General features: G+C 64.9%; 111 protein-coding genes, 2 tRNA genes and 5 pseudogenes (2 of these 118 cut by a window edge). 46 read left to right on the top strand and 72 right to left on the bottom strand.

The window, feature by feature from the left end; all coding sequences use genetic code 11:
- The 11 genes and pseudogenes from DTPSY_RS06600 to DTPSY_RS06550 all read right to left on the bottom strand — a co-directional run.
- Window positions 1-234, bottom strand: partial view of a TrbC/VirB2 family type IV secretion system protein gene (locus DTPSY_RS06600; RefSeq protein ID WP_015912942.1) — the 5' portion only. Its footprint begins 153 nt before the window's first position; only the first 234 of its 387 coding nucleotides appear in the window; it begins with the start codon at window positions 232-234; its stop codon lies beyond the left edge, outside the window.
- Complete coding sequence (locus DTPSY_RS06595) at window positions 221-649, bottom strand: ATPase, T2SS/T4P/T4SS family (protein ID WP_491066607.1); 429 nt, start codon at window positions 647-649, stop codon at window positions 221-223. The genes DTPSY_RS06600 and DTPSY_RS06595 overlap by 14 nt, the downstream gene beginning before the upstream one ends.
- 61 nt (window positions 650-710) lie before the next feature.
- Window positions 711-2,243: pseudogene (locus DTPSY_RS18000) on the bottom strand (conjugal transfer protein TraG); the annotation flags it as partial.
- 244 nt (window positions 2,244-2,487) lie between these two features.
- The gene (locus tag DTPSY_RS06585; RefSeq protein WP_015912940.1) at window positions 2,488-2,715 is read right to left on the bottom strand and encodes an EexN family lipoprotein; all 228 of its coding nucleotides are present in this window, start codon (window positions 2,713-2,715) and stop codon (window positions 2,488-2,490) included.
- A 13-nt stretch (window positions 2,716-2,728) separates the two neighbouring features.
- Entirely contained in the window at window positions 2,729-3,655 is a 927-nt protein-coding gene (locus tag DTPSY_RS06580) for a LysR family transcriptional regulator (protein ID WP_015912939.1), read from the bottom strand.
- 191 nt (window positions 3,656-3,846) lie between these two features.
- On the bottom strand, window positions 3,847-5,865 hold the full coding sequence (locus DTPSY_RS06575) for an esterase/lipase family protein (protein WP_015912938.1): 2,019 nt from the start codon (window positions 5,863-5,865) through the stop codon (window positions 3,847-3,849).
- A gap of 94 nt (window positions 5,866-5,959) precedes the next feature.
- Window positions 5,960-6,913: a bifunctional enoyl-CoA hydratase/phosphate acetyltransferase gene (locus DTPSY_RS06570; RefSeq protein ID WP_015912937.1), complete on the bottom strand. Its 954-nt coding sequence runs from the start codon at window positions 6,911-6,913 to the stop codon at window positions 5,960-5,962.
- Window positions 6,906-7,469, bottom strand: coding sequence for a universal stress protein (locus DTPSY_RS06565; RefSeq protein WP_015912936.1), 564 nt, complete (start codon window positions 7,467-7,469; stop codon window positions 6,906-6,908). Before DTPSY_RS06565 ends, DTPSY_RS06570 begins: the two co-directional genes overlap by 8 nt.
- 68 nt (window positions 7,470-7,537) lie before the next feature.
- Window positions 7,538-8,284 carry an acetoacetyl-CoA reductase gene (gene phbB / locus DTPSY_RS06560; RefSeq protein ID WP_013519660.1) on the bottom strand — a complete coding sequence of 249 codons (747 nt, stop codon included), beginning with the start codon at window positions 8,282-8,284 and terminating at the stop codon, window positions 7,538-7,540.
- Window positions 8,285-8,294: 10 nt separating this feature from the next.
- Window positions 8,295-8,738 carry a hypothetical protein gene (locus DTPSY_RS06555; protein WP_013519661.1) on the bottom strand — a complete coding sequence of 148 codons (444 nt, stop codon included), beginning with the start codon at window positions 8,736-8,738 and terminating at the stop codon, window positions 8,295-8,297.
- A gap of 107 nt (window positions 8,739-8,845) precedes the next feature.
- Window positions 8,846-10,603: a PHA/PHB synthase family protein gene (locus DTPSY_RS06550; RefSeq protein ID WP_015912935.1), complete on the bottom strand. Its 1,758-nt coding sequence runs from the start codon at window positions 10,601-10,603 to the stop codon at window positions 8,846-8,848.
- 321 nt (window positions 10,604-10,924) lie between these two features.
- Between DTPSY_RS06550 and DTPSY_RS06545 the strand changes: the two genes are divergently transcribed.
- The 14 genes from DTPSY_RS06545 (at window position 10,925) to DTPSY_RS06480 (ending at window position 26,642) form a co-directional block, all read left to right on the top strand.
- Entirely contained in the window at window positions 10,925-11,533 is a 609-nt protein-coding gene (locus tag DTPSY_RS06545) for a TetR/AcrR family transcriptional regulator (protein ID WP_013519663.1), read from the top strand.
- Complete coding sequence (locus DTPSY_RS06540; RefSeq protein ID WP_434060548.1) at window positions 11,530-12,021, top strand: hypothetical protein; 492 nt, start codon at window positions 11,530-11,532, stop codon at window positions 12,019-12,021. The genes DTPSY_RS06545 and DTPSY_RS06540 overlap by 4 nt, the downstream gene beginning before the upstream one ends.
- Window positions 12,022-12,048: 27 nt before the next feature.
- Window positions 12,049-13,089, top strand: coding sequence for a secretion protein HlyD (gene hlyD, locus DTPSY_RS06535; protein WP_013519665.1), 1,041 nt, complete (start codon window positions 12,049-12,051; stop codon window positions 13,087-13,089).
- A 1-nt stretch (window position 13,090) separates the two neighbouring features.
- Window positions 13,091-14,863: an ATP-binding cassette domain-containing protein gene (locus tag DTPSY_RS06530; RefSeq protein WP_015912933.1), complete on the top strand. Its 1,773-nt coding sequence runs from the start codon at window positions 13,091-13,093 to the stop codon at window positions 14,861-14,863.
- Complete coding sequence (locus DTPSY_RS06525; protein ID WP_013519667.1) at window positions 14,860-16,029, top strand: ABC transporter permease; 1,170 nt, start codon at window positions 14,860-14,862, stop codon at window positions 16,027-16,029. The genes DTPSY_RS06530 and DTPSY_RS06525 overlap by 4 nt, the downstream gene beginning before the upstream one ends.
- A 4-nt stretch (window positions 16,030-16,033) precedes the next feature.
- The gene (locus tag DTPSY_RS06520) at window positions 16,034-17,152 is read left to right on the top strand and encodes an ABC transporter permease (RefSeq protein WP_015912932.1); all 1,119 of its coding nucleotides are present in this window, start codon (window positions 16,034-16,036) and stop codon (window positions 17,150-17,152) included.
- Window positions 17,149-18,693, top strand: coding sequence for an efflux transporter outer membrane subunit (locus DTPSY_RS06515; RefSeq protein WP_015912931.1), 1,545 nt, complete (start codon window positions 17,149-17,151; stop codon window positions 18,691-18,693). Before DTPSY_RS06520 ends, DTPSY_RS06515 begins: the two co-directional genes overlap by 4 nt.
- Window positions 18,694-18,713: 20 nt before the next feature.
- Window positions 18,714-18,914 (top strand): YgaP family membrane protein, encoded by a 201-nt coding sequence (locus DTPSY_RS06510; protein WP_015912930.1) that lies wholly within the window; start codon window positions 18,714-18,716, stop codon window positions 18,912-18,914.
- Between the two features lie 16 nt (window positions 18,915-18,930).
- A complete protein-coding gene (locus DTPSY_RS06505) occupies window positions 18,931-20,343 on the top strand; it encodes an MBL fold metallo-hydrolase RNA specificity domain-containing protein (protein WP_015912929.1) in 1,413 nt (470 codons plus the stop codon).
- The gene (locus tag DTPSY_RS06500) at window positions 20,340-21,206 is read left to right on the top strand and encodes an LOG family protein (protein WP_015912928.1); all 867 of its coding nucleotides are present in this window, start codon (window positions 20,340-20,342) and stop codon (window positions 21,204-21,206) included. Before DTPSY_RS06505 ends, DTPSY_RS06500 begins: the two co-directional genes overlap by 4 nt.
- Window positions 21,203-22,402 carry a lipid A deacylase LpxR family protein gene (locus DTPSY_RS06495; protein WP_015912927.1) on the top strand — a complete coding sequence of 400 codons (1,200 nt, stop codon included), beginning with the start codon at window positions 21,203-21,205 and terminating at the stop codon, window positions 22,400-22,402. The genes DTPSY_RS06500 and DTPSY_RS06495 overlap by 4 nt, the downstream gene beginning before the upstream one ends.
- A gap of 48 nt (window positions 22,403-22,450) precedes the next feature.
- A complete protein-coding gene (locus tag DTPSY_RS06490; RefSeq protein WP_041838813.1) occupies window positions 22,451-22,924 on the top strand; it encodes a cytochrome c in 474 nt (157 codons plus the stop codon).
- 54 nt (window positions 22,925-22,978) lie between these two features.
- Window positions 22,979-24,187 (top strand): acetate/propionate family kinase, encoded by a 1,209-nt coding sequence (locus tag DTPSY_RS06485; protein ID WP_015912925.1) that lies wholly within the window; start codon window positions 22,979-22,981, stop codon window positions 24,185-24,187.
- Window positions 24,188-24,269: 82 nt separating this feature from the next.
- The gene (locus tag DTPSY_RS06480; protein ID WP_015912924.1) at window positions 24,270-26,642 is read left to right on the top strand and encodes a phosphoketolase family protein; all 2,373 of its coding nucleotides are present in this window, start codon (window positions 24,270-24,272) and stop codon (window positions 26,640-26,642) included.
- A 102-nt stretch (window positions 26,643-26,744) separates the two neighbouring features.
- Here the strand turns inward: DTPSY_RS06480 and DTPSY_RS06475 are convergent, their stop codons facing one another.
- From DTPSY_RS06475 to DTPSY_RS06435, 9 genes are all read right to left on the bottom strand, one after another.
- Window positions 26,745-28,718, bottom strand: coding sequence for a relaxase/mobilization nuclease domain-containing protein (locus DTPSY_RS06475; RefSeq protein WP_015912923.1), 1,974 nt, complete (start codon window positions 28,716-28,718; stop codon window positions 26,745-26,747).
- 448 nt (window positions 28,719-29,166) lie between these two features.
- Complete coding sequence (locus DTPSY_RS06470) at window positions 29,167-29,766, bottom strand: S26 family signal peptidase (protein WP_015912922.1); 600 nt, start codon at window positions 29,764-29,766, stop codon at window positions 29,167-29,169.
- On the bottom strand, window positions 29,763-30,308 hold the full coding sequence (locus DTPSY_RS06465) for a DUF2840 domain-containing protein (protein WP_015912921.1): 546 nt from the start codon (window positions 30,306-30,308) through the stop codon (window positions 29,763-29,765). The genes DTPSY_RS06470 and DTPSY_RS06465 overlap by 4 nt, the downstream gene beginning before the upstream one ends.
- The gene (locus DTPSY_RS06460) at window positions 30,305-30,568 is read right to left on the bottom strand and encodes a hypothetical protein (RefSeq protein ID WP_015912920.1); all 264 of its coding nucleotides are present in this window, start codon (window positions 30,566-30,568) and stop codon (window positions 30,305-30,307) included. Before DTPSY_RS06460 ends, DTPSY_RS06465 begins: the two co-directional genes overlap by 4 nt.
- Window positions 30,565-31,203: a ParA family partition ATPase gene (gene parA, locus DTPSY_RS06455; protein WP_015912919.1), complete on the bottom strand. Its 639-nt coding sequence runs from the start codon at window positions 31,201-31,203 to the stop codon at window positions 30,565-30,567. Before parA ends, DTPSY_RS06460 begins: the two co-directional genes overlap by 4 nt.
- 253 nt (window positions 31,204-31,456) lie before the next feature.
- Window positions 31,457-32,314 carry a replication initiator protein A gene (locus DTPSY_RS06450; protein WP_015912918.1) on the bottom strand — a complete coding sequence of 286 codons (858 nt, stop codon included), beginning with the start codon at window positions 32,312-32,314 and terminating at the stop codon, window positions 31,457-31,459.
- Window positions 32,315-32,340: 26 nt separating this feature from the next.
- Complete coding sequence (locus tag DTPSY_RS06445; RefSeq protein ID WP_015912917.1) at window positions 32,341-32,622, bottom strand: helix-turn-helix transcriptional regulator; 282 nt, start codon at window positions 32,620-32,622, stop codon at window positions 32,341-32,343.
- An 83-nt stretch (window positions 32,623-32,705) separates the two neighbouring features.
- Window positions 32,706-33,467 carry a DUF2285 domain-containing protein gene (locus DTPSY_RS06440; RefSeq protein WP_015912916.1) on the bottom strand — a complete coding sequence of 254 codons (762 nt, stop codon included), beginning with the start codon at window positions 33,465-33,467 and terminating at the stop codon, window positions 32,706-32,708.
- Window positions 33,468-33,774: 307 nt separating this feature from the next.
- Complete coding sequence (locus tag DTPSY_RS06435; protein ID WP_015912915.1) at window positions 33,775-34,125, bottom strand: DUF2958 domain-containing protein; 351 nt, start codon at window positions 34,123-34,125, stop codon at window positions 33,775-33,777.
- A 242-nt stretch (window positions 34,126-34,367) separates the two neighbouring features.
- Here DTPSY_RS06435 and DTPSY_RS06430 point away from each other — a divergent pair, with 242 nt between their 5' ends.
- The 3 genes from DTPSY_RS06430 to DTPSY_RS06420 are packed head-to-tail and all read left to right on the top strand — an operon-like array spanning window position 34,368 to window position 36,100.
- Window positions 34,368-34,658, top strand: a complete 291-nt coding sequence (locus DTPSY_RS06430) for a helix-turn-helix domain-containing protein (RefSeq protein WP_015912914.1) — start codon at window positions 34,368-34,370, stop codon at window positions 34,656-34,658.
- A gap of 8 nt (window positions 34,659-34,666) precedes the next feature.
- Window positions 34,667-35,230 (top strand): TIR domain-containing protein, encoded by a 564-nt coding sequence (locus DTPSY_RS06425; protein WP_015912913.1) that lies wholly within the window; start codon window positions 34,667-34,669, stop codon window positions 35,228-35,230.
- A 33-nt stretch (window positions 35,231-35,263) separates the two neighbouring features.
- A complete protein-coding gene (locus DTPSY_RS06420) occupies window positions 35,264-36,100 on the top strand; it encodes a macro domain-containing protein (protein WP_238526576.1) in 837 nt (278 codons plus the stop codon).
- A gap of 105 nt (window positions 36,101-36,205) precedes the next feature.
- Here DTPSY_RS06420 and DTPSY_RS17985 read toward each other — a convergent pair.
- Window positions 36,206-36,436, bottom strand: a pseudogene (locus DTPSY_RS17985) (DUF736 domain-containing protein); the annotation flags it as partial.
- 48 nt (window positions 36,437-36,484) lie between these two features.
- Window positions 36,485-36,880, bottom strand: coding sequence for a VOC family protein (locus tag DTPSY_RS06410; RefSeq protein WP_015912911.1), 396 nt, complete (start codon window positions 36,878-36,880; stop codon window positions 36,485-36,487).
- Between the two features lie 102 nt (window positions 36,881-36,982).
- On the opposite strand from DTPSY_RS06410, the pseudogene DTPSY_RS06405 reads away from it, so the two are divergent.
- Window positions 36,983-37,642, top strand: a pseudogene (locus tag DTPSY_RS06405) (IS630 family transposase); the annotation flags it as partial.
- Here DTPSY_RS06405 and DTPSY_RS17980 read toward each other — a convergent pair.
- From DTPSY_RS17980 to DTPSY_RS06390, 4 genes and pseudogenes are all read right to left on the bottom strand, one after another.
- Window positions 37,637-37,726, bottom strand: a pseudogene (locus tag DTPSY_RS17980) (DUF736 family protein); the annotation flags it as partial. The pseudogenes DTPSY_RS06405 and DTPSY_RS17980 sit on opposite strands and share 6 nt — an antisense overlap.
- A gap of 988 nt (window positions 37,727-38,714) precedes the next feature.
- Complete coding sequence (locus tag DTPSY_RS06400; RefSeq protein ID WP_015912910.1) at window positions 38,715-38,924, bottom strand: hypothetical protein; 210 nt, start codon at window positions 38,922-38,924, stop codon at window positions 38,715-38,717.
- 62 nt (window positions 38,925-38,986) lie between these two features.
- On the bottom strand, window positions 38,987-41,056 hold the full coding sequence (locus DTPSY_RS06395) for a ParB/RepB/Spo0J family partition protein (protein WP_015912909.1): 2,070 nt from the start codon (window positions 41,054-41,056) through the stop codon (window positions 38,987-38,989).
- A gap of 80 nt (window positions 41,057-41,136) precedes the next feature.
- The gene (locus DTPSY_RS06390) at window positions 41,137-41,961 is read right to left on the bottom strand and encodes a DUF932 domain-containing protein (RefSeq protein ID WP_015912908.1); all 825 of its coding nucleotides are present in this window, start codon (window positions 41,959-41,961) and stop codon (window positions 41,137-41,139) included.
- Between the two features lie 523 nt (window positions 41,962-42,484).
- Here DTPSY_RS06390 and DTPSY_RS06385 point away from each other — a divergent pair.
- Window positions 42,485-43,150 carry a DUF6988 family protein gene (locus DTPSY_RS06385; protein WP_015912907.1) on the top strand — a complete coding sequence of 222 codons (666 nt, stop codon included), beginning with the start codon at window positions 42,485-42,487 and terminating at the stop codon, window positions 43,148-43,150.
- Between the two features lie 28 nt (window positions 43,151-43,178).
- Here the strand turns inward: DTPSY_RS06385 and DTPSY_RS06380 are convergent, their stop codons facing one another.
- Together DTPSY_RS06380 and radC are read right to left on the bottom strand one after the other, a co-directional pair.
- Window positions 43,179-43,529, bottom strand: coding sequence for a DUF2958 domain-containing protein (locus DTPSY_RS06380; RefSeq protein ID WP_015912906.1), 351 nt, complete (start codon window positions 43,527-43,529; stop codon window positions 43,179-43,181).
- Window positions 43,530-43,805: 276 nt separating this feature from the next.
- Entirely contained in the window at window positions 43,806-44,312 is a 507-nt protein-coding gene (radC, locus tag DTPSY_RS06375; protein WP_015912905.1) for a RadC family protein, read from the bottom strand.
- Window positions 44,313-44,700: 388 nt separating this feature from the next.
- Between radC and thcB4 the strand changes: the two genes are divergently transcribed.
- From thcB4 to DTPSY_RS17965, 3 genes are read left to right on the top strand one after another with little or no spacing between them, the layout of a single operon-like run.
- On the top strand, window positions 44,701-45,843 hold the full coding sequence (thcB4, locus tag DTPSY_RS17970) for a Thoeris type III anti-phage system protein ThcB4 (RefSeq protein ID WP_015912904.1): 1,143 nt from the start codon (window positions 44,701-44,703) through the stop codon (window positions 45,841-45,843).
- A gap of 2 nt (window positions 45,844-45,845) precedes the next feature.
- Entirely contained in the window at window positions 45,846-46,433 is a 588-nt protein-coding gene (thcA, locus tag DTPSY_RS06365; RefSeq protein ID WP_015912903.1) for a Thoeris type III anti-phage system protein ThcA, read from the top strand.
- Between the two features lie 46 nt (window positions 46,434-46,479).
- Window positions 46,480-46,965: a TIR domain-containing protein gene (locus DTPSY_RS17965; protein WP_015912902.1), complete on the top strand. Its 486-nt coding sequence runs from the start codon at window positions 46,480-46,482 to the stop codon at window positions 46,963-46,965.
- Window positions 46,966-46,981: 16 nt separating this feature from the next.
- Here the strand turns inward: DTPSY_RS17965 and DTPSY_RS17960 are convergent, their stop codons facing one another.
- From DTPSY_RS17960 to DTPSY_RS06350, 4 genes are read right to left on the bottom strand one after another with little or no spacing between them, the layout of a single operon-like run.
- Complete coding sequence (locus tag DTPSY_RS17960; RefSeq protein WP_015912901.1) at window positions 46,982-47,644, bottom strand: uracil-DNA glycosylase; 663 nt, start codon at window positions 47,642-47,644, stop codon at window positions 46,982-46,984.
- Window positions 47,641-48,777 carry a nucleoside triphosphate pyrophosphohydrolase family protein gene (locus DTPSY_RS06355; RefSeq protein WP_015912900.1) on the bottom strand — a complete coding sequence of 379 codons (1,137 nt, stop codon included), beginning with the start codon at window positions 48,775-48,777 and terminating at the stop codon, window positions 47,641-47,643. Before DTPSY_RS06355 ends, DTPSY_RS17960 begins: the two co-directional genes overlap by 4 nt.
- 3 nt (window positions 48,778-48,780) lie before the next feature.
- Window positions 48,781-49,407, bottom strand: a complete 627-nt coding sequence (locus DTPSY_RS17955) for an Nmad2 family putative nucleotide modification protein (RefSeq protein WP_015912899.1) — start codon at window positions 49,405-49,407, stop codon at window positions 48,781-48,783.
- Window positions 49,407-49,874, bottom strand: coding sequence for a TIR domain-containing protein (locus tag DTPSY_RS06350; protein ID WP_015912898.1), 468 nt, complete (start codon window positions 49,872-49,874; stop codon window positions 49,407-49,409). The genes DTPSY_RS17955 and DTPSY_RS06350 overlap by 1 nt, the downstream gene beginning before the upstream one ends.
- Before the next feature lie 268 nt (window positions 49,875-50,142).
- Between DTPSY_RS06350 and DTPSY_RS06345 the strand changes: the two genes are divergently transcribed.
- On the top strand, window positions 50,143-50,526 hold the full coding sequence (locus tag DTPSY_RS06345) for a helix-turn-helix transcriptional regulator (protein WP_015912897.1): 384 nt from the start codon (window positions 50,143-50,145) through the stop codon (window positions 50,524-50,526).
- Between the two features lie 14 nt (window positions 50,527-50,540).
- On the opposite strand, the gene DTPSY_RS06340 is transcribed toward DTPSY_RS06345, so the two are convergent.
- The 5 genes from DTPSY_RS06340 to guaB all read right to left on the bottom strand — a co-directional run bounded on the left by DTPSY_RS06340 (window position 50,541) and on the right by guaB (window position 56,133).
- Complete coding sequence (locus DTPSY_RS06340) at window positions 50,541-51,065, bottom strand: helix-turn-helix transcriptional regulator (RefSeq protein ID WP_015912896.1); 525 nt, start codon at window positions 51,063-51,065, stop codon at window positions 50,541-50,543.
- Window positions 51,066-51,069: 4 nt separating this feature from the next.
- Window positions 51,070-51,345: a hypothetical protein gene (locus DTPSY_RS17950; protein WP_015912895.1), complete on the bottom strand. Its 276-nt coding sequence runs from the start codon at window positions 51,343-51,345 to the stop codon at window positions 51,070-51,072.
- A gap of 60 nt (window positions 51,346-51,405) precedes the next feature.
- Window positions 51,406-52,662: a tyrosine-type recombinase/integrase gene (locus DTPSY_RS06335; RefSeq protein WP_015912894.1), complete on the bottom strand. Its 1,257-nt coding sequence runs from the start codon at window positions 52,660-52,662 to the stop codon at window positions 51,406-51,408.
- Window positions 52,663-52,963: 301 nt separating this feature from the next.
- On the bottom strand, window positions 52,964-54,580 hold the full coding sequence (gene guaA / locus DTPSY_RS06330) for a glutamine-hydrolyzing GMP synthase (RefSeq protein WP_015912893.1): 1,617 nt from the start codon (window positions 54,578-54,580) through the stop codon (window positions 52,964-52,966).
- A 77-nt stretch (window positions 54,581-54,657) separates the two neighbouring features.
- A complete protein-coding gene (gene guaB, locus DTPSY_RS06325) occupies window positions 54,658-56,133 on the bottom strand; it encodes an IMP dehydrogenase (RefSeq protein ID WP_011805743.1) in 1,476 nt (491 codons plus the stop codon).
- Window positions 56,134-56,238: 105 nt separating this feature from the next.
- Between guaB and DTPSY_RS06320 the strand changes: the two genes are divergently transcribed.
- A complete protein-coding gene (locus tag DTPSY_RS06320; RefSeq protein ID WP_015912892.1) occupies window positions 56,239-56,736 on the top strand; it encodes a DUF4124 domain-containing protein in 498 nt (165 codons plus the stop codon).
- Window positions 56,737-56,820: 84 nt separating this feature from the next.
- Here DTPSY_RS06320 and DTPSY_RS06315 read toward each other — a convergent pair whose 3' ends face one another.
- Together DTPSY_RS06315 and DTPSY_RS06310 are read right to left on the bottom strand one after the other, a co-directional pair.
- Entirely contained in the window at window positions 56,821-57,165 is a 345-nt protein-coding gene (locus tag DTPSY_RS06315; RefSeq protein WP_015912891.1) for an RnfH family protein, read from the bottom strand.
- The gene (locus DTPSY_RS06310) at window positions 57,158-57,598 is read right to left on the bottom strand and encodes a type II toxin-antitoxin system RatA family toxin (RefSeq protein ID WP_011805746.1); all 441 of its coding nucleotides are present in this window, start codon (window positions 57,596-57,598) and stop codon (window positions 57,158-57,160) included. Before DTPSY_RS06310 ends, DTPSY_RS06315 begins: the two co-directional genes overlap by 8 nt.
- A 114-nt stretch (window positions 57,599-57,712) precedes the next feature.
- Here DTPSY_RS06310 and smpB point away from each other — a divergent pair, with 114 nt between their 5' ends.
- The 4 genes from smpB to DTPSY_RS06290 all read left to right on the top strand — a co-directional run bounded on the left by smpB (window position 57,713) and on the right by DTPSY_RS06290 (window position 60,052).
- Entirely contained in the window at window positions 57,713-58,186 is a 474-nt protein-coding gene (gene smpB, locus DTPSY_RS06305; protein ID WP_011805747.1) for an SsrA-binding protein SmpB, read from the top strand.
- A gap of 98 nt (window positions 58,187-58,284) precedes the next feature.
- Complete coding sequence (locus DTPSY_RS06300) at window positions 58,285-58,650, top strand: COG4315 family predicted lipoprotein (protein ID WP_015912890.1); 366 nt, start codon at window positions 58,285-58,287, stop codon at window positions 58,648-58,650.
- 16 nt (window positions 58,651-58,666) lie between these two features.
- Complete coding sequence (locus DTPSY_RS06295) at window positions 58,667-59,182, top strand: RNA polymerase sigma factor (RefSeq protein WP_015912889.1); 516 nt, start codon at window positions 58,667-58,669, stop codon at window positions 59,180-59,182.
- A gap of 30 nt (window positions 59,183-59,212) precedes the next feature.
- Entirely contained in the window at window positions 59,213-60,052 is an 840-nt protein-coding gene (locus DTPSY_RS06290) for an anti-sigma factor family protein (RefSeq protein ID WP_015912888.1), read from the top strand.
- Here DTPSY_RS06290 and DTPSY_RS06285 read toward each other — a convergent pair.
- The 13 genes from DTPSY_RS06285 to rnr form a co-directional block, all read right to left on the bottom strand.
- Window positions 60,003-61,094 (bottom strand): enoyl-CoA hydratase/isomerase family protein, encoded by a 1,092-nt coding sequence (locus tag DTPSY_RS06285; RefSeq protein ID WP_015912887.1) that lies wholly within the window; start codon window positions 61,092-61,094, stop codon window positions 60,003-60,005. The genes DTPSY_RS06290 and DTPSY_RS06285 overlap by 50 nt on opposite strands.
- On the bottom strand, window positions 61,091-61,975 hold the full coding sequence (locus tag DTPSY_RS06280) for a DMT family transporter (protein ID WP_015912886.1): 885 nt from the start codon (window positions 61,973-61,975) through the stop codon (window positions 61,091-61,093). The genes DTPSY_RS06285 and DTPSY_RS06280 overlap by 4 nt, the downstream gene beginning before the upstream one ends.
- Before the next feature lie 208 nt (window positions 61,976-62,183).
- On the bottom strand, window positions 62,184-64,013 hold the full coding sequence (typA, locus tag DTPSY_RS06275; protein ID WP_015912885.1) for a translational GTPase TypA: 1,830 nt from the start codon (window positions 64,011-64,013) through the stop codon (window positions 62,184-62,186).
- Window positions 64,010-65,011 (bottom strand): tRNA pseudouridine(55) synthase TruB, encoded by a 1,002-nt coding sequence (gene truB, locus DTPSY_RS06270; RefSeq protein WP_015912884.1) that lies wholly within the window; start codon window positions 65,009-65,011, stop codon window positions 64,010-64,012. The genes typA and truB overlap by 4 nt, the downstream gene beginning before the upstream one ends.
- On the bottom strand, window positions 65,008-65,385 hold the full coding sequence (gene rbfA, locus DTPSY_RS06265; protein WP_015912883.1) for a 30S ribosome-binding factor RbfA: 378 nt from the start codon (window positions 65,383-65,385) through the stop codon (window positions 65,008-65,010). The genes truB and rbfA overlap by 4 nt, the downstream gene beginning before the upstream one ends.
- Before the next feature lie 12 nt (window positions 65,386-65,397).
- Complete coding sequence (gene infB / locus DTPSY_RS06260; RefSeq protein WP_015912882.1) at window positions 65,398-68,229, bottom strand: translation initiation factor IF-2; 2,832 nt, start codon at window positions 68,227-68,229, stop codon at window positions 65,398-65,400.
- A 24-nt stretch (window positions 68,230-68,253) separates the two neighbouring features.
- The gene (gene nusA, locus DTPSY_RS06255) at window positions 68,254-69,738 is read right to left on the bottom strand and encodes a transcription termination factor NusA (protein ID WP_015912881.1); all 1,485 of its coding nucleotides are present in this window, start codon (window positions 69,736-69,738) and stop codon (window positions 68,254-68,256) included.
- A 69-nt stretch (window positions 69,739-69,807) separates the two neighbouring features.
- Window positions 69,808-70,401: a ribosome maturation factor RimP gene (gene rimP / locus DTPSY_RS06250; protein ID WP_015912880.1), complete on the bottom strand. Its 594-nt coding sequence runs from the start codon at window positions 70,399-70,401 to the stop codon at window positions 69,808-69,810.
- A gap of 190 nt (window positions 70,402-70,591) precedes the next feature.
- Window positions 70,592-70,981: a thioredoxin domain-containing protein gene (locus DTPSY_RS06245; protein ID WP_015912879.1), complete on the bottom strand. Its 390-nt coding sequence runs from the start codon at window positions 70,979-70,981 to the stop codon at window positions 70,592-70,594.
- Between the two features lie 10 nt (window positions 70,982-70,991).
- A complete protein-coding gene (locus tag DTPSY_RS17945; protein WP_015912878.1) occupies window positions 70,992-72,266 on the bottom strand; it encodes a c-type cytochrome in 1,275 nt (424 codons plus the stop codon).
- Complete coding sequence (locus DTPSY_RS06235) at window positions 72,263-72,949, bottom strand: c-type cytochrome (RefSeq protein WP_187148601.1); 687 nt, start codon at window positions 72,947-72,949, stop codon at window positions 72,263-72,265. The genes DTPSY_RS17945 and DTPSY_RS06235 overlap by 4 nt, the downstream gene beginning before the upstream one ends.
- 43 nt (window positions 72,950-72,992) lie before the next feature.
- Entirely contained in the window at window positions 72,993-73,748 is a 756-nt protein-coding gene (locus DTPSY_RS06230; RefSeq protein ID WP_041838809.1) for an SDR family oxidoreductase, read from the bottom strand.
- Between the two features lie 41 nt (window positions 73,749-73,789).
- The gene (rnr, locus tag DTPSY_RS06225; protein ID WP_015912875.1) at window positions 73,790-76,084 is read right to left on the bottom strand and encodes a ribonuclease R; all 2,295 of its coding nucleotides are present in this window, start codon (window positions 76,082-76,084) and stop codon (window positions 73,790-73,792) included.
- A gap of 19 nt (window positions 76,085-76,103) precedes the next feature.
- Here rnr and DTPSY_RS06220 point away from each other — a divergent pair.
- From DTPSY_RS06220 to DTPSY_RS06210, 3 genes are all read left to right on the top strand, one after another.
- Window positions 76,104-76,188, top strand: a tRNA-Leu gene (locus tag DTPSY_RS06220).
- A 180-nt stretch (window positions 76,189-76,368) separates the two neighbouring features.
- A tRNA-Leu gene (locus tag DTPSY_RS06215) sits at window positions 76,369-76,453 on the top strand.
- Window positions 76,454-76,570: 117 nt separating this feature from the next.
- Window positions 76,571-76,945, top strand: coding sequence for a hypothetical protein (locus DTPSY_RS06210; RefSeq protein ID WP_015912874.1), 375 nt, complete (start codon window positions 76,571-76,573; stop codon window positions 76,943-76,945).
- A 57-nt stretch (window positions 76,946-77,002) separates the two neighbouring features.
- Here DTPSY_RS06210 and DTPSY_RS06205 read toward each other — a convergent pair whose 3' ends face one another.
- The 16 genes from DTPSY_RS06205 to rpsB form a co-directional block, all read right to left on the bottom strand.
- On the bottom strand, window positions 77,003-77,785 hold the full coding sequence (locus DTPSY_RS06205; RefSeq protein WP_015912873.1) for a TrmH family RNA methyltransferase: 783 nt from the start codon (window positions 77,783-77,785) through the stop codon (window positions 77,003-77,005).
- A 30-nt stretch (window positions 77,786-77,815) separates the two neighbouring features.
- Window positions 77,816-78,445, bottom strand: a complete 630-nt coding sequence (gene rnhB / locus DTPSY_RS06200; RefSeq protein WP_011805766.1) for a ribonuclease HII — start codon at window positions 78,443-78,445, stop codon at window positions 77,816-77,818.
- Window positions 78,420-79,577: a lipid-A-disaccharide synthase gene (gene lpxB / locus DTPSY_RS06195; protein ID WP_015912872.1), complete on the bottom strand. Its 1,158-nt coding sequence runs from the start codon at window positions 79,575-79,577 to the stop codon at window positions 78,420-78,422. The genes rnhB and lpxB overlap by 26 nt, the downstream gene beginning before the upstream one ends.
- Window positions 79,578-79,592: 15 nt before the next feature.
- Window positions 79,593-80,384, bottom strand: coding sequence for an acyl-ACP--UDP-N-acetylglucosamine O-acyltransferase (gene lpxA, locus DTPSY_RS06190; protein ID WP_015912871.1), 792 nt, complete (start codon window positions 80,382-80,384; stop codon window positions 79,593-79,595).
- 17 nt (window positions 80,385-80,401) lie between these two features.
- Complete coding sequence (fabZ, locus tag DTPSY_RS06185) at window positions 80,402-80,842, bottom strand: 3-hydroxyacyl-ACP dehydratase FabZ (protein WP_011805769.1); 441 nt, start codon at window positions 80,840-80,842, stop codon at window positions 80,402-80,404.
- A 15-nt stretch (window positions 80,843-80,857) separates the two neighbouring features.
- Window positions 80,858-81,838, bottom strand: coding sequence for a UDP-3-O-(3-hydroxymyristoyl)glucosamine N-acyltransferase (gene lpxD, locus DTPSY_RS06180; protein WP_011805770.1), 981 nt, complete (start codon window positions 81,836-81,838; stop codon window positions 80,858-80,860).
- Between the two features lie 24 nt (window positions 81,839-81,862).
- A complete protein-coding gene (locus tag DTPSY_RS06175) occupies window positions 81,863-82,384 on the bottom strand; it encodes an OmpH/Skp family outer membrane protein (RefSeq protein ID WP_015912870.1) in 522 nt (173 codons plus the stop codon).
- On the bottom strand, window positions 82,384-84,681 hold the full coding sequence (gene bamA, locus DTPSY_RS06170) for an outer membrane protein assembly factor BamA (RefSeq protein ID WP_015912869.1): 2,298 nt from the start codon (window positions 84,679-84,681) through the stop codon (window positions 82,384-82,386). Before bamA ends, DTPSY_RS06175 begins: the two co-directional genes overlap by 1 nt.
- A gap of 45 nt (window positions 84,682-84,726) precedes the next feature.
- On the bottom strand, window positions 84,727-86,091 hold the full coding sequence (rseP, locus tag DTPSY_RS06165; protein WP_015912868.1) for an RIP metalloprotease RseP: 1,365 nt from the start codon (window positions 86,089-86,091) through the stop codon (window positions 84,727-84,729).
- Between the two features lie 118 nt (window positions 86,092-86,209).
- Complete coding sequence (ispC, locus tag DTPSY_RS06160; protein ID WP_015912867.1) at window positions 86,210-87,382, bottom strand: 1-deoxy-D-xylulose-5-phosphate reductoisomerase; 1,173 nt, start codon at window positions 87,380-87,382, stop codon at window positions 86,210-86,212.
- A complete protein-coding gene (locus DTPSY_RS06155; RefSeq protein ID WP_015912866.1) occupies window positions 87,379-88,233 on the bottom strand; it encodes a phosphatidate cytidylyltransferase in 855 nt (284 codons plus the stop codon). Before DTPSY_RS06155 ends, ispC begins: the two co-directional genes overlap by 4 nt.
- A 33-nt stretch (window positions 88,234-88,266) precedes the next feature.
- The gene (uppS, locus tag DTPSY_RS06150) at window positions 88,267-89,001 is read right to left on the bottom strand and encodes a polyprenyl diphosphate synthase (RefSeq protein ID WP_015912865.1); all 735 of its coding nucleotides are present in this window, start codon (window positions 88,999-89,001) and stop codon (window positions 88,267-88,269) included.
- A 28-nt stretch (window positions 89,002-89,029) separates the two neighbouring features.
- Complete coding sequence (gene frr / locus DTPSY_RS06145; RefSeq protein WP_011805777.1) at window positions 89,030-89,590, bottom strand: ribosome recycling factor; 561 nt, start codon at window positions 89,588-89,590, stop codon at window positions 89,030-89,032.
- Window positions 89,591-89,638: 48 nt separating this feature from the next.
- Window positions 89,639-90,361 (bottom strand): UMP kinase, encoded by a 723-nt coding sequence (pyrH, locus tag DTPSY_RS06140; RefSeq protein ID WP_011805778.1) that lies wholly within the window; start codon window positions 90,359-90,361, stop codon window positions 89,639-89,641.
- Window positions 90,362-90,418: 57 nt separating this feature from the next.
- The gene (gene tsf / locus DTPSY_RS06135; RefSeq protein WP_011805779.1) at window positions 90,419-91,315 is read right to left on the bottom strand and encodes a translation elongation factor Ts; all 897 of its coding nucleotides are present in this window, start codon (window positions 91,313-91,315) and stop codon (window positions 90,419-90,421) included.
- A gap of 108 nt (window positions 91,316-91,423) precedes the next feature.
- Window positions 91,424-92,176, bottom strand: a complete 753-nt coding sequence (gene rpsB, locus DTPSY_RS06130; RefSeq protein ID WP_015912864.1) for a 30S ribosomal protein S2 — start codon at window positions 92,174-92,176, stop codon at window positions 91,424-91,426.
- Window positions 92,177-92,376: 200 nt separating this feature from the next.
- On the opposite strand from rpsB, the gene DTPSY_RS06125 reads away from it, so the two are divergent.
- The 4 genes from DTPSY_RS06125 to DTPSY_RS18530 all read left to right on the top strand — a co-directional run bounded on the left by DTPSY_RS06125 (window position 92,377) and on the right by DTPSY_RS18530 (window position 96,932).
- Entirely contained in the window at window positions 92,377-93,723 is a 1,347-nt protein-coding gene (locus DTPSY_RS06125) for an amidase (protein ID WP_015912863.1), read from the top strand.
- A gap of 51 nt (window positions 93,724-93,774) precedes the next feature.
- The gene (locus DTPSY_RS06120) at window positions 93,775-95,022 is read left to right on the top strand and encodes an FAD-dependent oxidoreductase (RefSeq protein ID WP_015912862.1); all 1,248 of its coding nucleotides are present in this window, start codon (window positions 93,775-93,777) and stop codon (window positions 95,020-95,022) included.
- Window positions 95,023-95,063: 41 nt separating this feature from the next.
- Entirely contained in the window at window positions 95,064-96,581 is a 1,518-nt protein-coding gene (locus DTPSY_RS06115; RefSeq protein WP_015912861.1) for an NAD(P)H-hydrate dehydratase, read from the top strand.
- Window positions 96,582-96,758: 177 nt separating this feature from the next.
- Complete coding sequence (locus DTPSY_RS18530) at window positions 96,759-96,932, top strand: hypothetical protein (protein WP_011805784.1); 174 nt, start codon at window positions 96,759-96,761, stop codon at window positions 96,930-96,932.
- A 67-nt stretch (window positions 96,933-96,999) separates the two neighbouring features.
- Here DTPSY_RS18530 and DTPSY_RS06110 read toward each other — a convergent pair whose 3' ends face one another.
- The 4 genes from DTPSY_RS06110 to DTPSY_RS06095 all read right to left on the bottom strand — a co-directional run bounded on the left by DTPSY_RS06110 (window position 97,000) and on the right by DTPSY_RS06095 (window position 100,080).
- On the bottom strand, window positions 97,000-97,680 hold the full coding sequence (locus DTPSY_RS06110) for a hypothetical protein (RefSeq protein ID WP_015912860.1): 681 nt from the start codon (window positions 97,678-97,680) through the stop codon (window positions 97,000-97,002).
- Complete coding sequence (locus DTPSY_RS06105) at window positions 97,677-98,687, bottom strand: MlaD family protein (RefSeq protein WP_015912859.1); 1,011 nt, start codon at window positions 98,685-98,687, stop codon at window positions 97,677-97,679. Before DTPSY_RS06105 ends, DTPSY_RS06110 begins: the two co-directional genes overlap by 4 nt.
- Window positions 98,688-98,702: 15 nt before the next feature.
- Window positions 98,703-99,512: an MlaE family ABC transporter permease gene (locus DTPSY_RS06100; protein ID WP_011805787.1), complete on the bottom strand. Its 810-nt coding sequence runs from the start codon at window positions 99,510-99,512 to the stop codon at window positions 98,703-98,705.
- A gap of 109 nt (window positions 99,513-99,621) precedes the next feature.
- Window positions 99,622-100,080 (bottom strand): MerR family transcriptional regulator, encoded by a 459-nt coding sequence (locus DTPSY_RS06095; RefSeq protein ID WP_015912858.1) that lies wholly within the window; start codon window positions 100,078-100,080, stop codon window positions 99,622-99,624.
- 40 nt (window positions 100,081-100,120) lie between these two features.
- Between DTPSY_RS06095 and DTPSY_RS06090 the strand changes: the two genes are divergently transcribed.
- The 11 genes and pseudogenes from DTPSY_RS06090 to DTPSY_RS06040 all read left to right on the top strand — a co-directional run.
- Window positions 100,121-102,142 (top strand): heavy metal translocating P-type ATPase, encoded by a 2,022-nt coding sequence (locus DTPSY_RS06090; RefSeq protein ID WP_015912857.1) that lies wholly within the window; start codon window positions 100,121-100,123, stop codon window positions 102,140-102,142.
- Entirely contained in the window at window positions 102,139-102,558 is a 420-nt protein-coding gene (locus DTPSY_RS06085) for a DUF3703 domain-containing protein (protein ID WP_015912856.1), read from the top strand. The genes DTPSY_RS06090 and DTPSY_RS06085 overlap by 4 nt, the downstream gene beginning before the upstream one ends.
- Before the next feature lie 147 nt (window positions 102,559-102,705).
- Entirely contained in the window at window positions 102,706-103,332 is a 627-nt protein-coding gene (locus DTPSY_RS06080) for a YitT family protein (protein WP_011805791.1), read from the top strand.
- 75 nt (window positions 103,333-103,407) lie between these two features.
- Window positions 103,408-103,809, top strand: coding sequence for a hypothetical protein (locus DTPSY_RS06075; protein ID WP_015912855.1), 402 nt, complete (start codon window positions 103,408-103,410; stop codon window positions 103,807-103,809).
- Between the two features lie 103 nt (window positions 103,810-103,912).
- Window positions 103,913-104,260 carry a hypothetical protein gene (locus DTPSY_RS06070; RefSeq protein WP_015912854.1) on the top strand — a complete coding sequence of 116 codons (348 nt, stop codon included), beginning with the start codon at window positions 103,913-103,915 and terminating at the stop codon, window positions 104,258-104,260.
- Complete coding sequence (locus DTPSY_RS06065; RefSeq protein ID WP_015912853.1) at window positions 104,257-105,690, top strand: TolC family protein; 1,434 nt, start codon at window positions 104,257-104,259, stop codon at window positions 105,688-105,690. The genes DTPSY_RS06070 and DTPSY_RS06065 overlap by 4 nt, the downstream gene beginning before the upstream one ends.
- 1 nt (window position 105,691) lies before the next feature.
- Entirely contained in the window at window positions 105,692-107,080 is a 1,389-nt protein-coding gene (locus tag DTPSY_RS06060; protein WP_015912852.1) for a multicopper oxidase family protein, read from the top strand.
- 16 nt (window positions 107,081-107,096) lie between these two features.
- Complete coding sequence (locus DTPSY_RS06055; protein ID WP_015912851.1) at window positions 107,097-107,579, top strand: cupredoxin domain-containing protein; 483 nt, start codon at window positions 107,097-107,099, stop codon at window positions 107,577-107,579.
- Between the two features lie 67 nt (window positions 107,580-107,646).
- Window positions 107,647-108,108 carry a DUF411 domain-containing protein gene (locus DTPSY_RS06050; protein ID WP_187148612.1) on the top strand — a complete coding sequence of 154 codons (462 nt, stop codon included), beginning with the start codon at window positions 107,647-107,649 and terminating at the stop codon, window positions 108,106-108,108.
- 23 nt (window positions 108,109-108,131) lie between these two features.
- On the top strand, window positions 108,132-108,515 hold the full coding sequence (locus DTPSY_RS06045; RefSeq protein WP_041836328.1) for a copper-binding protein: 384 nt from the start codon (window positions 108,132-108,134) through the stop codon (window positions 108,513-108,515).
- A 55-nt stretch (window positions 108,516-108,570) separates the two neighbouring features.
- A pseudogene (locus DTPSY_RS06040) lies at window positions 108,571-109,714 on the top strand (HAD-IC family P-type ATPase) (it continues 177 nt past the right edge of the window).

The raw sequence follows: 109,714 nt of genomic DNA, 5'->3' as shown, positions 1-109,714 counted from the left end.
GATGACCGCGACGATGCGCGCCACCGGTCCCTGGATGGATTCGAGGATGGATTGCAGCGGGCCTTCCCACGGCATCGAGGAACCGGCGGCCTGGGCGGTGCCGGCCAGGAACAGCAGCAGCGCGGCCAGCAGCAGCCCTTGCCCCGCAGGGGGAGCCAGGCTGCGTAGCCGCGTGAATCGGGACAGGTGGAAAAGCGGACTTACGGAAATACGGAAAGCATCAACATGCGTCATGGCAGTTCTCCAGAGGGATTGAGGGACGGGATGGGGAAGTCGCCGCAGCGGGCGCGGCATCGGAAACGGGCGGTAGCTCGGGAAACGGCGTGTCCATCGCGTCCGCCAAACCGTCCACCAATCGGTAGCCCACGCCGTCGAAGCCGACGACGCGGGCGATGCTCTCGATGCGGCGCTTGCGCCCGCGCCCGGCAATGTGGATCACCACGTTGACCGCCTCGGCGATCAGCGCACGCGGCGGGTTCGCGGCCACTTCGAGAATCAGTTGCTCCAGGCGCAGCAGCGCGCCCAAGGCGGAGCCGGCATGGATCGTGGCGATACCGCCGGGGTGACCCGTGCCCCAGACCTTGATGAGATCCAGCGCCTCGGGGCCGCGCACCTCGCCCACCACGACGCGATCCGGGCGCAGGCGCATCGAGGAACGCACCAGATCGGTCATGGACACCACGCCCTGGCGCGTGCGCAGCGGCACGTGGTGCCGTTTCCTGCCGCGACACCATGAGGTGCCCGAGCCATGGCGCGAGCCGATGGCCGGCGTAGTTGCGCTGCGCGCGCAGCTCGGTGGCCGTTCCCAGGGTTTCGGAAATACGCTTGGCCGTGCGTTCGTCGTTGGTTGCGAACGTCACTCGGACATGGCAGTTGTCGAGGATGGAATGGTTTTGGCCGTAGGCTTTGTCAATCTGGTTGAGTGATTGCGCGATGAGAAAGCTGCGGATGCCGTAGCCCGCCATGAAGGCCAGCGCCGTCTCGAAGAAGTCCAGGCGCCCCAGCGCCGGGAACTCATCCAGCATCAGCAGCAGCTTGTGGCGGCGTTCGATGCCATCCGACCCGTCGAGCGATTCGGTCAGCCGTCGGCCGATCTGGTTGAGGATCAGGCGGATCAGCGGCTTGGTGCGGCTAATGTCCGAAGGCGGCACCACGAGGTACAGCGATACCGGATGCTCGGCAGCGATCAGGTCGGCGATGCGCCAGTCGCAGCGCGAGGTGACTTCGGCCACCGTGGGGTCACGGTAAAGGCCAAGGAACGACATGGCCGTGGAGAGAACGCCAGACCGTTCGTTGTCGCTCTTGTTGAGCACTTCGCGCGCCGCTGATGCAACCACGGGATGCGGGCCATCGCCCAGGTGCGGCGTGGTCATCATCCGGTGCAAGGTCAGCTCGAATGGGCACGCCGGGTCACTGAGGAAGTTCGCCACACCTCGTAGCGTCTTGTCTTCGCCCGCGTACAGCACATGCAGGATCGCGCCGACCAGCAGCGCATGCGAAGTCTTTTCCCAATGGTTGCGCTTCTCCAGCGCACCTTCGGGGTCAACCAGAATGTCCGCGATGTTCTGCACGTCGCGCACCTCATTCGCGCCGCGACGTACCTCCAGTAGCGGGTTGTAGGCTGCTGACGTTGCATCAGTGGGGTTGAACAACAGACAGTGCGAGAAGCGCGAGCGCCAACCTGCGGTGATCTGCCAGTTCTCGCCCTTGATGTCGTGGATGACGGCCGACGTGGGCCACGAAAGCAGCGTGGGAACGACCAGCCCGACGCCTTTGCCCGAGCGCGTGGGCGCGAAGGTCAGGACGTGTTCCGGACCTTCGTGGCGCAGGTATTGGCGATCATGCTGGCCGAGGAACACGCCGGTCGGCTGCGTGAGGCCGGCCTTGCGAATATCCTGCGCATTCGCCCAGCGTGCCGTACCGTAGGTCGTGACCAGGCGCGACTGCCGCGAGCGCCAGATTGACATGCCGATAGCGACCAGCACGGCCACCAGGCCGCTGCCGCCCGCGATGGCCCCGCCCGTGTCAAAGACGCGGGGTGCGTAGGCATCGAAGAAGAACCACCACTCGAACAGCTTCCAGGGGTGGTAGATCGGTGTGCCGAGAAGATCGAACCAGGGCGAGCCAAGGCGTAGCTGATAGCCAAGGGCTGCTGCTGTCCATTGTGTGGCGCTCCACACTCCGGCGATCACGATGCCGAATACCACGGCGATCTGACCGAACAGCACGTTCGTCCCTTGCATGACCTAGCCTCCGATTTCTTCTGCGCTGATTCCTAATGGAAGAAGCGGCACAAGGACGTGCCGCAGGCGTCAGGATCGGTGCCGGGTCAGTGTCGGTCAAAGGCCGTTATGGCGGGGATTGAGACTGAAAGAGCCAGAGTTCTCGCTGTAGCGAAGACAATAAAAACGCCGCAGTCACAAGCGCGTTGCAGCGTGGCCGGATAACAGGCGGAACTGCCTTGCATCGAAGCGAGTGCGCGGGTACCTACCTAGATTTCTGCTCCGGCCGATCACCGTAGAAACGCCGTTTGGCGGCTTCTGCGGCGCGTCGGCAGAGTTCATCATCGACCTTCGCGCGGTCTTCCTTGCACAGCTGTTGAATCTCCTTGATGCGCTCGGGATTGGCTGCGAGTGCATCCACCGTTTCCGAAGGTTGAGAAGGGCCACATGCAGTCAGTGTGGCGGCCAGCATCAGCAGCATCACCTTGCTCATGGTTTCAGTCCTTTCATCGGGTGGGTCGGGAATTTTTGGCGGTGCTCAGATAATTTTCCGAGTCAATGAAGGCCACTCGTTCGATGAACCGTGCCAACATTTCTGGAACCTCCGCATCACGACGCAGCAGATAGGTCGTCAGCATCGGTGGTTTACCCGCCAAAGGCCGAGCCACGACACCGAGCTCGCGGCTGGAGCCGATGTGCGCCGCACCAGCCAGGCCCAATGCCAATCCGGCGGAAACCAAGGTCATCATGAGGTCAAAGGTGGCAACATGCTGAACAATCAGCGGCTCCTGCTCGTGCCTGCGCAGGATGCGATCGACCTGGCGCGCATGGCCTTCGCATATCGCCGGATCGCCCAACACCAGCGGATAGTGCAGCACTTCCTCCAGCGGAACCTGCTTGAAGGCAAGCACGGGATGGCGGGCAGGTACTGCCACCATCAATTCGTCCTCCCAGGCAGATGTGACCACGATGCCATCGCCCACGTAGTCGGCCATCGAAAATCCTGCGTCGTATAGCTCATCGTGCAGGCCCTTGATTTGCTGGGCCATCGAAACCTCGAACAACCGAACCTCGACTTCGGGGTCTTCTTCGCGGCACTGCGCAAGTAGCGCCGGTAAACGTGATGGCGTGATGCCATCGGACAAGGCAATGCGCAATTGCCCGTGATAGCCATTGGAGGCAGACCTGACGCTATCGCGTGCTTGCTCCAGCGCAGCGAAGATGCGCGGTACGTGCTCCAACAGCAATCGACCCGCACGGGTCAATTGCGTGCTGCGGGTAGTACGAACGAACAGGCGCGCACCAAGGTCTTCCTCCAGCTCCTTGATGGTGCGAGATAGCGGCGATTGGTCGATGTGTAACCGTTCAGCAGCCCGAGCAAAATGAAGCTCTTCCGCGACCGCGGTAAAACATCGAAGGTGGCGTAACTCCACTTCTGCCCTTCCTAGCGTGTCAGATCGTCCACGTCCCGTGGGATGCAGCCGGATGCTCCACGCATGTGAGAACACCAAGAACGCTGTCCTTCCAAACCGAAAATGTCCAAGGTGCGATGCAAGTGATCCAGCCAAGACTGCATAGTGAGTGATATGTTACTTACTATGCTTTGAAAAATCAATGGCTAAATTCACCGTTGGACTGGGCAGCTCCCTCCCCGGACGGAAGACGAATCAGCGGCTGTCAACCAATGCTTGGAAATATCTTCGCGCAGGATTCGCCGGATTTCGACGATGGATTCGGCGGTTTCCTGCACGCTGTGTCCGGACACGATGATTTTTTCCGACTCGGCGCCATCCAGATGGGCGCTTCGATAGGGAACCAAGCCATCGTCCGAGTCAGCAAGAGGGCCGTTAGCCTGCCGCCTCGCAACGATCGAGTGATAAGCCACCTGATCCGAGATTGAAAGCTCGCTCGTAGCTTTGACGAAGGGGTCGTTTTCGTCGAGTTGGTCAATGCTGTTGGGGATGTTCTGCAAGATCGTGGCGTGTGCCGTGGTCTCCGCGCGCGCCGGGAAGGCGTCGCCGAGGGTTGACAGCAGCGTCAATGGCAAGCGGATCAATCCGGCAACCCAACGCCCAAGTCCTTGTCCGGCAACCACGGTTCCACGGTGCGGTGTGGCAACGAATACCACGCGATCAACACCTGGAAATGGCTGAAAGCGCAAAAGAGGGTCAAGTTGAGAGCGGGTGCTCCCAAGACGATCCAGATCGATCCTGGGGTCCGATGCGGCCCACTTCCACAGTTGCTGGTCAGCCGTGGAGACCATCAGCCGCGCCAGCATTCCTCCCATGCTGTGTCCAATCAACACCAGCCCGTGGGAAGCCAAGGTTTCCTGATCAGGGTCGAAGTGATGCAAAGCGGCCGCCAGAACTTGGCGGATTGCTGCATGACTGGCTGGTACAGGCATATTCGTGGGGTAATAGACCTCCCACACTTGGAATTCGCATCGCAGCTTTTCATCGGCCAGAAGCTCATTGGCAACGTTGACCCATGCTTCGGGGCTGCTCGCCAATCCATGCATCATCACGATGATGCGCCGCCGCGGGTCGAACGGCTGCATCAGATACAGATGCGGGTGATCGATGCCACGCTCACGCCCAAACAACCCTCGCACGGATTGCTGGTTGAACCCCGAACGCGCCAACCACAGGCCGTAGCCAGCCGTGAAGTTACCAGCCAGCGGAACGCGTTGGCCGTGGAGTTGCAAATAGTCCTGTACCAGGGGGTCATACACACCGACGATGAGTTCATGCGAGGCAAGCAGCTCATCGACGGTGAGTGCATCAAAGCGAAGCACTACCGTCACGTTGGGCGTTGGCATTTCGCTCCAGGCGGGAAATGTCCTCGGGCGCTCGTTGCCGGCGGGAGACCCGTCTGAGTCGTTCAGTGATATTGGCTCTGCATCCGTTACGGCCACCAATTCGGCACCCAAGCCATCCCTGCGATAGATGCCGCGCAGGCCTTGGAATGCCAGAGCGTTCGCAGGCAGCAACTCGCGTGGCGTGGTCGCATCATTGGGCAGCCGGGCGTTCAAGTCGACTCGCAAAACCCAGTTACCCAAGCGGAATGCCGCGTTGGCTCCGCCAGCATGCGCACGAAGTGCTTGGTGCTGTAGGCCAAACAATTGCGTGACCGTTTTTTGCACCGCATAGTTGTACCAATCGCGCACCTGCGTCTGCCGCTCCTCAAACGCGCGCTCGCCGGGCGAGCGCCCGGTGAAAAAGAGATACGCGTAAGCGTGCCGAGCTGTCTCGATCCAAGCGGAAGTAGAAGCGGTGCGACTGTTTGAGACTGTTGTCGAGATCGACATGGCATGCTGCAGCCATAGTTCAGCCAGTGCCGACAACCTGGTTTCTCCGTCCAAGTCCTTCATCATGGTCAACGACTCGATACAAGTGAGCGATGCGTTCGCTGCGCAGGCCCATTCATCGAGCCCGGTAACACGGATCGTCTGCACGGTCAGTGCACTGAGTTTGCCTTTGCCGAGGAGATCGCCGCGTCGTAGGGCGACGTATTCATCCGGCGTCATCGCGCGTACAGCGACAGAAGGTTTGAATTCACTGACAACCGCGCAACCACCGAGCGCAAACGCGGCAGCGATCACGATCAACCATCGCCAGAAAAATACAAGGATCACGTGGATCACGATCGGGAGCTGCGTACCAGCATCGCAGAATCAACACCTGAAGCGAGCGCGACATTACCCGTGAAATTGCATTTCATACGCGGTTCTCTTTGCCCTAAACAAGAGCACGCTGACTATGCGCCAAGATCAGCGCAATGGCGCATGAGGCTATTCGCGTGCGGCGCGAGTCCGAGCGACTGGTGAGCACAATCGGCACACGCGCGCCCATCACGATCCCCGCACTGTCGGCTTGGCCCATATATTCCAGTTGCTTGGCCAGCATGTTTCCGCTTTCCAGGTCGGGAACGACCAGGATATCGGCTTGCCCGGCCACGGTGGACTTGATGCCCTTGACGCGCGCGGCATCGGAAGAGACGGCGTTATCAAAGGCCAGCGGCCCGTCGAGCACACCTCCGGTAATCTGGCCGCGATCGGCCATCTTGCACAGTGCCGCTGCGTCTAGGGTCGAAAGCATGCGCGGGTTGACGGTCTCGACCGCCGCCAGGATCGCTACCTTGGGCTCGGCAATGCCGATGGCGTGCGCCAAGTCGATGGCGTTGCGCACGATGTCGGCCTTGATTTCGAGCGTTGGAGCGATGTTGATGGCGGCGTCGGTGATGATGAAGGGCCGTGGGTAGCTGGCCGTCTGCATGATGTAGCAGTGCGTCAATCGGCGCTCGGTGCGCAGGCAGGCTTCGGGCGCCAGGATGGCACCCAGGTACTCGTCGCTGTGCAAGCTGCCTTTCATCAGTGCCTGCACCTCGCCCTTGCCAGCCAGCCGGGCGGCGATGGCCGCTGCAGCGTGGCTGTGCGGCACATCGACGACCTCGCTGTCTCCCAGTTCCAACCCCGTGTCGGTCGCAACGGCACGCAGCTTGGCGAGCGGCGCCACCAATACTGGCGTGATGACGCCAGCATCGCGCGCGTCCAAGGCACCGCCCAAGCTGAGCGCGTCACAAGGGTGCACCACCGCGGTGCGAACCGGGGCCAAGGTTTTGACATGGGCGATAAGACGCTCGACACCACTTGGAGGATCGGCGCGAACGCCCTCAGGGGCTTGTTCATTCATGTGGTTTTTTTAGCTTGTTTGCGCGAGTTGGATGCCGGCGTTGCGTACCGGCGTTGTCGCTGGCCTCGACTGGCGTCCGTGCGGCTGAGCGTGTCTGGTCACCATCTCGGCTCGACTGGCGCACCAGCATTACCGGAACTGGTGCGATGCGCGCCACTTGCTCTGCATCGCTGCCCAGCAGCAGCCGGTTCATGCCGCGACGCCCATGGGTGCCCAGGATGACCAAGTCGCAATCGCTCACCTCGGCCTGCTGTGCGATCTGTTCCGACACGCGTGCGGTGCCGCTCTCAAGCAGCACCGTCTCTGTGGCAATTCCGTTCCGACGAAGCCGACTCGCAGCTTCATCCAGCAACGCCTGGCCGGCTTCGAGGAAGCGTGGGCGGACATCCTTGATGTAGACCTCGGGACGTTCGAAACCCGTGCTGTGGCGGGTTGGTTCGACGATATGCAGCAAGATCACGGTGGCGCCGCTCAGGCGTGCCAGTTCTGCCGCATGATCGAGCGCCAGGAAGGATGTGGGACTGCCGTCCAGCGGCACCAGAAATCGGGAATACATGGAACTCCTCCGGGAGGCGCTGACTGCCGCGCGGGAAACCGCCCGCAAGGGCTGCGGGCTCTCCCGACTCATGACATGTGCTGGCCACCGTTCATCGCCACGTTGCTGCCCGTCATGAAAGCAGCAGCGTCACTGGCGATGAAGGCCACCAGCGCCGCGATCTCATCCGGCTGGCCGAGGCGACCCACCGGAATCGCTTCGATGACCTTCTGGCGCACGTCCTCGCGCACCGCCATCACCATTTCGGTGGCCAGATAGCCCGGCGAGACGGTGTTGACCGTCACGCCCTTGCGTGCCACCTCCTGCGCCAGCGCCTTGGTGAAGCCATGCACGCCAGCCTTGGCCGCCGAGTAATTGGTCTGGCCGAACTGACCCTTGCTGCCGTTGATGGACGAGACGTTGACGATGCGCCCCCAGCCACGCTCCACCATCGGATCGATGAATGGCTTGGTGACATTGAACATGGAGTCCAGGTTGGTGCGCAGCACGGCGTCCCAGCCGGCCTTGTCCATCTTGCGCAGGGTCGCGTCGCGGGTGATGCCGGCGTTGTTCACCAGGATGTCAACGTGGTGGCCGTCCGCCTGAATCTGACGCGCCAAGGCCTGGGTCGATTCCCAGTCGCCGACATCGACGCCGTAGGCCGTGAACCGGTAGCCTTTGGTGTCCTGCGCGTCAAGCCAGGCGGCGACCTTCTCGTTGCCGGGCGTGTGCGTGATGATGACGCGGTGGCCCGCGTCGTCCAGCGCGCGGGCAATGGCCGCGCCAAGGCCGCGATTGCCGCCAGTGACCAGGGCGGTTCGTCCCGAACTGCTCATATGCGCCTCCTCACTTTTTGGCCTTGCCCTGAGGCGCGGCGCCTGGCGCAGTCCAGGGCTGCGTCCATTGCTGAAAAAACTGCGCGAAAGAGGCTGTGCCGCCGCTGGCGCCGAATACCTCGGAGACAGATGCCTGCCAGGTGGTCAGCGCTTCGCGCAGGCCATCGGCGAATGCCGCCTGGCTCTTGGCAGCAGCCCGGCCGACCGCCTGTGTGTCGCCCATACGGCCTTGGCACAGGCGCCAGAACACCTCGGACGGCAAGGTGGCAAGCGCCTGCCAGTCCGCTGCCTGTTGGAGGTTCTGGATGCGCGAGGTGGTCTCCAGCACGCCACCGGCACTGAGCTGCTGCATGGCTTCGAGCCAGTGGTGGCCGCTTTCTTGAAGCAAGCGGGTGATCTGAAGCTGCAACTCGGCATTGGCCTTGTAGAGTTGGATGGGCAGTTCGCTGTTCATGTCAATGCTCCACGGTCATGATGTGCCCCTCCGGGGCGGGTGTAGGCCATGGCTGCGCAACGGCCCGATGAAAGTTGAGGGTGTATTCTTGGCGGTGTTTTGTCCTGTCATCGCATGGCCACATAGGTTCCCGGCGCATCGCCAAGCGGTGCTTGCGTCCCGCCCATGGCAGGCGGCGCGACGCGCCCGGCAGAGCGCTGGGCCAGCCATTGCTGCCATGCCGGCCACCAGGAGCCTTCGTTCATCGGGGTCTCGGCACGCCACAGTTGCGGATCGATATAGCGATCGCCGGCCGCACGGGTCGCAATCTGGAAGCTGCGCCGGGGGTGTCCCGGCTCGCTGACGACGCCGGCGTTGTGCCCCCCGCTGGTGAGAACAAAGGTCAGTTCCGCATCGCTGAGCAGGTGCATCTTGTACACGGACGGCCAGGGGGCGACGTGATCGCGCACCGTGCCGACGATGAACATGGGCACCTCGATGTCGGCCAGCGCCACGGGTCTCCCGCCGACGCGGTAGCGCCCCTCGGCCAGGTCGTTGTCCAGATACAGGCGCCGCAGGTACTCGCTGTGCATGCGGTACGGCATGCGGGTCACGTCGGCATTCCAGGCCATCAGGTCATTGAAGGTCTGACGCTCACCCAACAGGTATTCGCGCACCCGTCGCGACCAGATCAGGTCGCGTGAGTTGAGCATCTGGAACGCGCCAGCCATCTGCTTGCCGTCGAGATAGCCCTTGTCCCACATGCCGGCTTCCAGCCATGCCAGTTGACTGTCGTCGATGAAAAGCGCGATCTCGCCCGACTCGCGGAAATCAGTCTCCGATGCCAGCAGCGTCAGGCTTTGCAGACGCTCGTCGCCATCGCGCGCCATCGCGGCGGCGGCGATCGCGAGCAAGGTGCCGCCCAGGCAATAGCCGACCGCCTGCACCTTGCGTTCGGGCACGATGGCCGTGACCGCATCCAATGCGTCCATGACCCCCAGCCAGCGGTAGTCCTCCAGGCCGAGGTCACGATCGGCCGCCGTCGGGTTCTTCCATGAAAGGATGAACACCGTGTGCCCCTGATCGACCAGGTACTTCACCATCGAGTTGTGCGGCGACAGGTCGAGGATGTAGTACTTCATGATCCAGGACGGCACGATCAGTACCGGCTCCGCATGCACATCCGGCGTCGTGGGTGAGTACTGGATCAACTCGATCAGGTGGTTTCGAAACACCACCTTGCCTGGGGTGACCGCCACGTCCTTGCCGACCTCGAACCCTTCGACCCCTGCAGGCGCATCGTCGAGCGCGAGGCGCCTTGCATCTTCCAGAAAGTTCATGGCGCCGCGCCACAGGTTTGCGCCCCCGCTTTGCGTGATGGCGTGCAGCACCTCGGGGTTGGTCCAGATGAAATTCGAAGGCGACCACATGTCCAGCCACTGCCGCCCGGCGAAAGTGACCATGTTCTCGTGATGGCGCGACACGCCACGCACGCCCGTGGTGGCGTTGTGCCACCACTGCTGCTGCAGCAAAAAGCCCTGGTGAATCACGTTGAAGGGCCACTGCTGCCAAGCCGGGGCGGCAAAGCGCCGATCCTGCTCCAGCGGTTCGATGCAGGTCGGGCAGTCGTGCGCACTGGCAACGCGCAAGGCATAGCGCGCAAGGCGCTGCTGCTTGTGCAAACCCTTTTCGATCAAGCTGCGTTGCTTGCCTGGTGAAAGGCTCAGGTGCAACGCCCAGTCGTACCAGGCCAGCAGGCCGGCCGCCGGTGACAGCCCACCCGTGCTGCGCGCCCGCCAGGCGTTCGCAAGCGTATCCAGGGTGTCAGGGCGACAGGCTTCGGGCTGCGCCAGATCGGCCTTGCCGTGTGTTGCGACGTTGCTCATCTCCAACCCTTCATTTAGCGAGTAACATATTACTATCTTATCGCTTACAGGAAAAGTTGCAAGCCTTCCGCAGGGGCGCCAAATTTTTCAGCCACCCAAAGCTCAATCACTACCGCTGCTGATGCTGCAGTCCGACGATCAAGCACTTTTCGATCTGTCTGGAAGGCCATACAGCTTCTTGAGTTGCATCAAGTTGACCGATCCGCTCTCCCCAGGAAAGGGCCCACAGTCCTGCCTCACCCGACAAGTTTCCGATCTTGCATCATGGTCATTTTGCGTGTTACGATAGTAATAGATCACTAACTACATGGAGTCCGAATCGTGAGTCAACGCCCCCAATACCTGTCCGCCGAAGATCGGCGTGCGGCCACAGTGCAAGCCGTGGTTGATCTGGCAGCCGAGCAGAACCCGGCCGAGATCACGACCACGGCGATTGCCGACCGAATGGGCCTGACACAGGGCGCGCTGTTTCGCCACTTCCCCACCAAGGAAGCCATCGTGGAAGCCACGATGTCGTGGGTCGGCGAACGTCTTCTGGTCAGCGTGGACAAGGCGGCCGAGGGCGCCGCATCTCCCGCCGCAGCGCTCGAAGCGATGTTCATCACGCACATCGACTTCGTGTCCAAGCACCCGGGCGTGCCACGCATGTTGTTCGGAGAGTTGCAGCGCTCTGGCGAAACGCTCGCCAAGCGCATGGTGCAAACCCTGATCCGCCAGTACGAGCAGCGCCTGCGTCGCCTGATGGAAGCGGGCAAGGCGCAGGGCGAGCTGAGCGCGGAGCTGGACGTGGACGCCGCCGCCGTGCTGTTCATCGGCACGATCCAGGGACTGGTTATGCAGTCCTTGCTGGCCGGCAAGGTCAGCCGGATTCGTCGCGATGCGCCCGCCGTGTTCGCCATCTATCGCCGTGGCATCGAAAGCGGCACATGAAGCGCCCGTCCAGTCCACAAGCGGCACGACGATCCAGCAAACCCTCCAAAGAACCGGGAGCCATGAACATGACTGCACACAGCGGGCGCGGAATCTGGATGCGTGTGATCGCCCTGATTGCCATCGCATTTGGTCTGCTGACCATCAGGGAAGGCGGCGCCGTTCTGTTTTTTGACGGCGCGGCGCGTGCCGCAGCCGGAAGCTACGTGCCGTTCGTGCTCTGGTTCAACTTCCTGGCCGGGTTTGCCTACGTCATCGCTGGCGCCGGATTGTGGATGCGCCGGCGCTGGGCCGCATGGATGTCGATGGCTATCGCGGTGGCAACGGCGCTCGTATTCCTGGCCTTCGGAGTGCATGTGGCGCTGGACGGCGCTTGGGAGCGGCGCACGCTCATTGCCATGACGCTGCGTACGTTGGTGTGGGTTGGCATTGCGGCCATGGCTTGGCGTCGATCAACAGCGCATGCACCGACCACGCGCGAGCACTGAGCATCTCTTTCCAGTGGAAACCCATCAATGACAACTCCGAACCTCCCTACAAGAAAAGCCCGTTGGGCCGTGATCATTGTTGCCCTGCTCGCCCTTGGCGGTGCACTGGCGTTCTGGTTCACGCGCGGCCATGACAACCAGGATGCATTGCGCCTCTATGGCAACGTCGACATCCGCGAGGTTCAACTGGCTTTCCGCCAGCCCGGGCGCATCACGCAAATGACTTTCGATGAGGGTGATGTCGTCACCGCCGGCGCGCGCCTGGCCACGCTCGACGCGCAGCCATATCAAGACGCCCTTGCAGCCGCGCAAGCCCAGGTGCAGGTGGCCCAGGCCGAGCTGGCCAAGCTGCGCCGCGGCCTGCGGCCGCAGGAAATCACCCAGGCACGCGAGGCGCTCAGACAAGCGCAGGCGCAGGCGCTTGACGCCGAGCGCAACTTCCAGCGCCAGAGCAGCCTGTTGGCGTCGGGCGCCAGCAGCCAGCGCACGGTCGATGCCGCACGCACTGCCAGGGATCAGGCGGCCGCGGGTGTCGAATCCGCCAAGGCCGCCCTGTCGCAGGCATCCGAAGGCTTTCGCAAGGAAGACATTGAGGCAGCGCAGGCTCGCCTTGCAGCCGCGCAGGCAGCCGCGGCGCAAGCCACCACTTCCCTGGCGGACACCGAACTGACGGCACCCAGCAACGGCACCATCATCGCGCGGGTGCGCGAGCCCGGCAGCATGGTGGCCAGCCAGAGCACGGTCTACAGCCTGAGTCTGGACAAGCCCGTGTACGTGCGCGCCTACGTGGGCGAACGGGATCTGGGCCGCATCGCACCGGGCACCGTGGTGCACGTCAGGAGCGATTCCGGGGAAAAGGTCTATCGCGGCCAGGTCGGCTTCATCTCGCCGCGCGCCGAGTTCACGCCAAAGACGGTGGAGACAACGGACTTGCGCACGGATCTGGTGTACCGCCTGCGCATCGTCATCGACGAGGCCGACAGCGATGCCGCCCTGCGCCAGGGCATGCCGGTGACGATCGCGGTCGATGCCAAGCCGGTCTCCGGCGCGCGCGCGGGGGAGCGTTGAGATGCAGGCAGACACCGCCATGGCCGCCACGCCGGCAAGCGCTGTCGCCGCTGCCGCCGTCGTCATCGAAGGGGTGGACAAGCATTTCGGCAAGGTGCAGGCCCTGCGCAGCTTGAGCGCGCACATCCACTACGGACGGCTGACGGGCCTGGTCGGCCCGGACGGCGCCGGCAAGACGACGCTGATGCGCATTCTGACCGGCCTGCTGGTGCCCAACGCCGGTCGCGTCACCCTGGCTGGCTTTGACGTGGTCAAGGACAACGACGCCATCCATGTCGCCAGCGGTTATATGCCGCAGCGCTTCGGCCTGTACGAAGACCTGTCGGTGATGGAGAACATGCGCCTGTATGCGCAGCTGCGCGGCATGGACGCGGATCGCAATGCCGATCTGTTTGCCGAGTTGCTGGACTTCACGCGGCTTGGGCCCTTTACCAAACGCTTGGCCGGCAAGCTCTCCGGCGGCATGAAGCAAAAGTTGGGGCTGGCCTGTGCGCTGATGGCGCGGCCCAAGGTGCTGCTGCTGGACGAGCCCGGCGTGGGCGTCGATCCGGTCAGCCGGCAGGATTTGTGGCGCATGGTGCAGGCACTGACCGATGAGGGCATGGCCGTGGTCTGGTCCACCGCCTACCTCGACGAGGCCGAGCGCTGCGAGAGCGTGCTGCTGTTGAACCAGGGGCAGCTCCTGTTCGATGGTCCACCGCAGCAACTCACCGCGCAACTTGAAGGCCGCAGCTTTCGCCTGGAAAACGTCGGCGCCGAGCGCCGCGCGGTTCTGACCGAGGCACTCGATCTGGAGAGCGTGAGCGACGGAGTGATCCAGGGCGCCGGCGTGCGTGTGGTACTGCGGGACGGTGCGCAGGCAAGCCAAATCCAGTCGCTGGCTGATCGTGCGCGCGTAGCGCTGGCCCCGGTGCCCGCACGCTTCGAAGACGCTTTCATCGATTTGCTTGGCGGCGGCCCCGGCGGTACTTCGACACTGGCCGAGCGCCTGCCACCAGTCGAGCTGGGTTCGGACGTTGCCGTGTCCTGCCGCAACCTCACGAAACGCTTCGGCGAATTCACCGCCACCGACAACGTCAGCTTCGAGGTGCAAAAGGGCGAAATCTTCGGTCTGCTCGGCCCCAATGGCGCCGGCAAGTCCACCACCTTCAAGATGCTGTGCGGCCTGTTGAAACCCACTGCTGGTGAAGCGCATGTGGTGGGCCATGATCTGCGCCGCGCCACCGGTGCAGCCAAGGGCCGGCTCGGCTACATGGCGCAGAAATTCTCGCTCTACGGTCTGCTGTCGGTGCAGCAGAACCTGGAATTTTCGGCCGGCGTTTACGGGCTGGAAGGCAACACCCGGCGCGAGCGCATTGCCGAGATGATCGAGACCTTCGATCTGGGGGAGTGGCTGTCCGCCACGCCCGATTCCCTGCCGCTGGGGCACAAGCAGCGCCTGGCGCTGGCCTGCTCGCTCATGCATCGGCCACCCGTGCTGTTCCTCGATGAGCCTACTTCGGGCGTGGACCCGATCACCCGGCGCGAGTTCTGGACCCACATCAACGGCCTGGCGCGCAAGGGCGTGACCATCATGGTCACCACCCACTTCATGGACGAGGCCGAATACTGCGACCGCGTCGCCATGCTCTCGCGCGCACGCCTGATCGCGTTGGACACGCCCGATGCGCTCAAGCGCGCCGCAGCCAATGTCGAACACCCCGACCCGACCATGGAGGACGCCTTCATTCACCTGGTGGAATCTGCCGACCGCGAGATGGAGGCCGCCGCATGAACGCTGTAGCACAACGCAAGGAAGGGGCTGCTTTGGAGCCGAGCGATTTGCGCCGCTTTGACCTGCGGCGGCTGATGGCCCTGGTCACCAAGGAAAGCTATCAGGCGCTGCGCGACCCCTCGACGCTCTTGATCGCCTTCGTGCTGCCGGTAGTGTTGCTGCTGCTGTTCGCCTATGCGGTGTCGCTGGATGCCAAGGAGGTCCGCGTCGGCGTCGTGCTGGAGTCGCCCGGTGCATCGGCGCAGTCGCTGGCCGCTGCCTTCTCGGGCACCCGCTTCTTGAAGACGCAATTCGCCCACGACCGGCGCGAGGTGGCAGACCAGCTCGTCTCCGGTGCGCTGCGCGGCTACGTCGTCATTCCGCAGGATTTCGAGCAGCGCCTGGCCCAGCGCGGAGCAGAACCGCTGGTGCAAATCATCACCGATGGCTCCTATCCCAACACCGCCAACTACGTCGAGAACTACGCCCGCGGCGTGGTGCAGACCTGGCGTGCCGGGCTGGATGTCGCGGCACCCGCGCAATCCGTCGTGCTGGAGCCACGCTACTGGTTCAACCCCGAGCTGGAAAGCCGTCGCGCGCTGATTCCCGGGGCCATTGCCATCGTCATGACCATCATCGGCACCATGCTGACCGCGCTGGTGGTGGCGCGCGAATGGGAGCGCGGCACCATGGAAGCGGTGCTGTCCACGCCCGCGTCGGTGGCCGAAATCCTGATCGGCAAGCTGCTGCCGTACTTCGTGCTCGGCATGCTGTCCACGCTGGGCGCGGCGGCCTTAGCCGTGTTCGTGTTCGGCGTGCCGATGCGCGGCTCTCTGGCGGCGCTGCTGCTCTTGTCGGCGGTGTTCATGGTGCCGGCGCTGGGCCAGGGCCTCTTGATTTCGTCGCTGGCGCGCAACCAGTTCCTGGCGGCGCAGATCGCCCTGTTCACGGGCTTTCTGCCGGCCTTCATGCTCTCAGGCTTTCTGTACGAGATCGATGCGATGCCAGCGCCGATCCGCGCCATCACTCGGGCGGTTCCGGCGCGCTACTTCGTCGATTCGCTCAAGACCGTGTTCCTGGCCGGCGACATCTGGGCCGTCTTCCTGCCCAACCTGGCGGCCATGGCGGCGATTGGGGCGCTGTTTTTCCTGATCGCCAAGCGCGCCACGCGCAAGAACCTGGAGTGAAGCCATGTTGACCTCCGCCTTCTCGTTCACCCGCCTGCGCGCCCAATTCATCAAGGAAGTGCTCAGCGTGCTGCGCGACCCGCGCAGCCGCATGGTGGTATTCGTACCGCCGATCCTGCAACTGCTGGTATTCGCCTTTGCAGCCACACTGGAAGTGCGCAACGTCGACATCGCCGTCTACAACCAGGACGCCGGGCGTTGGTCGCACGAGCTGGTGCAGCGCCTGGACAGCGCCCGCTTCATCACCCACGTGCGGCACGTGGACAGCCAGCGGCTGTTGCACGAGATGATCGACCGCGGCGAGGTGATCGCCGCGCTCGCCATTCCCGTGAATTTCTCGCGCACCATCGCCGCCGGCGACAGCGGCCGCGCCCAGGTTCTGGTCGATGGCCGGCGCAGCAACTCGGGCCAGATCACCGTCGCCTACCTGTCCACCATCGCCGCCGACGTTGGGGCCGAGGTCGTGCCCGACGCGCAGGCGCCGACGCCCGTGGTCGTGCGCCACTGGTTCAACCCCAACCTGGTCTACCGCTGGTTCATCGTGCCTGGGCTCACGGGCATCCTGGCGCTGTTCAGCGCGCTGCTCATCACCTCGCTGTCGATCGCGCGCGAACGCGAACTGGGCACCTTCGACCAGTTGCTGGTATCGCCCACCTCGACGCCGGAGATCATTGTTTCCAAGTCGCTGCCTGCGCTGGCGATCGGCACGCTCTTGGGCCTGTTCATGATCAGCGCCGGCGTGTTCCTGTTCGGCATCCCGTTCACCGGCTCGTTCGCGCTGCTGCTCGCCAGCCTGGTGCTGTTCATCCTGTCGGTGGTCGGCATCGGCCTGATGATTTCCGCAGTCAGCATGACCCAGCAGCAGGCCATCCTGGGGGCGTTCGCCATTGGCGTGCCGGCGGTGCTGATGTCGGGCTTTGCGACGCCGGTGGAAAACATGCCGCTCGTCCTGCAGTGGCTGGCCCAGGCCATTCCGCTGACCCACTTCCTCATCATCGTCGAAGGCAGCTTCCTCAAGGCCATGCCGCCCGGCGACATTCTCGCCAGCCTCTGGCCGCTGGCGCTCATCGCCCTCGCCACGCTGACGATGGCCACCGTATTCGTCCGAGGACGCCTGCAATGAAGACAAAACCCCACCACCTCTCCTCGTGCACGCTAGCCGCGAAGCCGACGTCCAAGGGCTTGCGCCCGGTCGCGCTGGCCATGTCCTGCGTGCTGCTGACTGCCTGTGCGACTGTGGGCCCCGACTACCGCGAACCGCCACCGGTCGATATTGGCAGCGGTTGGACTCTGCCTTTGGCAAGTGAATCGCAGTCTGCGGATCTGGCCCGCTGGTGGTCCGTGCTGGACGATCCGATTCTCGATCGCCTGATGAATACGGCGCTGGCACAGAACCTGGATCTGCGTCAGGCCGCTGCACGCATCGATGAAGCGCGTGCCCTGCGCGATCGCGTGGCCGGGGAGCGTCTTCCCACCGTCGGCGCTGGGGTCAGCGTCAACCGGCGCCGTCAAAGCGAGAACGGCCCTTTACCCGTTGGCTCCATCCCTGGCCTTGACGCCACCCAGACCATTTACGACGCGGGCTTCGACGCGGCATGGGAGGCCGATCTGTTCGGCGCCAAGCGGCGCGCCCTGGAAGGCGCCAGCGCCCGCCTGCAAGCCACCGAAGTCGAAGCACAGGGTGTGCGCATGCGCGTCGCGGCCGAGGTTGCGCGCACCTGGTTCACTGCCGTTGGCGCTGGATACGAGCTGCATGCACAACAAGCCACGCTGGACACGCTGCAGCAGACCTTGGAGTTGGTGCGCCTGCGGCATGCATTGGGCGACGCATCCGCCGCCGATGTAGAGGCGGCCTACGCGCAGTGGACCGCCGTCAACGCGCTGCTGCCGGACATCCAGGCACGCCAGCGCGCCGCGGTGCTTGGCCTGGGTGTGCTGCTAGGCTCCCCGCCCGAGCGTGAACTGGCATTGCTCGACGGCCCATTGGCACCGTGCACGCTGCGTGCCTTGCCGGTGGGCGAGCGTGCCGACCTGCTGCGCCGACGCCCTGACGTGCTGGCTGCGGAACGGCGACTGGCAGCAAGTTCCGCCGACATCGGCGTGGCCACGGCCGAGCTCTTCCCCAAGCTCTCCATCGGTGTCGGCGGCGGGTTTCAGGCGCTCAGCACGGGCGATTGGTTCGATGCATCCAGCTCACGTTTTTCCATCCTGCCGCTGATTTCCTGGCGCCTGTTCGACGGCGGCCGCGTGCGCGCTGAAATCCGGGCACGTGAGGCAGCCGAGCAGCAGGCTGCGCTGGCCTATGAGCAGGCGGTGCTGGCGGCGCTGGGCGACGCCGAGCGTGCGCTTGGCGACTATCACGGCGGGCTGGACACATTGGAGCGCCGCGCCATGGCCTTGGACGCGGCACGAACCAGCTACGGCTACGCCAAGGCCCGCTACGCCGCGGGCGATGTTGCACTGGTGGAACTGCTGGCCGCCCAGCGCAGCTTGCACGACGCCGAGACCGCGGCCGCCCGCGCGCATACCAGCGCCGCGGTGCAGTTGGTGGCGCTGTACAAGGCGCTTGGTGGTGGCTGGGATGCACCTGCAATGACATCGCAAACCAAGAATCCAGCCCTGAAGCCGATCGCAACTGTGCTCGCAGCACCCTCAGTTCCTTGATTCAACGAAAGGAGATCACCATGCAAATCAACGTAGGAAATCTCGACCGCATCGCGCGCGTCGTCATCGGCCTGATCCTGCTCAGCTTGCCGTTGTGGCTGGATTCACCGTGGCGCTGGCTGGGGCTCATTGGAATCATGCCGTTGATCACCGGCCTGGCGGGTCGCTGCCTAGGTTACCGCCTGCTCGGCGTGAGCACCTGCCCGATGCAAAAGAAATAACCCGAGTGAGCATCCTATGAAACTGAACTTTCTGGGCGCTGCGCGTGAAGTCACCGGATCGTGCTTCCTGGTGGAGGCGCTCAACCTGCGCTTCCTGGTGGATTGCGGCATGGTTCAGGGCGGGCGCACGGCGGCGGCGCGCAATCGCGAGCCGTTCACGTTCGATCCGGCGTCGATCGACTTCGTGCTCCTGACCCATGCCCATATCGACCATAGCGGGCTGTTGCCCAAACTCACGCGCGCTGGGTTCAAAGGAGCCATCTACGCCACTCCCGCTACGGTTGATCTGCTGGGCGTGATGCTGCCCGATAGCGCACACATCCAGGAGAGCGATGCAAAACGCAGTGCCAAAAGATCCCGTGGAGAGGATGCGCTGCCGCCGCTGTACACGCTGCAGGATGCGCGCGAATGCCTGCAACAAGTACGAGGCATCGAATACGACCGGGAGTTCGCGCCCCGTGTCGGGGTGCGCGCACGCTTTCGCGATGCCGGACACATCCTCGGATCGGCCATTATCGAAGTCTGGGTCACCGAGTATGGCTACCCGACGAAACTGGTATTCAGTGGCGACCTTGGCCAGCCGGGACGCCCGATATTGCGCGACCCGACACCCATCGAGGACGCCGACATCCTCGTCATCGAGTCCACCTATGGCAACCGCCAGCACAAGGACCTCTCGGCCACCGAAGAGGAGATGATCGGCATCGTCGAGAAAACCCTGTTCGAGCGCGGTGGCAACGTCATCGTGCCGGCCTTCGCGGTCGGTCGAACCCAGGAAGTCCTCTACCACCTGCACCGTCTCACCAGCGAGGGGCGACTGCGGCAACCGAAGGTATTCGTTGATTCGCCTATGGCCACGGAAGCCACGCGCATCACACGCGAGCACCTTGAGCTGTTCGATGAGCAGGCAAAGCGCCTGGCAGGATGGCACGCGCGCGGCGAAAACCTGCCGTATCTGCATTTCACGGAAAGTGCCGAAGAGTCCATGACGCTGAACCAGATTCGTTCGGGCGCCATCATCATTTCCGCCAGCGGCATGTGCGATGCGGGGCGCATCCGGCACCACCTGCGCCACAATTTGCCGCGCAAGGAATGCAGTGTCCTGTTCTCCGGCTTCCAGGCGCAGGGAACACTTGGCCGTCAACTGGTCGATGGCGCTCAACGCGTGCGCATCTTCGGCGACGACATTCCGGTGCGCGCGGCGATCCACAGTGTCGATGGGCTCTCGGCGCACGCCGACCAACCGGCCCTGATGGCCTGGGCCCGCGGCTTCAAGCAAGCCCCGGAGCAAACCTTCGTGGTGCATGGGGAGCCGTCCGCTGCGCAGAATTTTGCGGAACTCCTGCAACAGCAGCTTGGCTGGCAGGTCTCGGTGCCTGAACATGGCCAGGTGGTGCCCTGGCCGGATTTTCTGGCGATCGAGCGATGACCCCATCCGCTGATCCTGACGAGCGCCTGCGCGCCATCCTCGATTCACCCACGTACCGTCTTGCGTACGAAGACATCGATTTGCTTGGCCAGGAAGAGCTTCGGCCATTGCGCCTGCAGCTTGAGCTGCTCAAGCCCGAGCGCATCCTGCACGAACAAGGCGTCCATTCGACGGTGGTGGTCTTCGGCAGTGCACGCGTCAGCGACGCCGAGACGGCCACCGCCCGCCTTGACGCGCTGGAGCAGCAGGCGCGCACCACGCCGCAGAATTCCAAGCTGACACAAGAGCTCTCCCGAGCCCGCCGCCGCGTGGAACAGGCGCGCTACTACGAAGAGGCACAGCGCTTCGCCCACCTGATTTCCAAGCGCTTCCAGCAACAGGAGCGGTGCGATTTCGTCGTCATCACCGGTGGCGGGCCAGGCATCATGGAGGCAGCCAATCGCGGTGCTTTCGATGCCGGGGCTCGCTCGATCGGGCTCAACATCACGTTGCCGCACGAACAAACCCCGAACTCCTACATGTGTCCGGAGCTGGCGTTCCGGTTCCACTATTTCGCGCTGCGCAAGATGCATTTCCTGATGCATGCGCGTGGTCTGGTGACCTTTCCGGGCGGCTTCGGCACGCTCGATGAATTATTCGAAGTGTTGACTTTGATCCAAACCGGCAAGATGCAGCGGATTCCGGTGGTTCTGGTCGGTCGCACCTTCTGGCATCGGGCCGTTGATTTCGACCTTCTGCTCGACGAAGGCTACGTATCACCATCCGATCTCGACTTGTTTACCTGCGTGGACAAAGCCGAAGAAATCATTGGCGCCCTGGAACGCTTTTACATCGATAGGGCAACAGACGGCACGCCATCATGATGCGCATCGGCAGCCGTCACGCGCGCCTGCCCAAGGCCAATGCGCGGCGGCCGGTGCGCAGTGTCACGCTGATGGTTGCCTGCGCGGTGCTCGGTCCGGTTGCCGCCCATGGCACGGAACTCACACCCTCAGCTGATTCTTCCCGCTGCCTGCCAGAGCAGTCCCTGCACTGGAGAGGAGGCACCCTGCGCCTGGAGAACGATTTGTTCACCGGTACCGACCGCAACTACACCAATGGCGTGGCGTTGAGCGTGGTTTCGCGCGATCTGCAAGGCGCGCTCCGCCCGGAATGTCTGCCCCAACCGATTGCCTGGTATACCCGCTTCATCGGCTGGGCTGATCCCGAGTTCTGGCGGGACTCTGGAGCCCGGTCGGCATCGCAAAACATCGTCGTGCGCTTCGGCCAGTCCATGTACACGCCCGAGGACAAGACGCGCACCGATCTGATTTCCGACGATCGCCCGTACGCCGGCCTGCTGTACCTGGGCTTGGCATGGAATCGCCGCGTCCAACCACAGGCCGCCAGCTACGAAATGCTTGACGTGCGCGAACTGACCCTGGGCGTGATTGGCCCTTGGTCGTTGGCGGAGCAATCACAGGATCTGGTGCATCGGGTGCGGGGCATCGATCGCTTTCGCGGCTGGGACAACCAGTTGCGCAACGAACCCGCGTTCCAGATGGCCATGGAGCGCAAGTTCAAGTCGTACACGGAGGGTGCCGTCCGGCCGGGATGGAGCGGCGACGTGATCGGCAGCTATGCCCTGCGGATCGGAAACATTGAAACCGCAGCCAGTACCGGCGTGGAATTGCGTGCGGGCTGGAACATTCCGAACGATTTCGGCAGCTATCCGATTCGACCCGGCGCTGAGAACCGCCCGCCCTCGGGCGTTTCCGACCTGCGCAGGACAGAGCCGCAATCGGCGCGCGCGCCCAAACCCGGAGCGCATGCATTCCTAAACCTGGAGGCCAAAGCCGTTGCCTGGGACTTCTCGCTCGACGGGAATCTGTTTCGGCACAGCCACCACGTCAGTCGACGACCCTGGGTCGCTCAGGCAGCCATTGGCATCAGCAGCCAATGGATTGTTGCCGGGCATGGCGTGCGGCTTGCCGTGATGCGCGTCTGGAGAACCCGCGAGTTCGACCAGCAGATCGGCCATCACGCCTTCGGATCGATTGCGCTGAGCATGGAATTTTGAAAGCCCGAAGCCATGCGCTCGCCTGCGAAGCATTCACCAACAACCTCAATGGAGAACCTAGTGAGTCACCTCTTGAACCATCGACAGCTTTTGACGATCGCCTTATCAGTAGCCTTGGCTACCGCCGCCACGGGGCTTGGTGCGCAGTCCGCCGAGGCTGCAAAGCCGATGGCGCTTCGCAGCGTCATGGAGAAGCTTGGCCGTGACATGCAAGCCGTCACCGGTGCGATTTCCAAGGAGGAGTGGACGCTGGTCGCCGAGTTGGCGCCAAGAATCGCCAAGCATGCCGAGCCACCCCTGGGCGAAAAAATGCGCATTCTTGGCTGGCTTGGCACGGATGCCGGGAAGTTTCGGGGTTTCGATGGACAGGTCCATGACGCTGCGAGCTCCATGGGGGATGCCGCCAAACGCGGTGACGGCCAGGCCGTGATCGCGGCATTCTCCAAGACGCAACAAAGCTGCCTTGCTTGTCACCAAAGCTTCCGACAATCGTTCATGAAGCAATTTTATGAGAGTCGCTGACACGCATTTGTCCCAGACCGGTTTGTATGGGACATCACGATTGGGAGCGTCACGATGAGCAACTCACAGCCGAGCCTCATCCTGGTACTCAATTGCGGCTCCTCAAGCATCAAGTTCGCCTTGTTCGATGCACAGGCGCGCCCGTTGCCGCGCAAGCCGTTCTGGCACGGCAAGGTGCAAGGGATTACTGGGCCTGTGCCTGAGTACAGCGACAGTGGCACTGCACAGCAGCGCATCCATTTGGATCACGAACACCCTCACACCGCCGCTCTGGCGTTGATTCAAGCGCGCATCGTGGCCCGACTCGATGGCCGCCGCATTGTGGCCATCGCGCATCGTGTCGTTCATGGCGGCAGCAGGTACTTCGAGCCAACCCTGGTGACCGCTGGCACCATCGCGGAGCTGCGGGCCTTGATTCCTTTGGCGCCCCTGCACCAACCCTTTCCTCTGAAGGCCATGAGTTTGCTGTTCGAGCAGTGGCCCGGAATTGTTCAGGTAGCGTGCTTCGATACAGCCTTTCACCGCACGGAGCCAAAGGTGGAGCAGATCCTGCCGCTGCCGTACTCGGCCTGGGAACGCGGTCTGCGCCGTTACGGCTTCCACGGCCTTTCGTACGACTACATGAGCCACGTTCTCCCCGAGCGCCACGGCGATCTGGCACGCGGCCGCACCATCGTCGCGCATCTCGGCAGCGGGGCCAGCCTGTGCGCGATGCAGAACCTGCAAAGCGTCGCCACCACGATGGGCTTTTCCGCACTCGACGGCCTGATGATGGGCACCCGCACAGGTTCGCTCGATCCGGGCGCCTTACTCTACCTGATGGAAATCGAAAAGCTCTCGCTGGAAGAAGTGGGCCGCACGCTTTACAACCAGTCCGGCCTGCTCGGTGTTTCCGGAATTTCGGCCGAACCGCGCGTCGTGGTGATGCACGAGGCTGATCCTGGCGAAGCCGGCGAACGCGCCCGCATCGCGTTAGCGCTCTACGTGCGCCGCATCGTGCGCGAGATTGGCGCGCTGGTCGCAGTCCTTGGCGGCCTGGATCTGTTCGTGTTCACTGCCGGCGTCGGTGAGCACAACGCCTTCGTGCGCGAGCGCGTCTGCCGCGACCTGGCCTTTCTCGACATCAAACTGGATACGGATGCCAACGCCATTGATGCCCCAGTCATCTCCACCACCGACAGCCGGGTACTGGTCGCGGTGGAGCCTACCAACGAGGAATGGGTCGCAGCACGCTATACGCAGGAATTGATGAGCGCCGCGTGATGTCCCAGCCAGGCAAAGCTCGCTCGGCTCAACGAGCTCTGTAGCCACATTGGGTTCGTCGGCACCAAAGAAGGAAAATCACATGACCACCGCTTCCACCCTCCGCCAGCGCTGGCTGACCGGCCACGGCCCCATCGTCCATCGCGACGAGACCGCCGCACGTGTCGAGGCGCTGGTGGCTCGCTTGATCGCTGACGGCCGCGTTGCCGACGAAGCAACGGCCTACACCCTGCTTGCCGCCGCCGACCGCCTGGGCTGCGTGGCCATGAACGTGGTCGCGCACATGACCTATGCGCGCCGCATCGATCTTTCCGGCGCGGTGCTGTCAGCCGAGGACTTCAAGCCAACGCCCGAAGGCCACACCGGCGGCTCACTGAACATGGTGCTGGCCTTCGTCGGCTACCTGCTCGCCAACGCGCTCACCGGTAGCACGCGCGGCTGGATCATGGGCCAAGGCCATTGCGTCGCCGCCATCGAAGCCGTCAATGCGCTGACCGGCGACGTCTCGCCCGCGCAGCGGGGTCGCTACGACCGCAGCGAGGAAGGCCTGTCGCGCCTGTGCGCCGATTTCTATTCCTACGCCATCGATGCGCAGGGCCGCCCGGCGGTGCCGCTGGGCAGCCATGCCGGCCCCAATACTGCCGGCGCCGTGTCCGAAGGCGGCTACCTCGGCTTTGCCGAACTGCAGTACATCCACATGCCGCTGCCTGGTGAATCGCTGGTCGCCTTCCTGAGCGACGGCGCCTTCGAGGAGCAGCGTGGCCCGGACTGGGCACCACGCTGGTGGCGTGCGCAGGACAGCGGCTTCGCTGTGCCGGTGATGATTCTCAACGGTCGCCGCATCGAGCAGCGCACCCAAATCATGCAGGAAGGGGGTGCGCAATGGCTGGCCGAAGACGTGCGCCACAACGGCTTCGACCCGGTGATCGTCGATGGCCGCGACCCGGCTGCGATCGCCTGGGCGATCATCGAAGCTGAGGACGCGTTGCGCGCCTTCGCCGCTGATCCGGATCGCCGCTATCCGGCGCCTCTGCCCTACGTGATCGCCGAGACCGAGAAGGGCTTCGGCTTTCGGGGCGCAGACAGCAACGCCGCGCACAACCTGCCGCTGGGCGGCAACCCCCACACGGATACCGCCATGCGTGGGCTGTTCAATGAATGCGCGGCGGCACTGTTAGTTGCTCCGGCCGAACTCGATGCTGCGCTCGCCGCCTTCGCAACTCACGCCGCCCAGCAGCGCCCGCTGGAAAGCACGCATCCGCTAGCGCACCGCCACCCCGCTGCGCCCAGGTTGCCCGAACCGCGCTGGGAAATATCAGGCAGCGAAGGCAGTGCGATGACGGCGCTGGACCAGTGGTTCGTCGAATTCGCCAAAGCCAATCCCGAGCTGCGCATGCGCATCGGCAACCCTGACGAATTGGCCAGCAACAAGATGGGCGACACGCTGGCGCTGCTCAAGCACCGCGTCAACGAGCCCGAACCCAGCGTGCCCGAGGACCTGCACGGCGCCATCATCACCGCGCTCAACGAAGAAGCCGTGGCCGCCGCCGCGCTCGGCAACAAGGGTGGACTGAACCTGATCGTCAGCTACGAAGCGTTCGCCGTGAAGATGCTCGGTCTGATGCGGCAGGAAATCACCTTCTCCCGCCACCAGCGCCAGGTCGGCCGGCCCGCCGGCTGGCTGTCTGTGCCGCTCATCGTCACCTCGCACACCTGGGAAAACGCCAAGAACGAACAATCACATCAAGATCCGACCATCGGCGAGGCCCTGCTGGGCGAGATGTCGGACACCTCGCGCGTACTGTTCCCGGTGGATGGCAACACCGCCGTCGCCGCGCTGCGCGACGTCTATGCCGGACGCGGCCAACTGGCCTGCCTGATCGTCTCCAAGCGCGACGTGGAAAACCGCTTCGACGCCGAATCGGCGCAACGCCTGATCCGTGACGGTGCAGCCCATCTGATCGGCGACCCTGCCAAGGCCGATGTCCAGCTCATCGCGCTGGGCGCCTACCAGCTCGACGAGGCGATCAAGGCGCAGCGGCACCTTGCCAGACTGGGCAAGCGCGCCTGCGTCACCGTCATCCTGGAACCCGGCCGCCTGCGCATCCCGCGCGACGCCATGGAAGCCGAATTCGTCGATGACGACGCCACCGTCAACGCGCTGTTTCCGCCGGGCCTGCCGCGCGTGATCCTCACCCACACCCGCCCCGAGCCCATGCTCGGCATCCTGCGCCGCATCGACAGCGGCCCCGCCAGAACCCGCGCCCTCGGCTACATCTGCCGCGGCGGTACTTTCGATGTCCCCGGCATGTTGTTCGCCAACCGCTGCACCTGCGCGCATGCGGTGGATGCAGCAGCGACCGTGGCCGACTGGAATCGCGAAGCACTGCTCGACCATGCACAGCGCGCAGCTCTTGATGGCACCGGCGATCCACGTGATTTACTGAGCGCGTGAGTCAGGCGCGCGAACCGTGTGCTGGCCACGAAGTGTGCCGACAGCGCTGCCTGGCGATACGCCACGGAGACGTCGTGAAGAGCTTTCTCTTGAGGGGCGGTTTCAGCCGATCGACATCCCACGTCCCCGCACCACATCCCACGACACAACGCCGCCGCGCATAGTCGCCGCGATCTGCTGCCCCAGTCGCTGCTCTATCACCGGCTTCCAAGGCACCAGGCTGAACCCCATGCCGTCATCAAGCATGGCGTAGTGCCCACTGGCGAGCATGACGCTGCGCCGGTAGATGCCGGTCACGCGCTGGCCATCGGCCACAGTGCGATGCTGCAAGCCGGTTTCGGCGGCAATGTCCTTGGCAGCCTGCGCCAGTTCGCGGGTGCGCAACGTGTCGAGCAGGTTGCGGGCAAGAATCACGCGCTGCCCGCGCCGCTGGGCCAGTCCCTGTTCTTCGAGGAAGTCGGCGCGCTGCTGCATGGCCTGCTTGGCGTCGCCACCAAAGCCCAGATCGCCCAGCCCCCTGCCACCACCGATCAGCTGCTGGTCGAGCCAGGTGGCTCCGATCACGCGGGCCTGCCGCTCGATGGGCAGGTGCGATTTCAGCTCCACGGCCACACCGCCCAGGCGCTGCGCGTCATAGCGGCGGCCCTGTTCGGGCAGGTCACCGGGCACCTTCCATAGCCCTTCGGCGACACGCTCCACGATACCGGCCCGGCGCAGGGCTTCGAGTCGACGGACATGGGCCGCGATGACTTCCTGCGGATCGCGGCCAGGCTTAGCCCGGCCTTGCTCAATCGCCAGGTGATGGTCAGTGCGGTACAGGCCATCGCTCGCCTGCGCGGCGATGTTCTTGTCTGCTGCGCGCACGTCGGCCGAACCCTTCACCTCCACCACAGCGCCGGTCGGATAGTTCGCCAGCTCATGACGGGCATTCAGCGCGACGTAGTGGGCCTTGCCGTCCACGCCGTCGATGACCAGATAGCCCCGGTCGCGCAGCTCGTCGGCCAGTCCTTTCGCGGCGACGCGCCCGACGACCGTGCGGCCATCTTCACCCGGCTCGAATACCGCCAGCTCGCGCGGCTCGCCGCGCATGGCACGCTGCATGGTTCGGATGATGTCGCCACGCTCGCCCAGGGTGCGCAGGGTCTTCTCGGCATCGGCATGGACGGCCCAGGTGCCCGGCTGCATCTCGTCGGCCAGGCCCAGGCGCTGCAAGCGTTGCAGCCGGCCGATCAGCAGCAGGCGCTGGCGTTGCAATCTCGGTTCGTTGAAGCGTTCGATCTGCACTCGGCCGTCCTCGCCGGCCTCGCGTTGCAGGGTGCGATCCAGGCTCGTCCACCGCTCCTGCTCCACCTCGCGCTGCAAGGTCTGCTGGATCTCCAGCTCAGTGCGCGGTCCCAGCCATTCGGTCGCCAGTTCGGCGGCCCGATGGCGGAAGCCGTGGGCGATGTAGTCGCCCGCGATGATGAGGTCTTTGCCGGTGTCGTCGCGCCCGCGCACGACGATGTGCGTGTGCGGGTTGTCCGTGTTCCAGTGATTGACGGCCACCCAATCGAGGCCCGTGCCCAGGTCGGCCTCCATGCGGCCCATGAGGTGCCGCGTGTAGGTGCGCAGGTCTTCCAGCTCGGCCCCATCCTCGGGCGAGAGGATGAAGCGGAAATGGTGTCGGTCGTCGGTGCAGCGTTCCTTGAAGGCATCGAGGGCGGCCGCATCGGTCTGCGGCCCGTAGGCTTGACCCGGCTCGCCGTCGCGGCCCACGCCGTCGCGCTCGATGTAGCGCAGGTGCTTGGCGAGCGACTGCGGGCTGGCCTGGCGCTGGTTGACCAGCAGCGTCTTGATGGTCACGCGCCGCGACATAGGCGTGAGCTTCGCCCCCGCGAAGCGCGCCGCCGTGTGGCCGCGCCCGAGGCGCGAACCGGGCCGCTGGCCGGTGCCACGCGCCGATGCCGCACGGCGCACCGAGGACTTGCCGCCGTTGGCCTTGCCCGCCTGCTTGAGCACCTTGGAGACGAAGCCCTGGCCCCGGTTCTTCGGGGCGCTGGGGCGGATGCGGAAATCGTCGTCGCGACGGTCGGTCATGGTTATGCCCTCTGCAAGCTCGGGCGTGTCTGGTCGTGCAAAGCACGCGGACATGCCTGCATCGGCGCGGGTCTCGCGCCACAAGCGGCACGGCAGCGAAGCTGCGCCGTGCTGCGCCAACCCCACGTGCAGACTGGCTTTCGACGCGGCCCGGTGCCGCGTCCTTTTGTCTTGCCTTCCGCCTTTGCCCTTCGCTGTCGCTCCGGGCAGCGGCGGCCCGGCGGCGCTGCTGCGCGAGCAGCCAGCGCGCCGGCGAACGCGGACACGGCCGCAGGCCGGGCGCGTTCGAGGCAAGACGCCTGCACGTGGGACGGCTGCGCCGAAGGCAGCGCGAAGTGCGGTGCGAATGCACCCGCACTGCACGCGCGACAACACGGCGACGAACAGCAGAACGACACGCCCGATGGCACGACAAGATGCACGGCGACGTGCAGCGAATCGACGGCCTTCATGGGCGGGATCCCAGCCAGACCGGATGTGCGACGCCGATCACGGCGTATGTGCTGACCGGCCCGAAATACCGGCTGTCGAACGACGCCGGGTTGGTCACACTCAAGAGGAACAGTTCGGCGGGTTCGAGGCGGCGGCATTGCTGCCAGGATGGCAGCGGCCGGCCCCAGCGGTCAGCAGGCAGCACGGCGGCCGAAGGCACGCCGTCGATGCGGACAACGCGGCCAGTGATGCACACCTCCTGCGGTGCAACGGCGCCCACGCGCTTGAGCAGCGGCACGCGCGCCGGCAGGTAGCCGCGCTGCGCGGCCAGCGTGGCAGCGTCTGGCGGCAGCGTGGTCAGAACGATGCTGCCCACGGACAGAGGACGTGGCAGCGAGCCGGTATCGTGGCCCAGCGGATCGACGCGATACCAGCCGACCGCCACACTGTCGGACGGGTTGTAGATCAGGCGCGGCAGCGGATGCACGAAGGACGCCCAGGCCAGCGCAGCCAGGCCGCAGGCGGACAGGCCCGCCAGCACGATGCGAGCACGCAGGCGCGAGCGAGGACGCGGCGCGGCTTCGGGCGTGCGCGCGGTGGTGGAGTGAGCGGTCATGGCAGCGCCCTCCCGGCCAGCCAAGCGGCGTGCCGCTCGGTGGTGTATTCGGGCAGCGGCAGACGGGCCGCCAGACGGTTGCCCAGAGTGCGCCAGTACGCGGGTGACACGTCGATGGCGGCAATGCCCTGCGCGTCGATGCCGTCGATGCGTTCCAGCACGGCACGCACCGCGTTCTCGCCTTCGGCGTGCAGCATCAGGCGCGCGCCGGGCTGCACGCCGGGGATGCGCTGCACGGCGTCCAGCGGCGTGGCAGCCTGCATCACCATGAGCTGCCAGCGGATCGTGCCGTAGTCGTTGGCCTGCCAGCGGATGCGGCAGAAAACCGCGTTCGGCAGGAACACCGCGCAGCGCCGCCAGCGGTCGAGCTGAAGCGTGCGCGCCGGTTCGCCGAAGCGCAGGTAGAGCTTGAAACGCGGTTCGATGTAGGCCAGCGAAACGCGCGTCAGCGGCACGCTGCCGACGAGGCCAGCGAGTACCGAAGGCGCGCGCAACGGCGCAGCCGTGGCCGCGTGCGCCGCAGGTAGAGCGGATGCGTTCATGGTGTCTTCTCCGGGGGAAACTCCCGCTCCAGCAGGCCGCGCAGCAAGTCGGCAACGGTCACGCCTTGCGTGAAGGCCGACACCTTGATACGAGCGCGCAGCGCGGGCGTGATGTCGAGGGTCAGGCGGGCGGTGTAGAGATCGCCCTTGTTAAGCGCATCGGCGTCACCCTGGCGAATCCACGCCTCGGCGTGCGGATTCGCGGGCGGACGCGCCCCGACGCCGACGCGCTTGGCGCGTGGTGGCGGCTTTGATGTCATGTCGGCCACCGCAGCAGGTCGTCCACCAGGGCGGTGATTTCGCGTGCGGCAGCGCTGCCCGGCGCCGTCTCGCGTGCAAGTCGGCCAGCGGCCACGCTGTCGGCGAAAACAATGCGCTGATGCACTTCCGCGCGCAGCGCAGGAAGCGGCTGGTCGGCGAGCGCCTGGCGCGCTTCGCGCCCGATCACGGTGGTACTGACGCGCCGATTGATGACGAAGGCCGCGCGCAGTGCAGGCCGAAACACCTGAGCCTCGCGGATCAGCGCCACCATCTCGGCGCTGGCCCATAGGTCGTAGGGGCTGGGTTGCACCGGGATCAGCACGCGCTCGGCCGCCAGCAGCGCGGAGCGCGCCAAGGCGGCGATGCGCGGCGGGCCGTCGATGATGACGTGATCTGCTCGCCTGGCGAGTTCTGGTGCCTCTTGGTGCAACGTTTCGCGTGCAAGGCCCACGGCGCTGAACAGCCGTGGCAAGCCTTGCTGACTTCTGCGCTGCGTCCAGTCCAGCGATGAACCTTGCGGGTCGGCGTCCAGCAATACGACGTGCTGGCCGCGCATCGCCAGCTCGCCGGCGATGTGCGTGGCGAGCGTGGTCTTACCCACGCCGCCTTTCTGGTTGAGCAAAGCGACGATCATGGCCTCGCCCTCCATGCTGGAAAGTCGGGCTTTTGCTGCTGCGTTCGTGGCCGCGTGGTGGTGGTCCACCGCAGCGGCGTTTCCCTACTAAAAGTTAGAGAAATGAAGTTAGGGAAGTTAGAGGGCGAGGAAACCCAATGCTGGCGTGGGCTTGCGGTCGATCGGCACGCCTGATAGCACGATAGTCCCACGCCTGATAGCACGATACCCCGCACGCCTGATAGCACGACTCCATCCACAGGCTCTCCCGGAGTTATCCCCGTGCCGTATACAGCACGGGCCGGAACGTCAGCAGTTCCATGCCGTTGTCCGGCATCCGCTCGATGCCCAGGACGTAGCCGGGCAGCGACTGCCGCGCGACGAGCGCACGCAGGTCGCAGGCGAAGTCGTAGGGCTTCGCGGTGCTGCCGGACTTCTGGTGCAGGTAGCGGAAGTCGAACTGCCAGCCGTATGCCTGCTTGCCGCCGTGCTTGCGCACCAGGCGGTACAGCCACCGTTCGATGCCGCCCGTGAGCCGGAAGTACGCCGGGTCGATGGTCAGCACCAGGGCGGCGTCGAGCACGCCCGCATAGAACCAGTCCGGCAGGATCAGCTCGATGCCCAGCGGCATACCGCTGGCATCGGCCAGCTCCTTCCATTCGTTGATCCACGAGAAACGGTGCAGGCGCCGTCCGGTCGTCTCGCGGATGGACGTGGCCACCGTGGTCGATTGCAGCCGGTCGAGCGCGGCCTTGAGGCGCTGGTAGTCGCGCAGCGACTTGCCGCGCCCGATGAAGCGCAGGATCTCGTAGGGCGTGGCGCGCATCAGCCGCGACGGGCGCAAGCCCGCGTCCTTCGCCTCCACGATCTGCGAAGCCGCCCATATCAGCACGTCCGCATCCCAAATCGTGGCGATGCCGTGCTCCTGCGTGCCTTCCACGCGAATCGTCACGTTGCCCGCACGGAAGTCGATGGGCTTGACCCGCTTGGACTTGCCGAGCGAGAAGAACGGATAGGCCATCAAGTCTTGGCTGTCGCGCGGCGCCATGTCGCCGGGCAAGGCGCGGAACAAATCGAGCTGTTCGCGCTCCTGCAACGGCCGCTGCCGGGACGGCAGCGCGGTGCTGGACATGGCGGTGGCCTGCCGCGCGCCGCCGATCAGCGGTCACGGCTGTCGGCCGAGTGGTGCTCGGCGTATTCGGGATCGGAAGTCGTCTCGAAACTGCGGTCGGCGGCCCAGGCATCGAGGTCGGCCACGGCGTACATCACGCGCCGGCCGAACTTGCGAAAGCGCGGCCCACCACCGATCACGCGCTGCTTTTCCAGCGTGCGCGGCGACAGCCGCAGGTACTCGGCGGCTTCGTCGTTGGTGAGATAGCGTTGGGGCTGCGCGGCAGCGGTCGAGACAGTGGCGGCAGGCCGCAAGGGAGCGGGACGCATGGTGTGAACCTCCATCGGTTGAAAACGCCCGGCCACACAGCGCGACCGGATGGAGGCAGTCTCAGAAAACCAAGCTGTCCTGCTCAGGGCCGTTCTGCGTCGTCCTCAAAACGGCCCTTCTCAAGCGGCGGAAGCTGTGCTAGGCGGCGATAGCCGCCGCGCATCAGTGCATCGCCGCGCCGTACCAGCCGGCGCACCTTCGAGCGCAGGCCGCCGTCGCTGTACCAGTCGGCCGCGGCGTCGGCACCGAACAGTCCTTCGCCCACATCACGCAAAGACGCGCCCGCAAGGGTCGCGTCGAGCGCCTGCAAGGTGTGCAGCTCCAATAGCGCGGAAGGTGTTGGCCTCGGCGTGCTGGCGGCGAAGGTTGCGCCGGGCGCATGACCGCGCGCAGGCGCGGCAGTGCCGCCGCGCTGGGCATAGGCCACGGCCATGCCGTCTTCCAGGCCGGGCGCCAGCGCAAAGCGCAGGCAATGGCCTGGGCTGCGCGCGATCAGCGCCAGCTTCTTGCCGTCGTGGAATAGTTGCTTGTGGCCGGGGATGCGCCAGAACGCGAAGGCGGTGGCATCCTGCGGCGGATCAGCATCGGGGTAGAGTTGCACTACAGCGGCATGGCCGGGCAGCCAGGCTGGATGCGCGTCGCGCGCATCCAGGGCTGGGTCTTCCAGCAGGCGCAAACCCCAGCGATGCGCTGCTTCAGGCCGGCGATGACGGCGCAGCCAGTCGAGCCGGTAGTCGGGATGCCTGCGCAGGTACTCCCAGGCGAGCGCGAGCGCATCCAGCCAAAAGACATACAGGTATGCGGCAGTCGGATACCAATGCGCGACGTGATGAGGATTGACCATGACGCCTCCTCCTGCGAACAGAACTCGCCGCCACGGAAGAACTACGCGCTACATCGCCCTCGTCGGAACGTCATGGGTTAAAAGGCGAATGGGGCTGTCAAGACCAATTGGCTCCGATGCGTTGCGGTATCCGTCTCAATGCTGCGGCGGCAGCGCCCCTACCGGGGACACTGCACAAGCCAGCCTGCCGCAACCCGCGCCAAGCATCCTGTCTATTTGGGTCAGACTGGTGGGGCTACGCCGCAAGAATCTCGATTGAGACTTACCCGGTATGACACCAGACTGAAAAAGTCACAGTAGGACGTATTCAGTCCGGGATCGCTCCGTCGCGCTCGGCCAGCCGGGTGTATTCCGACAGCGTGCGCGTGGGACGGAAATAGAGGTCGCGTAGCACGGGCTGCTGGCGCGGCCCGACGATGCCGGCCAGCTCGGACAGCTTGACAGTGCCCTGCGCTGGCATCCCGATCCCCAGGTCGATGAGGCCCCAGGCGGTGTCGCCATCGGCCGGGTCGAGCGCCGCCAGCAGCCAGGTCACATGCGCGTCCGGCGTGAACAGGCGCACCACGGGCATCGGGTCGATGGCCTCGCCAGCGGCACGGGCCTCGCCGTTGGCGAGCAGTTGCGCGCGCTCCGGGTCGGTGGCAAGCGGCTGGGGCATGGTCGGTAATCCCACAAATCCAATGTTGCACGGATGCGGTTTCGCGCCAAAGCGCGGAACCACCAAACCGGGTTTACGCCTTCGTGCGCAAGTGCGAATGCGCTTGCGTGGCTTTGCTGGAACCCGCCGATGCAGATTTCCGTAAAGGCACGAAAGCAGAGAACAACGACAAGTGAACACTATAGATTGTAGCTCTATAGAGCGCAATGGGTTGTCATCTTGGTTTTTCAGGGGAACCATAGGTGGCGGCTCAGTACTCATTGGCGAAGGCTTTGAAGGCAGTCAGGAAAGCGCGTGGCTTGAGCCAAGAAGCGTTTTCGGACGTGTCGAGCCGCACCTATATGAGTACCCTGGAGCGCGACCTCAAAAGCCCGACCCTTAACAAACTGGCCGAGCTGTGCGAGGTGATGGAGATCCACCCGCTCACGCTGTTAACGCTGGCTTACGCAGGCGACAGCACGCGCAAGGCTGACGAGTTGCTGGCGCAGGTTCGCCAGGAACTTGAGGCGGTATTGAATTCAGATGGAGATTGAGAAGCGCCATGACATATCGAAATGGAAACTACACCGCCTTCTACGTTGCGGAGCCATTCCATCCCAGCTCGCTGGGTGCCAATGCGACAAAAGATTTTCAATACTACAACACCCTGCGGATGTGGAAAGGCGCTGATGCGACGTTTCCCTTCGTCGATTCGCACGACAAAACTTACAGCGTCCGCGACGGCAGCGATTGGGAATCCACCCTGAAGCCGAGACTCAGGGAGCGCCTTCGGAACTCGAAGAACATCATCCTCATCTTGAGTTCGATCACGACGAATTCCCGCGCCCTTCGAGAAGAAATCGACTACGGGATCAACGACCAGGGGCTGCCCATCATCGTCGTCTACCCCGAATATGCCACTAAGGAAAGCCTGCTGGTCGGTGGATCATTGAAGCAGGCGGTCAAGAACCTGTGGGAAAATCTTCCCGTGTTCCGGGATTCGATGAGCAAAGTCCCTACGCTTCATGTCCCAATGAATAAGGAACTCATCAAGAAATCCTTGCAGGACGGCGAGTTCATGGTTGGGAGCGTGAAGGCCCCTGGCATCTACAGATACAACCCGTAATCAATCGATATATCGGAGCGAATGATCCACGTCATGGCGAAGGTCAACTTTTTTGACAAACGGGTCATCAAGAAATTCCTTGAAATCACCGCTGTCGTCAGCGGTACGCTGTCATTCGTAGTTATTTTTGTTGACATCCCTGCCGAGTGGAAGCTGAAGGCTGGCTTGGCTTTCCTGGCAGTACAGGCACTCACCTACTTGGTGATATGGCTCTGGTCGAACAACCTGAACAGTATCGACATCAATGTCGAGGGCAGCGATGTAGCGATCAAGACTGGCGACATTTTCCGGCAGCCTGGATTGAAGGCCATCGCCTTCAATGAGTATTTCGACACGCAGGTGGACAACAAGATAATTGGCGAGACTTCCCTCAACGGCGTTTTCATCCAGAAGCATCTCGGCGTCCCGCTCTCCGAACTGGACCGCCACATCGAGGAATACGCTTTTGATAACAGCGAAGTCCTGGATGAGAACGAAACCAGAAAACAGGGGAAGAAGAAAAGATATCAGATAGGCACGATCTGCCTGTACAAAGACTACCTCCTGACCGCATTCTCCAAATTCGACGAGAACAACAAGGCGCTGCTGACGATGCCAGAGTACCTTGAGTTTCTCATCAATTTCTGGGACAAGGTAAACAACGTCTACGCTCAGCAAAGCGTATCGACCACGATCTTCGGTTCGGGAATCACGCGGATCAAAGGACACAAGAACATTTCCGACGAGGATCTCCTGAAGATAATGCTGTGGACGTTCAGGATCAGCGAAATGCGATTCAAGTATCCCGCGAAGCTGACCATCGTGATCCACAAAGACAAGATTGACCAAATCAATCTTCTCGACATTAGATCCGCTAGGAACGGCGTGTAATTTCCAATAGCAGCTCGGAACGAGCCCGCTTCTCATGGATGCTGCCTCGGCAGGTGCTACACCAACGGCACAGCGCCCCGCCGCGATGGCGGGGCGCTGCGGTGGTCACTCCGCTTGGGGCTTGCTGCGCGACCAGATCAGGTCGTGCGTGCCGTTCTCGCCTTCGATCAGGCCGGCATAGACCGAAGCCGGGAACGAAGGATCGTCGAGGGTCACGGACTTGTATTCCCGCCCGGCTTCGCTGGTCTTGTTCCACGCCGCGCCGATGTCGTGGCCGGCCGCCTGGAAACGGAAGTCGGGGGCGTTCTCGCTGCTGCCCTTGTCGTTGGGAACTAGTGGTCAAATTCAAACAGAAGGTACCCAACGCTTTCCGAGTTGGCTCTCTCAGATTGCGGTCGGGTCGGCTTGAAGGACGCCAAACAACAGCCCTCCGGGCTCAGCGCACGTGCAGAACCAACCAATTCCAGGAATCGCTCGTTTCGGCTCGACGACGCGCCCGCCGTTCTGCTCGACCTTGGCAACAACGTCGTCCACGTCGGGAACTGGGATAGTCATCAGCGTGAGTGGTCGGCCTTCCGACTGAGGGAAGTCTTTCGCCGCACCAATGCCGCCGTCGACACCGGGCTCCTCCGGCGCTCCGGCCTGAATCCGATAGTATCCAGGGATCGGTCCGAATGGCACAAACCGCCATCCTAGGCACGCCTCAAAGAAGCGCCGGGCCACCTCAACGTCCATTACGGTGAGGTCAAAATATTGTGGCTTCAAAGCCGTATTCTCCATGACCGATCAGGCAGGATTCCCGCCGATGCTGGTGTGTGCGAGTCTAGCGCATGCGCACCGGTATCTCCATCGAAGTCTCGCCATCGGATCGCCGCCGCCTTGATGGCGGGAGAGGTCGGGATCAGCGCCAGCTCGGTCCAGCGCATCTGGCGCGCCCACGGCCTCCAGCCGCACCGCGTGCGGCAGTTCAAGCTCTCGAACGCGTTCGACGAGAAGAGCCAGATCCAGGCGCTCGACCGCACACAGCCCGGACTGCCGCTCAAGAAGGGCCGTGCCGGCACCATGACCCACGATTACAAGAGGAACGGCACAACCACGCTATTCGCGGCCCTGAACGTCCTCGACGGCACGGTGATCGGCCGCAACATGCAGCGCCATCGCCATCAGGAGTTCATTCTCTTCCTCAATACCATCGAGCGCCAGGTCCCCGCCGGCAAGAGCGTCCACGTGATCCTCGACAACTACGCCGCTCACAAGCACCCGAAGGTGCGTCAGTGGCTCGACCGGCACAAGCGCTTCACCTTCCACTTCACGCCGACCTCATGCTCATGGCTCAACGCGGTCGAGGGCTTCTTTGCCAAGCTCACCAGGCGGCGCCTGAAGCGGGGAACGTTTCACTCGCTCGTCGACCTCCAGGCCGTCATCAACCGCTTCGTCGCCGAGCAGAATGCCGACCCCAAGCCCTTCACCTGGGCCGCCGAACCAGACCGCATCATCGCCGCGGTCAGGCGTGGGCACCAAATGTTAGATTCGATCCACTAGCTTGACCTTGACGTTGAGCGTCAGGGTGCGCAGCTTGCCGGTGAAGCCGTCTTTGTCTGCGGTGAAGGTGCCGATGTTGGCCATGATGTTTTCTCCTTTCGGTTGAACAAGGTTTGCGCCCATCGCGTCCTTGTTGTGATCCGGCCGGCGGGGGACGGGCTGGCTGCACCGCTTGCGGTCGAAACGCAGTGGAGAGCCGGGAGGCGAAAAGAATTTGCCGCGCGAGGAAGCAGCGCAGCGGCGGGGAAACTGTTTTCGCCGGACGGTTGCAGCCATGAAACCCGAGGCGCAGCCGCCCCCCCGCCAGGATTCACAACGAGACAAGGACGCCTTGGGCCGAACCGCTCCGAAAGGAGATGGGGCCGACTCGGCATCCCCGCCCGAAGGCTTCTCCGGCTCGCCGCTGACGCTGGCCAGGTCAACCCCGCAACGACAAGCGAGAACGCCCCTGCCGCACCTTGCGGCGCCGGTCTTGAGGCGTGGCATGGAAGCTCCATGGCGATGCCGGGCGGGTTGTCCGTGAACCGTCCTTCGTGACGTGATGGGCAGGAACCGCCAGCGTTGAGGACGGCACGCAACCGCACAACCTGCCGCAGCGAGCCCCAGCTTGTTCGCCAGCGCCCCGTCCATCGCGGCGGGGCGCTGGCTGGGCCGATCCGGCGCAGCCGGTTCGGCGGCATTGAGGGGCGCCAAGCTGCGCGCGGCGGGGATAGCCCGCAGGGCTTTCCCCTGGAGGCAAGCGCAGCGCCGTAGGCGCGAAGGCGTGAGGGATTGAAGCCGAATGGCCGTGACGGCAAAGACGGCACGGGGCGCAGCCCGAAAGCCCGGCGGCGCGGCGCGAGCTGCTGGACGATTCTGCTCTGTGTGCGCTTTGGCTTGCAGGCCCATGCGGGCCTGCCAGTGCCGGGCGGGAATGCCCGGCTGCTTCAACACCGCCGCTTGAGCCTCCGCGAAGGCGGCGGTGTTCTGAATCGGCTGTTGGCCTTCGACACCGGGCGCGGCCACTGCCGCGGCCGGATTTTTCGTCCCCCGCGTCCAGGGCGGAACGGCCTGGGCACGGTGCTGATCGCGGTTATTCCTTCGTCTCGATGAGCCACCACACGGCACGCGGCAAAGGGCGACCCGTGAGTGGGTGAATGTCCGTGAGGTCGGCGCGGGCCGTCCAGCCCGAGGGCGGACGGTAGCCGCGCACGTCGCTTTCGCCATGCCAGCGGCGGGCGCGTACCGTGCCGGGAGCATAGATCGCTGCCATGCGCGGGCGGCTTGTGGTGGTGCGGGTCATGGGGGCTTCTCCTTGCAGCGAAGCGCCCCGGTCAAGGCCGAGGCGCTTGCATTCGGCGTGGGTCAAGCGGCCAGCGCCTCGGCGGGTTCATCCGCCCCGGCTTCGGCATCGTCCGGGGCCTCCTGCTCCGGGCCTTCCTCTTGCGCGCTTTCCTGCACTGCCTGCTGCGGGCCTTCGGTCTTAAAGATGGCAGGCATCCAGCCCGTGCTGTCGGCCAGCCGCTCGGCCTCGCTGGCAATGTCGGCCTTCTTCAACTTCGCCAGCCGGGTGACGTGCTCGGGCGCGTACTCGCCCACGGCTTGCAGGATCGTGGCCTTCGGAACGTGCTTGAAATACCCCTCGGCGGTCGGCTTCCACCATGCGGCCATGTCGAGGCCCACGGCCTGCACCAATTCCGCGCCGGGCTGGCGTGGCGTGGCGCGAGGCGTCACCACGTCCACCGTGGAAGCCACGCACACGGCCAGCAGCTTGACCAGTTCGTCTTGCGGCTTTGCCAGTAGCGCGGCGAACAGTTCGGCGTTGTCCTCAGGCAAGCCTTCGCCCGCCACCTGTTGCAATTCGCGTAGCGCCACGGCGGCAGGCGATTCCGGCCAGTCCGGGGCCATACCTTCCAGCCGGTCTTGCACCGTGAGGCGCACGCCCAGCGGCAAGTCATTCCCGTAGTGGCTAGCCTGCAAGACCTTCTGCACCATGCCATGCACCAGCGCAGCCAGCGCGACCTGCGGATGCCGTGCCACCTCGATCTGCAGCGCCGCCGTGCGATGGGTGCTCAAGCGCTGCGCCAGCCGGTCGGACATGGCTGCGGCCTTGGGCGCGTCGTCGGCATCCTCGCCTTCGTCGTCGTTCCCGGTATCCTCGCCGCCGAAACCCTGCCGCAACCTTTCCAGCGTGCGCAGCGCCTTGGCCTCGGCCTCGCGCATCAGCCCGCGATGAATCACGGCCTCGCCGTTGCGGTCGATGGTGACGATGGCACCGGCTGCGGCCTTCACGTTCGGGCTGTAGTCCTGCAAGCCATCTTCCAGCGTCTGCAACTGCTCGCCCAGGGCTTCGCCTTCCTCTTGCAGCGCGTCGGCCTTGTCCTCGTCCTCGGCGTCCAGCGCGGCATCCACGGCTTCGGCCAGTTCGTTCAGTTTGGCTTGCAGCTTCCCAATGCGCTGCGCTTCGCGCTTGGTCGGTTCGCGCCGCTCCCTCGGGGCACGCTGGAAAGCGTGCAGGTCGGCATGGGTCACGCCGGGCGCGGCGTCCACCCATACCCAGCCCTCGGCGCGAACTGTGGCGGCAATGCCCGCCAGCCTGTCTTGCGCCAGCCGTTCCAGCAGCGCGGCGTCGGTCAGATACACGCCCGCATTGCCTTCCGCGAACAGGTCGCGGCGCACGCCACCGCCTGCGGCCTCGTAGGTGTCCAGCCCGACGAAGCGCACCAGCGGATGCCGGTAGGCGTCGATTTCCCGCTCGGTCAGGCGTTCGCGCAGCGCGGAAGGTTGGCGCTGCCATTGGGGCGCATCGTAGAACGCGGCTTCCTGCGCGGCGTGGTCGTCGATGATGGCAAGGGCCATCAACTGTTCAAGGCTCACGGCATCGACCCGGTAGTCCGCCATCAGGCGTGGCGAGACGTTCGCCAGCTTCAAGCGGCGCTGCACCACCAGCGGCGTGACGGAAAAATCCGCAGCAATGTCTTCGATGGGCCGGCCTTCGGCCACCAGCGCCGCGAACGCTTCAAACTGGTCTGCCGGGTGCATGGCTTCGCGCTGCACGTTCTCGGTGAGGCTGGCGGTGCGGGCGGTGCCATCGGCTACCAGCAGGCAAGGCACCTCCCATTCCTTGCTGATGCGGCGCTTCTTCGCCAGCAGCTTCAACGCGGCAAGGCGACGGCCACCGGCGACGACTTCGTAATGCTCGCCATCAGCGGATGCAATCACGATCAGGTTTTGCAGCAGGCCCACACGCTGGATGCTGGCGGCGAGTTCGGGAATCGACATGCGCGGGGCCTTGCGCACGTTGCGGCCCGTCGGACGCAGCACCAGCCGCGACAGCGGAACCAGAATCAGGTTCTTGGTCGGGTCGGCGGCTTCCAGCGGGGCAGCGGCGGCGGTGTTGACGGCGCGGGCTTCGGTTTGAATCATGGCGTTCATGGTGATAACTCCTATCGGTTCGGGGATGCAGCGGCGAGAAAGACGGCAAGGGCTGCTGCCTGCCCCTGCCGTGTGGGGAATCAGGCTTTCAACTGGCGCAGGCCATCGGCCAGCAGCCACAGGGCGCGATTCAGGCGCACGCTTTGGTCGATGCCCTGCACGGGCCGGGTGGTCTGGCGGCGGCCATTCGCGGCGCGGGCGGACAGGCCGCCTTTGGTCAAGTTCTCCTGCGTGCGGTTGAACACGCTCCACAGATCGCGGCGGTCGTCGTCGTGGCGGCGCGGCATCAGGATTTGCGATTCCGTGATGGGCGCGGGCTTGTCCTCGTCGTACTTCAACGCCAGCGCAGCGCGGGCGAACACTTCCGCTTCGCCTTCATCCAGCGTGATCGCGCACATGGCATCGCGGGATTCCTGCGCCCGGTCGAAGCCGTGCAGGACTTCGTAAGCGCCTTCGATGACGTGCCCGGCCACGTCGCCCTTGTGGGGAACGCGCACGTCGGCCACGGTGTCGCCGCAGACAAGGCCATTGCTGCAAACGAAGCGGAACATCCCGGCCAGCATCTGATAGCTGCTGGTGCCGTCATGGGAGTTCAGCAGGATGATTTCGTTGGCCTCGCGGCCGTTGATCTGGCTGGCGTGGCGCAGCCGGATCATGTGCTTGGTGTAGTCGCGGCGGTCGTCGTGGCGCACGCGGGTCTGCGTCACCATGAAAGGCTCGAAGCCTTCCCCGCGCAGTTCTTGCAACACCGTGGCGGTGGGGATGTAGCTGTACCGCTCGGAGCGGCTTTCGTGCGGGGCGTCGGCGAAGATGGACGGGGCCACCCTGCGGATTTGGTCATCGGACAGTGGGTAATCGCTGCGCAGTGCCGGGGAGCGGGAAGCGAAACGGGATGCGAGTTGCATGGTCTTTCTCCTGACAAAAAGAGGTTTGCTGTTCAAACCGCACACCGGATTCCTAGATTCGGAGCCCAGCCTTTCGGCTGTTTGGTGCGGTCGGCACGAGGAACCCGGTTGGCCCTGTTGCCGCCGTCTTTCCTGAGTTCATCGCCCGCGACGGTCAGGAGCGCGCGAACGGGTGCCGTCAAGGAGGCAAGCGCAGGGTTGGTGCGGCCCGCAGCGAAGCGAGGACACGGCCCTGCGCGCCTTGACGGCACACGGGCGCGGGCTACAGTCGCGAGCAAGGTGATGAAGTCAGGGGGGACGGCTAGACATGGCAACGGCCATCCCTGTGTGCTGAACCACACGGCAAGCGCAAGCGCGCAGGCCCGAAGCTGGAAGCCGGGCCGGAGGCGTCAGCCGAGCGGAGCGAGGGAACGATGGAAGCCCGAATGGGGCGAGACGCCGCAGGCGGCTCGATGCGAAGCACGATAGCGCGACCGGCCATGTCTGCTTGGCCGGGGACGCACGACTGTCCTACCATCCCTCTATGGAGGAAACCATCATCAACAACGACCCGTTGGAGCACATGCTCCACCGTTCCAATACCTTGCACGAGCGGCTGGATGAACTGCTGGGCGATGCCGATTTCGATGGATCGCCCCGCGGCGAATCAACCCTCGGCATGTGCTTGGTCGCTATGGAACATGCGGCGGCAATGCGAGCATTGATGTCGCTGCGACTGCCCACGTCTGCCGTCGGCCTCATGCGCCTGCAGTTCGAGGCCCTGACACGGGCAATGTGGCTGCTCTACGCAGCTAGCGACGCAGCGATCGACAAGTTGCTGGCGCCACTGACGCAGCAGAGCGAACAGGCAGCCAAGAACTTGCCTGGCGCCAGCGAAATGATTGAGCAGATCGGCAAGCGAGTCGGACAAGGCGCGCCGGCAGCCGCGCACCAGATGCTGTTGCACTTCAAGGATGTGACCTGGCACGGCATGAACTCATTCGTGCATGGCGGCATTCATCCGCTGCGGCGTAGTGCCGACGGCTTCCCGGTCGATCTTGCGCTGCAAGTGCTGCGCAGCTCGAACGGTCTGACGACCATGACCGGCATGACGATGGCTGTCCTCACCGGCGATGAAGCCGTGGCCAAGCCCGTGAGCAAGATCCAGCCGGCATTCGCCGACTGCCTGCCGGCTCTGCTGAGACCTTGAACGGGGCATCTTGCGACGCCCCGCGCAATCATTGAACGATTCGCCCGGCCAGGCGCGCATCGCGAGCATAGGCGCTCAACCGCTTTTCGGCCTGGAAAGACAGGTCGCGTTCGATTGGCAGGCCCAGCCCGCCGCGCACGGTCGCCAGTTCGCCCAAGCTGACCCAGCCGATTTCCGGCATCCCCACGCCCAGGTCGCACAACCCGAAGGCGTGATCGTGGTCATCGGGATCGATCTCGGTCAGCAGCCAGGTCGCGCCAGCATCTGGCGTGAACAGCTTGACCACAGGGGCCGGGTCGAAGTCCGGGTTTTCCAAAGATTCGCGGCCGTTGGCCAGCAGCATCGCGCGCTGCTCGTCAGTGATGAGTGCGTTGTTCATGGTGAACTCCTGAAGATTGCCGGGCGGAATTGCCCGTCACCTCCGGGTCACGGCGCAGCGCAAGCGGTCAGGGGTCGAAGACGGCCAGAGGCCGCCAGCGTGCTTGCACGCGCAGCCCTTGACGGCGAGAACGCCGTGATACCGTGAAGGGAACAGCAAGACCGCCCCCCCCCACCCACGCAGACCTGCTTTCGGCAAGTGCGCAGCACGCGCAGGCCCGTGAGAGCCGGAGTTGCGCCGCCGGGCGCAGCAAAAAGGGGGCCGAAGCCCCCGTGGTCAGAGTAGGCCACATTCGGCGAATGACGTGGTGACCGCGCCGCCGACGACGATGTGATCCAGCGTGCGCACGTCCACCAGCGCCAGGGCTTCCTTGAGGCGCTGGGTCAGAACCCTGTCGGCCTGGCTCGGCTCGGGACTCCCGCTCGGATGATTGTGCGAAAAGACCACCGCTGCCGCGTTGAGCCGCAGTGCCTCCTTCACGACCTCGCGCGGATACACCGATGCCTGGTCGATGGTGCCGCGGAACAGTTCCACGTACTCGATCAGCCGATGCTGGCTGTCTAGGAACAGCGCCGCGAAGACCTCGTGCTCGAAGCTGGCCAGCTTGGTGCGAAGGTAGTCCTTGACCAGCGCCGGCGAAGTGAACAGCGTCCCGCGTGGGTTCTTCTGGTCGATGACCTGGCGTGCCGCCGCCAGAATCTGGTCCGCCGACGCCAGCAGGTAACGCCCCTGCGCGTCACGCACCAGCAGCGAAGAATCGAGAGACAGAGAAAGTTGCGACATGATCGTGCTCCGGTTGCTCAGGCGGAATTGCCTGGAACCGGCCCCAGCACGGCGCAGCGAAAGCCGTCACAGGGTTGAAGACGGCCACGGCCGCAAGCGCCGAAGGCGCGCAGCCCTTGACGGCGAGAACGCCGTGATACGGTGAAGGGAACAGCAAGATCGCCCTCCCCGCCCACGCTGACTGACTGGGCAAGCGGAGCGCGCAGGCCTGACCAGGCCGGAGGCGTCAGCGATGGACGCCCGTAGGGGCGAGACGCCAACGGTGGCTCGATGCGAAGTACGACAGCGCGGCCCATTCGGGGACGCCCCAAAATCGGGTATCTTTAGAAACAACAGATTCCCGTATTGGGTCTCGCTTGGTCAGAACACTGCAATTGCAAGGAACGGCATGCCAGCCCTATATCAACTTGCCCTGCTTGGCACACCAACTGCAGTTCAAATTTCCGAACTTGAAGAAGTCATCGGAAAGGCTGTTGGCATGTTCAATTTGCGGTTGGGGCATGAGATTGGATGGGAGGTTTGTCCCGATGAATTCAATCCAGACCAACAGCGATCGTCTGCTGCGGCATTTTTCGGAGGTCATGAGCCTCCTCTCGCCAATGTGGCAAGACTGCTGGCACGAGGCATCCCATTGCTCCCGGTCGCCTCTGACGTCAATCGAGTCAGTGCAGAAATCCCCGCATTGCTGCAGCCACTCAACTGCTTAGCATACGCCGCAGGTGGGCCGCAACGTGTCGCGTCTGCTTTGCTGGAGTGTGCTGGGCTCCTTCCTCGACAGCGCCGGGTGTTCGTAAGCTATCGTCGGGGCGAGGCTAGGGAAGCAGCCTTGCAGCTATTCGATGCGCTGTCTGCTCGGCTATTCGATGTATTTCTCGATACACATGGCATTCCACCTGCAGAAGATTTCCAGACAATGCTATGGCACCGGCTTTGTGACTCGGATGTCCTGCTGATGCTCGACACGCCAGGATATTTTGAAAGCCGTTGGACGAGTGCTGAGTTCGGACGCGCTTTGGCCAAAGGCATCAGCGTCTTGCGGGTCGGTTGGCCTGACACAACGCCTTCTGCGCGCACGGCAACGGCCAGTCGGGCGGAGCTGTTACCTGAAGAAGTCGATCCGACGACCGGACGCATCGCAGACGGTGCGGTGGATCGCATTTGTCTTCAACTGGAGGAAGTTCGCAGCCAGAGTCACGCGGTTCGCTCTGTCAACCTCGTAAGCAATCTGCGCAATGCCATTCAAACAATCGGCGGCCAAGTCGTCGGAGTGGGCGCCAATAGAGCTGTATACGTCCAACTGCCCGATGGGCGGAATGTAGTTGTTTATCCAACGGTCGGTGTTCCCACGTCAACTACGCTGCACGATGCATCTACGAACTCACCGGAACAATCCGTTGCCGTTGTCTACGATCACGTAGGCCTGCATCCCAGGTGGCTAGGCCATCTGGACTGGTTAGGACAGCACATTCACTCCGCTAGGTGGGTTAAAGCCAGCGAGGCGGGTTGGCAATTCGCGGACTGGGAGGCGTAGCCATGAGTGCAATCTTCCTCTCGGCCAGCGTGCCACTTGTTGGACGTGGCACTTACCACGAAACTGCCAATCCATTTCTCATCCAATGTGCGGTGAGAGAACTGGTCATAGCAGTCATTCGCCAGCACAAGATCGTATGGGGTGGGCATCCTGCGATTACCCCGATGATTTGGAGCATATGTGAAGACTTAGGCGTCGATTACTCACAGTCTGTCGTCTTATATCAGAGCACGTTCTTTGCAGATGCGTTCCCTGAAGAGAACAAACATTTTCAGAATGTAGTTTTCACTGATGCTGTCCCCAATGACAGGGCTGCGAGCTTGCTTGTCATGCGTGAAAAGATGCTCTCGCGTGCGGACCTAAGCGCTGCTGTGTTTATTGGTGGAATGGATGGGGTAGAAGCCGAGCATGAGCTTTTCAGGCGATTCCATCCTGCAGCCAAGGTGCTCCCGGTATCTTCGCCGGGCGGAGCGGCGCTGAATCTAGCCAAGGACCATGGCTATTTTACCGGTGGAGCGCTCGTTGATGTGGACTTCGCTCAGCTCTTCCATGCGCACTTGGCGGTGCCCTTGGCTGGCAAACTGAGTTAATTCATTTCTCGGCACTGGCCTCTAGAACTTCAACCGAGGATTGTTCATGCCACGGAAAGTTTTCTACAGCTTTCATTATCAACGCGACAGTTGGCGCGCATCCAAGATACGCAATATTGGGGTTGTAGAGGGCAACCCGTCAGCGAGCGATAATAAATGGGAAGAAGTGAAGCGAGGCGGTGATGCCGCGATCAAGTGCTGGATTGACGATCAATTGCAAGGGCGGACTTGCACAATTGTTTTGGTTGGTGCGGAAACGGCAAATCGCCCCTGGATTCGATATGAGATTGAGCAGTCATGGAACAGCGGAAAGGGACTCTTGGGGATACGTATCCACAAGCTCTTGGACCACAACCAGCAACCATCAGTGGCAGGGGCCAATCCGTTCGACTCATTTACCTTGAACGACGGTAGAAAGCTATCCTCCGTCGTCCGCGTCTACGATCCGCTGGGAGGTACCAGTAGCGCGGTCTATACCTCCATCAGCGACAACCTGTCGAGTTGGATCGAAGCAGCGATCGCCGCACGCTAGAAGTCAGAACGTCTCGTCAAAACAATGATCCGGTACTCATTGGGTGCCCATAGAGTTCCGAGATTTGCGTCTGGAACTGTGTCTGTCCTCCATAGCTAGGGTGCCTCACGCAAATCACCGGTACAGAATCCGTGATGCGATGGGCCGCAGCGGTGGCATCATTGCCGATGGCAACGATGCGAGAAGGCTTCAGCAAGACAATGAGTTGTTGAAGCAGTTCTTCGCCGGCGCGTCTTTCGTGCGCGTTGTGCTGGCGGTTGGTGAATGGATCTCCAGATTCATGCGGATGAAGGGGAAAGACATTCCAGAGGAAGATGCGGGCATCAATGTGTTCCAGCATGCCCCATATGACCGCCGCGGTTCGTTCAGCAACAGCACTTCCTATCGTCGGCCGTTCAGCGATCAGATCGAGATTCCAGCGCTTGGCGTGCTGGCTCATGTGAACGTCGTCAGTCAGGGCTAGCCCAGTTCGGCGCCCTCCGCGATATCCGAGGTCTCTCCCGATCCAGATCGCATCTACGGGCTCCTCGGTTGCACGACGCAACATGGCGGAAAGTGCTGCAGCACGGCGACGCGGCGCATCGCGCCGATCATGGACTTCACATCGATCCGAATACGGATTGAAGCAGTCTTCGAATTGCAGCGAAGCAACTGCCTCAACGAATGGGTGGATCTTCATTTTTCAGACTCAAGTGGCATGTATTTGATGGTGCGTTGTTCTCGGTTTCCAATGATCCAGCCGCCTTGATTTTCCTTAAGCTGTCGGAAGACCGCATACCCTTCCAAGATGGCCTTTTCCCAGAGCTTCAGTGGGCACTTCTCTACTTCGTAACCACTCACGAACTCACCGATGGTCTTGAGAATTCCGAGTGAGACCTTTTCCTGGTTCTCGAAGAAATTCAATTCTTTGGCTCTTGAGAAAATCCAAGCTGCAACCCCTTCTTCAACGACAATGGCTCGACCGCTGTCCTGCTCTTCATCGAATTTCGGATTGCTCTTTCGTTTGTGTTTGATCAATGCCCGCATCACGGGTGACCAGTGCAGGATCGCCGCATTCGCAAAATGGAAGACGTCGTGGAACCGGTAACCATCGCGGTCGGCAATGTTATCGGTTAAGGGATCTCCAATGAATACGCCATTCCATTGGAGATAACTCTTACCACTGCCTCGTTGATTGACTCGGATTCTGAATTCTCTGGGTAGCTGTTCCTCGATTCCAAATTTACTGTCGAAATCAAGGTCAACCAGATCATCTGCTTGTGGTTCCAAGAACGCGCCGCGCGCTTTCCGAAGGTTGGCGCGAGCCACTTCCGAAAATGCTAGTTCGGCCGCATGGATTGCATCCAAGTAAGCCCGCGCGAACGCGACCAAATCAGTGCGCGCAGGGGTGCTTCCCATTAGGGCTGCTGCTGACTGCCCCAAACGTGCCAAGGTGGCATCTAACGATGCAGTCGCCGCAATAGGCACTGCGATATAGGCCAATGCACCTTCAGCAATATCACTTGCAGCGCCAACATTCTTAAAATTTCCGTGGTTGGCGGCTTCCCCGAAGATATCCTCAAGAGGGATATTCAGGCGCCTGCAGATTGCAGCCAGGTACCAAAGGGTGTCGCCGAATTCTTCTTCCGCCGCTCTCTTGTAGCCAGGGTATGCTGATTTATCTCGAACGTGCTTTTTGGCCGTGGCCATTATTCCGCCAACTTCTCCATATAGCCCTTGGAGAACCGGATTGAAGTCGTTCGGATTGAGTACGTCCGTGGCTGCAATTCCTGCAGCGTAATCTGAGAGCAAGAGGGAGCCTTCCTTTTTCATCGGTCACCTGCGAAGAGTCAGCCATTCGAATGGGGCGCCTTGGTAGCCGCTCACTGCCAAGTTGCGAATCCATTGCTCAAGATTTCCAACTAATTGCGCATCGTCAAAGGCCGTGAGGCCTATTCCCGTTTTGCATAGAGGGCGACCTTGCTGATCTTGCAATTCATCAGGAAACGCAGGGCCCTCACCCCCGAAATATACGAAATCGTTGCTGATCAGAACCCTGTTGACGCCTGTATCACGGGCCACATGGTCAGGGTTGAGCGAGCCATCGGGGCGGGAGTGAAATGAGTCTCGCTGCTGCCAAGCAACCCCAGCCGCAGCCCTGAAATAAATATTGTCCCCACAACTTTGCTTCCGACTGCCATTGCGGTACGGCTTCTTGGATTCAAACCGCGGGTCTCGGCCGTACTCATCAAATGTCATTGCCTCGGTGACCCGCATCGCATAGACCAGATGCCCACCGCGTCGAACACTTCGATCATTGCTTCCGCTGCCGACCACCCAATCACCGATGTCAGCGCTTCTTCGAATACTGGGCTTGCAAGTCGCGAGCGTGCAGTAGCTGTAGAAGGGGTTGGGCGCAAAACCACTGTCGTACCGCACGACATAGGAGTGAATGCGTGTCATCAGCAGGGATGCCGCTTGAGTGAAACCGGATCACAGGCACCGCCGTCAGGCTTTTCCCACGAATCCTTGCCGTTGATCGCGTCAATGATTGAATCACCGTTCCACCCAACCAAGGCGTCCGCATGTTCTTTTAGCGCATCCGGCAGGTCGCATTCCTTTTCGCCGTGCTCCCAAACACCAACGATGCGCTTGCCTTGTTTGGCCGCATATTCGATTTCCCAGTTCACCCAATCGCTGTTCTTGGTTTGGGGTGAGACGTAGCAAATGAACACCCCAGCCCAATTGATGGCAGGCGCAAGGATCTGCGTCTTGATGTAGTGCTCATCAGTGGCATTGTTGAATTTTCCTGTGTGGATGGAGGAATCCCGGACTTCCACCCCTTTCGGCGCCAACAAATCCTTGAGCTTCTGGAGCCCATGATCGTCCTTATGGACATGGCTGATGAATACATTCCTTTTGTCTGCCACCTGTCACCTCCATGGTTTCGCATGTTTTGATGGATCGTAACCGGGTTTACCGCCGGCGTGGTAGGGGCTCCTGGCCAGCGTGAGGTCGAACCGCTGCCGGACGAGCCGAGAGTCAAGATCCATCGCTTTGGGCGAGGCGAAGCGCGCTGGTTGGGACATGAGGCGTAACCGAGTGCGCACGAAGCCGTAGACCTCCTATGCCCTCCTACGCCACAACAGGTTGTGCCGATAGGTACTGAAATTCACCATATCTTCATGCAGCGTATTCATGGAGTTCGAGGTGAACAATCCATCGCACCTATCCAATGTGCTCGACACCGCCCTTGACCAGTCTCTTCCCTTGCCCGGGACGGAAGCTTATGAAGCGCTGCCTCAGTTTCCGAAGCGCAGCCCGCTTCCCTTCCGCCGCACCATCCGCCGCCACGAGTTGCGTCAGATCGTCCCCTTGGCCGAAACGACGATCTACGAAATGGAGCGTCGCGGCGAGTTCCCACGGCGTTTCAATCTCACGCCGCGCTGCGTGGTATGGGACCTGGCCGAGGTGGAGGCCTGGATTGAGGAGCGCAAGCAAGCCCCTCGCATTAGCGCCGCCAAGCCGGATGTCCACCTGCGAAAAACCCGCCCTGTTCGGGCGGGTTCCGGTCAGGATTGAGGCCGGCGACGGCCTCATCCAACGAGAGCTTCCAGCTCCTCGGAAGCTGAGCGCGATAACCGCCGCCACTCCTTGGCCACGTTGACCTGCAAGGCAACGCCCGCCACCTCCAGAACGTCCATGGCCAGCGAGTAGCTACCCTTGGCCTGCAGCCAGGCCAGCACATCCGCCAAGTGCCAGATCGACGCGCTGCCTTCATGCACCGGCGCTGGGAAGCTGCCCGGATGGGCCAGCATCAGCTTGCGCATGTTCTGCCGCGACACGCCCACGATGTCGGCCACATCGGTCAGCCCGACCAGATCCGGTGCGACCTCGATCAACCTGGCCGATGGCACGGCGCTCCGCACGTCCGCCAACGCTCTGCGCACAGCAGCGTCCGCATTGTCCGCCTCGCGGGTGAACTCCAGCGCGAGCCGCCCCGGCTGCCCAATGCCGACCAGGGCATCGTCGCATCCGGCCTCGCCCAGACGCTCGACCAGCGCATCCGCGTCGCGGTCATCGTCAGCGAGCTGGTATTTCAGGGTGAAGGTGTATTCCATCGTGCTATTCCTCGGCATCGTCGGCTGCCTCCTGCTGCTTGCGGTGCGTCGTGCAGTTGTCCACGACTCGCCGCAAGGCGCGCGCATGGTTGCCTGGGTTCTTCGGCGTACTCCACACGCTGGTGATACAGAACTCGCCGCAGCGACACTCCGCATCGTTGTACGGACAATAAATCCGCCCCCAGGCGTGGCTGCCACCGACTTCCACGCGCCAGCCCTGCCCTTCGGCGTGCCTGAGTGCTTCCTCGACTTCTTTCTTCGGATGAGAGGGCCGGGCCATCAACAGTCTCCAGTATGGGAATGATTGCCGAGGTTGTCAAGCGACAACCTCGGCCATGCTTCAGGCCATCGCACTCAACACCGGCACGACCACGTTCTCCGGCATCAGCTTCGGCACGTAGGTCTGCCCGTCGATCCAGGCATCGACCATGTTGGCCCACTCCTGCAGCATGTGGCGCCGCTGCTCGGCGTACTCGGCCTTGTTGTAGATCGAGCGCGAGGAACGCCCTTCTTCGTGCGCAAGGCACTTCTCGATCCAGTCTCGGTTGAACCCGATCTCGTTGAGCAACGTCGAACCTGTGCGGCGCAGATCGTGGACGGTGAACGGCTCCAGCGGCAGGCCTGCGGCCTTGGCCCGTTGCGCCACGATCTGCGTGACCCGGTTGAGAGTCGCGTGAGACATGCAATGGTCGGAGTCGTAGCGCGATGGCAGCACGAACTTCGAGCCGGCCGCGCAGGTGTGCAGCGCCACGAGGATGTCCAACGCCTGGCGCGACAGGTAGATCACATGTGGGTTGCGCCCCTTCATCCGCTGCTTCGGAATGGTCCAGGTCGCGTTCTCGAAATCGACCTCGTCCCAGGTGGCCTCGATCAGCTCGCTCTTGCGCACCAGCGTCAGCAGGATCATTCGCAACGCCAGCCGAATGGTCGGATAGGTGGCCACCGACTCCATCTGCCGCGACATCAAGCGGATCTCCAGCGGCGACAAGGCGCGGTCCTTGGGCACGAAGGTCGCAATCGAGGCTGCGCCCACGTCGGCCGCCGGGTTGTCTACCTTCTCCCCATGCAGGATGGCGAAGGCATAGACCTGCTTCACGATGTCGCGAATGTGCACCGCGGTGGCCGGGGCGCCGCGCCCCTTCACCTTGCCGCACAAGGCGCGCAAGTCGTCGGCGGTGACTTCGTTGAGCAGGCGGTTCTGGAAGGCCGGCAGGATGTCCCGATCGACGATGCTCTTGCGCATCGCTCGCGTGCTGTCGGCCATCCGGGCACCGGCCAGCCATTGGGAGGTCATGTCGCCGAAGTTCTTGGCGGAGGTCAGTCGGCGTTTCTCGCGCTGCTTCTCCAGCGCGGGGGATTTGCCCAGGGCGACAGCCTTCTTGGCATCCAGCAGCTTTTCGCGGGCCATCGCGAGCGAAATGCCGGACGGCCCATACCGTCCAATGGTCAGCGTCTCGCGCCGGCCGTTGAGACGGTAATCGAAGCGGAAAGTGACGGTACCGGTGGGCGATACCGTCACGTACATGCCGTCACGGTCGGAAGCCTTGTAAGTCTTGGACTTAGGCTTGAAATTGCGCAGTGCGGTGTCGGTAAGCATCGAGGTTTTTCCTCCTGTTCATGACGGCTTTTACCGTCAGGGGTCAGGAGACCTGCTGATGCCCGGAAAGCCGCATAAAACAAGCTTTCCAGAGGAGTGATTTACCGTCAAAGACCGGTTTGGTCTCTATAGTAAACAAGGAGGTCTTAATCCGGCCTCCGGTTTCTACCGTCACCTCTACCGTCAATCCGTTGTGCTGCCCGGCGATAGTCACCGATAGCTGTGGTGACGTATTTTCTTTGAAATCAACACGTTACGGCGGATTTTCGATAAGTAGCGATAGTCCCCGAAGGACCTGATTTCACTCCCACTCGATGGTGGCAGGCGGCTTGCTCGACACGTCGTAGGTCACGCGGTTGATGCCGCGCACCTCATTGATGATGCGGCTGGAGACCTTCTTCAACAGCGCGTAGGGCAACTCCGCCCAGTCGGCTGTCATGAAGTCGCTGGTCTGCACCGCGCGCAGTGCCACCACATAGTCGTAGGTGCGGCCATCGCCCATCACGCCCACGCTCTTGACGGGCAGGAACACGGTGAAGGCCTGGCTGGTGAGGTCGTACCAGGTCTTGCCCGTGGCTTCGTCGGTGAAGTTGCGCAGCTCTTCGATGAAGATGGCATCGGCGCGGCGCAGCAGGTCGGCGTATTCCTTCTTCACCTCGCCCAGAATGCGCACGCCCAGGCCCGGGCCGGGGAACGGATGGCGGTAGACCATTTCGCGCGGCAGCCCCAGGGCCACGCCGAGCTCGCGCACCTCGTCCTTGAACAGGTCGCGCAGCGGCTCCAGCAGTTTGAGGCCGAGTTGCTCGGGCAGCCCGCCCACGTTGTGGTGGCTCTTGATGGTGACAGCCTTCTTGCTCTTGGCACCGCCGGACTCGATCACGTCGGGGTAGATGGTGCCTTGCGCCAGGAAGGTCGCGCCCTTGTGGCCCTGGCCGCTGGCCTTGAGCTTTTCGGCTTCGGCCTTGAACACGTCCACGAACAATCGGCCGATGATCTTGCGCTTTTGCTCGGGCTCCGACACACCGGCCAGCTCACCCAGGAACAGGTCCGAGGCATCCACGCGCACCACCTTCGCGTGCAGCTTGCCTGCGAACATGTCCATGACCATATCGCCTTCGTTGAGGCGCAGCAGGCCGTGGTCCACGAACACGCAAGTGAGCTGGTCGCCAATCGCACGGTGGATCAGGGCCGCAGCCACCGACGAATCCACGCCGCCAGACAGGCCTAGGATCACTTCCTCGCCGCCCACCTGCTCGCGGATCTTCTGCACGGCTTCCTCGATGTGGTCGCGCATGATCCAGTCCGCCTGGGCGCCACAGATCTCGCGCACAAAGCGGTTTAGCAGCGCCGCGCCCTGCACCGTGTGCGTGACCTCGGGGTGGAATTGCACGGCGTAGAAGCGCCGCATTTCGTCCGCCATGCCGGCGATGGGGCAGTTGCCGGTGGAGCACATCAGCTTGAAACCGGGAGGCAGCTCGGTGACCTTGTCGCCGTGGCTCATCCACACCTTCAGCATGCCGTGGCCCTCGGGCGTGGAGAAATCCTCGATGCCCTTGAGCAGCGCGGTATGGCCATGGGCGCGGACTTCGGCATAGCCGAACTCGCGGCTGTGCGAGCCCTCGACCTTGCCGCCCAGCTGCGCGGCCATGGTCTGCATGCCGTAGCAGATGCCCAGCACGGGCACGCCCAACTCGAACACGGCGTCAGGGGCGCGGTCGTCCACTTCGTAGACGCTGGCGTGGCTGCCCGACAGGATCACACCCTTGAGCTTGCCGTCTGCGGCGAACTGGCGCACCCAGTCGCTGCTCACGTCGCAGGGGTGGACCTCGCAGTAGACATGCGTCTCGCGCACGCGGCGCGCGATGAGTTGGGTGACCTGGGAGCCGAAGTCGAGGATGAGGATCTTGTCGTGTTGCATGGAGAGCGACAGGGTCGGTAAAAGACAAAAGGCCCGAACACCTGGAGACGGGTTCGGGCCTGCGGAATGGCGAAAACTCAGTCCGCCCGGTAGTTGGGGGCTTCCTTGGTGATCTGCACGTCGTGCACGTGCGACTCGCGGATGCCAGCCGCCGTGATCTCCACGAATTCGGCCTTGTTGTTCATCTCTTCGATGGTTGCGCAACCACAGTAGCCCATGGCCGCACGCACGCCGCCGGCCATCTGGAACACGATGGACACCATGGAGCCCTTGTAGGGCACGCGGCCTTCGATGCCTTCGGGCACCAGCTTGTCGGCGTTGGGATTGCCCGTGGTGGCTTCCTGGAAGTAGCGGTCGGCCGAGCCCTGCTGCATGGCGCCGATCGAGCCCATGCCACGGTAGCTTTTGTAGGAGCGGCCCTGGTACAGGATGACTTCGCCGGGCGCTTCTTCGGTGCCAGCAAACATGCCGCCCATCATGATGGTCGACGCGCCCGCGGCCAGCGCCTTGGCAATATCCCCCGAGAAGCGGATGCCGCCATCGGCGATCAGCGGCACCCCTGTGCCCTGAAGCGCGGTGGCGACGCTGTCGATGGCCATGATCTGGGGTACACCCACGCCAGCCACGATGCGTGTGGTGCAGATGGAGCCGGGACCGATGCCGACCTTGACCGCATCGGCGCCTGCCTCGGCCAGGGCCAGCGCGGCAGCGCCGGTGGCGATGTTGCCGCCGATCACGTCCACCTGCGGGTAGTTCTGTTTGACCCAGCGCACGCGGTCGATCACACCTTTGCTGTGGCCGTGGGCTGTATCCACCACGATGGCATCCACACCGGCCTTGACCAGCAACGCCACGCGCTCTTCGGTGCCCGCGCCGACGCCCACGGCAGCGGCCACGCGCAGGCGGCCTGCCGCATCGCGCGCGGCGTTGGGGAACGTGGTCTGCTTGTTGATGTCCTTGACCGTGATGAGGCCCTTGAGCTCAAAGGCGTCGTTCACCACCAGCAGGCGCTCCAGCTTGTGGCGGTTGAGCAGCGCCTTGGCCTGGGCTGGGGTGGTGCCGTCTTTTTCGTTGACGGTGATCAGCTTCTCGCGCGGCGTCATGATCTCACGCACCTTGACGTCGTAGCGCGTCTCGAAGCGCACGTCGCGGCTGGTGACGATGCCCACCACCTTGCCACCATCACAGACCGGGAAGCCCGAGATGCCCAGGTTCTCGGACAGTTCCAGCACCTGCAGCACCGTGTGTTCGGGCGTGATGACCACGGGATCGTGCACCACGCCGGACTCATGCCGCTTGACCTTTGACACCTCGGCCGCCTGCTGCTCGGCCGTCATGTTCTTGTGGATGACGCCAATCCCCCCTTCTTGCGCGATGGCGATGGCCAGACGCGCTTCGGTCACGGTGTCCATGGCGGCGGACACGAGCGGGAGGTTCAGGGTGATGTTGCGCGTAAAGCGCGTGACGAGGGAGGTGTCCTTGGGCAGGACCTGGGAGTACGCCGGCACCAACAACACATCGTCGAAGGTGAGCGCTTTTCCAAGAAGGCGCATGTGAAAGCTCCAAAAAAAGGATTGTACCCGCCGCGCGACAAATCGCACACACCCCGAGTGAACGCCCCTTGGTGGGTGCAGCCGCTCACCGCTACACTCGCCCGCATGAAACCGCACAAGCTTCTTCTGCTGGCGCTGGGCTGCTCCTGGGCCATGGGCGCAACGGCCCAATGGCAATGGGTGGACAAGGATGGGCGCAAGGTGTTCAGCGACCGCCCGCCGCCACAGGACATTCCTGACAAGAGCATCCTCAAGCAACCGCAGCGCGCCCTGCCGCGTACCGCCATGGCAGCGCCCGCTTCGCCAGCGTCGGCCCCCGCATCCGAAGCCGCAGCGCCTGCCAGCGGCAAGGACAAGCAGCTGGAGGAGAACAAGGCCAAGGCTGACGCCGCCGAAGCCGCCAAGAGGAAAGCGGAGGAAGACCGCGTGGCCAAAACCCGTGCCGACAACTGCGCGCGCGCCAAACGCGCAAAGGAGCAGTTGGCACCCGGCCAGTTGGTGAGCAATGTCAATGCCAAGGGGGAGCGGGGCTTCATGGATGACGCAACCCGCGCAGCAGAATTACGCCGAGCGGAAGCAACCATCGCTTCCGACTGCAAGTAGCAGCTACCCCATAACCGCGCCACCGGCCGCCCTTCTGCATGGATGAGGCGGCCGTTTTGTTTCAGCGCATGCTGATAAGCACTCTCAATAACCGGACTTGGCCCCCGGCCGGCGTTTGGCGAACAATCCCGCCGCACGAGCGCCCTGGCGCGCAAAGCGCTGGCGGCGCGCCAGCTTCGGGTCAACCCGCAAGGGGCGGCAGCCTTCCACGCGGTCACCATCGTGCAACAGGTCGTCCAGTCTGCCTTCCCTGCCCCAAATGCCCCAGACAAGCCCCTCAGCCTGTGCATCCAGTCCGCAGGCGCTCAGAGCATCGGCCACCGTAGCACCGACCGGAAGCAGTAGCACCCACTCGTGCACATCGCCCGGTTGCCGCGAGATGGCCACCGCGATGCGCAGCCGCTCCGGCGGGGGCAAGGTTTCAGCCATAAACCTGCTCGGCCCGTTTGATGAAGGCATCGATGAACGTGGCGGCGATGCGGTCAAACACGGGGCCGACCAACGCCGCCAATGCCCGGTTGTCAAAGCCGTAGCTCAGCTGGAGTTCGACCTTGCATGCGCGCTGCGTACCGTCCCCCACAGGATGAAAGTGCCAGTCGCCGTCGAGCTGTGAAAAGGGGCCCTCCACCAGTTCCATCTTGACGCGGCGCCCGGGCTCATGCGTATTGCGCGTAACAAACGACTTGCGTATGCCGCCCAACGCAATGCCCACTTCCGCCTTCATGCCATTTGCATGGGTTTCCAGGACGGTGGCGTGGTCGCACCACGGCAGGAACTGCGGATACTTGGCCACGTCCGTCACGAGGGCGAACATTTCTTCGGGGCTGTACCAGATGAGGACGGACTTGTTGACAGTTTTCATGCAGGCGAAGGCTGGATGGGCCTGGTGGCACAGCCGGCCTAGAATCGATGGTGCGAGACGACAACAATTGTAGGGAGACCCTTGATCTCCCGGTTTGCGCCGCATCTATTCACCATGGCCAAGAAACCTGACACATCGTCCCGCATCGCCGACAACAAGAAGGCGGCATACAACTATTTCTTTGAAGAGCGCTACGAAGCGGGGCTGGTGCTGCACGGCTGGGAGGTCAAGGCACTGCGCGAGGGCAAGGTGCAGCTTACCGACGGCTACGTGATCATCAAAGATGGTGAGCTGTTTCTCATCGGCTGCCAGATCAACCCGCTCAAGACCGCGTCCACGCACGTCAGCCCCGACGCGGCGCGCATCAAAAAGCTGCTGATGCACAAGGACGAGATCCGGCGCCTGATCGGCAAGGTCGAGCAAAAAGGCTACACCCTGGTGCCGCTGAATCTCCACTGGAAAGACGGCCGCGCCAAGTGCGAGATTGCGTTGGCCAAGGGCAAGGCCGAGCACGACAAGCGCGACACCATCAAGGAGCGCGAAGGCAAGCGCGAGGTGGAACGCGTCATGAAGAGCCGCCACCGCTGATCTTTTTTTGGCGGAGGGTGGAATAAACGCAGCGCCCCCGGTGTTCATGTCAGCGTCCGGCCACAATTCCTGTGACCGGCACCCTTCCGGAGAACACCATGACCAAGCTCAGTTCCCTGCTCGCCGCGCTGGCACTCGCCGGCTGTTATTCCCTCGCGCCCGCGCAAGTCAGCACCCAGGACGGCGTGCTCGTCGGCCCGAACGGCATGACGCTCTACACCTTCGACAAGGACGTAGCGGGCGATGGCCAGTCGGCCTGCAACGGCGCCTGCGCCACCAACTGGCCACCCCTGACCGCCACCAGCGCCCCCGCGGGTGAAGGCTACAGTCTGATCCAGCGCGCCGACGGCAGCAAGCAGGTGGCCTACAAGGGCAAGCCGCTGTACTACTGGATCAAGGACGGCAAGCCCGGCGACAAGACGGGGGACGGCGTGAACAACCTGTGGCGCACCGCCAAGCCATGAGCCCCACAATGCGTCCATGAACCGCGTCCAGATCGTGGAGCAACTGCCGGGGTTGCGCCGCTATGCGCGCGCGCTCACCGGCGACGCATGGGCAGCCGACGATCTGGTGCAGGACACGCTGGAGCGCGCCTGCCGCAAGTGGCTGCTGTGGCGCGGCGGCAGCAATCTGCGCGCCTGGCTTTTCACGCTGATGCACAACCTGTACCTCAACCAGCGCCGCGGCCTGGTGCCCGTGCAGGCGATGGATGTGGAGGCCCTGGCGGCCATCGCGGACGCGCCTGACGCCTCCCACGAAACAGCCCTGGACCTGGACCGCTGCCTGCAACGCCTGCCCGCCGATCAACGGGCCGTGCTGCTCCTGGTGACACTGGAAGACATGGCCTATGCCGACGTGGCGCGTGTGCTGGGTATACCGGAAGGCACGGTGATGTCGCGGTTGTCCCGCGGTCGCGCACGCATGCGCGAGTTGATGGAGCCCTCAGCCCCCGCCCAGCCGTCATCCACCCCGACTGCCTTGCGCCGCATGAAATGAAGCGCCCTTTCCGCCCGTAGTGAGCCCGACATGAAGCCCGACCCTTTCAGCCCTTCGGACGAGACGCATCTGCATGCTCTGGCGGACGACCGGCTGCCGCGCGCCCAGGCAGAGTCGCTGCACTCCCGCATGGACTCCTCGCAGAGGCAGCGTGCCGAAGCGTGGGCGCAACAGCGTGCGCAGCTGCAGACCCTGCACGCTGACTGGTTGCGGCAGCCTGTGCCCAATGTGCTGGTACAGGCGGCAGAGCGCCTGCAAGACGCAAACGACACGCAACAGCACTGGGCCCGTTGGGGCGGCTTTGCCGCGGGCTGGGTGCTGGCGTTCGGGCTAGGCTGGAGCCTGCATGCGACGGACGGCAAACAAACCACACTGGCCACGGCCCCCCCGCAACGGTTTGTGCAGCAGGCGGCCGTGGCGCACGCGGTCTACCAACCCGAACAGCGCCATCCTGTGGAAGTGGCGGCCGCGCAGCAGGACCACCTGGTGCAGTGGCTGTCCAAGCGGCTGGCGCGCCCGCTCACCGTGCCGCGGCTGCAGGCCGAGGGGTTCGAATTGATGGGCGGGCGCCTGCTGCCCGGCGGCAGCGGGGCGCGCGCGCAATTCATGTACCAGAACGCCGCGGGCGCGCGAATCACGCTGTACCTGGGCGCACTCGACGGCCTACAGGCTGCGGCCGCACAGACCACTGCGTTCCAGTTCCACGACGAAGGGACCGTGTCCAGTTTCTACTGGGTGGACCAGGGTTTTGGCTACGCCCTCAGCGGCGAACTGCCGCGGCCCACGCTGCAGGCGCTGGCCACGGCGGTGTACCAGCAAATCAGCGCAGCGCCGCCAGCGGGTGCGCGTGCGCCGGCCAAGGGCTCTTGAAGAACGATTGCACCAGCGCGGGCTCCACATCCTCCACGCGCGCGGGGTTCCAGCGCGGGCTGTGGTCCTTGTCCACCGCCAGGGCGCGAATGCCCTCCACCGTCTCGCTCTGGTCGGGACGCAGGTAGAAGCAGTGCCGAACCATGTCGCGCTCCATGCGCAAGTCGTCGGCCAGACCCATGCTGCGCGCACGGCGGACCTGCTCCAGCACGACATGCAGCATCAGTGGAGAGCGCTTGCGCAACGTGGCAGCCGTGGCGCGTGCCCACTCGTCGTCAGACTGCTCCAGCGCAGCCACGATGGCCGCCGCATCATCCAACGCGAAGTAGTGATCAATTTGGCCTCTAGCGCTTACAGCGCAAGCGCCAGCAGCTACAAATTTTGATGCAACCCACTGCTGAACGGCAGCGCCGTCGGCAAACGTCTGCAACGCCAGACCGTCCCACACCGCCGCTTGCTGGTCCGCTGGCAGGAAGCCGTCCGCCAGGCCGAAGTCAATGGCATCGGCTGCACCGATGGCGTCGCCCGTCAGTGCCAGCCACTCGCCCACGCGGCCAGGACAGCGCGAGAGAAAGTAGCCGCCGCCCACATCGGGGAACAGGCCGATCGCCGTCTCCGGCATGGCCATCTTGGTGCGCTCGGTCACGATGCGCAGCGTGCCGCCCTGGCTGATGCCCATGCCGCCCCCCATGACGATGCCGTCCATGAAGGCGATGTAGGGCTTGCCGAAGGTGTGGATCAGATGGTTGAGGGCGTATTCCTCGGTGAAGAAGTCCTCCAGTTGCGGATTGCCCGTGCTGCCCGCGGCGTGCAAGAAGCGGATGTCGCCGCCCGCGCAGAAGGCGCCGAAGGGCCCTTCGCGACCGTTGCCGCGGATCGCCACGGCCAGTACCTTGTCGTCATGCTGCCAGGCCAGCAGCGCCGCCATCAGGTCGCGCACCATGCCCAGCGACAAGGCATTCAGCGCCTTCGGGCGGTTCAGCGTGATGCAGCCGACCTGGCCGCGCACCTCGGTCACGACTTCCGCCGTCATCTCCGTCATTGTTGTTCCTTCCATCCAAGCAGTTCATTGAAAACGAGCGCGCCGATCACCAGCGCGCCTCCCATCAGCACGGCCGGGGCTGGGCGCTCTCCAGCGCCCACCCAGGCCAGCAGAATGCCAAAGATCACTTCCAGCAGGCCCAGCAGCGCAATCTCAGGCGCCTTGAGCACGCGCGCGCAGTACACCACCAGCACGCAGGGGATCGCCAATTGGACCAGACCCAGCAGGGCCAGAAGGGACAAATCACGCGCCGTGGCCTGGAACGGCCACGCAAGCGGCAGCGTGGCCAGGGCGGACAGCGCCGCCCCCAGCAGCACGGCGGGCACCAGGTCCACCGCATGGCCCTGGCGCTGCGAGTGCTGCACCACCACCCAGTTCACGGCCGCCGCGACCGGCACGCACAAGGCAACAAGCACGCCCACCACGGACAGGCCGGAGATGCCCGAGCCATACATCCACCCGATGCCTGCGCCCGCCAATGCAATCGCGCACCAGGTGCGCGGCGCGATGTGGTGGCCAATGAAGACGCGCGCCAGCAATGCCGTGAGCAGCGGTCCGATGGCCATGGTGACCAATACGCTGGCCACTGGGATGAGCAATATGGCGATCATGAAGGCCGTGAACATCACGCTCCAGCACACGCCAGAGATCCACACCGCCCGCCCCCCGCGCCGCAGATTGGCCAGCAACGCCCTGCCCTGCAGCACCGGCAGGATCACGCACAGCGACAGCAGCATGAAAAAGCTGCGCCAGAAGGTCACTTCAAAGCTGCGCGCCTGGTCCAGATGGCGCGTGACGACGCCCGCGATGGACCACATGAAGGTGACGGCCACCATCAGCCAGACCGCCCGCGCGTGGCCGGGCAAAGCATTCGCGGTCATCGCTGTCTCCTCCCTGTGGATTTCTTGTGTCGTCGGCATGTGCTACCCACGCATGCCGTGAGCCCCGCATGGTAGCGGCTGGCGCCATACCGCGCTGCCTCAGATGCGCGAAGGGCGAACCCTCCTTGCGGATGGGCTCACCCTTCGTCGGCTCGCAGCGCCTTGGCTGCCGCAGCCAAGCCGGTTCAGGCAGAACAGGCCTTGCCGATCACGCGCCTTCGCGGCTGGCGCGCTTGCGCTCGTGCTCCTTGAGGTGGCGCTTGCGCAGGCGAATGCTCTTGGGCGTGATCTCCACCAGTTCATCGTCCTCGATGAACTCCACACCGTACTCCAGCGTGAGGTCGATCGGGGGCGTGATCTTGATCGCGTCTTCCTTGCCGCTCACGCGGAAGTTGGTGAGCTGCTTGGTACGCGTGGCGTTCACCACCAGGTCGTTGTCGCGGTTGTGCACGCCGACGATCATGCCTTCGTACACCGGGTCGCCTGCCTTCACGAACATGCGGCCACGGTCGTCGAGCTTGCCCAGGGCGTAGGTAAAAATTTCACCATCGTCCATGGAAATCAGCACGCCGTTCTTGCGGCCGCCAATGTCGCCCTTATGCGGCTCATAGCTGTCGAAGATGTTGCTGATGAGGCCCGAGCCGCGCGTCAGGTTCAGAAATTCGTTGGTGAAACCGATCAGGCCACGGGCCGGGATGCGGTACTCCAGGCGCACGCGGCCACGGCCGTCGGGCTCCATGTTCACCAGTTCACCCTTGCGCTCGCCGAGGGCCTGCATCACACCGCCTTGGTGGCCTTCCTCGATATCAGCAGTCACCAGTTCGATAGGCTCGCAGCGCTCGCCGTCGATGTCGCGGTACACCACGCGCGGCTTGGAGACGGCCAACTCGTAGCCTTCACGGCGCATTTCTTCCAGCAGGATGGTCAGGTGCAGTTCGCCGCGGCCGGACACCTCGAAGATGCCGTCCTCGTCGGTTTCCTTGACGCGCAGGGCCACGTTGGAACGCAGCTCCTTCTGCAGGCGGTCCCAGATCTGGCGGCTGGTCACGAATTTGCCTTCACGGCCCGCCAGCGGCGAGGTGTTCACGCAGAAGTTCATCGTCAGCGTGGGCTCGTCGATCTTCAGCATGGGCAGCGGCTGGGGGTTGGCGGGGTCGGTGAGGGTCTCGCCGATACCCACGTTCTCGATGCCGTTGATGAGCACGATCTCGCTGGGGCCGGCTTCGGTCACCTGCACGCGGTCAAGGCCCTGGAACTGGTGGATCTGGTTCACGCGGCCCTTGTAGCTGGCGCCATCCGGCCCGGCCATGACCAGCACATCCTGCCCGGCCTTGAGCGTACCCTGGGTGATACGGCCCACACCGATACGGCCGACGAACGTGGAATAGTCCAGCGCCGAAACCTGCATCTGCAGCGGCGCCGTGGCGTCGCCCTTCACGGACGGCACGTGCTTGAGGATGGTCTCGAACAGCGCCGACATGTCGGGGCCCCACTGCTCACCGGGGTTGCCCTGTTCCAGCGCGCTCCAGCCGTTGATGCCCGAGGCGTAGACCACGGGGAAGTCCAGTTGCTCGTCGGTGGCTCCCAGCTTGTCGAACAGGTCGAAAGCGGCGTTCACCACGTAGTCGGGGCGCGCGCCGGGCTTGTCCACCTTGTTGACCACCACGATGGGCTTGAGGCCCAGCGCCAGCGCCTTCTTGGTCACGAAGCGCGTCTGGGGCATGGGGCCTTCCTGCGCGTCGATCAGCAGCACCACGCCGTCCACCATCGACAGGGCACGCTCCACCTCGCCGCCGAAGTCCGCGTGGCCGGGCGTGTCCAGGATGTTGATGTGCGTGCCGTTCCAGCTCACGGCGCAGTTCTTCGCCAGGATGGTGATGCCGCGCTCGCGCTCGATGGCGTTGCTGTCCATCACGGTGTCCACGACCTTCTCGTGCTCGGCGAAGGTGCCGGACTGGCGCAGCAGTTGGTCCACCATCGTGGTCTTGCCATGGTCGACGTGAGCGATGATGGCGATGTTGCGGATTTGTTTGCTCATAGCGTAGTTGCTTCCAATGTGCCGCGTTCAGCCCGCGGCGAGCTCTCCAGAATCTGTTGAATTTCAAGGGGGCTGAGCAGCCGGTCTGGAATCAGCTCTCCTCCCCGCACATGCCCGACCCCCAGCAGCACGCGCGGGCGCGCCCCGAACACGGCCACGGCGGGCGCGTCGGGCCAGGGGCCGCGCCGGCGCATGCCCGAGAGGAAACGCCCGGCATTGTCATCGTCCAGCGTGACAGCCGTGTGCTGCGCCAGCAAGGTCTCCACCGGGTGCACGCAGGCCATGCGCGCATCCTCGTCCATGGCCTGCAGCGCCTCCAGTGTCACGCAGCGCTCCACGCCGATACCGCCCGTGTCGGTACGGCGCAGGAACGTGAGATGCGCGCCGCAGCCCAGCGCCTGGCCGATGTCTTCACCCAGGGTACGGATGTAGGTACCCTTGCTGCAGGTCACTACTATTTTAATAGCTGGTTGCGCTTGCTCCGTATGCGTTAGCGCCAGTTTTAATGCATGAATCGTGACATCACGCGCCTCGCGCTCCACGGCGATGCCGGCACGCGCGTACTCGTACAGCGCCTTGCCGTCTTTCTTGAGCGCGCTGTGCATGGGCGGCACCTGGCGGATGGGGCCGGTGAACTGGGCCTGTACCGCCAACAGTCGCTCGGGCGTGAGCATGGCCGGATCGACCGCGCACTGCGCCAGCACCTGACCCTCGGCGTCACCAGTGCTTGTGGTAGTACCCAACAGTGCGACGGCTTCATAGGCCTTGGGCGCTTCCAGCTGCAACTGGCTGAATTTGGTGGCGGCACCAAAGCACAGCGGCAGCACGCCACTGGCCAGCGGGTCCAGCGTGCCCGTGTGGCCAGCCTTCTCGGCGCGCAGCAGCCACTTCACCTTCTGCAAGGCGTCGTTGCTGGACAGGCCCAGGGGTTTGTCGAGCAGCAGCACTCCGTGCACCGGGCGCCGCTGCACCCGGATGCGGGGAGCGCGTTCGGTCATGCTGCGTCGTCGTCTTTGGAACGAGAGGCCACCGCGCGCGCGATCAGCGCATTCATGTCGGCCGCCTTCTCGGTGGTGCGGTCGTACACGAAGTGCAGCGTGGGCACGGTGTGGATGTGCAGGCGCTTGAACAGGCCGTTGCGTAGAAAGCCACCCGCCTGGTTCAGGGCCTCCTCGGAGGCCTCACCATCACCGATGAGCACACTGAAGAACACCTTGGCGTGCGCATAGTCCGGCGTCACCTCGACCCCTTGCAGCGTCACCATTCCGATCCGCGGATCCTTGAGATCGCGGATCAGCTCGGTGAGGTCGCGCTGGATCTGGTCCGCGACCTTGAAGCCGCGGTTGGGGGAAGAGGATTTCTTGGCAGCCATGTCGTGCGGACCTTACAGCGTGCGTGCGATTTCCTTGATCTCGAAGAACTCCAGCTGATCACCTTCCTTGATGTCGTTGTAGTTCTTGAGCTTGATACCGCACTCGAAGCCTTCCTTGACTTCCTTGACGTCGTCCTTCATGCGGCGCACCGATTCCACATCGCCCGTGTAGATGACGATGTTGTCGCGCAGCAGGCGGAACTTGCAGTTGCGCGTGACCTGGCCCGACGTGATGTACGAACCCGCCACGGTACCGATCTTGGAGGCCACGAACACGGTACGGATCTCGGCCGTGCCGATGGCTTCCTCGCGCTGTTCGGGCGCCAGCATGCCGGACATCGCTGCCTTCACTTCATCCACGGCGTCGTAGATGATGTTGTAGTAGCGGATGTCCACGTCGTTGCCTTCGGCCGTTTTGCGGGCCTGCGCATCGGCGCGCACGTTGAAGCCAATGACGATGGCCTTGGAGGCGATCGCCAGGTTGACGTCCGACTCGCTGATGCCGCCCACGCCGGAGTACACGATCTGCACGCGGATCTCTTCGGTGGAGAGCTTGAGCAGCGAAGCCGCCAGCGCCTCCTGGGAGCCCTGCACGTCCGCCTTGATGATCAGCGGCAGGGTCTGCACCTCGCCCGCCCCCATCTCGGCAAACATGTTCTCCAGCTTGGCCGCCTGTTGCTTGGCCAGCTTGGTGTTGCGGAACTTGCCAGCGCGGTACGTCGCGATCTCGCGGGCGCGGCGTTCGTCCTGCAGCACCATGAAGTCGTCGCCCGCCTGGGGCACTTCGTTCAGGCCCTGGATCTCCACCGGGATCGACGGGCCGGCTTCCTTGGTCTGCTTGCCGTCTTCGTCCAGCATGGCGCGCACGCGGCCGAAAGTCTGGCCTGCCAGCACCACATCGCCCACCTTGAGCGTACCGGACTGCACCAGCACGGTAGCCACGGACCCGCGGCCCTTGTCCAGTTGGGCCTCGATGACGATACCCTTGGCAGCCGCATCGACGGGAGCCTTGAGTTCCAGCACCTCGGCCTGGAGCAGCACCTGCTCCAGCAGAGCATCGATGCCCATGCCCGTCTTGGACGACACGGCCACGAATGGCGAATCGCCGCCGTATTCCTCAGGCACCACCTGCTCGCCCACCAGTTCCTGCTTGACGCGCTCGATGTTGGCCTCGGGCTTGTCTGCCTTGGTAAGCGCCACCACGATGGGAACACCAGCCGCCTTCGCGTGCTTGATGGCTTCCTTGGTCTGGGGCATCACGCCGTCGTCTGCCGCACACACCAGAATCACGATGTCGGTGGCCTGGGCGCCGCGCGCACGCATGGCCGTGAAGGCCTCGTGGCCCGGCGTGTCCAGGAACGTGACGATACCGCGTGGCGTCTCCACATGGTAGGCGCCGATGTGCTGGGTAATGCCGCCAGCTTCGCCAGAGGCTACCTTGCTGCGCCGGATGTAGTCCAGCAGTGAGGTCTTGCCGTGGTCCACGTGGCCCATCACCGTCACCACGGGGGCGCGGGACAGTTGTTCGGCATCCTGGCTGGACACTTCCTCGGCGGTGAAGGCTTCCGGATCATCCAGAGCGGCCACCTTCGCGGTGTGGCCCATTTCCTCCACCACGATCATGGCGGTGTCCTGGTCCAGCGGCTGGTTGATGGTGACCATCTGGCCCATCTTCATGAGCGACTTGATCACTTCGGAAGCCTTGATGGCCATCTTGTGCGCCAACTCGGCCACCGTGATGGTCTCGGGCACATAGACCTCGAGCACGCGGAACTCTGTGGCTGCCTGCTGCTGGCGCTGGTCGTCGCGGTCATTGCCGCGGCGGCCGCGGGGGCCGCCACGCCAGTTGTTGCGACCCACGCCGCCACTGCTGTCGCCGCGGGTCTTGATTTCCTTCTTCTTGGTCGTGTCGTTGGCCCAGCTGGACGACAGCTTGGCCGACTTGACCTCCTTGCCCGCCCCGCCTGGCGCCGATGGCGCAGCGGCGCGCGCGCCCGTGCCGGAACCGGTGGCGGGTTTGTGCAGCGTACCCTTCTTGGCATCCCCGGAAGCTCCCGCCTTGGCGGCAGGCTTGGGTTCCTCGGGCTTCTTCGCCACGAGCACCTTCTTGGGGGCAGCCATCATTGCGCGAATGGCCTCGGCCTCGGCAAGCGCCTTGCGGCGGCGCTCGTCCAGGTCGGCCGCACGTGCAGTTTCTTCCGCCGCGCGTGCCTTGGATTCTTCATCGGCCTTTGCCCGGGCATCGGCCTGTGCCTTCGCACGTTCTTCGGCCTCCACGGCAGCTTCGCGCTGCGCCTCGGCACGCTCCGCAGACTCCTGCGCCTTCTTTTCCGCCTGCTGGGCGGCATAGGCGGCAGCGCGTTCTTCGGCTTCGCGCTCGCGGCGCTCGCGCTCTTCACGCTCGCGGCGTGTCAAGGCCAACTCTTCCTCCTGGCGGCGAATCAGCTCTGCCTGACGGCGCGCCTCTTCCTCGCGGCGCACGAGCTCGAGATCCTCCGCCGAAGGAGCAGATTCAGTCGCATCGGAAGGCGCGTCGACACTGTCGTCACGCTTGATGAAAGTACGCTTCTTACGCACTTCGACCTGGATCGTGCGTGCCTTGCCAGAAGCGTCGGCCTGCTTGATCTCGCTGGTGGACTTCTTGACCAGGGTGATCTTTTTGCGGTCCCCCCCCGCAGTGCCATGACTGGCCTGCAGGTGGGCCAGCAGCTTTTGCTTGTCGGCTTCGTTTAGAACGTCCGACGGCGACGCCTTGACCACACCGGCGGACTTCAGCTGGTCCAGCAAGGTTTCAGGCGATTTCTTGAGCTCTGCAGCGAACTCAGCAACAGTGTTACTCGACATATTGTGTTCGAACCTCCCTGACCCTTACTCTTGCCCCGTGAACCAGTGCTCGCGCGCCTTCATGATCAAGGCGGTCGCATCTTCGGCAGACTGGCCGGTCAGCTCGGTCAGTTCGTCAATGGCCAAATCGGCCAGGTCGTCACGCGTATGCACGCCGCCTTCCGCCAACTTGGCGATCAGTTCGGGCGTCAGACCTTCGAGGTCACGCAGGTCTTGCGATACGCTTTCCACGCTTTCTTCACGAACGATTTCCATGGTGAGCAGCGCATCCTTGGCGCGTGCGCGCAGTTCGTTCACCGTGTCCTCGTCGAAGCTCTCGATCTCCAGCATTTCCTGCAGCGGCACATAGGCCACTTCCTCGAGGCTGGCAAAGCCCTCCTCGATCAGGATGTTGGCGATCTCCTCATCCACATCCAGCTTCTCCATGAACAGGCGACGCGCGGCATCGGTTTCATTGGCCTGCTTCTGCGCGGATTCGGCCGCATCCATGATGTTGATCTTCCAGCCCGTGAGGTCGGACGCCAGGCGCACGTTCTGGCCGCCGCGCCCGATGGCGATGGCGAGGTTTTCCTCGTCCACCACGACGTCCATGGCGTGCTTCTCTTCGTCGACCACGATGGAAGTCACGTTGGCCGGAGCAAGCGCGCCGATCACGAACTGCGCAGGGTCGTCGGACCACAGCACGATGTCCACACGCTCTCCTGCCAGTTCGTTGGTCACGGCGTTCACACGCGTTCCGCGCACGCCCACGCAGGTGCCGATGGGGTCCACGCGCTTGTCATGGCTGAGCACAGCGATCTTCGCGCGGCTGCCGGGGTCACGGGCACAGCTTTTGATCTCCAGCAGACCCTGTTCGATCTCGGGCACCTCGTTGCGGAACAACTCGATCATGAACTCCGGCGCGGAGCGCGAGAGGATGATGGGCGCTCCGCGCAGCGTGAGGTCCACCTCCATGATCATGGCGCGCACACGGTCCCCATTGCGCAGGTTTTCCTTCGGGATCATCTCGCCGCGACGCAGGCGCCCTTCCACCCGGCCGCTCTCGACGATGATGTCGCCCTTGTCCATGCGTTTCACCGTGCCGGTGAAAATTTTCTCGCCGCGTGACATGAAATCGTTGAGCAGCATCTCGCGTTCGGCATCGCGGATCTTTTGCAGGATCACCTGCTTGGCCGCCATGGCCCCGATGCGGCCGATCGGTACCGACTCGACGGCTTCCTCGATGTACTCCCCCACCTCGATATCGGCCACCCGTTCGCGGGCATCCATCAGCAGCTCTTCGGCGTCGGGGTTCTGCAATCCGGCATCGTCGGGCACCACCAGCCAACGACGGAAAGTCTCGTATTCGCCGCTGTCGCGATCAATCGACACGCGGATGTCCACTTCACCCTGGTAGAGCTTCTTCGTGGCCTGTGCCAGAGCAGACTCCACAGCGCCCAGGACCACATCGCGCTCCACGTTCTTTTCGCGCGAAATGGCTTCTACCAACATCAACAACTCGCGATTCATGCGACGGCTCTCCTGTTTCTCAATTCCTGACGAACTGCCCGTTCAGAGGACAGTCCGGTTATGCAACCTTCAGCCCGGCTCTCCGGGCTTGGTCCCTCGTCCTTTGAAATCCACGATCGGCGCAAGCCGCGCCTCGCGCAACTCATCCAAAGTGAAACCAAGGGCCTGCAAAGGCGCTGGCACGCGCTTCTTGCTGATGCGCTGCCCCGGCTTCACGGGCGGCTCATCGCTCCAGACAATCTGCCAACCGCCCGAATCGGCACGCTCGAGCGTTCCCCGGAATTTCTTGCGGTTGGCATGCACTTGCCCTCCCGCCGCAGCGCCCATGGGCTGCTTGAGGGTGATGTCGATCACCTCGCCCTCGAAACGCTTGAAGTCCGCCTCGTTGCGCAACAAGCGGTCGATCCCAGGAGATGAGACTTCCAACCGCGTGTAGTCCACCCCCTCCACCTCCAGCGCAAACTGCAGCTGACGGGTGACCTTTTCACAATCCTCTACGGTAATGAATTGCTCGACGCCTACGGCAGCGGACACCTCATCCGTGGGCGGCACCCAAACCAGGTCAATGGTAATGCGCAGCAACCCTCCGGCGGAGCGCTCAATCTCCACCAGGTCATAGCCCAGCCCGGCCACGGTTTGTTCTACGATTTGCTGCAATGCCACGTGCGTGCGCTCTATCCAATTCCAAGTGAAGGCCTCGCCGGGGCCGGCAAGGCTGCAAAAACCAAAAATCAAACGCCCAAAAAAAAAGGGCGGTAAGTACCCGCCCGTTTTGGTCGTGAAGCCGGTATTGTAGCCAATATGCGAGCCACCTGCAAAGATCAAAGGCACGTATCTTGCATTCGGGCGGGAATCAACCCTGGCGGCTTGACCGTATCCTCTCGAAAAGGTCCTGCGCTGTGCTGTCCATCGTGGCTACTTGGGAAGCCTGCTGCAAGCTTTGAAGCATGCGCCCCAACACTGTGGCCTGAGGCAATAGGGGTCCCAGAAACCGTGCAGCCCTGCCATCGGCAATCAAGACAGTAGGGAAAGTCTCTACATCCAGGTCGCCGACCACTTCTTCCTCATCCTCCACATCCACCCATTCAAAGCGCATTTGCGGCCAAGCGCGCGCAGTTTGGTCGAAGGCTTGACGGTATTCACGGCATACACCGCACCATTGTGCGCACAGACACACAACCCACCACTGCGGCGTTGCGCTGGCATGTGAAGCAACATCCGGCAAAAAGGCTTCGGAGCCCATGAGAAGTTCCTTAAGAATCACGCCCCTCACGGGCCCGATGGACATCGATCGTATCGACCCTGGAAGCCGCATTACCCCAGGCGTTGCGAATATATGAAAGCACATCCGCCACTTCTGCGTCACTCAAACGCTGCAGGAATGGCGGCATGCCATGGGGTTGCGGATTACCGCCGGTGGCTGGCAGATACCCGCCCCGCAGCACCATATGCACCAGATTGACAGGATTTTCCAGCATCACCGCCCGGTTGCCTGCCAGCGGAGGAAAGGCCTCAGGATCGCCCTGGCCCTCGCCTCCATGGCACTGCACGCATTGACGCTCGTACGTGGCCCGCCCACGCTGCATCGACGCAGGTGAAGGGGGCCGCCGAGGCGCGGCGACCTTGTCCGTTGGCGGCAGCGCTTGCAGATAGTCCGCCATCGCTTGCAGATCGGCATCGCTCAAATACTGAAGGCTGTGGTAGACCACCTCCGCCATGGGGCCGGATACCGCGGCCCGGGGTGAGCGCCCCGCCCCCAGGAGCATGACCACATCCTGCCTGGGCCATTCCGCCACACCTCCTTCATTCGAGGTGTTGAGCGCTGGGGCGTACCAGCCTGCCGCCATCCCCCCGCTCAAACGCCCGTCTGTAGATACCGCCCCCATCGCGTTGCGCGGCGAATGGCATGCAGCACAGTGCCCGAGCCCCTGCACGAGATAGGCGCCTCGATTCCATTCCGCAGAGCGGGACGGTACGGGCTCGAATACACCAGGCCGAAAATACAACGCTCGCCACACTGCCAATGCAGCTTGGGTATTGAACGGGAAGCGCATGCGCGACGGCACGCTGGGTTGCACCACCGGCGGCAAGCTTTGCAAGAAGGCAAAGATGGCATCCGAGTCTTCACGGGTGACGCGCGTATAGCTGGGATAAGGAAAGGCCGGCGAAAGCAGCCTGCCATCGCGCGAACGGCCATTGTGCAGGGCACGCCAGAATTCCGATGCAGACCACGCTCCGATACCCGTTTCCCGGTCGGGTGTCAGGTTGGGGGCGTAAATCACGCCAAAAGGCGTCTCTATCCCACGGCCCCCTGCGAATGCCACGCCCCCCTGCCGGGTGTGGCAGGCGAGGCAGTTACCAGCACGTGCCAAGTACCGGCCTCTGGCAATGTCGAGAGAGGCCGTGGTGGTCACGCGTTCGGCGTGCGGCAGCGGAGCCTCATCCAGCCGGTTCAATACCCAGATCCCTCCCGCAACCAACGCCACGGAAAGCCCCGCCGTCGCAAGCCTTTTTCGCCAAGCACTCATTGCACCTGCTCCGCGCCAGCCTGCAACGCCGGAGAACCCATGCCGCCACAGGGTATTGGCAGCGGCGCCTTGAATGCCGGCGCCGGTGTGAACCTTGAGGGAACAGGACGGGAGGACAGCCACGCCGCGATGGAACTTACATCGTCAGCGGTCAGTTTGCTGGCGATGCGCGCCATGCAATCTGGCGCATGGGCGCGCCGCAGACCGGTCTGCCAGGCCCCCAACTGGCTGCTCACATAATCGCGAGACAGCCCCAGCAACCCTGGAATGAAAGGCGCGACGCCCGCCAGAGCATCGCCATGGCACTGCACGCAGGCCGGCAATTGGCGGCTCGCATCCCCCCACCGCACAAGCCTCTCTCCCTGCGCCAGTGTGGCTGCTGATACAGCTGCAGCTACCGGTGGCGCATAGGGCAGGTCCAGTCTTGCGAAGTGGTCCGCCATCTCCTGGAGATAGTCATCCGTCAGATGCTGCAGCAAGTACGCCATCTGCGGATAGCTGCGCCGGCCATCCCGGAAATTGAGCAGTTGGTTGTGCAGATATCCCGCCGGCTTTCCCGCGATGCGAGGGAAATAACCGTCAGGAGTGGCACGCCCCTGCTTGCCGTGGCACGCGGTGCAGGCCTGCACACGCGGCGCCATATCCACGGCCGGCGCGGCGGCCACCGAGGCAGCGAGCAGCATGCACAGCGCCCCTGCCGCGTGCAGCAAGGGGCGTAAGAATTTCTCAGCCACGCCCGACAAAAGGCATTTTGGTCGCCATGACGGTATGGAACAACACATTAGCCTCCAGCGGAAGATTGGCCATGTAAAGCACGGACTGCCCCACGATGTCCACGTCCATCAGAGGTTCCGCCGCAATCTGGCCATTGGCCTGTTGCACGCCCTGCGTCATGCGCTGGGCCAGCTCGGTCTGGGCGTTCCCGACATCGATTTGTCCCACCGCAATATCGTACTTGCGCCCATCGAGAGCCGCTGTCTTTGTCAGGCCCATCACCGCATGCTTGGTGGCGGTGTAGGCGATGGAGTTGGGCCGCGGGGCGTGCGCTGAAATCGAGCCGTTATTGATGATGCGCCCGCCCCGTGGCGACTGCGTCTTCATGACCCGAAAAGCGTTCTGCATGCAAAAGAACATGCCATTGAGGTTGACGTCGACCACCTGCCGCCACTGCTCCACCGCCAGATCCTCCAGCGGCACGGCGGGAGCACTCACGCCCGCATTGTTAAACAACAGATCCACGCGCCCGAACTGAAGCACAGCCCGGTCAAACAGCGTGCGCACCGCAGCGGGGTCGGACACATCGGTGGGAACGGCGAGCGCACGCACCCCACCCTCTGATTCGCCCACGACCTCCTGCAATAGCGACTCACGCCGCCCAGCGAGAACAACGCTCCATCCATCGCGCAGCAGCGCCAAAGCCGCCGCCTTGCCAATCCCTGACCCAGCCCCAGTAACGATGGCCACCTTCGATGCTTTAACCATATGCGACGCTTGTCTCCTGTCCTTCATACCCATCAATCTACTCAACCGCGGGATTTGCGGCCCTTAGAGGGGTTCTTGCCACCTGCCGCTTTTTTGCCGGCCAAGGCCTGCTTGTGCGGGCGCCGCCGGCTCCCCTCCTCTCTGCTTTCCCGGGCCGTGGGCACCGAGGCGGATCGACCATCCAAGGCCGCTGCCGAGGACCCGCGTTTCGCGCCGTCCCTGGACTTGGGGCCTTTGGTGGAGAAACCATCGCCGGCTTCATGCACCAGCCGGAAGTCGATCTTGCGGCCATCGAGGTCGACGCGGCTGACCTGAACACGCACGCGTGCACCAATCGCATAGCGGATACCCGTGCGCTCCCCCCGCAGTTCTTGCCGCGCCTCATCGAACTTAAAGTACTCCCCACCCAGTTCCGTGATGTGCACCAGCCCTTCCACATAGAGGGCATCAAGCGTCACGAAGATGCCGAAGCTCGTCACCGCGCTGACGACACCGCTGTACTCCTCACCCAGATGCTCACGCATGTACTGGCACTTGAGCCATGCTTCCACGTCACGACTGGCCTCGTCCGCACGGCGTTCGTTCGCACTGCAGTGCAGTCCCGCGGCCTCCCACGCCTGCGTCTCCCGGACGCTGATAACGCCACCCGTCTTGGAAGGGCGTGCAGAGGATTCTCCGCCCTTGGAAGCCAGACGCTTGGCCAGCTTGAACTGAGCCTCCCCCGGCGTCGGCAGCGCGGGCAGCACATATTTGGTGCCGCTCAAGATGGACTTGATCACGCGATGCACCAGCAGATCCGGGTAGCGGCGAATAGGACTGGTGAAGTGTGTATAGGCTTCGAATGCCAAACCGAAGTGACCGCTGTTGACAGGCGTGTAGATCGCCTGCTGCATCGAACGCAGCAGCATGGTGTGGATCTGCTGCGCATCCACCCGGTCCTTGGTGGCCTCGGCAATCGCCTGGAATTCTGCCGGCCGCGGATCGTCCCCGATCGACATGCCAACACCCATGGCTTTGAGATATGCACGCAGGATCTCTTGCTTCTCCGGCGTAGGCCCCTCATGAACGCGATACAGCCCCGCCCGGCCGGCATGACCGATGAAATCGGCGCTGCAGACGTTGGCGGCGAGCATCGCCTCCTCAATCAGGCGGTGCGCCTCGGTGCGTACACGGGGGACGATTTTCTCGATACGGCCATTGTCATCACAGACGATTTGCGTCTCGGTCGTCTCGAAGTCCACGGCGCCGCGCGCCTGCCGCGCGGCTAGCAATGCGCGGTAGACCTCGTAGAGGTTGAGCAGGTTGCCCACGCGCTCTTGATGCTTCAGCGCTTCCGGGCCGCGCGTATTGGCCAGCACCGCAGCCACCTCGGTATAGGTAAGCCGCGCGTGGCTGAGCATGACCGCAGGATAGAACTGATAGGCGTGAATTTCACCTTTGGCGGTAACCATCATGTCGCACACCATGCACAGGCGCTCGACATGGGGGTTCAGCGAGCACAGCCCGTTGGAGAGCTTCTCCGGCAGCATGGGGATAACGCGCCGCGGGAAATAAACGCTGGTCGCCCGGTCGTAGGCGTCAATATCGATGGCATTGCCCGTCTCCACATAGTGGCTCACGTCCGCGATGGCCACGAGCAGGCGCCACCCCTTGGCGCGCCCGATCTTGGCGGGCTCGCAATACACCGCGTCGTCGAAGTCGCGCGCATCTTCACCATCGATGGTGACCAGGGGGACATCCGTCAGATCAACGCGTCGACGCTTGTCCTGAGCGCGCACCTTGTCCGGCAGCGCCTTCGCCTGGTCAAGGCACGCTTCGGAGAATTCGTGCGGAACCCCGTATTTGCGCACGGCAATTTCCACCTCCATCCCGGGGTCATCTACCTCCCCCAGCACTTCGACCACCCGCCCCACGGGTTGCCCAAACAAAGCCGGCGGCTCGGTCAGTTCCACCACCACGACCTGTCCCGTCGCAGCAGCCCCCGTAGCACCCTTGGGAATCAGCACGTCCTGGCCGTACCGTTTGTCCTCAGGGGCGACCAGCCAGACACCGCTCTCCTGAAGAAGGCGCCCGATGATGGGTTGGGGCGGGCGCTCCAGAATCTCGACCACGCGGCCTTCAGGCCGGCCGCGCCGGTCCTGGCGCGCGATGCGCACGCGCACCCGGTCCTTGTGCAATACCGCCCGCATCTCATTGGCAGGAAGGTAAATGTCAGGCTGGCCGTCATCGCGCAGGACGAAGCCATGCCCGTCGCGGTGTCCCTGGACGGTGCCTTCGATCTCGTCCAGTGAAACTTTGGCGACGGATGATTCAGAGTGATTTTTTTTGATATACAATCTATGACTTTCCTGAAATGCCCAGGTGGCGGAATTGGTAGACGCACTAGTTTCAGGTACTAGCGAGTAACATCGTGGAGGTTCGAGTCCTCTCCTGGGCACCAAGTTTAACGAGAACCCGTCAGGGTTCTGACAGCAAAGGCCGCTTCATTTGAAGTGGCCTTTTTTGTTACCTGCATCTCAACAATGTGGGCGTGTTGGAGCAGCGCGAGGGATACATAAAATTTTTTGAAATGCCGTTCAGGCGAACAAAAAGGCTCCTATAATCTGAGCTTCCCTGAAATGCCCAGGTGGCGGAATTGGTAGACGCACTAGTTTCAGGTACTAGCGAGTAACATCGTGGAGGTTCGAGTCCTCTCCTGGGCACCAAAGACAAGCAAAAGCCGCTGATTTTTTCAGCGGCTTTTTTGTTTGTAACGCCCCTGCGGCCCGAGATTCACTGCTGGCGCAGCGAGCCCACACAATAAACATTACCGGAGGAGAATCATGAAGCGACCCACTTTCGCCCTGCTGGGACTGTTGCTCACACTGAGCGCCCCGCATGCCCTGGCCCAAGATGCCGTGATCGGCCGATATGGCCATCATGTGTATGTGATGGTGCCGACCGACAAGGCAGGCAACCGCGCCTATGTGCAGCGCGCCGCGGCGAATGCCTGCGAAGGCAAGAGCCTGTGCCATGCGTCCGTGTGGGCCGAGAGCCTGGACCGCCCCGAAGGCGCGCCGCCCCATCCGCGCTACGAAGAGAACAAGCTGGCGGCATTCCAACGCAACCGCAACGCCGGCGTGGAAGCAAGCCACTCGATCAATTGCCGGCTGTTCGCGCGCGACATCAATGTGCCCTGTCTCGCGGGCACTGAGTAGGCTCTCCCACCGATTCGCCCTACCGCCGGCGGACGCGCGGCCAGGCCCGTGAACGCCTCAGCCAGCCGAGTCGCGCGCCGCAGCGCTGGCATGGAGGCAGATGGCCGCGGCGGCCCCCACGTTGAGCGACTCCTCGCCCCCAGGCTGGGCAATGCGGATGTGGCGCCGCGCACGCTGCTGCAGGGCGGGCGAGACGCCCTGCCCTTCGTGGCCCATGATCCAGCCACACGGCCAGGGCAAGGCTGCGCGATGGAGGAAGTCGCCCTCGTGCGAGCTGGTTGCCAGCAACGGGACCTCTAGCCGGTCGATGTCTGCGGGCGCCAACCCCTCGACCAGCCGCAGGGCGAAATGGGCGCCCATGCCCGCGCGCAGCACCTTGCCACTCCAGAGCGCTGCGGTGCCTTTCAGCGCCGCCACTTGCGTGAACCCGAATGCCGATGCGCTGCGCAGGATGGAGCCCACGTTACCCGCATCCTGCAGGCGATCGAGCACGACAGTCGGCATCCTGCCGTCCAACCCCTCCGCTTCAGGCAGCGGCAACACAAAACCCATGGGCGCCGGAGATTCCAGAGCGCTGATGTCACTCCAGAGCACATCAGCGATCACTACATTTTTCGTAGCTGCTCGCGCATATTCAGCGAGCGCTTGGGGCCAAAATGACTCCGAAAACACCGCTATCGCTGGCTTTTGTCCACGCGCCAGCGCGGCGCTGCACAGATGATCTCCCTCCAGCCACACACGGCCCTGCTTGCGGTATGCGGAACTGTCCTGCGACAGGCGGCGCAACTCCTTGAGCAGTGCGTTGTCGCGCGATTGGATGAAAGCAGGCGTGGCGTGCATAGGAAACGCAAAGGGGGATAGCGATCAGACTCAGGCGGCGACGGGCGCCTGCAAGGCGCGCGCCACCGGCGCGAACGAGCGCCGGTGCTGGGGACAGGCCCCATGCACTTCCAGCGCGGCCAGGTGCTCTGCCGTGCCGTAGCCCTTATGGCCGGCAAAGCCATACACCGGGTATTGCTGGTGCAATTGCGCGCACCAGCGGTCGCGCGTGACCTTTGCAAGAATGGAGGCGGCTGAGATCGATGCGACCAGCGCATCGCCCTTGACGATGGCCTCCGCCGGAACGTCCAGCGGCGGCAAGCGATTGCCATCCACCAACACCCGCACCGGCTTCAGCCGCAGCCCCAGCACCGCACGGCGCATGGCCAGCATCGTGGCTTGCAGGATATTGTGTTGATCGATCTCCTCCACCGATGCTTCCGCAATGCTGCAGCACAGCGCCTTGGCACGGATCTCGTCGTAGAGTTTCTCGCGCCGTGCGGCCGTAAGCACCTTGGAGTCGGCCAGGCCAGCGATGGGCTGCAGGTCGTCCAGGATCACCGCAGCCGCCACCACGGGGCCGGCCAACGGCCCACGCCCGGCCTCATCCACGCCGGCGACGAGGCCGGGCGGATGCCAGTCCAGGGCGGCCTGCTCAAGCAAGGAGGTTCTGGATCGCATGGGCAGCCAGTCGCGGGGTATCGCGCTGCAGATCGTCGTGCAATGCCGTGAAGCGCTGTTCCAGCCGTTGGATACGGGCCGGATCCTGCAACCGCGCGTCCAGCCAGTCCTGGACCGCGGTGGCCAGTGCGTCGGGCGTGGCGGCGTCCTGCAACAGCTCGGGCACCACGAACTCCCTGCACAGGATGTTGGGCAAGCCCACCCAGGGCTGCAACTGCTTGCGGCGCATGAGGCGCCAACTGATCGGATGCATGTGGTAGGAGATGACCATCGGCCGCTTGAACAGCGCGGCCTCCAGCGTGGCGGTGCCACTGGCAATCAGCGTCACGTCGCAGGCCGCGAGCACCAGGTGCGATTGGCCCGTGACGATGGTCAGCGCATCCAGCACCCCGCATTCGCGCGCGATCTGCTCGATACGAGCCCTCAGGGCCGGCACCGCGGGTACTACTATTTTTATAGCTGGTCGCGCTTTTTTGATAAGCGCTGCAGCCTGAAAGAACGGCTTGGCAATGTAGGCCACCTCTGCCGAGCGACTGCCCGGCAGGATGGCCAGCACTTCATCGTGTACCGTCAGGCCCAGCTGTGCGCGCGCAGCCGCCTTGTCGGGCACCCGGGGGATGACACTGGCCAATGGGTGGCCGACATAGGTGGCGGCGATGCCCTGGCGCGCGAGCAGTTTCGGCTCAAACGGAAAGATGCACAGGACATGGTCCGCGCTGGAACGAATCTTCTCGACCCGATCGGCGCGCCACGCCCAGATCGAAGGGCAGACGAAGTGCACCGTCTTTATGCCGGCGGCACGCAGGTCCGCCTCCAACCCCAGGTTGAAATCGGGCGCATCCACGCCGATGAAGACGTCGGGCTTGTCCGCCAGCAATCTGGCACGCAGCTGCCGGCGGATCCGCAGAATGCCCAGCAGGCGCCGCACCAGCTCGACGCTGTAGCCGTGCACGGCCAGCCGTTCGCTGGGCCACCAGGCCTGAAAGCCCCGCTCCTGCATGCGCGGCCCGCCGATGCCCATACTGGCCACGGCGGGCCACCGCGCACGCAGGCCGTCCAGCAGCAGGCCGGCCAGCAGGTCGCCAGAGGTTTCGCCAGCCACCATTGCGACGCGGGGAGACTCAGCCACCATGGCGCCAGCGGCGTCTCAGCGCGCGATACCGCGCTGAGACGCGATCACGAAATCACGCAGCAGGGCGATATCGCCTTCCGCCTCGGGATGCGAATGCGGCACGTCGGCCATGGCCGACAGCGCGGCCTCCAGCGTGAGGCCCTGGCGGTACAGGAGGCGGTAGGCCTGCTTGATGCCCGCCATGCGCTGCGCGGAAAAACCCCGTCGGCGCAGCCCTTCCAGGTTCAGCCCGCGCACGGCCAGCGGATTGCCGTCCACCATCATGAAGGGCGGAACATCTTGCGAGATGCGGCTGGCAAAGCCCGCCATGACGTGGGCGCCGATGCGTGAAAACTGGTGCACGCCGGTCAAGCCGCCGATGATGGCCTGGTCACCCACCTGCACATGTCCGGCCAGCGTGGCGTTGTTGGCCAGGATGGTCTGGTTGCCCACCACGCAGTCGTGCGCGATGTGCACATAGGCCATGATCCAGTTGTCGTCCCCGATGGAGGTGACGCCCCGGTCCTGCACGGTCCCGACGTTGAAGGTGCAGAACTCGCGGATCGTGTTGCGGTGGCCGATCTCCAAACGCGTGGGCTCGCCCGCGTATTTCTTGTCCTGCGGAGCTGCTCCCAGCGAACTGAACTGGAAGATGCGGTTGTCTTCGCCAATGCGTGTATGGCCCTCGATCACGCAGTGCGCGCCAATCGACGTGTGCGCGCCGATTTGCACGTGGGGGCCGATAACCGCATACGGCCCCACCGTAACAGTAGGGTCCAACTGCGCGGCCGCATCAACGAGGGCCGTGGAATGGATGTTGGGCGCCAAGCGAAATCCTCGGCCCGTCAGGCCACCGTGCGCATGGTGCACATGATCTCGGCCTCGCACGCGACGCTGTCGCCCACGCGCGCGACGCCCTTGAACTTGTAGATGCCGCCCTTGATGCGGTCCAGTTCCACGTCGAGGATGAGCTGATCGCCTGGCTCCACGGGGCGCTTGAAGCGCGCACCATCGATACCGACGAAGTAAAAGACCTTGTCGTCGCCCGGCGCCTCACCCATCATGTCGAACGACAGCAAGCCCGCCGCCTGCGCGAGTGCTTCGAGAATCAACACCCCGGGCATCACCGGGCGTGCGGGGAAGTGCCCCGTGAAAAACGGCTCGTTAATGGTCACGTTCTTGATGGCCAGGATGCGCTTGCCGCGTTCGAGCTCATTCACCCGATCCACCAGCAGGAACGGATAGCGGTGGGGCAGGAGTTTGAGAATTTGGTGGATATCCATCATTTTTCTGTGAGCGGCCTAGCCGTCTTTTCGTGTTTGTTCGAGAGCCTTGATGCGTTCACGCAGCCGGTACAGCTGCCGCAGCGTGGCCGCGTTCTTTTCCCACTTCGCATTGTCGTCCATGGGAAACACCCCGGTGTACTGCCCCGGTTGCGTGATCGAGTGCGTCACCACCGTGTTGGTGGAGATGTGCACATTGTCCGCCAACTGCAAGTGCCCCACGATGGACGCGGCCCCTGCAATCGTGCAGTGCGCGCCGATGCGGGTGCTGCCCGCCACCGCGGAACAGCCCGCCATGGCGGTGTGGCGGCCGATGTGCACGTTGTGAGCGATCTGGATCAGGTTGTCGAGCTTGACGCCGTCTTCGATGACCGTGTCGTCGAGCGCTCCGCGGTCGATGCAGGTGTTCGCACCAATCTCCACATCGTTGCCGATGCGCACCGCGCCCAGTTGCTCGATCTTGATCCATTCGCCGCGCTGCTGCGCAAAGCCGAAGCCGTCGGCCCCGATGACCACGCCAGGGTGCAGGATGCAGCGCTCGCCAACCGTGCAACGCTCGCCGACCGTCACCCGCGACTTGAGCACCGTGTGCGCTCCAATCACTGCGCCGCGCTCGACCACGCACAGGGGACCGATCGAGGCTGTCGGGGCCACCCGGGCTTGCGGATCGACTACGGCGCTGGGGTGGATGCCCGCAGGCGCACCTTGGCCATGCGCGCGCACCCACAGCTGCGTCACGTGTGCAAAGTACGTGTAGGGCTGCTCCACAACGATGCAAGCGCCGCGCTCCAAGGCTGCATTGCGCATCGCGGGTGCCACAATGACACAGGCCGCCTGGGAGGCGGCCAGTTGTGACTGGTAGCGCGGATTGCTCAGGAAGGACAGGTCACCCGGGCCGGAGGATTCCAGCGGGGCGATGCGGAGGATTTCGGTATCCCTCTCCCCTCCTTCCAGGCTGCCCCCAAGTGCATCGACGATCTGCCCGAGTCGCAAGCTCACGCGCTACTGCCCCGTGCCGGTGCTTTACTTGCCGCCGTTGGCAGCGTTCATCGCCTTGATCACCTTGTCGGTGATGTCGTGCTTGGGATTGATGTAGACGGCCTCCTGCAGGATCACGTCGTACTTCTCCTGCTCGGCCACCTGCTTGACGACGCGGTTCGCGCGCTCGAGCACCTGGCCCAGCTCCTCGTTCTTGCGCGCGCCCAGGTCCTCCTGGAATTCGCGGCGCTTGCGCTGGAATTCGCGGTCCTGGTCCACCAGTTGGCGTTGCCGTGCGGTGCGCTGGCTCTCGGCCATCGTGGGCGCCTCACGCTCAAACTTCTCGGTGGCGGACTTGAGCGAATTGCCCATGTCCACCAGTTCTTTCTCCCGGCGGGAGAACTCCTGCTCCAGCTTGGCCTGCGCCGCCTTGGCGGTGTTGGCTTCGCGGAAGATGCGGTCGGTATTCACAAAGCCGGCCCTGAACTCCTGTGCCTGTGCAGGCACGGCGGCAGCCAGGGAGCCCAACAGGACGACCAGGGGAATGTGGCGGGAAAGGGATTTCATTAGAAAGACGTTCCGATCTGGAATTGCAGTTTCTGGATTTTATCGCCGGCGAACTTGCGCACCGGTTGCGCGATGGCGATACGTAGCGGGCCCAGCGGGGAAATCCAGCTCAGGCCCAGACCAGCTGAGACGCGCATGTCGCCCAGCTCCCAGCTCTCATCCTCGCCGTACACGTTGCCCGCGTCCACGAAAGTGAACCAGCGCAGCGTGCGGTCGTTGCCGGCGCCGGGGAACGGCGCGATGAGTTCGGCATTCAGCGTGATCTTCTTGGGGCCGCCCAGCGACGCACCGGTCACGTCCCGCGGACCCAGTGTGCCCTGGTCGAAGCCGCGCACCGAGCCCAGGCCGCCGGAGTAGAAATTCTTGAACACCGGGAAGGGACGGCCATTCATGCCCTTGCCTAAGCCCAACTCGCCGTTGAAGGCGATGGTGAACTGCTTGTTCAAGGGAATGTACTGCTGGTATTGGTAGTTGGCTCGCACATAGCGCGCATCGCCGGCTACGGACCATTCGGAGTTCAGGCGCTGGTACCGCCCGGAGTTCGGTGCCAACGCACTGTCACGGTCATCGCGCGACCAGCCAATGGTGAGCGGCACGGATAGGCTGGTTTCACCAAACTGCTGCGCATAGGCGAGGTAGGCGGCGGGGATATTGGTACCGGCCTTGATGCGCGTCTGCTCCACTCCCCCCCCGAAGAACACGGTGTCGGTCTCGCTGAAGGGTACGCCCAAGCGCACACTGGTGCCCGCGGTGACCAGTTCATAGTTTCCGCCCTGGTCTTCATAGGGCTTGGCCGTGCGGTAGTACACGTCGAAGGTACGGGAGATGCCATCCTGCGTGAAGTACGGATCGGTGGTGGAAAACACCAGCGTGCGACGGTACTTGCTGGTGTTGACGTCCACGCCAAGGTAGTTGCCTGAACCGAAGACGTTCTCCTGCTTGATGGCAAACGACACCGAGACCTTCTCGGCGCTGGAAAAGCCCGCCCCCAGTTGCAGCGAGCCCGTAGGCTTCTCGGCCACGTTCACCACCAGGTCTACCTGGTCGGGCGCGCCCGGCACCTCCTGGGTTTCCACATTCACCTCAGTGAAATAGCCCAGGCGGTCCACGCGGTCGCGCGACAGCTTGATCTTGTCGCCGTCGTACCAGGAGGCTTCAAACTGGCGGAATTCGCGGCGGATGACTTCGTCGCGGGTGCGGTTGTTACCGCTCACGTTGATCCGGCGCACATAGGCGCGGCGCGAGGGCTCTGCGCGCAGCACCAGGGCCACGCGGTTGTTCTCGCGATCGATCTCGGGCACGGCCTCCACACGCGCGAAGGCAAAGCCGAAGTTGCCGAAGTGGTCAGTGAAAGCCTTGGTGGTTTCGGCCACCTTGTCGGCGTTGTAGGGCTCGCCAGGGCGGATGGTGATGAGCGACTTGAACTCGTCATCGCGGTCCAGGTAGTTGCCTTCCAACTTCACTCCTGAAACCACATAGCTCTGGCCTTCGTTCACGTTGACGGTAATCGAGATGTCCTGCTTGTCGGGCGAAATCGCCACCTGCGTGGATTCGATGCGGAACTCCAAGAAGCCGCGCGCCAGATAGTACGAGCGCAGTGTCTCCAGGTCTGCATTGAGCTTGGCGCGCGAATAGCGGTTGGATTTGGTGTACCAGCTCATCCAGCCGCCCGTGTCCTGGTCGAACAGCCCCTTGAGCGTGGATTCGCTGAAGGCCTTGTTGCCGACGATGCGGATTTCCTTGATCTTGGCGGGCTCGCCCTCGGTGACGGTGAAGGTGAGGTTGACGCGGTTGCGCTCGATCGGCGTGACGGTGGTCACCACCTCCGCGCCGTACAGGCTGCGGTTGATGTACTGGCGCTTGAGTTCCTGCTCGGCGCGGTCGGCCAGGGCCTTGTCGAAGGGGCGCCCCTCGGTCAAACCCACGTCGCGCATGGCCTTCTTGAGGGTGTCCTTGTCGAACTCCTTGGTGCCGGCGAAATCCACGTCGGCGATGGTCGGTCGCTCTTCCACCACCACCACCAGCACGTTGCCGGAAGCCTCCAGGCGCACGTCCTTGAACAGGCCAAGGGCAAACAGCGCGCGGATGGCTGCTGCACCCTTGTCATCGTTGTACTCGTCACCCACGCGCAGCGGCAACGACGCGAAGATGGTGCCCGGCTCCACACGTTGCAGGCCTTCCACACGGATGTCCTGCACCTTGAACGGCGCCAGCGCCCATGCGGCTTGGGAGGCAAAAACCATGGCTGCGAGGGCGGATGCCGTACGCACGCCCAGGCGATTGATATGTTTTCTCATGGATGAAGCTGGAGCCGACAGTGCAGCGCAACGGCGGCGAAAAGGTTAGCCAAAAAGCCGGGTGAGGTCGTTGAACAGGGCGATGGACATCATGAGGAGAAGCACCGCGACGCCTGTGCGCTGCAGCCGCTCCATCCAGGCTTCGGACACGCCCCGTCCCGTCACCCCCTCCCAAAGATAATACATCAGGTGCCCACCATCCAATACGGGCAGCGGAAGCAGGTTCAGCACTCCCAGGCTCACGCTGATGAGTGCGAGGAAGCTGAGGTACTGGGTCAGCCCCATGCTGGCGGAACGGCCTGCGTAATCGGCGATGGTCAGCGGCCCGCTGAGGTTCTTGAGCGAAGCCTCACCGATCACCATGCGGCCCATCATGCGCAGCGTGAGGACCGACACCTCCCATGTGCGCACCGTGCCTTTCCAGAGCCCTTCCAAGGGGCCGTAATGCACGTTCACCATCTCGGGCGGCGCGCCCACATAGGCGCCGACGCGTCCCACGGCGCCGCCCGCCTCCTGTGCCACTTCGGGCGTGACTTCCAGGTCGCGCGGCTGACCGTCGCGCTCGATGCGCCAGACCTGCGTGAGCGGCTGGCCCGCCTGCACGGACGCGCGTATCAGCTCGCGCAGTTGCACGCCGTCCACCACCGCCGCACTGCCCAGGCGCAGAACCACATCACCAGCGCGCAGCCCCGCACGCGCAGCCGCGCCGCCTGGCACGACCTCGCCCAGCACGGGTCGCGTCCAGGGCGCGGTGATGCCGATGCGGCGATACAGCTGCACATCGGCCTCGCGCACGTCCAGCTGATCTATGCGCAACAGCACCTCGCGCGGCGTCGAGCCGCGCTCAGGCTGCAGCAGCAGCCGCACGTTCTGCCCGTCCAGCGCGCCGCGCGTGAGCGTCCAACGCAGGTCTTCGAACGAGCGCACGGGCTCGAAATCGCCCTCGCCCAGCCCGGCGGACACCACCAGTTCGCCGCCGCGCAGGCCCGCCTGCTCGGCCACCGACCCCGCTACAGGGCTGGCCAGGTAGGCCTTGGGCTCGTCCACGCCGCTCCAGTTGACGGCGGCATACAACAGCACCGCCAGCAGTAGATTGGCCAGCGGCCCCGCGGCAACGATGGCGGCGCGCGAACGCAGGGGCTGGGTATTGAAGGCCAGGTGGCGTTCATGCGGCTCAACGGGCGCCTCACGCTCGTCCAGCATGCGCACGTACCCTCCCAGCGGAAAGGCGCCGATGACGAATTCCGTGGGTGAGCCCTTAGGCTGCCAACGCAGCAAAGGCTTGCCAAAGCCGACCGAGAAGCGGAGGACCTTGACACCGCAGGCCACCGCCACGCGGTAATGGCCGTACTCGTGCACGGCGATCAGCACGCCCAACGCAACGATGAAGGCAACGACAGTCAGCAGCATGCCTAGGGTTCCTACAAAAATCAGAGCGCCTTGCGCTTATCCAGCAATGGTTTGAATATAAAACGCACCTGTAACCCTTATGTGACAAGCGCAAGACGCTCACCTTTTAAGAGCATCCTCACAAGCGCGCCATCAACTCCGCGGACCGCGCACGCGTGCGCGCATCCAGCGCCAGCAGTGCGTCCAGCGAGTCCGGGTTGGACGGTTCGACGGCTTCCAAAGTTGCAAGGTTGAGCGCATGGATCTGGTCGAAACGTATGCGCTGCTCCAGGAAAGCCGCCACTGCCACCTCGTTGGCGGCATTGAGCACGGCCGTGGTGCCGGGCGCCGCGCGCAACGCCTGCCAGGACAGGTGCAGCCCGGGAAAGCGCGTGGCATCCGCTTCTTCGAAGGTCAGCGCTGCCAGTTGCGTGAAATCCAGGGGCGCCGCGCCGCTTTCCACCCGCTCGGGCCAGGCCAGGCCACAGGCGATGGGCACGCGCATATCGGGCGTGCCCAACTGGGCAATGATGGACGCGTCCACAAACTGCACCATGGAGTGGATGATCTGCTGCGGGTGGATGACCACCTTGATCTGCTCAGGCGCCAGGTTGAACAGCCAGCGCGCCTCGATCACCTCCAGCGCCTTGTTCATCATCGTGGCCGAGTCGATGGAAATCTTGCGGCCCATCGAGAAGTTGGGATGCGCGCAGGCCTGCGCCGGCGTCACGTCGCGCAGCGTGGCCGGGTCGCGCGTGCGAAACGGCCCGCCCGACGCGGTGAGCAGCACGTGGTCCACGCGCCGCGGCCAGGTGGCGGGGTCTTCGGGCAGGCTCTGGAAGATGGCGGAATGCTCGCTGTCGATGGGCAGCAGCGTGGCGCCGCCTTCGCGCACCGCGGCCATGAACACCTCGCCCCCGACGACCAGCGCCTCCTTGTTGGCCAGCAGCAGGCGCTTGCCCGCACGCGCGGCCGCCAGGCACGGCGCCAGGCCCGCCGCGCCCACGATGGCCGCCATGACCGCGTCCACCTCTTCGTGCGAGGCAATGGCTTGCAGCGCATCGGGTGTTTGCAGCACCTCGGTGGGCAAGCCGCTCTGCTGCAGTTTGTCTGCCAGCTGGCGCGCATGCGCACTGCTGGCCATCACCGCATAGCGCGGACGGAACTGCGCGCACTGCGCCAGCATCAGGTCCACCTGCGTGGCCGCGCTCAGCGCAAAGACTTCGTAGCGATCGGGGTGGCGTGCCACCACGTCGAGGGTGCTGGTGCCGATGGATCCCGTAGAACCCAGCACCGTGAGACGTTGTTTCATGCGGATGCGAAATGAGAAAGCATCATGGCCAAGGGCAGCGTGGGCAGCAGCGCATCAATGCGGTCCAGTACGCCGCCGTGGCCAGGCAGCAGGCCGCTGCTGTCCTTGACACCGGCGCTGCGCTTGATGAGCGACTCCACCAGGTCGCCTACCACGCTCATGGCGGCCATGAACAATGCGCCAACGACTAGCAGCCATACGCCCTGGGCTGCCAGGCGTGAGTACAGGCTGGGCACGCTGGCCTGCCAGGCCCCATCGGCCGCGGTCCAGGCCGCGGCCAGCACCAGCACACCCAGCATGCCACCCCACACCCCTTCCCAGCTCTTGCCGGGGCTGATAGAGGGAGCCAGCTTGTTGCGCGTGAAGCGCAGGCCAAAAGCGCGGCCGGCAAAGTAGGCAAAGATATCGGCCGCCCACACCAGGGTCAGAACCGACAGAAGGAAATTGACCCCCACCACGCGCGCCTGGGCCACGGCCAGCCAGGCCATCCACAGCGCCAGCACGCCGCCGGCCACGCGCAGCCCGCGCGGCAGCTGCGGCCAGCCGGCCACGCCCACGCGCAGCAAGGCGGCCCCACCCAGCACCCAGGCAGCGCCGCCCACCAGCCACAGCCAGGGCAGCGGCTGGTGCAGCCAGCCCGCGGCCCACCCGAGGCCGCACAGCACTACACACGCCGCCCCCAGGCCGATGCTGCCGCCACCGCCGAGGCCGTTGAGCCGACCCCATTCCCACGCCGCCGCAGCCATCATGACCAGCGTCACCACGGCAAAGGGCACGAACGAGGGATAGAACAATGCCGGCAACAGAATGGCCAGCAGGACCAACGCGGTGATGACACGTTGCTTGAGCATCCAGACCCCTTCAGCGATGTGCGGTGGACGGAATCAGGCACGCAGCGAACCGGGCTGCTGCGCTTGTACCTGGTCGGAGGTTTGGCCAAAGCGGCGCTCGCGCGCCGCGAAGTCCGCGATGGCTTCATCCAGTGCGGCCTCGTCGAAATCGGGCCACAGGCGGTCACTGAAATACAGTTCGGTATAGGCGGCCTGCCACAGCAGGAAGTTGCTGATGCGCCGCTCGCCACCGGTTCGGATCAGCAGATCCGGATCGGGCACATGGGCCATGCCCATGGCGGCATGCAGGCTGGCCTCGGTGATGGGCTCGCCCCGCGCTGCAAGCGCAGCTGCGGCCTGCGTGATGTCCCAACGGCCGCCGTAGTTGAAGCAGACATTGAGCACCAGTCGCTGGTTGCTTGCGGTGGCCGCCTCGGCACGCTGGAGCCCTTCGCGCACCTGCGCCGAAATGCCCGACTTTTCCCCCACGAAGTGCACCTGCACGCCATCCCGGGCCAGTTGCGGCACCTCACGTGTCAGCGCCTTGGCAAGCAGATCCATGAGACCGGACACCTCGTCCGCCGGACGGTTCCAGTTCTCGGAGGAAAACGCGAACACGGTAAGCACGCCCACGCCGCGTTGGACGCAAGCATGCACGCAGCGCCGCAGCGATTCCACGCCCTGCCGATGCCCCGCCAGGCGCGGCAGGAAGCGGCGCGTCGCCCAGCGGCCGTTGCCATCCATGACGATGGCAATGTGGTGGGGAATGGCTCCCTGCACGGTGGGCATGAATCCAGGATCGATCCGCAAAACCGGATCAGATCGCCATGATTTCCTGCTCCTTGGCCGCCACCAAGGCATCGATCTCTGCAATGTGCTTGTCGGTGGTTTTCTGCACATCGGCCTCGGCGCGCTTTTGGTCGTCCTCGGAGGCGAGCTTGTCCTTGACCAGTTTCTTGACGCCTTCATTGGCATCGCGGCGCAGGTTGCGGATGGCCACCTTGGCGCCCTCGCCTTCGCTGCGCGCCAGCTTGGTCATCTCCTTGCGGCGCTCTTCACTCATCGGCGGCATGGGCACGCGGATCAGGTCGCCCATGGAGGCCGGGTTCAGCCCCAGATCGCTTTCACGGATCGCCTTCTCGATCTTGGCACCCATGTTCTTTTCCCATGGCTGCACACTGATGGTGCGCGCGTCGAGCAAAGCCACGTTGGCCACCTGGGACAACGGCACCATGGATCCGTAGTACTCGACATGGATCGTGTCGAGCAGCTGCGGGTTGGCGCGGCCGGTGCGGATCTTGGCCAGGTTGTTCTTGAAGGCGGCGATGGACTGGTCCATCTTCGCCTCGGTCGTCTTCTTGATGTCGGCAATCGTCATGTGTGGTTCCTCTGCAAGCGGGCAATCAGGCCAGGCGCGGCAAAGCCATCAAGCGTACACCAACGTGCCTTCGTCTTCGCCCATCACCACGCGCTTCAGCGCGCCATGTTTCACGATGGAGAACACGCGGATCGGCAGCTTCTGGTCGCGGCACAGGGCAAAGGCCGTCGCGTCCAGGATGCCCAGGTTGCGGCTCATGGCCTCGTCGAACGTGAGCTTGGCATAGCGCGTGGCCGACGGGTCCTTCATCGGATCGGCCGTGTACACGCCGTCGACCTTGGTCGCCTTAAGCACCACCTCGGCGCCGATCTCGGCGCCGCGCAGCGCGGCGGCCGTGTCGGTGGTGAAGAAGGGGTTGCCGGTTCCGGCGGCGAACACCACCACTTTGCCCTCTTCGAGGTACTGCAGCGCCTTGGGACGCACGTAGGGCTCCACCACCTGCTCGATGCCTATGGCGGACATCACGCGGGCCGTCAGCCCCTGCTTGTCCATGGCGTCCGCCAGGGCCAGCGCGTTCATCACGGTGGCCAGCATGCCCATGTAGTCGGCCGTGGCGCGGTCCATGCCCACGGACCCGCCCGCCACACCGCGGAAGATGTTGCCCCCGCCGATCACCACCGCCACTTGCACGCCCAGGCGGGTGACCTCGGCGATCTCCTCGACCATGCGCACGATCGTGGCACGGTTGATGCCGAATGCGTCATCGCCCATGAGCGCCTCACCAGACAACTTGAGCAGGATGCGCTTGTGGGCTGGCGTGGCGAGGGTCATGGGCAATTCTCCGTAAGGCTGGACTGGGGGGATGAAGGGCGTGGGCGGCAGACGCTATCAGGCGCCCGACTTGGCGGCAGCGACTTGCGCAGCCACCTCGGCGGCGAAATCGTCCACCTTCTTCTCGATGCCCTCGCCCACCACGTACAGGGTGAAGCCCTTCACTGTGGTGTTGGCGGCCTTGAGCATCTGGGCCACGGTCTGCTTGCCATCGGCGGCCTTCACGAAGACCTGGTCGGCCAGCGAGACTTCCTTGAGGTACTTCTGCACCGAGCCTTCGACCATCTTGGCGGCGATATCGGCTGGCTTGCCGGACTCGGCGGCCTTGCCCTCGGCCACGGCACGCTCCTTGGCGATCAGGTCGGCAGGCACGTCGGCGCTGGTCAGCGCCACGGGCTTCATGGCGGCCACATGCATGGCCACGTCCTTGGCGGCCACGGCATCGCCGTCGAACTCCACCACCACGCCGATGCGCGAGCCGTGCAGGTAGGCGGCCAGGTTGGAGCCGCTGAAACGCTTGAAACGACGGAAAGACATGTTCTCGCCGATCTTGCCGATCAGGCCCTTGCGTACATCTTCCAGGGTGGGGCCGAAGCCGTCCTGCTCATAGGCCAATTGGCCCAGGGCTTCGATGTCCGCGGGGTTGTGTTCCGCGACCAGCTTGGCGGCCGCGTTGGCCATGGCGATGAAGCTGTCGTTCTTGGACACGAAGTCGGTTTCGCTGTTCACTTCGATCAGCGCACCCACGTTGCCGTTGATGAACGATGCCACCACGCCTTCGGCCGTCACGCGGGAAGCAGCCTTGCCGGCCTTGGTGCCCAGCTTGACGCGCAGCAGCTCTTCGGCCTTGGCCATATCGCCGTCGGCCTCGGTCAGGGCCTTCTTGCATTCCATCATGGGGGCATCGGTCTTGCCACGCAGTTCGGCAACCATGCTTGCGGTAATTGCAGCCATCGTGTTTCTCCAGTTTTTGAGTTCAGTTCGTTACAGGATCAGAAGCTAAAAAAAAGGGGGCTCACCAGGGGCCCCGCTTTTTTTGCGACGCATCGCGCGGCCCTTGACTTAGGCGGCGTTCTCGTCCACTTCCACGAATTCGTCGGAGCCTTCGGCAGCCACAGCCTTGGCCACTTCCGTCACGGCGTTGGCACGGCCGTCAAGGATAGCGTCGGCGATGCCGCGAGCGTACAGAGCCACAGCCTTGGCCGAGTCGTCGTTACCGGGGATCACGTAGTCAATGCCCTCGGGCGAGTGGTTGGAGTCCACCACGCCGATCAGCGGGATGCCCAGCTTCTTGGCTTCGGACACGGCGATCTTGTGGTAGCCCACGTCGATCACGAAGATGGCATCGGGCAGCGCAGCCATGTCCTGAATGCCCCCGATGTCCTTCTCGAGCTTTTCCAGCTCGCGCGAGAACATCAGCTGCTCCTTCTTGCTCATGGACTCCAGGCCGGCTTCCTGCTGTGCCTTCATGTCCTTCAGGCGCTTGATGGAGGTCTTGACGGTCTTGAAGTTGGTCAGCATGCCGCCCAGCCAGCGCTGGTCGACATAGGGCACGCCAGCGCGCTGGGCCTGCTCGGCCACCAGTTCGCGGGCCTGGCGCTTGGTGCCGACCATCAGGATGGTGCCGCGGTTGGCAGCCAACTGCTTAGCGAACTTCTGCGCCTCCTGGAACATCGGCAGCGACTTTTCCAGGTTGATGATGTGAATCTTATTGCGATGGCCGAAGATGAAGGGGGCCATCTTGGGGTTCCAGAAGCGCGTTTGGTGGCCAAAGTGGACACCGGCTTCCAGCATTTCACGCATGGTGACGGACATGAGGTTTCTCCAAAGGTTGGGTCTAAAATCCAGCCTCAATACTTGCCCACTGAATTGCTCTTGCGTGGAACTTGCAGTCCCACGAGAGGGCAGAGGGCAACACCTTGAGAGGGCTGGTTTGCGATTAAGTTCTGCATGGTGCCTGGCAGCACGGCGGCGGCGCAGCTCTCAGCAAAACCCAAAGATTCTAGCATATCCCCATGTTGGCTGACCTCGTCTCCACCCGCAGCCACGTAGCTGCCGGGCATAGCAGCGCACGCGATGAAATCGAGCGCTGCATCGCCGCCGCCGAAGGGCCCACCTGCGCCCATGTGTTCCGCCAGACCAGCTTCGACCAGGCCCGCGCAGCAGCCGCCGTGCCCGGCGTGGAGCGTCTGCCGCTGGCGGGCCTGGCCGTGTCGGTCAAGGATCTGTTCGACATCCAGGGCATGACCACCGCCGCGGGCTCCACCGTGTTGCGGGAGGCGCCGCCCGCGCCGGCCGACAGCCCGGCCGTGGCGCGCCTGCGCCGCGCGGGCGCAGCGTTCATCGGCCGCACGCACATGGTGGAGTTCGCCTTCTCCGGCGTGGGTGTGAATCCGCACTTCGGCACGCCCGCCGCATTTGACGCCCGCCACGGCGCGCTGCCCGGCCCCGCGCGGGTATGCGGGGGCTCGTCGTCGGGCGCCGGGGTGTCGGTGGCCACGGGCGCGGCCTTCATTGGCCTGGGCTCCGATACGGGCGGCTCGATCCGTATCCCGGCCGCGCTGAACGGCATCGTGGGTTTCAAGAACACCGCGCGCCTCGTGCCCACCGAAGGCGCTGTCCCCTTGTCCACCACGCTGGACACGGCCTGCGCACTCACCCGCACGGTGCGCGATGCCGTCGTGGCACACGAGATCCTGGCGGCACGGCGCGTCACGCGCAGCCCCGCACCGCTGTCGGCCTGGCGGCTGGCCGTACCCGCCACACTGTTCCTGGACGGACTGGACGCCACCGTGGCACGCGCCTTCGACCGCACACTGTCACGCCTGCGCGCGGCCGGCGCGCAGATCACCGAGATTGACCTGGCAGAAACCGCCCAGTTGGCCGATGTAAACGCCACCGGCGGGTTTTCCGCCGCCGAAAGCTACGCCTGGCACCGCGCGCTGCTGGCACGGCACGGCAACGCCTACGACCCGCGCGTGAAGAGCCGCATCGAGCGCGGCGCCAGCATGTCCGCCGCCGACTACATCGATCTGCTGCACGCGCGGCGCGCCTGGATCGCACGCATGCAGACCGCCATGGCCGACTTCGACGCCCTGCTCTCGCCCACCGTCCCCATCGTGGCGCCCCCCATCGCATCGGTCGCGCCGGGCAGCGAGCGCGACGCGGAGTTCTTCCGCGTCAATGGATTGCTGCTACGCAACACCAGCGTGGTCAACATGCTGGACGGCTGCGCCCTGTCCCTGCCGTGTCACGAAGCGGGCGAACTGCCCGTGGGCCTGATGGTGTGGCACGGCGCACTGCGCGACGACCCGGTGCTGAACATCGGCCTGCTGATCGAACAAGAACTACAAAAACAATAGCTACTAGCGCTTATCCTACGGGCGCTAGAGGCATATTTCGCTTCAATTTTCATGCACATCATCATCGTGGGCGCCGGCATCGTCGGCGCGGCCACTGCTTATGAACTGGCCGCGGACGGCCATCAGGTCACCGTGGTCGAGCAGCGCGGCGCCGCGGCAGAGGAGGCGAGCTTCGGCAGCTCCGGCCTGCTGGCGCCCTCGCTACTCATGCCGTGGGCGGCGCCGGGCCTGGGTGGGCCGCTCGGCCGCTGGCCTTGGAGCCGCGATGCCACGCTGCGCCTGGTACGCGGCGCCGGCATGGCAGGCCGGCGCTGGCGCTGGCGCTGGTCCCAGGCGGGTCGCCGGCCCGAGACGGCGGCGCGGCTGGCCGGGCTGGAAGGGCTGGGCCGCTACAGCCTGGCACGCACGCGCGAACTGATCCACCAATGGGACGTGGGCCTGGAAACCAGCCGCGGCACTCTGGTGCTGCTGCGCCGCCCCGAAGATGTGGAGCGCCTGCAGCCCGCGTTGAAGGTGCTGCGCGACGCGGGCGTGGGTCTGCGCGATGTGGATGCCGACACCGCGCGGCTCATCGAGCCCGGCCTGTCCACCGACGTGCCGCTGGCGGGTGCCGTGCATGTACCGGATGGCGAGTCCGGCAACTGCCGGCTGTTTGCGCAGATCCTGCGCCACACGGCGCAGGAGCGCGGCGCACAGTTCGTGTTCGGCGCGCATGTCCGCGCTCTCAGCGCATCGCCGCCCGGCGTCCACGTCGTAGGCGAAGCCGCCCCGCGTCAGGCCGACGCCGTGGTGCTGTGCGCCGGCGTGGCCAGCGCCGCGCTGCTGCGCCCGCTGGGACGCCACCTGCCCCTGGAGGCCGTACATGGCTACACCGTCAGCGCGCCGGTGCGCGAGGACAGCCATGCACCCCAGGGCTCGGTGATCGATCCGCTGCACCGCATCACCATCACCCGCCAGGGTCAGCGCGTACGTGTGTCCGGCGGCGCCGAGATCGGGCACGGCAACGGCAGCCACCACGCGCCCACGCTGCAGACGCTCTACCTCGCGCTGTCAGGCTGGTTCCCGGGCGGCGCGCTCACCTCGTCCCCGCAAGTGCAGGTCTGGCGCGGCGCGCGCCCCACGCTGACCGATGGCGCCCCCGCCATCGGCGCGAGCGGTGTGTCCGGCCTGTGGATCAACACCGGCCACGGCGCTTGCGGCTGGGCCCAGGCCTGTGGCAGTGCCCGCGCCCTGGCGGACCTGATCGCCCGGCGCAGTCCCGCGATTGACCTGCAGCCCTTTGCGCCTCAGCGCTTCTAGCGCGCTTCGCACGGCCCCCACCTGGCGCCACAATGCCGGGCATGCAGCGCATCGCACCTGACCGGCCCCATCCCCTGTTCGACACCGCGGCCACGCGCCGCCTGGAGGCCAGCACCGCCGCCGCCCTCGCGCCCCACACGCTGATGCAGCGCGCCGGCCAGGCCACGGCCCGGTTGGCGCTCGCGCTGGCTCCGCATGCGCGCACCTTCTGGTTCGCCTGCGGCGGCGGCAACAACGGCGGCGATGGGCTGGAGGCCGCCCTGCTGCTGCACCGCGGCGGCCACCCGGTCGTGGTGACCTGGCTGGGAACGCCCGAGACGGCGCCTGCCGACGCGCGCCAGTCCTGGCAGCGCGCACAAGAGGCCGGTGTGCCGTTCGCGGCTGAGCCGCCCTCCCTCGGTCCGCAGGACCTGTGCGTGGATGCGCTGCTGGGCATCGGCCTGCGCGCCGATCCGCGCCCCCGCAAGCCCGACGCGCGGCTGCTGCAATGGCTGGCCCGCATGCACGCCTGCGCGGCACCCACGCTGTGCGTGGACCTACCCTCCGGCCTGGTAGCGGAATCAGGCCAGTACATCCCGGGGCTGGCGCCGGCCCATCCAGGTGCCACGGCGGCGCGCCACACGCTGAGCCTGCTCACGCTCAAGCCAGGCCTGTTCACCGGCCAGGGCCGCGACGCAGCGGGCAGCGTGTGGTTTGATGACCTGGGCGTGCCGGCATCAACCGAAACCCCTTGCGCCTGGCTCGCCGGCCCCCCCGCCCCGGCCGTGCGCGCCCATGCCAGCCACAAGGGCAGCTACGGCGACGTGGCCGTCATCGGCGGCGAAGGCCTGCAGGCGCGCGGCATGGGCATGACGGGTGCGGCCCTTTTAGCCGCCAGCGCGGCGTTGCACGCCGGCGCGGGCCGCGTGATGGTGGCGCTGCTGGACGCCGGCGCACTCCCCGCCCTGCCGCAGCAGCCTGAAGTGATGCTGCGCCGTTGGGACGCGCTGGCGCTGGACCACGCCACCGTGGTCTGCGGCTGCGGCGGCGGCGCGGCCGTGGCGGCCGTGCTGCCAGACGTCCTGCAGCAATCGGCACGCCTGGTGCTGGACGCAGACGCGCTGAACGCCGTGGCCGCCGACCCCCATCTGCAGCATCTGCTGCGCGAGCGTGGCCGGCAGGGCCGCCCCACCGTGCTGACTCCGCACCCCCTGGAGGCCGCGCGGCTGCTGGCCGGCACCACGGCCGCCGTGCAGGCCGACCGCCTGGCCGCGGCGCGCACGCTGGCCGGTCAGTACGGCTGCACCGTGCTGCTCAAGGGCTCGGGCAGCGTGATTGCCGCACCGGGGCGCACGCCCCTCATCAACCCCACGGGCAACGCGCGCCTGGCCACGGGCGGCACCGGTGACGTGCTGGCCGGCCTGGTGGGGGCGCGGCTGGCCGCGGAGCCTGCACAGGCCGATGCAGCATTTGCGGCCGCGGGCCGCGCCTGCTGGGAGCACGGCGCTGCCGCCGACCGCTGGCCCGCCGGGCGCTCCCTCACCGCAGGAGCGCTCGCACACTCCCTGAACGCAGGCTGACCACGCAGCGCGCCGCGCGGCCCAGCCGCCGGAGGGATTGCATCCAACGGTAACGGTGGTTTCCAAGCTGTGCATATCTACCTTGTCTTACAGACGGTATGCGGACTGAAGCGCTTTAATCGCTCCATGTCTTGGTATGCATGCATACCGTGTGTTCCACCCACCTGAGGTACTGCCATGAAACGCCATTTCCGCCCCGGATCGCGCGCCTACGCGGCCTTTGTGGTCACCGTGGTCCTGGCCTTCGCGGCCAGCGTCATGACCCTGGTGCCCCACCAGACGACCCAGGTGGCCGACTCGCAGGTGCACAGCCAGCTGGAGCAACTCGTTCCCGCTGGCGTCTTCGACTGAGCTCCCTCTCACTCCTCCCCTCCAGCCGCCTTCGGGCGGCTTTTTTGCGGGCCGCCCGGGCCGGGCTTCAGGGCACGGCGCTGGCGGGTGCGCCGCCGCTTTCCACCACAGCGACGCGCCGCCGCAGCGCGGCCTCCAACGCGGTATCGCCCGCCGCACCCGCCCGTTCGGCGCGCAGCAGCAGCCAGGCCATCAACGGGCGGCGCCATCCCTGCGCCGAGGCGGTGTCGGTGGCCAGCACCATGACTTCCGGCGTAGCGCGCCCGGCGCGCACGGCCGCACCCGCTGCCACCAGGCGCGCCAAGGGGTCGGCAATCCCGGCAATGGACTGGGGGCTGGCTGCGGCGGCGCGTTGTGCCTCGGGCAGCAGCGCCGCCTGCGCGGGCGTGGCGCGGCCTGCGAGGTAGTCGGCATAGGCCTGCTCCGGCGGCGCCGCATCGGCGCGCAGCGGCTCGAAAGCCGTGCAAGGCTGCAGTTGCAGGCTGGCCACCTGCGCGGCGCAGCGCATCAGCTCCACGCGCGCCAGCAACTCGGGCCGGCCGGTGCGTGCCACCTCGGCGCGTGCGCGGGTCCATTCCTGGTCGGCCACGCGGGTGTTGCCGGACAGGTAGGCCTCGGTCGCCCGCTCGGCCGCGCCGTGGGCATTCATCTGCCAGTCGGGCACCGGCGCCTTGCCGGCGCAGGCCGACAGCACCACGGCCAGCGCGGGTGCCAAGCCCCGCCACAAGAGAAGCTGCAGGGAGGTCATGGCAGTTTCAGCTCCGTTTCGCGGGCAAAGGGCCACTTGCGGTTGATCTCGTTCACCAAGGCATCCACCTTGCGCAGGCTGCCTTCCACCTCGGCGCGCAATGCGCCCAGGTCGGTCGTGGCCTCGCGCGCGTTGGCGCCCACGGCCTGGGCCTCGGCCAGCACGGCGTCCACCTTGGTGAGGCTCTGGCGCGCGTCGGCCAGCAAACCGTTGAGCTGCACCACGGCGGCCCGCACCTCGGGCACCAGCCCGGGGTCGCCCCCCGCACCGAAGACCTGCCTGTCCGCCTTGGCGGCCATGCCGTCGATGCGCGCGAGCAACTGGTTGGTGCGCTCCAGCGTGGTGAGGATCTTCTTCGCGTCCGTCTCGTTGCCCATGAGCACGCCCAGGGCGCCGCCAGGCGCGTTGAGCCGCTCGGTGAGCGTGCGCACCTGGGCCATGGCGCCGCCCAGGGCGGACTCTGCGCCGGTCATGGCGTTCAGGTTGTCCAGCAGCTGGCGTGCCGATGACATGAGCTGCGGAATCTCCGCCGTGGCGTCGCCGCGCAGAACGGGGCGCTCGGCGCCGTCCTCCAGCGGCGGGTCGGCCAGCATGCCGCTGTAGGCCTTGATGGTGGTGCCGCCCACCAGCCCGCTGACCAGGGTGAACACGCTGGAGGTGCGCAGCCAGTGCGCGTCGCGCTGGGCCACGTCGATGAGGATGCGCACGTTGCCGGTCTCGGCCAGTTCGATGCGCCGCACTCGGCCGATGGGAAAGCCCGAGAACGTCATGTCCATACCCACGACCACGCCCTCGGAATCTTCGGCCGTGAGCACCAGCCGCTGCGTGGGCTCGAACGCGCCGCGCGCGTACAGCAGGTACAGGCCGGCACCCAGCACGAGCACCAGCGTGAACAGCAGCAGCGCCGCGGCCTTGCGCTCCAGATGGGCCACGGGCCGCAGCAACTCGACCGGCGCGTTCGCGGGCGGTTCGGACAGCGGGGGTTGGGGACGTTGCGGATCGGTCATCGCGTGGCCATGAAATCAGTAGTAATTGCCCATCAGCGAGATCACCTCGATGAGCAGCAGCACGGCGAACATGCGCGCCAAGCCGCCCAGCTCCGAGTCGGGCTGCTGGGCCTGGCGTGCGTCGCCGCTTTCGTAGAGCCCCGAAGCCATGGGAATCAGCGCCACGGCCAGGCTGAAGAACACGGTCTTGAGCACGAACACCAGCGTGATCTGCGGCGCGAACACATGGCCGAACATGCGCGTGTACACCGGCAGCCCCGCCGTGTTGAGCCCATACACGCCCAGGTAGGCCATGACCAGCGCCACTACGCACGACAGCGCCGCCAGCGTGATGCTGGCATACACGCCAGCCACCACGCGCGGCAGCAGCTCCATGCGCACGGGGTCGGCGCCGCGCTGGCGCAGAGCCTGAAGGTGGCCCGACTGGCGCATCAGCGCCAGCTGCGTGCCGTTGGGGATGGTGGCGCGCATCGCCACGAACAGCGCGGCGGTCAGCGGGATCAGCTCCAGCACCAGCACGCGGATCACCATCTCCAGCGCATAGCGCGACAGGCCGTAGCTGAGCGCGGTGACGACCACGATGCGCGTGATGACCAGACTGATGAGCGCCGCTAGCACCGTGAAACCCAGCAGGATGGGCGCGGTGTCCTGGTACATGTGGCGCGCCAGCCGCCAGCGCGTGGCGCGGCCGTAGCTGGACGGCGAGAGCATCAGCACCATGACCACGGCGCCCAGGTAGATGATGCGCCACCACGCCACGGCCCAACGCCGCGCCTGGGCCCACAGGCGCCGGGGCACGATGGAAGGGTGCAGGCTGGCGTTCATGCGCGGATCATAGGCGAAGGCTGCATTCGATAAGTAACAAATTGGCCGCTAGCGCTTGTGCAGCAAGCGCTAGCAGCTATTAACACCATAGCAACCTGTGCCATGGGCCTCATACATGCCTGCGGGCCGCCGGCCCTGCGGGCGGCACGGGATCGGCATCGGCGCGTGCATGCAACGCCTCGATCACGTGGCACTGCCCTCCCGTGCCGTCGCAACGGCTGCGCAGCGACAGCAGTTCCTGCTCCAGCGTCGCCAGCTCGGCCATGCGCGTGCGCACGTGCGCCAGGTGCTCGTCCAGCGTGACGCAGGCGGCATGGCCGTCGGTGGTACTGCAGGCGTCCAATGCCAGCAGGCCGCGCACCTCCTGCAGCGACATGTCCATGGCGCGGCACAGCCGCACGAAGCGCATGCGGTGGACCTCCTCGTCGCTGTAGAGGCGGTAGCGGTTGTCCGCGCGGGTCTGCGCGGGCAGCAGGCCTTCCTTTTCGTAATAGCGGATGTTGGCCGGTGGCACGCCCGAGAGCCGGGCGGCATCACCGATACGGTGGCGGGGGCTTTGTCGCAGCATGGCTTGACCTTGGAGTGGCTTCAAGGTTTCCAATCATGGCATGAGCCAAAGCCATTCCTCCCATTCCGCGTCCCATTCCCATGGCCCGGGCGCGGCAAACCTGCCTCCTCCGCCCGCATCCGCATGCAGCGGCTGCGCCTGCAGCACATCGGCGGGCGACGGCCACGACCACGGCACCCTGCCCGGTTGGCCGCGCATCGCCGCGGCGCTGGCCCTGGCCACGGGCGCCGAGGCGGCGCACTGGATGCAGCAGGACTACGCCGGCATGGCCCTGGCCGTGGTGGCGATTGCACTGTCGGGCCTGGGCGTGTACCGGGTGGGCCTCAAAGACCTTGCGCGCCTGCGCCTGGGCATCCACGCGCTCATGGCCGTGGCGGTGACGGGCGCCTTACTCATCGGCCAGTGGCCCGAGGCAGCGATGGTCATGGCGCTGTACGTGGCGGCCGAGCGCATCGAGGACGGCGCCATGGACCGCGCGCGCCATGCCATACGCCAGCTGCTGCAACTGGCGCCCGCCACGGCCGACGTGCAGCAGCCGAATGGCAGCACCCTGAGCCTGCCCGTGGACCAGGTGCCGCTGCGTGCCACCGTGCGCATTGCCCCGGGCGCGCATGTGCCGCTGGACGGCACCGTCACCCACGGCAGCAGCAGCGTGAACCAGGCCCCCATCACCGGCGAGAGCCAACTGGCCGACAAGGCCGCCGGCGACCCGCTGTACGCGGGCAGCGTGAACCAGCAGGGCGAGCTGCTGATGCAGGTGAACACCCCGCCCGGCGACACGCTGATTGCGCGCATCGTGCGCGCGGTGGAGCAGGCGCAGGCCAGCAAGGCCCCCATCCAGCGCTTCGTGGACCGCTTTGCCGCCATCTACACGCCCGTCGTGTTCGCACTGGCCGTGCTGCTGGCGCTGCTGGCCCCCCCGCTGATGGGCTGGACCTGGACGCAGTCCACCTACCAGGCGCTGGCGCTGCTGGTCATCGCCTGCCCCTGCGCGCTGGTCATCTCCACGCCGGTCACGGTGGTCAGCGCGCTCACGGCCGCCGCGCGGCGCGGCATCCTCATCAAGGGCGGCAGCGCGCTGGAGGCCGCGCGCGGCCTGCGCGTGGTGGCGCTGGACAAGACCGGCACGCTGACCATCGGCAGCCCTGCCCTGGTGCAGTGGCGTGCCCTGAACGGCGCCGATGCCGACGCCGTGGCAGATGTGGCCTGGCAGCTGGCCAGCCGGTCTGAGCACCCGGTCTCGCGCGCCATCGCCGCCGGCCTGCCCGCGGCCACCCACAACGGCGTGCAGAACCTGCAGGCCCTGCCCGGTCGCGGCGTGCAGGCCGAGGTGGGCGGCCAGCGCTGGTGGCTGGGCAACCTGCGCCTGATGCGCGAACAAGGCCTGGCCGACGCTGCGCTCGAAGACGCCCTGGCCCAACAGGAGCGGCAGGGCCGCACCGTCACCTTGCTGGCCGACGCGCAAGCCGTGCGCGCGCTGTTCGCCGTGGCCGACCCGCTGCGCGGCCACGCGCGCCAGGCCATCGCCGAACTGCGCGCGCTGGGCGTGCACCCGGTGGTGTTGAGCGGCGACAACCCGGCCACCGCACAGGCCATCGCGGCCGAGGCGGGCATTACCGACGCGCAGGACGCGCTCGGCGGCCTGCTGCCGCAGGACAAGCTCGACACCCTGGCCGCGCTGCAGCGCACGCGCGGCCCCACCGCCATGGCGGGCGACGGCATCAACGATGCGCCCGCGCTGGCCCAGGCCGACGTGGGCTTCGCCATGGGCGGCGCACACAGCACCGGCATGGCCATGGAGACGGCCGACGTAGTACTCATGAACGACGACCTGCGCCGCATTCCCGACACCGTGCGGCTGGCACGCCGCGCACACGCCGTGCTGTGGCAGAACATCACCCTGGCGCTGGGCATCAAGGCCGCGTTCTTCACCCTGGCGCTGCTGGGCATGGCCAGCATGTGGATGGCCGTGGCAGCCGACATGGGCGTGAGCCTGCTGGTGGTGGCCAACGGGCTGCGCCTGCGCCGCGGTGCCTCTATCGCGGCGAAGGAGGCCGCATGACCATGACCCAATCACCACAAAGCCGCCAGCGCGCCGCCTACGACTACCTGCTGCAGCGCTGGCGCACCAGCGTGGATGCGCCCACCGAACAGCGTTGGCGCTACCTGGAGGCCGCCCATGTGGTGGGCCAGAACCGCCTGGGCCTGCACTGGCGCGCGCACTGGCAGATGCTGCGCTTTGCGCGCCAGTTGGGCGACGCGCCGGAGGCTCGGGGCCAATGGGCGCGGCTGGGCCTCACGCTGGTGGGCCACCTGGTGCGCCGGCTGCCGCAGGGCAACATCGGCCGTGCCAGCGTGCCCGCGCTGCGGCCCATGGTGCCCAGCGTGGCCGTGCGCGCATGCATCACCGAAGCCATGCAGGCCACCCAGCCCCCCGGCACGCCGGGTGCGCAAGAGATGAGTCCAATCGACCTCTAGCGCCCGCCTGACAAGCGCACACAGCTCATCTTTTAGGAGCATTACGCCACCCAGACCCGGGAATTTGACCCAGCGCAAGACACAGCGACCGATGCCGTGGTGCAATCGCGCCCCCGCCGGTCACCACGGCGACTGCCGATCCCGCCCATGTCCACCACCACCGCCAACGCCGCTCCCGCCATGGTCCCGCACACCCGCACCGAAGACGCCGTGGCGATTGGCGTCGGCGTGACGCTGATCTCCGTGGGCGTGGCCTTCCTCGCCAGCGCCGGGCTGCTCACCGGCGGCATGGCGGGGCTGGCCTTCGTGCTGCACTACGCCACGGGCATCGGCTTCGGCAAGCTGTTCTTCGCGCTCAACCTGCCGTTCTACTGGCTGGCGCTGCGCAAGCTGGGCCTGGCCTTCACGCTCAAGACCTTCGCGGCCGTGGCGCTGCTGTCGGTGCTGTCGGAGCTGCAGTCGCAGTTCCTGCAGATCAGCGAACTGCAGCCGCTGTATGCGGCCATCACCGGCGGGCTGATCATGGGTATGGGCTTTTTGGTGCTGTTCCGCCACCGCTGCAGCCTGGGGGGCGTGGGCATCATGGCGCTGTACCTGCAGGACCGCTTCGGCTGGCGCGCCGGCAAGGTGCAGATGGCCGTGGACTGCTGCATCGTGCTGGCGGCGCTGGTCACAGTGGAGCCGCTGCGCGTGCTGTGGTCGGTCATCGGCGCCGTGGCGCTCAACCTGGTGCTGGCCATGAACCACCGGCCAGGGCGCTACATGGCGGTCTGACGGCACGCGGCCGGACCATCGCCGGGCGCTCGCTCTGGCGGGAACTTCCTGCACCGCGCCGGTATCATTCGCTGCATGCGCCACGCCGTTGCCATGATCCTGGGTCTGCTGCTGGTCCTGCGGGGCCTGCTGGGCGACGCCATGGCCATGGGCGTTGCACCGGCCACGCCCGCGCAGCCCACCATCGCGGCAGCTGCTACCCACCACGCTATGGCAAGCGACACGCACGACCACGGTGGTCATGACGGCGACCATGCCAGCGCATCAGCACAGCCGCACTGCTGCGATACCGGCGGGGCGGTCCACGCGGAACACCCCGCCGGCTGTTCGGCCTGCGGCGCCTGCCATTCGGCCTTCTACGCGCCGGTCTGGGCGCCCGCCTTCCATGGACGGCACGACAGCAGGTTGCAACCGCACCCTGGCACCCACTTTGCCAGCGCCACGGCTGCGCAAGCCATCAAGCCACCCATCTCCTGAGCACTGACGCCCGAAGTGCGTCCGCAATCGGCTGCATGTCCCTCGACGGGGCCGCAGCCGAGTGTCGCGGACGCGGTTGTGTCATGTTTGACGGGAGACTCCCATGCGCTTCGCGCACCCCACCAGCCCTGCGGCCATGATGGCCCTGGCGGCCCTGGCCGGCATCGCACCGCCGACCTGGGCGCAGGTTGACAATGTTCCTGCCGCCCCATCGCAGACCGCCACCGCCGACTCGGCACAGGCCCCCAGTCTGCCCTTGCACCACCAGCCCCTGCCCCCCAGCGGCGATGTGGCCGAGGCCGACATCGGCTGGAAGGCCGCCAACACCGCCGTGGGCGCCTTTCCCGGTGGCCACTCCGACATCGTGCGTTGGGAAGCCGAGCAGGCACGCGCCGCGCCGCCCAGCCCTGGCATGCCCACCCCGAAACACCACTACGGAGGCCGGCCATGAGGCGCCCTCCGCTCGCCCTGGCTGCGCTGGCCGCTGCACTGGTGTTGGCCGGCTGCGCCAGCGTCGCCCCCGATGGGCTGCGCGGCGACGTGCAAAGCCATGTCCAGCCCCGCCTGCCCGACGGCGCGCAACTGCCCGCGCCCGATGCGCAAAGCCGCAGCGACGCGCAGGCCCAGATCACCGAATGGCTGCGCCTTCCCGTGGATGCGGACACCGCCGTGCGCGTGGCGCTCTTGAACAGCCCCGCGCTGCAGGCCCGCCTGGCCAATCTGGCCGCGCAGGATGCGCAGCGTGCACAGGCGCTGACCTTGTTCAACCCCACGCTGACGCTGGGGCGATTCACCAGCGGGCATGAGCGCGAGATCGAGCGCCAGCTCGGCTTCAGCCTGGTCAACGTGATCACCCTGCCCTGGCGCACGCGCTGGCAAGGCTGGCAGATGGAGCAGGCCACGCTGGCCGCTGCACAGGATGTGCTGCGCCTGGCCGCGGACACACGCCGCGCCTGGCTGCGCGCCGTGGCCGCCCGGCAGGTGCTGGCCGCGCGCGAACGCATGCACGAGGCGGCCGAGGCCGGCGGCGAGCTGGCGCGGCGCATGGCGCGCGTGGGCAACTTCAGCCGGCTGCAGCAGGCACGCGAAATCGCCATCACACAGGACGCGGCAGCACAGCTGGCCCGCGCGCGGCTGCATGCCGCGCTGGAGCGCGAGCAACTGGCGCGGCTGATGGGGCTGTGGGGTGCGCAGGCCGACTTCACGCTGCCGGATGCGCTACCCGCCTTGCCCGCGGCGGATGCACTGCGCAGCGGCGACGACGCCGAAGCCACGGCCCTGCGCGAGCGGCTGGACCTGCGCGCGCTGCGCCGCGACCTGGACACCACCGCCGACCGCAGCGGCTGGGCCGGTGTTGGATCCGTGTTCGGCGACATCGGCCTGAGCTACAGCCGCAACACTGCGACCGAGCGCGCCTCCGGCCACCGCGAGACCACACGCGGCTGGGAGGTAGAGCTGCCTCTGCCGCTGTTCGACTGGGGCGGAGCTGCCACGGGCCGCGCGCGGGCCGAGTTGCAGCACAGCGCCGCGCAACTGCAGGATGCCGCCATCCGCGCGCGCAGCGAGGCACGCAGCCACTGGCTGCGCTACCGCACCGCCTGGGACCTGGCGCACCAGCAGCAGGCCGAGGCTTTGCCGCTGGCGCGCTTCATGCAGGACGAGGCCGTGCTGCGCTACAACGGCATGTTCATCAGCGTGTGGGAGCTGCTGGCCGAGGCGCGCCGCGCCAGCCAGGCCGTGGCTGCCGCCACCGAGGCGCAGCGCGACTTCTGGCTCGCCCAGACCGACCTGCAACTGGCTCTCACGGGCACATCGCCCGGCGCGCCCACCGGCCTGCCGTCCGCTCCCACCACCCCCAACGCCCCTTCGGAAGGCCACTGACATGCAGCGCCGCCATTTCTTCTCCGGCGCCGCCACGGCCGTGGTCGCCGCCTCCGCCGCATCGGTGAGCCGCGTGGCCTTGGCCGCACTGCCCGAGGCGCCCTCGCAATCCTCTGCCGACACGGCCGCGCCGCTAACCCCGTCCAGCGGCCGGCCCTACCAGCCCGTGGTCACGCTCAACGGCTGGACGCTGCCATGGCGCATGAACGCCGGCGTCAAAGAATTCCACCTGGTGGCCGAGCCGGTAGTGCGCGAGATGGCGCCCGGCTTCATGGTCAACATGTGGGGCTACAACGGCCAGAGCCCGGGCCCGACCATCGAGGTGGTGGAAGGCGACCGCGTGCGCATCTTCGTCACCAACCGCCTGCCCGAGCACACCAGCGTGCACTGGCACGGCCAGCGCTTGCCGAGCGGCATGGACGGCGTGGCCGGGCTTACCCAGCCGCACATCCCCGCGGGCAAGACCTTCGTGTACGAGTTCACGGCGCGCCGCCCCGGCACCTTCATGTACCACCCGCATGCGGACGAAATGGTGCAGCTGGCCATGGGCATGATGGGCCTGTGGATCACGCACCCGAAGGCGCGCCACCCCCTGATCGCGGAGGTGCAACGCGACTACGCCTTCCTGCTCAGCGCCTACGACGTGGAGCCGGGCAGCCTCACGCCCAAGGTCAACACCATGACCGACTTCAACATCTGGACCTTCAACAGCCGGGTGTTCCCCGCCATCGACCCGCTGGTGGCACGGCAGGGCGACCGCGTGCGCATCCGCGTGGGCAACCTGACCATGACCAACCACCCCATCCACATCCATGGGCATGAGTTCGAGATCACGGGCACCGACGGCGGGCCGACCCCGAAGGCCGCACGCTGGCCCGAGGTGACCACCGACGTGGCCGTGGGCCAGATGCGGCAGCTGGAGTTCATCGCCGACGAGCCCGGCGACTGGGCGCTGCATTGCCACAAGAGCCACCACACCATGGGCGCCATGGGCCACGGCGTGCCCACCATGATCGGCGTGGACCATCGCGGCCTGGTCGGGAAGATCCAGAAGATCATTCCCGACTACATGGTCATGGGCGAGCGCGGCATGGCCGACATGGGCGCGATGGAAATGCCGCTGCCCGACAACACCTATCCCATGATGACCGGCACCGGCCCCTTCGGCCCGCTGGAGATGGGCGGCATGTTCACGACCCTGAAGGTCCGCCAGGGCCTGGCCGCCCAGGACTGGCGCGACCCGGGCTGGTACCGGCACCCGGCGGGCACGGTGGCGCACGAATGGGCCGGTGCGCCCTTGGACGCCGCAGCCCCGCGCCAGACCCCGCCCGGCCGGGCCCCCGGCGCCCCCAGCGTGCGCAAGCCGGGCGCTAGCCACGAACACCATTGAACCCTCGGAGAAACCCATGAAATCTATCAAATTCATAGCTGCTTGCGCTTTACTGGCGGGCGCTACAGCCAGTTTTAGCCATGAGAACATGCACAACAGCCACCCTGCCGTCGCCCCGCAGCAGCAGGAATGGGGGATTGCGGGAGAGGCCAAGGGCGCAAAGCGCACCATCACCTTGCACATGACGGACGACATGCGCTTTACCCCGTCGCACTTCACCGTCAAACAGGGCGAGACCGTGCGCCTGCGCGTGGAGAACCAGGGCCAGGTCATGCATGAGGTGGTGCTGGGCACACAGGGCACGTTGGACCAGCATGCGGCCATGATGCGCCAGTACCCCGACATGGAGCACGCCGAACCCCACATGGCACACGTGGCCCCGCGCGCCAAGGAAGATCTGGTCTGGCACTTCAACCGGCCCGGCCGCTTCGACTTCGCCTGCCTGATCCCCGGCCACTACGAAGCAGGCATGCGCGGCACCTTCACCGTCACGCCCTGAACAACACCACCACCCGCATCATCAGGAGTCCACCATGCGAATCACGCAACCCACCCGCCGCCAATGGATGACGGCCCTCGCCGCCGGCTTGGCCGGCGCTGCCCTGCCCGCCCTGGCCCGTGCCGCCGCCCCGCAGACTGCCGTGGAGGTCTGGAAAGACCCCAACTGCGGCTGCTGCAAGGATTGGGTGACCCACATGCAGGCCAACGGCTTCACGGTCACCGTGCACGAAACGGGCAACGCCGCCGTACGCGCCAAGCTCGGCCTGCCCACGCGCCTGGGCTCATGCCACACCGCGCTGGTGGGTGGTTATCTGCTCGAAGGCCATGTGCCCGCTGCCGATGTGCGCAAGCTGCTCAAGGACAAACCCAAGGCCCTGGGCCTCACCGTCCCGGGCATGCCGGTGGGCAGCCCCGGCATGGACGGGCCCGAGTACAACGGCCGCAAGGACCCGTACGACGTGCTGCTGGTCACCAAGAACCTGGTGAACAGCGACGTCTCCACGCGCGTATTCACCAGCTACCGTTGATGCACACCATGAAAGGCCACGCCATGCCATCGCACACCCTGCCTGCGCGCGCGCCGCGCATCGCCCTCGCACCCGTGGCCGCTCTGGCACTGCTGGGCCTGCCCGGCAGCTGGGCACATGCCCAGGGCTCGGACCACGACGCCCATCACACCGAAACGCCCGCCGCGTCCGGCGACAGCACGCAGGATCTCAGCGAGGGTGAAGTCACGCGTTGGGATGCACGCAGCGGCAAGATCACGCTGCGCCACGGCGAGCTCAAGAACCTTGCCATGCCGCCCATGACCATGGTGTTCACGTTGCGCGACCCGGCACAGGCGGCCACCTTCAAGCCCGGCGACAAGGTGCGCTTTCGGGCCGAACGGGTGAAGGGCGTATTCGTCGTCACCCATATCGAACCATTGCGCTGACGCCCCACGGACCGGGCGGCAGTTGCCCGGCCCCTTGCCGCACCAAGGAGCCCTCATGCATTCCCACAGCACGCCGCCCGCAGCTGCCCCACACGGGCAGCACCGGCACCACAGCCCCCACGTGCCCCGGCCATCGGCCGCTCCACCCGACCCACCACCCGCCGACACGGTCTACACCTGCCCCATGCACCCGCAGGTGCGACAGAGCGGCCCCGGCCACTGCCCCAAGTGCGGCATGGCGCTGGAGCCGGTACTGCCCAGCCTGGACGCGGCCGATGACAACCCCGCACTGCGCGACTTCTCGCGCCGCTTCTGGTGGACGCTGCCGCTCACCATGGTCGTCACCACGCTGGCCATGGCCGGGCACCGGCTGGGTTGGGTCGGCATGGCCACGCAAAGCGGGGTGGAGCTGGTGCTGACGCTGCCCATCGTGCTATGGGCCGGCGCGCCGTTCTTCGTACGCGACTGGCAGTCCGTGGTGCAGCGCAGCCCCAACATGTGGCCGGCTGGGGCGAGGCAGAGGTGCTGCGCCTGGCCGCCAGCCTGGACCAGGGCAGCGAGCATCCGCTAGCGGCGGCCATCGTCGCTGCGGCACGCCAGCAGGGGCTGGCGCTGGACGCGGCCGAGCAGTTCGACTCGGCCTCGGGCATCGGCGTGCGCGGCCGGATCGCGGGCCGCACCTTGGCGCTGGGTAACACGGTGCTGATGCAGCAGTCCAGCGTGAATACGGGACCGCTGGCGCAGACCGCTGAGGCACTGCGCGGCGAAGGCGCCAGCGTGATGTTCCTGGCCATAGATGGGCAACTGGCGGGCCTGCTGGCCGTCTCCGACCCCATCAAGGCCAGCACGCCCGACGCGCTGGCCGCCCTGCATGCGGCCGGCCTGCGCATCATCATGGCCACCGGCGATGGCCTGACCACGGCAGGTGCCGTGGGACGGCGCCTGGGCATCGACGAGGTGCACGGCGAGGTATTGCCCGCCGATAAGCTGGCCCTGGTCGAACGCCTGCAGGCCGAGGGACGCACCGTGGCCATGGCCGGCGACGGCATCAACGACGCACCCGCGCTCGCACGCGCCGACGTGGGCATCGCCATGGGCACGGACGTGGCCATGAACAGCGCGCAACTCACGCTGGTCAAGGGCGACCTGCGCGGCATCGCCACGGCGCGCGCGCTGTCGCAGGCCACGGTGGCCAACAT

This window comes from [Acidovorax] ebreus TPSY (genome assembly GCF_000022305.1).
Taxonomy (GTDB): Bacteria; Pseudomonadota; Gammaproteobacteria; order Burkholderiales; family Burkholderiaceae_C; genus Diaphorobacter; species Diaphorobacter nitroreducens.
This window is presented reverse-complemented; position numbering and strand designations above follow the sequence as displayed.

Excerpts from the sequence above, each read along its gene's own strand:
- DTPSY_RS06500 (WP_015912928.1), top strand. The coding sequence starts at position 20,340 with ATGACCCCATCCGCTGATCCTGACGAGCGCCTGCGCGCCATCCTCGAT.
- rnhB (WP_011805766.1), bottom strand. The coding sequence starts at position 78,445 with ATGCGATCCAGAACCTCCTTGCTTGAGCAGGCCGCCCTGGACTGGCAT.
- DTPSY_RS17955 (WP_015912899.1), bottom strand. The coding sequence starts at position 49,407 with ATGACACGCATTCACTCCTATGTCGTGCGGTACGACAGTGGTTTTGCG.
- infB (WP_015912882.1), bottom strand. The coding sequence starts at position 68,229 with ATGTCGAGTAACACTGTTGCTGAGTTCGCTGCAGAGCTCAAGAAATCG.
- DTPSY_RS06485 (WP_015912925.1), top strand. The coding sequence starts at position 22,979 with ATGAGCAACTCACAGCCGAGCCTCATCCTGGTACTCAATTGCGGCTCC.
- DTPSY_RS06540 (WP_434060548.1), top strand. The coding sequence starts at position 11,530 with ATGAAGCGCCCGTCCAGTCCACAAGCGGCACGACGATCCAGCAAACCC.
- DTPSY_RS06235 (WP_187148601.1), bottom strand. The coding sequence starts at position 72,949 with ATGCTGCTCGCTGCCTCGGTGGCCGCCGCGCCGGCCGTGGATATGGCG.
- DTPSY_RS06460 (WP_015912920.1), bottom strand. The coding sequence starts at position 30,568 with ATGACATCAAAGCCGCCACCACGCGCCAAGCGCGTCGGCGTCGGGGCG.
- DTPSY_RS17965 (WP_015912902.1), top strand. The coding sequence starts at position 46,480 with ATGCCACGGAAAGTTTTCTACAGCTTTCATTATCAACGCGACAGTTGG.
- radC (WP_015912905.1), bottom strand. The coding sequence starts at position 44,312 with ATGTCGCAACTTTCTCTGTCTCTCGATTCTTCGCTGCTGGTGCGTGAC.
- DTPSY_RS06315 (WP_015912891.1), bottom strand. The coding sequence starts at position 57,165 with ATGGCTGAAACCTTGCCCCCGCCGGAGCGGCTGCGCATCGCGGTGGCC.
- DTPSY_RS06310 (WP_011805746.1), bottom strand. The coding sequence starts at position 57,598 with ATGAAAACTGTCAACAAGTCCGTCCTCATCTGGTACAGCCCCGAAGAA.
- rbfA (WP_015912883.1), bottom strand. The coding sequence starts at position 65,385 with ATGGCTGCCAAGAAATCCTCTTCCCCCAACCGCGGCTTCAAGGTCGCG.
- DTPSY_RS06465 (WP_015912921.1), bottom strand. The coding sequence starts at position 30,308 with ATGAACGCATCCGCTCTACCTGCGGCGCACGCGGCCACGGCTGCGCCG.
- DTPSY_RS06110 (WP_015912860.1), bottom strand. The coding sequence starts at position 97,680 with ATGACCTCCCTGCAGCTTCTCTTGTGGCGGGGCTTGGCACCCGCGCTG.
- DTPSY_RS06210 (WP_015912874.1), top strand. The coding sequence starts at position 76,571 with ATGAAGCGACCCACTTTCGCCCTGCTGGGACTGTTGCTCACACTGAGC.
- tsf (WP_011805779.1), bottom strand. The coding sequence starts at position 91,315 with ATGGCTGCAATTACCGCAAGCATGGTTGCCGAACTGCGTGGCAAGACC.
- DTPSY_RS06435 (WP_015912915.1), bottom strand. The coding sequence starts at position 34,125 with ATGCCCCAGCCGCTTGCCACCGACCCGGAGCGCGCGCAACTGCTCGCC.
- frr (WP_011805777.1), bottom strand. The coding sequence starts at position 89,590 with ATGACGATTGCCGACATCAAGAAGACGACCGAGGCGAAGATGGACCAG.
- DTPSY_RS06470 (WP_015912922.1), bottom strand. The coding sequence starts at position 29,766 with ATGACCGCTCACTCCACCACCGCGCGCACGCCCGAAGCCGCGCCGCGT.
- DTPSY_RS06510 (WP_015912930.1), top strand. The coding sequence starts at position 18,714 with ATGCAAATCAACGTAGGAAATCTCGACCGCATCGCGCGCGTCGTCATC.
- parA (WP_015912919.1), bottom strand. The coding sequence starts at position 31,203 with ATGATCGTCGCTTTGCTCAACCAGAAAGGCGGCGTGGGTAAGACCACG.
- typA (WP_015912885.1), bottom strand. The coding sequence starts at position 64,013 with ATGAGCAAACAAATCCGCAACATCGCCATCATCGCTCACGTCGACCAT.
- DTPSY_RS06050 (WP_187148612.1), top strand. The coding sequence starts at position 107,647 with ATGACGGCCCTCGCCGCCGGCTTGGCCGGCGCTGCCCTGCCCGCCCTG.
- DTPSY_RS06505 (WP_015912929.1), top strand. The coding sequence starts at position 18,931 with ATGAAACTGAACTTTCTGGGCGCTGCGCGTGAAGTCACCGGATCGTGC.
- DTPSY_RS06440 (WP_015912916.1), bottom strand. The coding sequence starts at position 33,467 with ATGGTCAATCCTCATCACGTCGCGCATTGGTATCCGACTGCCGCATAC.
- DTPSY_RS06075 (WP_015912855.1), top strand. The coding sequence starts at position 103,408 with ATGCGCCACGCCGTTGCCATGATCCTGGGTCTGCTGCTGGTCCTGCGG.
- bamA (WP_015912869.1), bottom strand. The coding sequence starts at position 84,681 with ATGAGAAAACATATCAATCGCCTGGGCGTGCGTACGGCATCCGCCCTC.
- guaB (WP_011805743.1), bottom strand. The coding sequence starts at position 56,133 with ATGCGCCTTCTTGGAAAAGCGCTCACCTTCGACGATGTGTTGTTGGTG.
- DTPSY_RS06175 (WP_015912870.1), bottom strand. The coding sequence starts at position 82,384 with ATGAAATCCCTTTCCCGCCACATTCCCCTGGTCGTCCTGTTGGGCTCC.
- rpsB (WP_015912864.1), bottom strand. The coding sequence starts at position 92,176 with ATGTCCGTCACCATGCGTGAAATGCTGGAAGCCGGTGTCCACTTTGGC.
- DTPSY_RS06515 (WP_015912931.1), top strand. The coding sequence starts at position 17,149 with ATGAAGACAAAACCCCACCACCTCTCCTCGTGCACGCTAGCCGCGAAG.
- pyrH (WP_011805778.1), bottom strand. The coding sequence starts at position 90,361 with ATGACCCTCGCCACGCCAGCCCACAAGCGCATCCTGCTCAAGTTGTCT.
- DTPSY_RS06060 (WP_015912852.1), top strand. The coding sequence starts at position 105,692 with ATGCAGCGCCGCCATTTCTTCTCCGGCGCCGCCACGGCCGTGGTCGCC.
- DTPSY_RS06045 (WP_041836328.1), top strand. The coding sequence starts at position 108,132 with ATGCCATCGCACACCCTGCCTGCGCGCGCGCCGCGCATCGCCCTCGCA.
- DTPSY_RS06595 (WP_491066607.1), bottom strand. The coding sequence starts at position 649 with ATGCGCCTGCGCCCGGATCGCGTCGTGGTGGGCGAGGTGCGCGGCCCC.
- DTPSY_RS06390 (WP_015912908.1), bottom strand. The coding sequence starts at position 41,961 with ATGCAACTCGCATCCCGTTTCGCTTCCCGCTCCCCGGCACTGCGCAGC.
- DTPSY_RS06320 (WP_015912892.1), top strand. The coding sequence starts at position 56,239 with ATGAAACCGCACAAGCTTCTTCTGCTGGCGCTGGGCTGCTCCTGGGCC.
- DTPSY_RS06055 (WP_015912851.1), top strand. The coding sequence starts at position 107,097 with ATGAAATCTATCAAATTCATAGCTGCTTGCGCTTTACTGGCGGGCGCT.
- DTPSY_RS06125 (WP_015912863.1), top strand. The coding sequence starts at position 92,377 with ATGTTGGCTGACCTCGTCTCCACCCGCAGCCACGTAGCTGCCGGGCAT.
- DTPSY_RS06300 (WP_015912890.1), top strand. The coding sequence starts at position 58,285 with ATGACCAAGCTCAGTTCCCTGCTCGCCGCGCTGGCACTCGCCGGCTGT.
- DTPSY_RS06495 (WP_015912927.1), top strand. The coding sequence starts at position 21,203 with ATGATGCGCATCGGCAGCCGTCACGCGCGCCTGCCCAAGGCCAATGCG.
- DTPSY_RS06585 (WP_015912940.1), bottom strand. The coding sequence starts at position 2,715 with ATGAGCAAGGTGATGCTGCTGATGCTGGCCGCCACACTGACTGCATGT.
- DTPSY_RS06100 (WP_011805787.1), bottom strand. The coding sequence starts at position 99,512 with ATGAACGCCAGCCTGCACCCTTCCATCGTGCCCCGGCGCCTGTGGGCC.
- DTPSY_RS06520 (WP_015912932.1), top strand. The coding sequence starts at position 16,034 with ATGTTGACCTCCGCCTTCTCGTTCACCCGCCTGCGCGCCCAATTCATC.
- DTPSY_RS06155 (WP_015912866.1), bottom strand. The coding sequence starts at position 88,233 with ATGCTCAAGCAACGTGTCATCACCGCGTTGGTCCTGCTGGCCATTCTG.
- thcA (WP_015912903.1), top strand. The coding sequence starts at position 45,846 with ATGAGTGCAATCTTCCTCTCGGCCAGCGTGCCACTTGTTGGACGTGGC.
- DTPSY_RS06410 (WP_015912911.1), bottom strand. The coding sequence starts at position 36,880 with ATGGAGAATACGGCTTTGAAGCCACAATATTTTGACCTCACCGTAATG.
- DTPSY_RS06355 (WP_015912900.1), bottom strand. The coding sequence starts at position 48,777 with ATGAAAAAGGAAGGCTCCCTCTTGCTCTCAGATTACGCTGCAGGAATT.
- DTPSY_RS06205 (WP_015912873.1), bottom strand. The coding sequence starts at position 77,785 with ATGCACGCCACGCCTGCTTTCATCCAATCGCGCGACAACGCACTGCTC.
- DTPSY_RS06345 (WP_015912897.1), top strand. The coding sequence starts at position 50,143 with ATGGAGTTCGAGGTGAACAATCCATCGCACCTATCCAATGTGCTCGAC.
- DTPSY_RS06090 (WP_015912857.1), top strand. The coding sequence starts at position 100,121 with ATGAGCCAAAGCCATTCCTCCCATTCCGCGTCCCATTCCCATGGCCCG.
- DTPSY_RS06425 (WP_015912913.1), top strand. The coding sequence starts at position 34,667 with ATGACATATCGAAATGGAAACTACACCGCCTTCTACGTTGCGGAGCCA.
- DTPSY_RS06550 (WP_015912935.1), bottom strand. The coding sequence starts at position 10,603 with ATGAGCAACGTCGCAACACACGGCAAGGCCGATCTGGCGCAGCCCGAA.
- DTPSY_RS06480 (WP_015912924.1), top strand. The coding sequence starts at position 24,270 with ATGACCACCGCTTCCACCCTCCGCCAGCGCTGGCTGACCGGCCACGGC.
- DTPSY_RS06080 (WP_011805791.1), top strand. The coding sequence starts at position 102,706 with ATGTCCACCACCACCGCCAACGCCGCTCCCGCCATGGTCCCGCACACC.
- DTPSY_RS06490 (WP_041838813.1), top strand. The coding sequence starts at position 22,451 with ATGGAGAACCTAGTGAGTCACCTCTTGAACCATCGACAGCTTTTGACG.
- DTPSY_RS06385 (WP_015912907.1), top strand. The coding sequence starts at position 42,485 with ATGGAGGAAACCATCATCAACAACGACCCGTTGGAGCACATGCTCCAC.
- DTPSY_RS06570 (WP_015912937.1), bottom strand. The coding sequence starts at position 6,913 with ATGAATGAACAAGCCCCTGAGGGCGTTCGCGCCGATCCTCCAAGTGGT.
- nusA (WP_015912881.1), bottom strand. The coding sequence starts at position 69,738 with ATGAATCGCGAGTTGTTGATGTTGGTAGAAGCCATTTCGCGCGAAAAG.
- DTPSY_RS06420 (WP_238526576.1), top strand. The coding sequence starts at position 35,264 with ATGGCGAAGGTCAACTTTTTTGACAAACGGGTCATCAAGAAATTCCTT.
- DTPSY_RS06280 (WP_015912886.1), bottom strand. The coding sequence starts at position 61,975 with ATGACCGCGAATGCTTTGCCCGGCCACGCGCGGGCGGTCTGGCTGATG.
- phbB (WP_013519660.1), bottom strand. The coding sequence starts at position 8,284 with ATGAGCAGTTCGGGACGAACCGCCCTGGTCACTGGCGGCAATCGCGGC.
- lpxB (WP_015912872.1), bottom strand. The coding sequence starts at position 79,577 with ATGGTGGCTGAGTCTCCCCGCGTCGCAATGGTGGCTGGCGAAACCTCT.
- fabZ (WP_011805769.1), bottom strand. The coding sequence starts at position 80,842 with ATGATGGATATCCACCAAATTCTCAAACTCCTGCCCCACCGCTATCCG.
- DTPSY_RS06290 (WP_015912888.1), top strand. The coding sequence starts at position 59,213 with ATGAAGCCCGACCCTTTCAGCCCTTCGGACGAGACGCATCTGCATGCT.
- DTPSY_RS17950 (WP_015912895.1), bottom strand. The coding sequence starts at position 51,345 with ATGGCCCGGCCCTCTCATCCGAAGAAAGAAGTCGAGGAAGCACTCAGG.
- DTPSY_RS06555 (WP_013519661.1), bottom strand. The coding sequence starts at position 8,738 with ATGAACAGCGAACTGCCCATCCAACTCTACAAGGCCAATGCCGAGTTG.
- hlyD (WP_013519665.1), top strand. The coding sequence starts at position 12,049 with ATGACAACTCCGAACCTCCCTACAAGAAAAGCCCGTTGGGCCGTGATC.
- DTPSY_RS06335 (WP_015912894.1), bottom strand. The coding sequence starts at position 52,662 with ATGCTTACCGACACCGCACTGCGCAATTTCAAGCCTAAGTCCAAGACT.
- DTPSY_RS06395 (WP_015912909.1), bottom strand. The coding sequence starts at position 41,056 with ATGAACGCCATGATTCAAACCGAAGCCCGCGCCGTCAACACCGCCGCC.
- DTPSY_RS06245 (WP_015912879.1), bottom strand. The coding sequence starts at position 70,981 with ATGGGCTCCGAAGCCTTTTTGCCGGATGTTGCTTCACATGCCAGCGCA.
- DTPSY_RS06340 (WP_015912896.1), bottom strand. The coding sequence starts at position 51,065 with ATGGAATACACCTTCACCCTGAAATACCAGCTCGCTGACGATGACCGC.
- guaA (WP_015912893.1), bottom strand. The coding sequence starts at position 54,580 with ATGCAACACGACAAGATCCTCATCCTCGACTTCGGCTCCCAGGTCACC.
- DTPSY_RS06445 (WP_015912917.1), bottom strand. The coding sequence starts at position 32,622 with ATGCGTCCCGCTCCCTTGCGGCCTGCCGCCACTGTCTCGACCGCTGCC.
- DTPSY_RS06380 (WP_015912906.1), bottom strand. The coding sequence starts at position 43,529 with ATGAACAACGCACTCATCACTGACGAGCAGCGCGCGATGCTGCTGGCC.
- DTPSY_RS06065 (WP_015912853.1), top strand. The coding sequence starts at position 104,257 with ATGAGGCGCCCTCCGCTCGCCCTGGCTGCGCTGGCCGCTGCACTGGTG.
- DTPSY_RS06230 (WP_041838809.1), bottom strand. The coding sequence starts at position 73,748 with ATGGTTAAAGCATCGAAGGTGGCCATCGTTACTGGGGCTGGGTCAGGG.
- DTPSY_RS06400 (WP_015912910.1), bottom strand. The coding sequence starts at position 38,924 with ATGACCCGCACCACCACAAGCCGCCCGCGCATGGCAGCGATCTATGCT.
- DTPSY_RS17960 (WP_015912901.1), bottom strand. The coding sequence starts at position 47,644 with ATGAAGATCCACCCATTCGTTGAGGCAGTTGCTTCGCTGCAATTCGAA.
- DTPSY_RS06070 (WP_015912854.1), top strand. The coding sequence starts at position 103,913 with ATGCGCTTCGCGCACCCCACCAGCCCTGCGGCCATGATGGCCCTGGCG.
- DTPSY_RS06115 (WP_015912861.1), top strand. The coding sequence starts at position 95,064 with ATGCAGCGCATCGCACCTGACCGGCCCCATCCCCTGTTCGACACCGCG.
- uppS (WP_015912865.1), bottom strand. The coding sequence starts at position 89,001 with ATGCCCACCGTGCAGGGAGCCATTCCCCACCACATTGCCATCGTCATG.
- DTPSY_RS06475 (WP_015912923.1), bottom strand. The coding sequence starts at position 28,718 with ATGACCGACCGTCGCGACGACGATTTCCGCATCCGCCCCAGCGCCCCG.
- DTPSY_RS06565 (WP_015912936.1), bottom strand. The coding sequence starts at position 7,469 with ATGTATTCCCGATTTCTGGTGCCGCTGGACGGCAGTCCCACATCCTTC.
- DTPSY_RS06095 (WP_015912858.1), bottom strand. The coding sequence starts at position 100,080 with ATGCTGCGACAAAGCCCCCGCCACCGTATCGGTGATGCCGCCCGGCTC.
- DTPSY_RS06105 (WP_015912859.1), bottom strand. The coding sequence starts at position 98,687 with ATGACCGATCCGCAACGTCCCCAACCCCCGCTGTCCGAACCGCCCGCG.
- ispC (WP_015912867.1), bottom strand. The coding sequence starts at position 87,382 with ATGAAACAACGTCTCACGGTGCTGGGTTCTACGGGATCCATCGGCACC.
- DTPSY_RS06295 (WP_015912889.1), top strand. The coding sequence starts at position 58,667 with ATGAACCGCGTCCAGATCGTGGAGCAACTGCCGGGGTTGCGCCGCTAT.
- rseP (WP_015912868.1), bottom strand. The coding sequence starts at position 86,091 with ATGCTGCTGACTGTCGTTGCCTTCATCGTTGCGTTGGGCGTGCTGATC.
- DTPSY_RS17945 (WP_015912878.1), bottom strand. The coding sequence starts at position 72,266 with ATGAGTGCTTGGCGAAAAAGGCTTGCGACGGCGGGGCTTTCCGTGGCG.
- DTPSY_RS06085 (WP_015912856.1), top strand. The coding sequence starts at position 102,139 with ATGACCATGACCCAATCACCACAAAGCCGCCAGCGCGCCGCCTACGAC.
- DTPSY_RS06530 (WP_015912933.1), top strand. The coding sequence starts at position 13,091 with ATGCAGGCAGACACCGCCATGGCCGCCACGCCGGCAAGCGCTGTCGCC.
- DTPSY_RS06285 (WP_015912887.1), bottom strand. The coding sequence starts at position 61,094 with ATGACGGAGATGACGGCGGAAGTCGTGACCGAGGTGCGCGGCCAGGTC.
- DTPSY_RS06525 (WP_013519667.1), top strand. The coding sequence starts at position 14,860 with ATGAACGCTGTAGCACAACGCAAGGAAGGGGCTGCTTTGGAGCCGAGC.
- smpB (WP_011805747.1), top strand. The coding sequence starts at position 57,713 with ATGGCCAAGAAACCTGACACATCGTCCCGCATCGCCGACAACAAGAAG.
- DTPSY_RS18530 (WP_011805784.1), top strand. The coding sequence starts at position 96,759 with ATGAAACGCCATTTCCGCCCCGGATCGCGCGCCTACGCGGCCTTTGTG.
- DTPSY_RS06120 (WP_015912862.1), top strand. The coding sequence starts at position 93,775 with ATGCACATCATCATCGTGGGCGCCGGCATCGTCGGCGCGGCCACTGCT.
- truB (WP_015912884.1), bottom strand. The coding sequence starts at position 65,011 with ATGACCGAACGCGCTCCCCGCATCCGGGTGCAGCGGCGCCCGGTGCAC.
- DTPSY_RS06450 (WP_015912918.1), bottom strand. The coding sequence starts at position 32,314 with ATGTCCAGCACCGCGCTGCCGTCCCGGCAGCGGCCGTTGCAGGAGCGC.
- thcB4 (WP_015912904.1), top strand. The coding sequence starts at position 44,701 with ATGCCAGCCCTATATCAACTTGCCCTGCTTGGCACACCAACTGCAGTT.